The sequence below is a fragment of the Curtobacterium luteum genome, assembly GCF_014646995.1.
In the GTDB taxonomy this organism is placed as follows: Bacteria; Actinomycetota; Actinomycetes; order Actinomycetales; family Microbacteriaceae; genus Curtobacterium; species Curtobacterium luteum.
In genome coordinates, this window is the sequence record NZ_BMOI01000008.1 from 57,672 (window position 1) to 170,610 (window position 112,939).

Annotated in this window: 107 protein-coding genes, 1 tRNA gene and 1 pseudogene (2 of these 109 only partly in view); 44 read left to right on the plus strand and 65 right to left on the minus strand. The window is 71.7% G+C overall.

All coding sequences use genetic code 11. The annotated features are described in order from the left end of the window. Positions 1-200: the final stretch of an MFS transporter gene (locus tag IEY20_RS10280; RefSeq protein WP_022902160.1), read on the plus strand. Its footprint begins 997 nt before the window's first position; the window shows 200 of its 1,197 coding nt (coding positions 998-1,197); its start codon lies off the left edge, out of view; it ends in the stop codon at positions 198-200. Positions 201-354: 154 nt separating this feature from the next. Here the strand turns inward: IEY20_RS10280 and IEY20_RS10285 are convergent, their stop codons facing one another. Next, complete coding sequence (locus IEY20_RS10285; RefSeq protein ID WP_022902159.1) at positions 355-1,512, minus strand: baeRF2 domain-containing protein; 1,158 nt, start codon at positions 1,510-1,512, stop codon at positions 355-357. Positions 1,513-1,741: 229 nt separating this feature from the next. On the opposite strand from IEY20_RS10285, the gene IEY20_RS10290 reads away from it, so the two are divergent. From IEY20_RS10290 to IEY20_RS10305, 4 genes and pseudogenes are all read left to right on the plus strand, one after another. Further along, positions 1,742-3,106, plus strand: coding sequence for an extracellular solute-binding protein (locus tag IEY20_RS10290; protein ID WP_022902158.1), 1,365 nt, complete (start codon positions 1,742-1,744; stop codon positions 3,104-3,106). Continuing rightward, positions 3,103-4,044 (plus strand): annotated as a pseudogene (locus IEY20_RS10295) (carbohydrate ABC transporter permease); the annotation flags it as partial. The gene IEY20_RS10290 and the pseudogene IEY20_RS10295, both read left to right, overlap by 4 nt. A gap of 251 nt (positions 4,045-4,295) precedes the next feature. Beyond that, positions 4,296-5,231, plus strand: a complete 936-nt coding sequence (locus tag IEY20_RS10300) for a carbohydrate ABC transporter permease (RefSeq protein ID WP_022902156.1) — start codon at positions 4,296-4,298, stop codon at positions 5,229-5,231. After that, entirely contained in the window at positions 5,228-8,278 is a 3,051-nt protein-coding gene (locus IEY20_RS10305) for a glycoside hydrolase family 2 TIM barrel-domain containing protein (protein WP_229727991.1), read from the plus strand. The genes IEY20_RS10300 and IEY20_RS10305 overlap by 4 nt, the downstream gene beginning before the upstream one ends. A gap of 197 nt (positions 8,279-8,475) precedes the next feature. Here the strand turns inward: IEY20_RS10305 and IEY20_RS10310 are convergent, their stop codons facing one another. Next, a complete protein-coding gene (locus IEY20_RS10310; protein ID WP_175328819.1) occupies positions 8,476-8,892 on the minus strand; it encodes a DUF3151 domain-containing protein in 417 nt (138 codons plus the stop codon). Positions 8,893-9,199: 307 nt separating this feature from the next. Here IEY20_RS10310 and IEY20_RS10315 point away from each other — a divergent pair, with 307 nt between their 5' ends. Next, on the plus strand, positions 9,200-10,777 hold the full coding sequence (locus tag IEY20_RS10315; protein WP_188889118.1) for an ABC-F family ATP-binding cassette domain-containing protein: 1,578 nt from the start codon (positions 9,200-9,202) through the stop codon (positions 10,775-10,777). A gap of 3 nt (positions 10,778-10,780) precedes the next feature. On the opposite strand, the gene IEY20_RS10320 is transcribed toward IEY20_RS10315, so the two are convergent. The 10 genes from IEY20_RS10320 to IEY20_RS10365 all read right to left on the minus strand — a co-directional run bounded on the left by IEY20_RS10320 (position 10,781) and on the right by IEY20_RS10365 (position 19,912). Beyond that, a complete protein-coding gene (locus IEY20_RS10320; RefSeq protein ID WP_175328821.1) occupies positions 10,781-11,479 on the minus strand; it encodes an SDR family oxidoreductase in 699 nt (232 codons plus the stop codon). Positions 11,480-11,601: 122 nt separating this feature from the next. Continuing rightward, the gene (locus IEY20_RS10325) at positions 11,602-12,633 is read right to left on the minus strand and encodes a YihY/virulence factor BrkB family protein (protein ID WP_175328822.1); all 1,032 of its coding nucleotides are present in this window, start codon (positions 12,631-12,633) and stop codon (positions 11,602-11,604) included. 6 nt (positions 12,634-12,639) lie between these two features. After that, positions 12,640-13,164 (minus strand): hypothetical protein, encoded by a 525-nt coding sequence (locus IEY20_RS10330; RefSeq protein ID WP_175328823.1) that lies wholly within the window; start codon positions 13,162-13,164, stop codon positions 12,640-12,642. A 271-nt stretch (positions 13,165-13,435) separates the two neighbouring features. Beyond that, positions 13,436-14,479 carry a Gfo/Idh/MocA family protein gene (locus IEY20_RS10335; protein ID WP_175328824.1) on the minus strand — a complete coding sequence of 348 codons (1,044 nt, stop codon included), beginning with the start codon at positions 14,477-14,479 and terminating at the stop codon, positions 13,436-13,438. A 137-nt stretch (positions 14,480-14,616) separates the two neighbouring features. Beyond that, complete coding sequence (locus tag IEY20_RS10340) at positions 14,617-15,534, minus strand: prenyltransferase (protein WP_031273034.1); 918 nt, start codon at positions 15,532-15,534, stop codon at positions 14,617-14,619. Continuing rightward, on the minus strand, positions 15,531-15,983 hold the full coding sequence (locus IEY20_RS10345) for a lycopene cyclase domain-containing protein (protein WP_229727993.1): 453 nt from the start codon (positions 15,981-15,983) through the stop codon (positions 15,531-15,533). The genes IEY20_RS10340 and IEY20_RS10345 overlap by 4 nt, the downstream gene beginning before the upstream one ends. Further along, entirely contained in the window at positions 15,980-16,312 is a 333-nt protein-coding gene (locus tag IEY20_RS10350) for a lycopene cyclase domain-containing protein (RefSeq protein WP_022903042.1), read from the minus strand. Before IEY20_RS10350 ends, IEY20_RS10345 begins: the two co-directional genes overlap by 4 nt. After that, positions 16,312-17,940 (minus strand): phytoene desaturase family protein, encoded by a 1,629-nt coding sequence (gene crtI, locus IEY20_RS10355; protein ID WP_372379252.1) that lies wholly within the window; start codon positions 17,938-17,940, stop codon positions 16,312-16,314. The genes IEY20_RS10350 and crtI overlap by 1 nt, the downstream gene beginning before the upstream one ends. Beyond that, positions 17,937-18,857 (minus strand): phytoene/squalene synthase family protein, encoded by a 921-nt coding sequence (locus IEY20_RS10360; protein ID WP_175328825.1) that lies wholly within the window; start codon positions 18,855-18,857, stop codon positions 17,937-17,939. Before IEY20_RS10360 ends, crtI begins: the two co-directional genes overlap by 4 nt. Further along, entirely contained in the window at positions 18,854-19,912 is a 1,059-nt protein-coding gene (locus IEY20_RS10365) for a polyprenyl synthetase family protein (protein ID WP_175328826.1), read from the minus strand. The genes IEY20_RS10360 and IEY20_RS10365 overlap by 4 nt, the downstream gene beginning before the upstream one ends. 21 nt (positions 19,913-19,933) lie before the next feature. On the opposite strand from IEY20_RS10365, the gene idi reads away from it, so the two are divergent. The 3 genes from idi (at position 19,934) to IEY20_RS10380 (ending at position 22,548) form a co-directional block, all read left to right on the plus strand. Then, a complete protein-coding gene (idi, locus tag IEY20_RS10370; protein ID WP_175328827.1) occupies positions 19,934-20,476 on the plus strand; it encodes an isopentenyl-diphosphate Delta-isomerase in 543 nt (180 codons plus the stop codon). Between the two features lie 177 nt (positions 20,477-20,653). Continuing rightward, positions 20,654-21,250, plus strand: coding sequence for a glycerol-3-phosphate responsive antiterminator (locus tag IEY20_RS10375; protein WP_204620623.1), 597 nt, complete (start codon positions 20,654-20,656; stop codon positions 21,248-21,250). A 248-nt stretch (positions 21,251-21,498) separates the two neighbouring features. Then, positions 21,499-22,548 carry a magnesium and cobalt transport protein CorA gene (locus IEY20_RS10380; RefSeq protein WP_175328828.1) on the plus strand — a complete coding sequence of 350 codons (1,050 nt, stop codon included), beginning with the start codon at positions 21,499-21,501 and terminating at the stop codon, positions 22,546-22,548. A 311-nt stretch (positions 22,549-22,859) separates the two neighbouring features. Here the strand turns inward: IEY20_RS10380 and IEY20_RS10385 are convergent, their stop codons facing one another. From IEY20_RS10385 to IEY20_RS10400, 4 genes are all read right to left on the minus strand, one after another. Further along, complete coding sequence (locus IEY20_RS10385; RefSeq protein WP_175328829.1) at positions 22,860-24,281, minus strand: FGGY-family carbohydrate kinase; 1,422 nt, start codon at positions 24,279-24,281, stop codon at positions 22,860-22,862. After that, on the minus strand, positions 24,278-25,795 hold the full coding sequence (locus tag IEY20_RS10390) for an FAD-binding oxidoreductase (RefSeq protein WP_175328830.1): 1,518 nt from the start codon (positions 25,793-25,795) through the stop codon (positions 24,278-24,280). The genes IEY20_RS10385 and IEY20_RS10390 overlap by 4 nt, the downstream gene beginning before the upstream one ends. A 152-nt stretch (positions 25,796-25,947) precedes the next feature. After that, positions 25,948-26,724 (minus strand): SDR family oxidoreductase, encoded by a 777-nt coding sequence (locus IEY20_RS10395; protein ID WP_175328831.1) that lies wholly within the window; start codon positions 26,722-26,724, stop codon positions 25,948-25,950. Between the two features lie 26 nt (positions 26,725-26,750). After that, positions 26,751-28,037 carry an MFS transporter gene (locus tag IEY20_RS10400; protein WP_175328832.1) on the minus strand — a complete coding sequence of 429 codons (1,287 nt, stop codon included), beginning with the start codon at positions 28,035-28,037 and terminating at the stop codon, positions 26,751-26,753. 306 nt (positions 28,038-28,343) lie between these two features. Here IEY20_RS10400 and IEY20_RS10405 point away from each other — a divergent pair, with 306 nt between their 5' ends. From IEY20_RS10405 to IEY20_RS10420, 4 genes are all read left to right on the plus strand, one after another. Continuing rightward, positions 28,344-29,363, plus strand: a complete 1,020-nt coding sequence (locus IEY20_RS10405; RefSeq protein ID WP_175328833.1) for a LacI family DNA-binding transcriptional regulator — start codon at positions 28,344-28,346, stop codon at positions 29,361-29,363. 459 nt (positions 29,364-29,822) lie between these two features. Further along, on the plus strand, positions 29,823-31,346 hold the full coding sequence (gene mmsA / locus IEY20_RS10410) for a multiple monosaccharide ABC transporter ATP-binding protein (RefSeq protein ID WP_175328909.1): 1,524 nt from the start codon (positions 29,823-29,825) through the stop codon (positions 31,344-31,346). Continuing rightward, positions 31,343-32,635 (plus strand): multiple monosaccharide ABC transporter permease, encoded by a 1,293-nt coding sequence (gene mmsB, locus IEY20_RS10415; RefSeq protein WP_175328834.1) that lies wholly within the window; start codon positions 31,343-31,345, stop codon positions 32,633-32,635. Before mmsA ends, mmsB begins: the two co-directional genes overlap by 4 nt. A gap of 88 nt (positions 32,636-32,723) precedes the next feature. Then, positions 32,724-33,827, plus strand: coding sequence for a substrate-binding domain-containing protein (locus IEY20_RS10420; RefSeq protein WP_175328835.1), 1,104 nt, complete (start codon positions 32,724-32,726; stop codon positions 33,825-33,827). Between the two features lie 148 nt (positions 33,828-33,975). On the opposite strand, the gene IEY20_RS10425 is transcribed toward IEY20_RS10420, so the two are convergent. The 3 genes from IEY20_RS10425 to dcd form a co-directional block, all read right to left on the minus strand. After that, positions 33,976-34,320: a HepT-like ribonuclease domain-containing protein gene (locus IEY20_RS10425; protein WP_022903026.1), complete on the minus strand. Its 345-nt coding sequence runs from the start codon at positions 34,318-34,320 to the stop codon at positions 33,976-33,978. Continuing rightward, on the minus strand, positions 34,317-34,832 hold the full coding sequence (locus tag IEY20_RS10430; RefSeq protein WP_175328836.1) for a helix-turn-helix domain-containing protein: 516 nt from the start codon (positions 34,830-34,832) through the stop codon (positions 34,317-34,319). Before IEY20_RS10430 ends, IEY20_RS10425 begins: the two co-directional genes overlap by 4 nt. Positions 34,833-34,961: 129 nt before the next feature. Next, positions 34,962-35,549, minus strand: a complete 588-nt coding sequence (dcd, locus tag IEY20_RS10435) for a dCTP deaminase (protein ID WP_022903028.1) — start codon at positions 35,547-35,549, stop codon at positions 34,962-34,964. Between the two features lie 80 nt (positions 35,550-35,629). Between dcd and IEY20_RS10440 the strand changes: the two genes are divergently transcribed. Further along, positions 35,630-36,736 (plus strand): GNAT family N-acetyltransferase, encoded by a 1,107-nt coding sequence (locus IEY20_RS10440; protein WP_175328837.1) that lies wholly within the window; start codon positions 35,630-35,632, stop codon positions 36,734-36,736. Positions 36,737-36,894: 158 nt separating this feature from the next. Next, the gene (locus IEY20_RS10445; protein ID WP_188889120.1) at positions 36,895-38,940 is read left to right on the plus strand and encodes a bifunctional copper resistance protein CopD/cytochrome c oxidase assembly protein; all 2,046 of its coding nucleotides are present in this window, start codon (positions 36,895-36,897) and stop codon (positions 38,938-38,940) included. A gap of 176 nt (positions 38,941-39,116) precedes the next feature. Here the strand turns inward: IEY20_RS10445 and IEY20_RS10450 are convergent, their stop codons facing one another. Continuing rightward, the gene (locus tag IEY20_RS10450) at positions 39,117-39,464 is read right to left on the minus strand and encodes a hypothetical protein (RefSeq protein WP_022903031.1); all 348 of its coding nucleotides are present in this window, start codon (positions 39,462-39,464) and stop codon (positions 39,117-39,119) included. Then, complete coding sequence (locus tag IEY20_RS10455) at positions 39,454-40,545, minus strand: DUF6177 family protein (protein ID WP_175328839.1); 1,092 nt, start codon at positions 40,543-40,545, stop codon at positions 39,454-39,456. Before IEY20_RS10455 ends, IEY20_RS10450 begins: the two co-directional genes overlap by 11 nt. A 212-nt stretch (positions 40,546-40,757) precedes the next feature. Between IEY20_RS10455 and IEY20_RS10460 the strand changes: the two genes are divergently transcribed. Together IEY20_RS10460 and IEY20_RS10465 are read left to right on the plus strand one after the other, a co-directional pair. After that, positions 40,758-40,831, plus strand: a tRNA-Gly gene (locus IEY20_RS10460). Positions 40,832-40,856: 25 nt separating this feature from the next. Continuing rightward, positions 40,857-41,105 (plus strand): FAD-dependent oxidoreductase, encoded by a 249-nt coding sequence (locus IEY20_RS10465; RefSeq protein ID WP_175328840.1) that lies wholly within the window; start codon positions 40,857-40,859, stop codon positions 41,103-41,105. Positions 41,106-41,228: 123 nt separating this feature from the next. On the opposite strand, the gene IEY20_RS10470 is transcribed toward IEY20_RS10465, so the two are convergent. Next, a complete protein-coding gene (locus IEY20_RS10470; protein WP_175328841.1) occupies positions 41,229-41,435 on the minus strand; it encodes a hypothetical protein in 207 nt (68 codons plus the stop codon). A gap of 10 nt (positions 41,436-41,445) precedes the next feature. Beyond that, positions 41,446-42,000, minus strand: a complete 555-nt coding sequence (locus tag IEY20_RS10475; protein WP_175328842.1) for a hypothetical protein — start codon at positions 41,998-42,000, stop codon at positions 41,446-41,448. Between the two features lie 426 nt (positions 42,001-42,426). Between IEY20_RS10475 and IEY20_RS10480 the strand changes: the two genes are divergently transcribed. From IEY20_RS10480 to IEY20_RS10495, 4 genes are all read left to right on the plus strand, one after another. Then, a complete protein-coding gene (locus tag IEY20_RS10480; protein ID WP_175328843.1) occupies positions 42,427-43,542 on the plus strand; it encodes an FAD-dependent oxidoreductase in 1,116 nt (371 codons plus the stop codon). A 29-nt stretch (positions 43,543-43,571) separates the two neighbouring features. Further along, positions 43,572-44,591 (plus strand): glycerate kinase, encoded by a 1,020-nt coding sequence (locus tag IEY20_RS10485; RefSeq protein ID WP_175328844.1) that lies wholly within the window; start codon positions 43,572-43,574, stop codon positions 44,589-44,591. A 120-nt stretch (positions 44,592-44,711) separates the two neighbouring features. Further along, on the plus strand, positions 44,712-45,758 hold the full coding sequence (locus tag IEY20_RS10490) for an NAD(P)-dependent alcohol dehydrogenase (RefSeq protein WP_175328845.1): 1,047 nt from the start codon (positions 44,712-44,714) through the stop codon (positions 45,756-45,758). Between the two features lie 193 nt (positions 45,759-45,951). Then, entirely contained in the window at positions 45,952-46,914 is a 963-nt protein-coding gene (locus IEY20_RS10495; RefSeq protein WP_175328846.1) for a helix-turn-helix transcriptional regulator, read from the plus strand. On the opposite strand, the gene IEY20_RS10500 is transcribed toward IEY20_RS10495, so the two are convergent. The 4 genes from IEY20_RS10500 to IEY20_RS10515 all read right to left on the minus strand — a co-directional run bounded on the left by IEY20_RS10500 (position 46,911) and on the right by IEY20_RS10515 (position 50,789). Further along, positions 46,911-48,260, minus strand: a complete 1,350-nt coding sequence (locus IEY20_RS10500) for a hypothetical protein (protein WP_175328847.1) — start codon at positions 48,258-48,260, stop codon at positions 46,911-46,913. The two genes, IEY20_RS10495 and IEY20_RS10500, sit on opposite strands and share 4 nt — an antisense overlap. A 49-nt stretch (positions 48,261-48,309) precedes the next feature. Beyond that, positions 48,310-49,107 (minus strand): TIGR03943 family putative permease subunit, encoded by a 798-nt coding sequence (locus tag IEY20_RS10505; RefSeq protein ID WP_175328848.1) that lies wholly within the window; start codon positions 49,105-49,107, stop codon positions 48,310-48,312. Beyond that, complete coding sequence (locus IEY20_RS10510) at positions 49,094-50,110, minus strand: permease (RefSeq protein ID WP_175328849.1); 1,017 nt, start codon at positions 50,108-50,110, stop codon at positions 49,094-49,096. Before IEY20_RS10510 ends, IEY20_RS10505 begins: the two co-directional genes overlap by 14 nt. A 100-nt stretch (positions 50,111-50,210) precedes the next feature. Continuing rightward, a complete protein-coding gene (locus IEY20_RS10515) occupies positions 50,211-50,789 on the minus strand; it encodes a TetR/AcrR family transcriptional regulator (RefSeq protein WP_031273556.1) in 579 nt (192 codons plus the stop codon). A gap of 73 nt (positions 50,790-50,862) precedes the next feature. Between IEY20_RS10515 and IEY20_RS10520 the strand changes: the two genes are divergently transcribed. Continuing rightward, positions 50,863-51,177 (plus strand): DMT family transporter, encoded by a 315-nt coding sequence (locus IEY20_RS10520; RefSeq protein WP_188889122.1) that lies wholly within the window; start codon positions 50,863-50,865, stop codon positions 51,175-51,177. A gap of 10 nt (positions 51,178-51,187) precedes the next feature. Continuing rightward, complete coding sequence (locus IEY20_RS10525) at positions 51,188-51,568, plus strand: DMT family transporter (RefSeq protein ID WP_307839859.1); 381 nt, start codon at positions 51,188-51,190, stop codon at positions 51,566-51,568. 143 nt (positions 51,569-51,711) lie between these two features. Here IEY20_RS10525 and IEY20_RS10530 read toward each other — a convergent pair whose 3' ends face one another. Next, positions 51,712-52,851, minus strand: coding sequence for a CE1758 family FMN-dependent luciferase-like monooxygenase (locus IEY20_RS10530; protein ID WP_175328853.1), 1,140 nt, complete (start codon positions 52,849-52,851; stop codon positions 51,712-51,714). A 191-nt stretch (positions 52,852-53,042) separates the two neighbouring features. After that, positions 53,043-53,837, minus strand: a complete 795-nt coding sequence (locus IEY20_RS10535; RefSeq protein ID WP_175328854.1) for a phosphatase PAP2 family protein — start codon at positions 53,835-53,837, stop codon at positions 53,043-53,045. Between the two features lie 235 nt (positions 53,838-54,072). Here IEY20_RS10535 and IEY20_RS10540 point away from each other — a divergent pair, with 235 nt between their 5' ends. Continuing rightward, on the plus strand, positions 54,073-54,624 hold the full coding sequence (locus tag IEY20_RS10540; RefSeq protein WP_022903741.1) for a DUF4383 domain-containing protein: 552 nt from the start codon (positions 54,073-54,075) through the stop codon (positions 54,622-54,624). Positions 54,625-54,792: 168 nt separating this feature from the next. Here IEY20_RS10540 and IEY20_RS10545 read toward each other — a convergent pair whose 3' ends face one another. The 12 genes from IEY20_RS10545 to IEY20_RS10600 form a co-directional block, all read right to left on the minus strand. Further along, positions 54,793-56,100, minus strand: a complete 1,308-nt coding sequence (locus IEY20_RS10545; RefSeq protein WP_022903742.1) for an ATP-dependent DNA helicase — start codon at positions 56,098-56,100, stop codon at positions 54,793-54,795. After that, positions 56,097-58,283, minus strand: a complete 2,187-nt coding sequence (locus IEY20_RS10550) for a bifunctional copper resistance protein CopD/cytochrome c oxidase assembly protein (RefSeq protein WP_175328855.1) — start codon at positions 58,281-58,283, stop codon at positions 56,097-56,099. Before IEY20_RS10550 ends, IEY20_RS10545 begins: the two co-directional genes overlap by 4 nt. Positions 58,284-58,461: 178 nt before the next feature. Beyond that, a complete protein-coding gene (locus IEY20_RS10555) occupies positions 58,462-58,749 on the minus strand; it encodes an HU family DNA-binding protein (RefSeq protein WP_022903744.1) in 288 nt (95 codons plus the stop codon). Between the two features lie 233 nt (positions 58,750-58,982). Further along, a complete protein-coding gene (gene rpsN, locus IEY20_RS10560) occupies positions 58,983-59,288 on the minus strand; it encodes a 30S ribosomal protein S14 (RefSeq protein ID WP_022903745.1) in 306 nt (101 codons plus the stop codon). Positions 59,289-59,290: 2 nt separating this feature from the next. Continuing rightward, positions 59,291-59,461, minus strand: a complete 171-nt coding sequence (rpmG, locus tag IEY20_RS10565) for a 50S ribosomal protein L33 (protein WP_022903746.1) — start codon at positions 59,459-59,461, stop codon at positions 59,291-59,293. Beyond that, entirely contained in the window at positions 59,461-59,697 is a 237-nt protein-coding gene (rpmB, locus tag IEY20_RS10570) for a 50S ribosomal protein L28 (protein WP_022903747.1), read from the minus strand. The genes rpmG and rpmB overlap by 1 nt, the downstream gene beginning before the upstream one ends. A 514-nt stretch (positions 59,698-60,211) precedes the next feature. Then, positions 60,212-60,907: an alpha/beta fold hydrolase gene (locus tag IEY20_RS10575; protein WP_175328856.1), complete on the minus strand. Its 696-nt coding sequence runs from the start codon at positions 60,905-60,907 to the stop codon at positions 60,212-60,214. A 10-nt stretch (positions 60,908-60,917) separates the two neighbouring features. After that, entirely contained in the window at positions 60,918-61,331 is a 414-nt protein-coding gene (locus IEY20_RS10580; protein WP_175328857.1) for a Fur family transcriptional regulator, read from the minus strand. Continuing rightward, positions 61,328-62,260, minus strand: a complete 933-nt coding sequence (locus IEY20_RS10585) for a metal ABC transporter permease (RefSeq protein ID WP_175328858.1) — start codon at positions 62,258-62,260, stop codon at positions 61,328-61,330. Before IEY20_RS10585 ends, IEY20_RS10580 begins: the two co-directional genes overlap by 4 nt. Then, the gene (locus IEY20_RS10590) at positions 62,260-63,138 is read right to left on the minus strand and encodes a metal ABC transporter ATP-binding protein (RefSeq protein ID WP_175328859.1); all 879 of its coding nucleotides are present in this window, start codon (positions 63,136-63,138) and stop codon (positions 62,260-62,262) included. Before IEY20_RS10590 ends, IEY20_RS10585 begins: the two co-directional genes overlap by 1 nt. Then, entirely contained in the window at positions 63,135-64,046 is a 912-nt protein-coding gene (locus tag IEY20_RS10595) for a metal ABC transporter solute-binding protein, Zn/Mn family (RefSeq protein ID WP_175328860.1), read from the minus strand. Before IEY20_RS10595 ends, IEY20_RS10590 begins: the two co-directional genes overlap by 4 nt. A gap of 125 nt (positions 64,047-64,171) precedes the next feature. Continuing rightward, entirely contained in the window at positions 64,172-65,440 is a 1,269-nt protein-coding gene (locus IEY20_RS10600) for a PTS transporter subunit EIIC (RefSeq protein ID WP_175328861.1), read from the minus strand. A 181-nt stretch (positions 65,441-65,621) separates the two neighbouring features. On the opposite strand from IEY20_RS10600, the gene IEY20_RS10605 reads away from it, so the two are divergent. Continuing rightward, a complete protein-coding gene (locus tag IEY20_RS10605; RefSeq protein ID WP_058741885.1) occupies positions 65,622-65,858 on the plus strand; it encodes a PTS sugar transporter subunit IIB in 237 nt (78 codons plus the stop codon). Further along, entirely contained in the window at positions 65,855-66,307 is a 453-nt protein-coding gene (locus IEY20_RS10610) for a PTS sugar transporter subunit IIA (RefSeq protein ID WP_022903754.1), read from the plus strand. The genes IEY20_RS10605 and IEY20_RS10610 overlap by 4 nt, the downstream gene beginning before the upstream one ends. A 175-nt stretch (positions 66,308-66,482) precedes the next feature. Here the strand turns inward: IEY20_RS10610 and IEY20_RS10615 are convergent, their stop codons facing one another. Then, complete coding sequence (locus IEY20_RS10615; RefSeq protein ID WP_229727995.1) at positions 66,483-67,277, minus strand: GntR family transcriptional regulator; 795 nt, start codon at positions 67,275-67,277, stop codon at positions 66,483-66,485. Between the two features lie 65 nt (positions 67,278-67,342). Between IEY20_RS10615 and IEY20_RS10620 the strand changes: the two genes are divergently transcribed. The 4 genes from IEY20_RS10620 to IEY20_RS10635 all read left to right on the plus strand — a co-directional run bounded on the left by IEY20_RS10620 (position 67,343) and on the right by IEY20_RS10635 (position 72,589). After that, complete coding sequence (locus IEY20_RS10620) at positions 67,343-67,966, plus strand: response regulator (protein WP_229727997.1); 624 nt, start codon at positions 67,343-67,345, stop codon at positions 67,964-67,966. Next, positions 67,959-69,155, plus strand: coding sequence for a histidine kinase (locus tag IEY20_RS10625; RefSeq protein ID WP_175328863.1), 1,197 nt, complete (start codon positions 67,959-67,961; stop codon positions 69,153-69,155). Before IEY20_RS10620 ends, IEY20_RS10625 begins: the two co-directional genes overlap by 8 nt. A gap of 81 nt (positions 69,156-69,236) precedes the next feature. Further along, positions 69,237-71,306, plus strand: a complete 2,070-nt coding sequence (locus IEY20_RS10630) for a bifunctional lysylphosphatidylglycerol flippase/synthetase MprF (protein ID WP_175328864.1) — start codon at positions 69,237-69,239, stop codon at positions 71,304-71,306. After that, complete coding sequence (locus tag IEY20_RS10635; RefSeq protein ID WP_175328865.1) at positions 71,303-72,589, plus strand: alpha/beta hydrolase; 1,287 nt, start codon at positions 71,303-71,305, stop codon at positions 72,587-72,589. The genes IEY20_RS10630 and IEY20_RS10635 overlap by 4 nt, the downstream gene beginning before the upstream one ends. A 377-nt stretch (positions 72,590-72,966) precedes the next feature. On the opposite strand, the gene IEY20_RS10640 is transcribed toward IEY20_RS10635, so the two are convergent. The 5 genes from IEY20_RS10640 to IEY20_RS10660 all read right to left on the minus strand — a co-directional run bounded on the left by IEY20_RS10640 (position 72,967) and on the right by IEY20_RS10660 (position 78,698). Further along, entirely contained in the window at positions 72,967-73,542 is a 576-nt protein-coding gene (locus IEY20_RS10640; protein ID WP_175328866.1) for a GNAT family N-acetyltransferase, read from the minus strand. Between the two features lie 201 nt (positions 73,543-73,743). After that, positions 73,744-75,375, minus strand: coding sequence for a dihydrolipoamide acetyltransferase family protein (locus IEY20_RS10645; RefSeq protein ID WP_175328867.1), 1,632 nt, complete (start codon positions 75,373-75,375; stop codon positions 73,744-73,746). Between the two features lie 37 nt (positions 75,376-75,412). After that, positions 75,413-76,372, minus strand: coding sequence for an alpha-ketoacid dehydrogenase subunit beta (locus IEY20_RS10650; RefSeq protein ID WP_175328911.1), 960 nt, complete (start codon positions 76,370-76,372; stop codon positions 75,413-75,415). Between the two features lie 89 nt (positions 76,373-76,461). Beyond that, complete coding sequence (locus IEY20_RS10655; protein ID WP_022903763.1) at positions 76,462-77,595, minus strand: thiamine pyrophosphate-dependent enzyme; 1,134 nt, start codon at positions 77,593-77,595, stop codon at positions 76,462-76,464. A gap of 23 nt (positions 77,596-77,618) precedes the next feature. Beyond that, positions 77,619-78,698 carry a histidinol-phosphate transaminase gene (locus IEY20_RS10660; RefSeq protein ID WP_175328868.1) on the minus strand — a complete coding sequence of 360 codons (1,080 nt, stop codon included), beginning with the start codon at positions 78,696-78,698 and terminating at the stop codon, positions 77,619-77,621. Positions 78,699-78,762: 64 nt separating this feature from the next. Between IEY20_RS10660 and IEY20_RS10665 the strand changes: the two genes are divergently transcribed. From IEY20_RS10665 to purB, 3 genes are all read left to right on the plus strand, one after another. Then, positions 78,763-79,161, plus strand: a complete 399-nt coding sequence (locus IEY20_RS10665) for a phage holin family protein (protein WP_022903765.1) — start codon at positions 78,763-78,765, stop codon at positions 79,159-79,161. 235 nt (positions 79,162-79,396) lie between these two features. Continuing rightward, a complete protein-coding gene (locus tag IEY20_RS10670) occupies positions 79,397-79,909 on the plus strand; it encodes a low molecular weight protein-tyrosine-phosphatase (RefSeq protein ID WP_022903767.1) in 513 nt (170 codons plus the stop codon). Further along, entirely contained in the window at positions 79,906-81,291 is a 1,386-nt protein-coding gene (purB, locus tag IEY20_RS10675; RefSeq protein WP_188889125.1) for an adenylosuccinate lyase, read from the plus strand. Before IEY20_RS10670 ends, purB begins: the two co-directional genes overlap by 4 nt. A 138-nt stretch (positions 81,292-81,429) precedes the next feature. Here purB and IEY20_RS10680 read toward each other — a convergent pair whose 3' ends face one another. Next, positions 81,430-82,344 carry a LysR family transcriptional regulator gene (locus IEY20_RS10680; RefSeq protein WP_022903769.1) on the minus strand — a complete coding sequence of 305 codons (915 nt, stop codon included), beginning with the start codon at positions 82,342-82,344 and terminating at the stop codon, positions 81,430-81,432. 71 nt (positions 82,345-82,415) lie between these two features. Here IEY20_RS10680 and IEY20_RS10685 point away from each other — a divergent pair, with 71 nt between their 5' ends. Continuing rightward, complete coding sequence (locus IEY20_RS10685) at positions 82,416-83,459, plus strand: EamA family transporter (protein WP_175328869.1); 1,044 nt, start codon at positions 82,416-82,418, stop codon at positions 83,457-83,459. Here IEY20_RS10685 and IEY20_RS10690 read toward each other — a convergent pair. After that, positions 83,428-84,438 carry an epimerase gene (locus IEY20_RS10690; RefSeq protein WP_175328870.1) on the minus strand — a complete coding sequence of 337 codons (1,011 nt, stop codon included), beginning with the start codon at positions 84,436-84,438 and terminating at the stop codon, positions 83,428-83,430. The two genes, IEY20_RS10685 and IEY20_RS10690, sit on opposite strands and share 32 nt — an antisense overlap. Beyond that, a complete protein-coding gene (locus IEY20_RS10695) occupies positions 84,438-85,094 on the minus strand; it encodes a DUF4166 domain-containing protein (RefSeq protein WP_175328871.1) in 657 nt (218 codons plus the stop codon). The genes IEY20_RS10690 and IEY20_RS10695 overlap by 1 nt, the downstream gene beginning before the upstream one ends. 46 nt (positions 85,095-85,140) lie before the next feature. On the opposite strand from IEY20_RS10695, the gene IEY20_RS10700 reads away from it, so the two are divergent. Beyond that, the gene (locus IEY20_RS10700; RefSeq protein ID WP_022902621.1) at positions 85,141-86,055 is read left to right on the plus strand and encodes a cation diffusion facilitator family transporter; all 915 of its coding nucleotides are present in this window, start codon (positions 85,141-85,143) and stop codon (positions 86,053-86,055) included. 533 nt (positions 86,056-86,588) lie between these two features. Here IEY20_RS10700 and IEY20_RS10705 read toward each other — a convergent pair. Continuing rightward, the gene (locus IEY20_RS10705; protein ID WP_175328872.1) at positions 86,589-87,182 is read right to left on the minus strand and encodes a hypothetical protein; all 594 of its coding nucleotides are present in this window, start codon (positions 87,180-87,182) and stop codon (positions 86,589-86,591) included. A gap of 130 nt (positions 87,183-87,312) precedes the next feature. Continuing rightward, complete coding sequence (locus IEY20_RS10710) at positions 87,313-88,575, minus strand: MFS transporter (protein ID WP_175328873.1); 1,263 nt, start codon at positions 88,573-88,575, stop codon at positions 87,313-87,315. A gap of 81 nt (positions 88,576-88,656) precedes the next feature. On the opposite strand from IEY20_RS10710, the gene IEY20_RS10715 reads away from it, so the two are divergent. Continuing rightward, positions 88,657-89,535 carry a LysR family transcriptional regulator gene (locus IEY20_RS10715; RefSeq protein ID WP_175328874.1) on the plus strand — a complete coding sequence of 293 codons (879 nt, stop codon included), beginning with the start codon at positions 88,657-88,659 and terminating at the stop codon, positions 89,533-89,535. A gap of 56 nt (positions 89,536-89,591) precedes the next feature. On the opposite strand, the gene IEY20_RS10720 is transcribed toward IEY20_RS10715, so the two are convergent. The 7 genes from IEY20_RS10720 to IEY20_RS10750 all read right to left on the minus strand — a co-directional run bounded on the left by IEY20_RS10720 (position 89,592) and on the right by IEY20_RS10750 (position 97,351). Continuing rightward, positions 89,592-90,368 carry a hypothetical protein gene (locus IEY20_RS10720; RefSeq protein ID WP_175328875.1) on the minus strand — a complete coding sequence of 259 codons (777 nt, stop codon included), beginning with the start codon at positions 90,366-90,368 and terminating at the stop codon, positions 89,592-89,594. Continuing rightward, the gene (locus IEY20_RS10725) at positions 90,358-90,897 is read right to left on the minus strand and encodes an RNA polymerase sigma factor (RefSeq protein WP_175328876.1); all 540 of its coding nucleotides are present in this window, start codon (positions 90,895-90,897) and stop codon (positions 90,358-90,360) included. The genes IEY20_RS10720 and IEY20_RS10725 overlap by 11 nt, the downstream gene beginning before the upstream one ends. Positions 90,898-91,048: 151 nt before the next feature. Continuing rightward, entirely contained in the window at positions 91,049-92,413 is a 1,365-nt protein-coding gene (locus tag IEY20_RS10730; protein ID WP_175328877.1) for a DHA2 family efflux MFS transporter permease subunit, read from the minus strand. Positions 92,414-92,513: 100 nt separating this feature from the next. Next, positions 92,514-92,777: a hypothetical protein gene (locus IEY20_RS10735; protein ID WP_022902628.1), complete on the minus strand. Its 264-nt coding sequence runs from the start codon at positions 92,775-92,777 to the stop codon at positions 92,514-92,516. Continuing rightward, positions 92,774-93,430 carry a DUF308 domain-containing protein gene (locus tag IEY20_RS10740; RefSeq protein ID WP_175328878.1) on the minus strand — a complete coding sequence of 219 codons (657 nt, stop codon included), beginning with the start codon at positions 93,428-93,430 and terminating at the stop codon, positions 92,774-92,776. Before IEY20_RS10740 ends, IEY20_RS10735 begins: the two co-directional genes overlap by 4 nt. Before the next feature lie 416 nt (positions 93,431-93,846). Continuing rightward, the gene (locus IEY20_RS10745) at positions 93,847-95,595 is read right to left on the minus strand and encodes a lectin-like domain-containing protein (protein WP_175328879.1); all 1,749 of its coding nucleotides are present in this window, start codon (positions 95,593-95,595) and stop codon (positions 93,847-93,849) included. Positions 95,596-95,698: 103 nt separating this feature from the next. After that, the gene (locus IEY20_RS10750) at positions 95,699-97,351 is read right to left on the minus strand and encodes a glycoside hydrolase family 13 protein (RefSeq protein WP_229727999.1); all 1,653 of its coding nucleotides are present in this window, start codon (positions 97,349-97,351) and stop codon (positions 95,699-95,701) included. A gap of 100 nt (positions 97,352-97,451) precedes the next feature. Between IEY20_RS10750 and IEY20_RS10755 the strand changes: the two genes are divergently transcribed. The 5 genes from IEY20_RS10755 to IEY20_RS10775 all read left to right on the plus strand — a co-directional run bounded on the left by IEY20_RS10755 (position 97,452) and on the right by IEY20_RS10775 (position 101,418). Continuing rightward, positions 97,452-98,009, plus strand: a complete 558-nt coding sequence (locus IEY20_RS10755; RefSeq protein WP_022902632.1) for an NADPH-dependent FMN reductase — start codon at positions 97,452-97,454, stop codon at positions 98,007-98,009. Positions 98,010-98,183: 174 nt separating this feature from the next. Then, complete coding sequence (locus IEY20_RS10760; RefSeq protein WP_022902633.1) at positions 98,184-98,696, plus strand: MarR family winged helix-turn-helix transcriptional regulator; 513 nt, start codon at positions 98,184-98,186, stop codon at positions 98,694-98,696. A 200-nt stretch (positions 98,697-98,896) separates the two neighbouring features. Continuing rightward, complete coding sequence (locus tag IEY20_RS10765) at positions 98,897-99,403, plus strand: Dps family protein (protein WP_022902634.1); 507 nt, start codon at positions 98,897-98,899, stop codon at positions 99,401-99,403. A 7-nt stretch (positions 99,404-99,410) separates the two neighbouring features. Beyond that, positions 99,411-100,211 carry an SDR family NAD(P)-dependent oxidoreductase gene (locus tag IEY20_RS10770; protein WP_022902635.1) on the plus strand — a complete coding sequence of 267 codons (801 nt, stop codon included), beginning with the start codon at positions 99,411-99,413 and terminating at the stop codon, positions 100,209-100,211. Between the two features lie 13 nt (positions 100,212-100,224). Further along, complete coding sequence (locus tag IEY20_RS10775; RefSeq protein ID WP_175328881.1) at positions 100,225-101,418, plus strand: NAD(P)/FAD-dependent oxidoreductase; 1,194 nt, start codon at positions 100,225-100,227, stop codon at positions 101,416-101,418. A 63-nt stretch (positions 101,419-101,481) separates the two neighbouring features. Here IEY20_RS10775 and IEY20_RS10780 read toward each other — a convergent pair whose 3' ends face one another. Both IEY20_RS10780 and IEY20_RS10785 read right to left on the minus strand, forming a co-directional pair. Next, the gene (locus IEY20_RS10780; protein ID WP_175328882.1) at positions 101,482-102,633 is read right to left on the minus strand and encodes an alpha/beta fold hydrolase; all 1,152 of its coding nucleotides are present in this window, start codon (positions 102,631-102,633) and stop codon (positions 101,482-101,484) included. Positions 102,634-102,703: 70 nt separating this feature from the next. Then, on the minus strand, positions 102,704-103,576 hold the full coding sequence (locus IEY20_RS10785) for an SMP-30/gluconolactonase/LRE family protein (protein ID WP_175328883.1): 873 nt from the start codon (positions 103,574-103,576) through the stop codon (positions 102,704-102,706). 41 nt (positions 103,577-103,617) lie between these two features. On the opposite strand from IEY20_RS10785, the gene IEY20_RS10790 reads away from it, so the two are divergent. Next, positions 103,618-104,133 carry a hypothetical protein gene (locus IEY20_RS10790; protein WP_175328884.1) on the plus strand — a complete coding sequence of 172 codons (516 nt, stop codon included), beginning with the start codon at positions 103,618-103,620 and terminating at the stop codon, positions 104,131-104,133. A 299-nt stretch (positions 104,134-104,432) separates the two neighbouring features. Here the strand turns inward: IEY20_RS10790 and IEY20_RS10795 are convergent, their stop codons facing one another. The 4 genes from IEY20_RS10795 to IEY20_RS10810 form a co-directional block, all read right to left on the minus strand. Then, on the minus strand, positions 104,433-108,821 hold the full coding sequence (locus tag IEY20_RS10795) for an RHS repeat-associated core domain-containing protein (RefSeq protein WP_175328886.1): 4,389 nt from the start codon (positions 108,819-108,821) through the stop codon (positions 104,433-104,435). A 315-nt stretch (positions 108,822-109,136) separates the two neighbouring features. After that, a complete protein-coding gene (locus IEY20_RS10800; protein WP_175328887.1) occupies positions 109,137-109,970 on the minus strand; it encodes a DUF1206 domain-containing protein in 834 nt (277 codons plus the stop codon). 238 nt (positions 109,971-110,208) lie between these two features. Beyond that, positions 110,209-111,375, minus strand: coding sequence for an RtcB family protein (locus tag IEY20_RS10805; RefSeq protein WP_022902641.1), 1,167 nt, complete (start codon positions 111,373-111,375; stop codon positions 110,209-110,211). 460 nt (positions 111,376-111,835) lie between these two features. After that, positions 111,836-112,306, minus strand: a complete 471-nt coding sequence (locus IEY20_RS10810) for a MarR family winged helix-turn-helix transcriptional regulator (protein ID WP_022902643.1) — start codon at positions 112,304-112,306, stop codon at positions 111,836-111,838. Positions 112,307-112,370: 64 nt separating this feature from the next. Here IEY20_RS10810 and IEY20_RS10815 point away from each other — a divergent pair, with 64 nt between their 5' ends. Next, positions 112,371-112,898 carry a phenolic acid decarboxylase gene (locus IEY20_RS10815; RefSeq protein WP_022902644.1) on the plus strand — a complete coding sequence of 176 codons (528 nt, stop codon included), beginning with the start codon at positions 112,371-112,373 and terminating at the stop codon, positions 112,896-112,898. Continuing rightward, on the plus strand, positions 112,898-112,939 hold the 5' end (the start) of the coding sequence (locus tag IEY20_RS10820; protein ID WP_022902645.1) for an alpha/beta hydrolase. 720 nt of this gene lie beyond the right edge of the window; the window shows 42 of its 762 coding nt (coding positions 1-42); its start codon is at positions 112,898-112,900; its stop codon lies off the right edge, out of view. The genes IEY20_RS10815 and IEY20_RS10820 overlap by 1 nt, the downstream gene beginning before the upstream one ends.

Below are 112,939 nucleotides of genomic sequence, written 5' to 3' on the forward strand. Positions count from 1 at the left end.
CGGAGGCCGCTGGACCGTTCTGGTCGGGCCGGGCGCTGGGGGCGCAGAACACGGGGCAGTTCATCGCGGCGAGCGCCGTGGGCCCCGGGGTCGGAGCACTCGTCGCGGGACTCGGCTTCGCCGCGTCGTTCTCGATCGTGGCGGTGCTGCCGCTGCTCGCGCTGCCGCTGGTGCCGCGGAGCGACCGCTCGCACGACTGAGGGCCGTCCGGAACGACCAGGGACGCCCGGACCCACCGGGGGTGCCCGGACCGACCGGGCAGCCATGGAAGCGCGGGACGCGAGGGACCGGGCGACGGACGGGAGGCCCGTGGCGGGGCCGCCACGGGCCTCCCGTCCGTCGGCGGGTCGCGCCTCAGGCGGGGACGGCCGGCCCGACCGGCCAGCGCAGGAGCGCCGCAGCCGCGGCACCGCCTGGCAGCGACGCGGCGTTGACCAGCACGAGCTCCGCGTCCGTCAGCACGGCAGCCCGCACGAGGGCGCAGACCGCGGGCACCGGGCCGATCACCGGGACGCCCGCGGCCTGCTCCGGAGCCGTCGCGACCCAGGGCGCCGCCCCGAGCGCGAGGAGCGTCCGGTCACCGATCGCCACGGCGTCGAGCGCCACCACGGACCCCTGCGCCTGCTGCAGCGCCTCCACGACGGGCCCGAGGCCGGCCACCGCCTGGTTGTCGCCGCGGCCGACGTGGGTGCGCAGGAGGTCCTCGAGGTCGTGCCGGCGGGTCGCGACGACGCGGGCGAGCGCCACCTCGACGTGCTCGACGAACGCCTGCTTCGATGCGGTGTCCGCCCGCGGGTCACCGGGGAACACGGACACGAGCGCCTTCGTCTCGTTCGACAGCGACTTCACGAGGAGTTCCCTGGCCGTGACGTCGCCGGCCACCACGACGAGGCCCGGTCGGAGCTCGCGCACCGTGGCGTCGAGGGCGCCCGCGAGTTCGGACTGGTTCTGCTTCCAGATCTCGGCGGTGTGGGCCTGCCAGTGCGGCTGCTTCCACCCGGTGCCGGCCTTGGCGTAGTGCAGCGTGTCGTTGCGGCCCTCGACCTGGCGTTCGGCCGACGCGACCGGTGCGTGGCCGAGACGGTAGGTGCGGAACGCACCGCCCTCCTTGCCTGCGTGCACGACGAGGAACGGCAGGTCGACCGGCCGGTGGGCGACGAGCGGCACGAGGTCCGGCACGGCCCCGACACCGACCGACTCGGCTCCGTGCACGTGCCCGGGGAGGACCTCGCTCAGCACGACGGCGCCGTCGTGGACGAGCACGTACCGGGTGACCGGCGACGGGGCACCGGCCTCCTGCTCGAACTCGGCCGCGATCGCGTCGACGACGGCGTCGGACGCCCCCTGCGCGCGCAGGGACTCCTCGACTGCCCGGAGCCGGAGTGCCGCCTGCCGCCGCGGGTCCTCGACGTTGCCCGAGACGTCGGCGTAGGCCCACGCCCAGGTGCCCCCGCCCTCCAGCCGCTGTCCCAGGATCTCGTGCAGTTCGCTCGTCGCGTTGGTCGACGTCATGGCAACTCCTTCCGCTCAGCGTGCCGGAGCAGGACAGCCCCGACGGCGGACGGGTTCATCGGACCCTCTCACGGTCCCCGGCGTCCGCGTGCGCCCACCATCCACCCCTCGGGCGGGGCGCGTCCACATCCGCCAGGGAACGTCCAGCGACCTGCGTGAAAGTACAGCAACGCTCGGTTTTGTGCTTTGCTGGGCGGGACCCCGATCGACGACGAACCGGAGCCGTGCAATGACGCCATCAACCAGGCGGAGCCCGATCACCAGACGACAACTCCTGGGCTTCGGCCTGGGGACGGCGGCGGCGGGACTCCTCGCCGGCTGCGCGGTGCCGGGCTCCACGAACGTCAACAAGGCGGCGCTCATCCCCGCCGCGTCCGGCGGGGAGACCGTCCAGCTCACGTACTGGGCGTGGCTCAAGGACCTGCAGAAGGTCTGCGACGTGTGGAACGCGGAGCACCCCCGCATCCAGGTCACCGCGAACTGGATCCCCGGCGGCAACAGCGGCGGGTACCAGAAGATGTACTCCGCGCTCGCGGCCGGCGGCGGCCCGGACATCGGGCAGGTCGAGCTCCGCCAGATCCCCGAGTTCATGCTCGCGAACGGCCTGACGGACCTCGCCCGGTACGGCGCGAAGGACTTCGAGTCGAAGTACGACGAAGCTGCTTGGGCGCAGGTGTCGTTCGTGGACGGCATCTACGGCATCCCGCAGGACACCGGGCCGATGGGCTTCTACTACCAGACGGCGATCCTCGAGCAGGCCGGCAGCGAGCCACCCACGACCTGGGACGAGTGGAAGGTCCTCGCCGAGAAGGTCCGGAAGACCGGCAAGCAGAACTACCTCGAGGTGTTCCCCGTCGCCGATGCCTCGCCGTTCGCCGCGTACGCCCAGCAGGCCGGGGCGCGGTGGTTCCGGATCGACGGCGACGAGTGGGTCGTCGACATGACCGACGACAAGACGATGATGGTCGCCGAGTTCTTCGACGGCTGCATCGACGAGGGGCTCGTGGACACGTCCGCCGGTGCCTACACCCCCGGCTGGTACGCCGCGTGCGCGAGCGGACGGATCGCAGCCGTCACGAGCGCCAGCTGGGGCGATGCGCTCATTGAGTCCGTGCAGGGCGGCGAGGGCAAGTGGAAGGTCGCGCCCATGCAGACCTGGGGCGACACGGGCTTCGGTTCGAGCGCGATCGGCGGCTCCACCGCGGCGGTCCTGGCGAACGCGAAGCACCCGGCGGAGGCGCTCGAGTTCATCACCTGGATGACCACGTCGAAGGAGGGCATCGACGCGATGATCAAGTACTGCGGCATCGGGTGGTCGCCCGCGGTCGACTACATCGGCGAGCAGCGCGAGCAACCGTCGAAGTGGTTCTCCGGCCAGAACTACAACGAGGAGGTCTTCGTTCCGGCCTCGAAGGAGCAGAACGTCGACTGGTCGTGGTCCCCGGTCACCCAGTCCGCGTTCACGAGCCTGCAGAACCAGTTCCGCCGCAAGCTGACCGGCGGCCTGAAGCTCACCGACGCGGTCGAGCTCGCCCAACGGGAGATCGTCCAGTCCTTCAAGGACAAGGGCCTGAGCGTGAGGACCGCACGATGACCGCCACCCAGGACCGCGCGACGGCCGCCTCGCAGCCGCGCACCGGCTTCCGCACGAGCACGAAGGCCACGGCTGCCCAGAAGCGGGCGCCGTGGATCCTGCTCGGACCCTTCCTCGCACTGTTCGTGCTGACCTTCATCATCCCGATCATCAGTGCGCTGTTCCAGAGCTTCACCACCGTCGACCGCAAGGGCCTCTTCGGCGAGGACGGCGTCGTCGGCCGGTTCGCCGGGTTCGACAACTACGCGATCGCGCTGCAGGACTCCGGGTTCGTCGCCTCGATCGGCCGCATGCTCCTGTTCGGCATCGTGCAGGTCCCGGTGATGATCGTCCTCTGCACGATCCTCGCGCTCCTCCTCGAGTCGGCGAGCGCCCGCTGGCCCGCGTTCTTCCGGGCCGTGTACTTCATGCCGTACGGGGTGCCCGGTGTCATCGCGACGATCCTGTGGTCGTTCCTCTACGTGCCGGGGCTCTCCCCGATCGTGGCGCTGCTGCAGTCGATCGGGCTGCAGCCGGACTTCCTCGGCGCGAACAGCGTCCTGTGGTCGATCGCGAACATCGTCACGTGGACCTACACGGGCTACAACATGCTCATCATCGTGGCGCAGCTGAAGTCGATCCCCGGCGAGGTCTACGAGGCCGCGAAGATGGACGGCGCGAACGCGTTCCAGGTCGCGTGGCGCATCCAGATCCCGCTCATCGCGCCGGCCCTCGTGCTCACGACGGTGTTCTCGATCATCGGCACGCTGCAGCTCTTCGCGGAGCCGCAGATCCTGTCCACGGTGGCGCCCGCGATCGACACCGAGTACACGCCGAACTACGCCGCGTACACCAACGCGTTCGCCTTCAACGAGTACGGCGTCGCGTCGGCCCAGGCCGTGATCATCGCGCTGGCCGCGTTCGTCCTGTCGTTCGCGTTCCTCGCGTTGACGAACCGCCCGCCGAAGAGCGAGCGGGACCAGAAGAAGCGTGCGAAGCGCGACGGCCTGGAGGCGCGGCGTGCGCTCCAGACGCGTGACACGTCCGCCACCGGGTCGCGACCCGCCACCGGCGTCGCGAACCGCAGCACGACCACCGGAGCCGCGCCGCGCCTCTCCCCATCGCCACGGCCGGAACACCGCTCCGCAAGCTCCGCGGTGCCCCGGAACCGGGCGACGGGGGCCCAGACCGACCAGAAGGGTGCGGAAGCATGAGCGGCGAGACGATCCAGGCGCCGGTCACCCGGCAGGCGGCGGAGCCCGTCGACACCACAGCCATCACCGCGCACGAGCGGCGCAAGCTCGACCGCTCCGGGAAGTCGCAGATCGTGGTGACGGGCATCCTCGTCCTCGTCGCGATCTACTTCCTGGTGCCGCTGTACTGGGTGGTCATCGCGGCGACGAAGACCACCGGCGCGCTGTTCTCGACGAACGGGTTCTGGTTCGGCGGCGAGTTCGCGCTGTTCAGCAACATCCAGCAGGTGTTCTCGTACGACGGCGGCATCTTCGTCCGCTGGATCGCGAACAGCATCCTGTACTCCGGCGTCGGGGCCGTGCTCGCGACCTACTTCGCCGCCGCCGGCGGGTACGCGCTCGCGAAGTACGAGTTCCGCGGCCGGCAGCTCGTGTTCGGCACGATCCTCGGCGGCGTGCTCGTCCCGGGGACCGCCACGGCACTGCCGCTGTTCCTGCTGTTCTCGACGCTCGGCCTGACCGACACCTACTGGAGCGTGCTCATCCCGAGCCTCGTCTCCCCGTTCGGACTGTTCCTCTGCCGGGTGTACGCGGCGGCGTCGGTCGACACGGCGTTGCTCGAGCAGGCGCGCATCGACGGGGCCGGGGAACTCCGGATCTTCCACACGATCGTGCTGCGCCAGATGACCCCGGCGCTGGTGACGGTCTTCCTGTTCCAGGTGGTCGGGATCTGGAACAACTTCTTCCTGCCGCTGATCATGCTGGCAGACCAGAAGCTGTACCCGATCACACTGGGACTCAACAACTGGCGGGCACAGGTCGATCGTCTGCCAGAGTTCTACCAGCTCACCACCGGCGGAGTGCTCGTCTCGGTCATCCCGCTCGTGATCGCGATCATCGTCCTGCAGCGCTTCTGGCGCGGGGGCCTCACGGAAGGATCGGTCAAGGGTTGACCGTCACTGCACGACCATCCGCCGACTCGGCACTCGCCGACCTGGCGTCCACCACCCCCGGTTCCGACTCGCGTCTCGCGCCCCGCGCGTGGTTGCACACGGACGCCCCCTCGCTGTCGCTGGACGGCGAGTGGGACTTCCGCTGGGCACCGGTCGCGGACGTCCCGCTCCCCGGCGCCGACGACGAGTGGGGGTCACTCCCCGTGCCGTCGCACTGGGTGCTCCACGGGCACGGGGCACCGAGCTACACGAACCTCCAGTACCCGTTCCCCATCGACCCGCCGAACCCGCCGGAGGAGAACCCCACCGGCGACCACCGGCGCACGTTCTCGCTCCCGGGGTCCTTCGATGCCGCAGCACGCGTGGTGCTCCGGTTCGACGGGGTCGAGTCGCACTTCCGGGTGTGGCTGAACGGCACGCTCGTCGGCTGGAGCACCGGTTCGCGGCTCGTGACCGAGTTCGACGTCACCGCCCTGCTGCGGCCCGGGTCGAACGAGCTGCTCGTGCGCGTGCACCAGTGGTCGGGCGCGTCCTACCTGGAGGACCAGGACCAGTGGTGGCTGCCGGGCATCTTCCGCGACGTCACCCTGCTCGCGCGTCCGTCGGCACCGATCGACGACGTGTTCGTGCGCGCTGGTTGGGAGCCCGTGCTCGGGTCGGCCGCGACCGCGGGGACCGCTGCATCGGGCCGGCCGTCGACCGGCACGGGGACGATCTCCGTGCCGACGATCGACGCGACGTTCCCGGTGCGGTTCTCCGTCCCGTCGCTCGGCATCGACGTCACGTGGGCGTCCGCGTCCGACGTCGCGCCGATCACCGTCGAGGGCGTCGAGCCGTGGAGCGCCGAGCTGCCGCGGCTGTACGACGCGACCCTGTCGACCGGCACCGCTGCGGGCGGCCGAGCCGGCGGCGAGACGGTCTCGCTGCGGCTGGGCTTCCGCTCCGTGCGGATCGACGGCGACCGGTTCCTCGTGAACGGCGAGCGCGTGGTTTTCCACGGCGTCAACCGCCACGAGACCCACCCCGTGCGGGGTCGGGTCTTCGACGAGGAGCACGCCCGCGCGGACATGGCGCTCATGAAGCGCAACAACGTGAACGCGATCCGGACCTCGCACTACCCGCCGCACCCGCGCGTGCTCGACCTCGCGGACGAGCTCGGCTTCTGGGTGATCCTGGAGTGCGACCTCGAGACCCACGGCTTCCTGTTCACGAACTGGGTCGGCAACCCGTCCGACGACCCGGCATGGCGCGACGCCTACCTGGACCGGATCGCGCGGACCGTCGAACGGGACAAGAACCACCCCTCGATCGTCATGTGGTCGCTCGGCAACGAGTCCGGCACCGGGCGGAACCTCGCGGCGATGTCGCAGTGGGTGCACGACCGCGACGACGAGCGTCCCGTGCACTACGAGGGCGACTACACGGGCGAGTACACCGACGTGTACTCGCGGATGTACCCGACGCTGCAGGAGACCGAGTCGATCGGCGGCGGGACGCCCACGCCCCTGCTCGAGTGCGGTCCGGCCGAGGCCGCTCGGCAGCGGTCGAAGCCGTTCATCCACTGCGAGTACGTGCACGCGATGGGCAACGGTCCGGGGCAGATCGCCGAGTACGAGGCCCTCGTGGACACGTACCCGCGGCTGCACGGCGGGTTCGTGTGGGAGTGGCGCGACCACGGACTGCTCACCCACACGGCCGACGGCACCCCCTACCACGGCTACGGCGGCGACTTCGGCGAGGTGGTCCACGACGGCAACTTCGTGATGGACGGCCTCGTGCTGCCGGACGACACCCCGACCCCGGGGCTCGCGGAGTTCGCGACCGTCGTGGCACCGATCCGGATGTCGTCGTCCGACACGACCCTGCTCATCGAGAACCGGTACCACTCCGCCTCGACCGCGGGACTGCGCTTCTGCTGGACGCTGTCCCGCGACGGCGTGGTCGAGGCGTCGGGACGGTTCGCTCCGGGGGTCGTCGCCGCGCGGGCCTCGGCCACGGTGCCGGTGCCGGACGAGGTGCTCCGGGCCGGGGCGGAGCGGGACACCCTCGCACCGGGCGAGGAGCTGTGGTTCGACGTGACCGCGGAGCTCGCCGGACCGACGGCGTGGGCGGACACCGGCCACGTCGTCGCACGCATCCAGCGGCTCGTGGCGAGCCGACCGGCGGACGCACCGCGGGCCTCCCGGCAGACCTGGGACGGCGACCGCCTCGGGGACGCGACGTTCACGGCGCGCGGCGACCTGTCGTCCTTCAAGGGCCACGAGGTGGCCGGGCCGCGGCTCGAGCTCTGGCGCGCGCCGACGGACAACGACAGCCTGGCGTCACAGGGCGGGTACGAGACGGCGGACCCGGTGCTCACGCACGGCGTCGGGGACCCGGACGCCCCCGCGTCGGCGGTCCGCTGGCGGGAACGCGGGCTCGACCGGCTGACCCACCGGCTCGTGTCGGTGTCGCGCACGCCGTCGGGCCTGGAGCAGCGGGTCCGGGTCGCGGCGGCGAACAGCGGGTGGGGCGTCGACGTCACGCACCGCTGGACGCTGACGGACGCCGGGTTGCAGCTGCAGACCGACGCCGTGCCGTTCGGTGCGTGGGACGTCACCTGGCCGCGGATCGGGGTGCGGTTCGACCTGCCGGTGTCGCTCCTCGAGGAGGACGTCACGTGGTTCGGGACGGGGCCGGCGGAGTCGTACGCGGACTCGTCCCACGCGGCTCGGGTCGGCCGGTTCACGGCGCCGGCGAGGTCGCTGACGGTGGACTACTCGATGCCGCAGGAGACCGGGCACCGGCCGGGGCTGCGGTCGCTCTCGGTGGGCGACCTCACCGTGTCGACGGTCGGGGCGCACCGGGCAGGGTTCACGCTCACCCCGTGGACGGCGCAGCAGGTCGGGCGGGCCGGGCACCCGTACGAGCTGCCGACGCCGGACCACACGTACCTGTACCTCGACGCGGCGCAGCACGGGCTGGGGTCGCGGGCGTGCGGGCTCGACGTGCTGCCGGAGCACCAGCTGTGGCCGCAGGCGTTCTCGTGGAGCGTGGTGCTGGCGTAGGGCGCGTCCGCGGGCGGGCCGCGCGGGGGGCGTTCGCACAACCAAAGTCACCCCGAACCAGGCGGAAGCGTGGTTCGGGGTGACTTTGGTTGTGCGCTGGCGACTCGCACCGCGGGCGCCGCGAGGCGCGCGGCGGCGCGGGCCGCGAGGCGCCGCGGGCCGCGCGGCGGCGCGGGCCGCGCGGCGCCCGCCGCGCGCTACGCCTCGAGCGCGCGCAACGCCTCCGGGTCGCTCTGCTCGAGGAACGCCGTCAGCCGCTCGGGCTCGCCCTCCTCACCGATCGCCGCTGCCGCGCGCCGCAGGGCGAACAGGGCACGGAGCACGCCCCGGTTCGGCTCGTGCGACCACGGGACCGGCCCGGCACCGCGCCAGCCGGCCCTCCGCAGCGCGTCGAGACCGCGGTGGTAGCCGACCCGGGCGTAGGCGTACGACTCGAGCGTCGCGCCACGCTCCCAGGCCTCGTCGGCGAGCAGCGCCCACGCCAGGCTCGACGCCGGGTGCGACACGACGACGCTCGCGACCGGGGTGTCGGCGGCGAGCGCCGAGGTCACCTCCGGCTCCTCGGGCAGCAGGGTCTCGGGGGTGGTGGGGTTCGGCAGCAGGTTCTCCGGCATGCCCCCAAGCCTGTCACGCCCGGATCGGCAAGCCTTGCGTGCCGCGCACAGCCGGGCGTACCGTGGGGCTCCACCCCGTCGTCACCTCGGGGTCGCGGTGCGGGACGACCGGCCGCCGACACGGGTGACGGCCACGGGGGTCCCCCGACGGAAGCAGACGAGTTGCTGTCGATCACCGGTTCCGCTCAGCCCACGCGCTGACACCGTGATCGCGCGCCCCCGTCGGGCGCTCCACCGCCGGTGCCCGACGGCACGGCGGTGGCTCCGGTGTCGTGCGCCCAGCACCGACAACCGGGGAGGCACCCGCATGCCCATCAGTCCGTCCGTCGTCCTGAACGACCTCGGCTTCACCTGGCCCGACGGCACCGTCGCGCTCGACCACTGCACCGCCGCCTTCGGCCGCGGTCGAACCGCCCTGGTCGGGAGGAACGGGGCGGGCAAGTCCACGCTCGTCCGGCTCGTCACGGGGCAGCTCCACCCCACCTCGGGCACGATCACGACGTCGGGTCCCGTCGACCTGCTGCCGCAGCGCCTCGCGGCGCGGCCCGGCGACACCGTCACCGACCTGCTCGGCATCCGTCCGACGGTCACCGCACTCCGGGCGGTCCTCGGCGGCGATGCGTCGCCGGCGCACTTCGACGCCATCGGTGACGACTGGGACGTGGAGGAGCAGGCGGCCGCGGCACTGTCCGGCATCGGTCTCGGGCTCGACGGCGCCGACCTGGACCGCCCCGTGTCGACGCTGTCCGGTGGGCAGGCCGTGCTCGTCGCAGTCGCCGGGATCCGGATGCGCCGAGCGCCGATCGCGTTCCTCGACGAACCGACGAACAACCTCGACCGACGGGCGCGCGGGGTGCTGCTCGACATGGTCGACGGCTGGTCGGGAACGCTCGTGCTGGTCAGCCACGACCGGGAGCTCCTCGAGCACGTCGACGAGACGTGCGAACTCCGGACCGGGGCGCTGACGGTGTTCGGGGGCACGTTCAGCGCGTACGAGGAGCACCTCGCCGTGCAGCAGGCAGCGGCCCTCCGTGAGGTCCGGGTGGCCGAGCAGCGGCACCGGACCGAGCAGCGGCAGCGCATCGAGGCCGAGACGAAGATCGCCCGGCGGGCACGCGCCGGGCGGAAGTCGGCCGAGAACATGCCGAAGGGGTGGTCTGACGAACGACGGAAGCACGCCGAGCAGACCGCCGGTCGACTGCGCACCGGGTACGCCGGGGACGAGGCCGCGGCGCTGACGGCGAAGCACGAGGCCGCAGCCCGGGTCCGGGTGGACGAGGCGATCACGGTCGTGCTCCCGGACCCGGACGTCCCGGCGTCGCGGTCGATCGCCACCGTGACCGTCCGCGGGCGGGACACCGTCGTGCAGGGGCCGGAACGGGTCGCGGTCACGGGCGACAACGGGGTCGGCAAGACGACCCTGCTCGAACAGCTCGTCGGTCTGCCGGCGGCGCGCGAGCACCCGTTGCCCGACACGCGGGCGGCCGCGCACGTCGACCGGATCGGCTACCTGCCGCAGCGGAAGGACTCGCTCGACGACGCGGCCACGGTGTTCGACAACGTCCGGCGGGGTGCGCCGGCGGCGACGGACGCGGAGGTGAAGAACCGGCTGGCCCGGTTCCTCGTCCGCGGCGACGCCGTCGAGCGGCTGGCGGGCGACCTGTCCGGCGGCGAGCGGTTCCGGGTCGCGTTGGCGGCGCTCGTCCTCGCGGACCCGCCGCCGCAGCTCCTGGTGCTCGACGAGCCGACGAACGACCTCGACCTGACGAGCGTCGACCAGCTCGTGGACGCACTCCGGGCGTACCGGGGCTCGCTCGTGGTGGTGAGCCACGACGAGACGTTCCTCGACCGGCTCGACCTCACGACCAGGGTCGAGCTGTCCTGACGGTCAGTGCCGCTTCGTCGGACGGATCGCGAGCGACTCCACCGTGCCACGCTCCGGCAGGTCGACGACGGTGCGGACCGCGGCGGCGACGTCCTCCGGGGCGAGGTAGTAGGCGGTGTCGTACTCCTCGCCGAGCTTCTCGGTGAGGGCGCGCTGCATGTCCGAGTCGGTCCGGCCCGGGTGCACGCTCGACACCCGGACGCCGTTCGCCCGCTCCTCCTCGCGGAGGGCGTCGGCGAACGCGCGGAGGGCGAACTTCGACGCCGCGTACACCCCGCCGCCGGGGCCCGAGTGGAAGCCGGAGCCGCTGTTGATCGGCACGACGATGCCCCGGGCTGCGCGGAGGGCCGGGAGGGCTCGGCGGGTGAGCTCGGCGACGGCGAACACGTTCGTCGCGAAGACCCGCTCCCACACGGCGCGCTCGGTGTCGGCGACGGTGGTGCCCTCCTCGACGCCGGCGTTGTGCACGAGCACGTCGAGACGCTCCGGCAGGGCGGGGGCGTCCCCCGCGCCGAGGTCGCCCACGAACGGCGACGCGTGCGGCAGCTCGGCCACGAGCGCGTCGACGGCCTCGGCGCTGCGGCCGCCGACGAACACGTGGTGCGTCCGCCCGAGGTCGAGGGCGATCGCCCGGCCGATCCCGCGGGTCGCGCCCGTCACGAGGGCGGTGGGCAGGCTGACGGGAGGCGCGGTGTCGGTCATGCGCACCAGCCTACGGATGCGACGTGGCGGGGCCGCACCGTGCCTCCCGGCCGGTCGTGCGACGTCAGTCGCCGCCGGACACGAGGCGGAGGCGACCCCGTTCGGGTGCGCCGCGGACCCGCTCAGTCGCGCTCGGCGCCCTGCCGGATCCTGATGCCCTCGAGGACGTCCTTCGCGCGCTGCTCGTCCTGCTTCTCGATCTGCCGGGTGTCGCGCTCGGGGAGCTGGATGTCCTCCTCGGCGCGGATGCCGGCCTGCAGCTCACGGCCGCGCTCGAGCTCCGCGTCGAACTCCGCTCCGAACAGCAGGGCGTTGTTCGTGATCCAGATCCAGAGCAGGAAGACGATCACACCACCGAGCGAGCCGTACGTCGCGTTGTAGTTCGAGAAGTTCCCGACGTAGAACCCGAAGCCGACGCTCGCGATCACCCAGATGAGGATCGCGACGATCGAACCACCGCTCACCCAGCGGAACTTCGGCTGCTCGACGTTCGGCGCCCAGTAGTAGAGGACGGCGACCACGATCACGGCGATGACGAGCAGGATCGGCCACTGCACGATGAGCAGCACCGTCGCGGCGACGTCGCCGAGGCCGATGACGTCGCCGATCGTCTTCGCGAGCGGGCCGCTGACGAGGACGACCAGACCGAGCACGAGCAGCACGACCGTGAACAGCGTCACGCCGAGCATCGTCGGGCGGAGCTTCCAGATCGGCCGGCCCTCGCGGACGTTGTAGATGCGGTTCATCGCCCGGCCGAACGCGCCGACGTAGCCGGACGCCGACCAGAGCGCACCGAGGAGACCGACGATGAAGGTGATGGGCGCCGCGGGCGAGCGCACGAGCCCTTCGACCGGGCCCTGCAGCAGCTTCGCGACGTCACCACCACCGATGTTCGTGACGACCGTCAGCACGTCGTTGATGGTCTTCCCGGGGTCGGACACCAGCCCGAGGATCGAGACCACGGCCAGGATGCCGGGGAAGAGCGCGAGGACGGTGTAGTACGTCAGGCTCGCGGCCAGGTCGGTGCACTGGTCGCTCGAGAACTCGCGGAGGGTCTTCTTCAGCGTGTAGAAGACCGTCGGCTTCGCGAGGTCCGTCGGGCCGTCGGGCTTCCGCGGGTCGTCAGCGGACGGCTTGTCGCGTTCGCGTGCCATCGTCGGTCAGCCCTTCGCCACGGCCTTGGCAGCCTGCTTCGACCGCTTCGCTGCCTGCTTCCGGTTCTTGGTCGCGCGGCGCTGCACCGCGGCGATCCCCGCGCGCTGCTTCACCCGGTTGCGGTGCATCGGGTCGCGTTCGAGCGCTTCCTCCGCCGCCTTCTTCCGCGCCTTCCGGCCCTTCCGCCCGGGCTGCGACTGTTCGGCGGCACCCGGGCCGTCGCCACCGCGCGCGCCGAACGGCAGCAGGGCCGTGAACGCCGTCGACGCCGGCGGCTGGGCGAGGTGCCCGGCGTCGGTGCGGCCGATCCGCGCTCCGAGGACGATCGCGGCGATGCCGGCGGCAGCGGTGATCCCCATCGCGACGAGCGGCGTGGGGTCGCGGTGCCACCGCTGCCGCGTCTTCGCGACCGCGAGTCGGGTGCGGGCGGGCAGGTCGGCACGGCGGCGGATCTCCGCGACGGTGTCGGTGATGCCCTCGCGAGCACGGGTGTTCGCGAGTTCGAGCTCGGGAAGGCTGTCGTTGGGCATACGTCGTGCCTACCAGGGCTGATCGGCGACGGCCCACAGTTCAGGGCGTCTCCGGTGCCGACGGCGCGCGGCGCGGAGGTACTGCGCCCCGAGACTCGGGCTGACCGACATGTCTCGCGCCCTCGGGCGCGAGACATGTCCGCTGGCACGAGACTCGCCTCCCAGCGACGGGGCCGTCGCGCGGGTGGTCGTGACCGCACGACGGCCTGGAGGCACGTGGCACGGCCGCCACGCGCCTCCAGGCCGGCTCTTGGTCGCAACAGCGGCGCGGCTACTCCGGGACGACGACGTCCTCGGGGACGCCGGACTCGGCCGAACGCTGCGCGGCCTCCATCACCGCGAGGCTCCGGAGGTTGTCGCGTCCGCTCGTCTCCGGCTCCGCACCGCCCGTGACCGAGCGCGCGAAGGCCTGCAGCCCGCCCTGCCGGTCGGTGTGCTCCATCGTCGGCAGCTCCACCGGCTCGGCCTCGTCGTCCTGCGTGCGACGGATCGTGACGCGGTCTCCCTCCACGGCGTTCGGCTCACCCGAGCGGCTCGTGAACCAGAGCTCGCCGTCCGAACCCTGGATGCTCCACTCCCCCGCCCAGGCCGTGCGCGGCGCACGCGACAGCCAGCTGCCGCGGTAGCTCACGACGAGCCCGCCCTCGAGTTCGATGAGCATCGACGCGATCGCCTCGTCCTGGTACTTGCTGAACGACGGCGAGGAGGCGCGGGCGTAGACGCGTACGGGCTCCCGGCCGGTGATCATCCGCATCAGGTCGAAGTGGTGGATCGCCATGTCGTTGATCATCGCGTGCGGGAAGCGGTAGTGCGGGTGCTCCTCGAACGGGAGGTCGTTGTCCCACTGCCGGAAGTCGACGTCGATCGTGGCGACCTCGCCCACGGCGTCCGCCTCGAGCAGCTCGGTGACGACCCGCGGAGCGGGGTACCAGCGGTAGTTCTGGCTGACCTGGAGCACGAGCCCGAGCTCCTCGGCGCGACGGACGGCGGTCGCCGCCTCCTCCGCGGTGTTGGCGAACGGCTTCTCGACGAGGACGTGCTTGCCTGCGTCGAGGGCCTCGAGCGCGAGCGGCACGTGCGTGACGGCGGGGGCGGTGATGACGACGGCGTCGGCCTCGACCCCGGCGAGCGCCTCGGTGAGGGACGCGAACGCGGCGGACGCCGGCAGACCCAGGTCGGTGCGCACGGCGTCGAGCGTCGCGGCCACCGGGTCGACGATGCCGACCACCTCGACCTCCGACACCTCGGGGATGGCGGTGCGGGCCCAGTTGCCGCCCCACCCTCCGAGACCGACGTGGATGATGCGGACCGGCATGCGTGCACTCCTTCGTGTTCGACGCGTGCACCGTCGACGGCGCACGTCCGTCCAGTCTGTCAGGCGTCACCGACAGCGAGCGACGCGCGCCGCGGGCAGGACGCCCACGCCCGCGTCAGCGCACGAACACGGCCGCGTCAGCGCACGAACACGTACGCGATGAGCGCCATCGTCACGAGGAACCCCGCGAGGTAGTTGATCCAGAGGAACCGCTTCCAGCCCGCGTTGGCCGCCTCGGCCCCGTCGTCCGTCACGTTCCACCACGGCAGCACGTTGAGCGCGTACGGCACCACCACGACCGCCGCGATCGGCCCCGGGAACGCCGAGAAGAGCAGGACCACACCGGCGACGACGTACGCCACGAACGCCAGCCGCACGGTCGCCCGAGCGCCGATCACGGTCGCGACCGAACCGATCCCGCCCGCCCGGTCCGCGAGGACGTCCTGCACGGCGCCGAACGCGTGCGACGCCACACCCCACAGGAAGAACGCGACGCACACCGCGACGAGCTGCCCGGTCCAGTGCGGCCCGGCGAGCGCGAGGCCGTACACCGCGGGCGACACGAAGTGCGTCGACGACGTCAGGGAGTCCAGGAACGGCTTCTCCTTGAACCGCAGCCCAGGTGCCGAGTACGCGATCACCGCGAACACGCTGATCGCGAGGACGAGCCACGACCACGGGCCGTTGCCGCTCAGCCCGCCGAGGACGACGAGCGCGACGAGGAACGGCACGTTCGTGACGACGACGGCCCACAGCGTCGTGCGGTGCACGCTCTTGTCGAGGAGCGCCCCCTCGACCCCGCCCTTGCGCGGGTTGCGGAGGTCGGACTCGTAGTCGAAGACGTCGTTGATGCCGTACATCGCGAGGTTGTACGGGACGAGGAAGTACACGACGCCGACGACGAAGGTCACGATGCTGATCGTCGCCCCGAAGACGTCGGTGCCGAGCAGGTACGCGGCTCCGAACGGGTAGGCGGTGTTCACCCAGCTGATCGGACGCGAGGACGTGAACAGTGCGCGCAGGGTCGACGGCCTGGAGGCACGGATCGCGGTCATGGGGTCGGCTCGCCTTCTGCGGACGGTCGCGCCTCGGGCGCGCTGCGGGTCGGTCGCGCGTCGGGCGCGCTGCGGGACGGTCGCGCGGTCGGCGCGGAGGACGTGGAGCGGTCGAGGAGCACCCACAGCGCGGGCAGCAGCAGGACGGCGCCGATCGAGTACGCGAGGTCCTCGACGGGGATCGCCCCGATCTTCGCACCGCTGATGAGCGACGGGTCGTACGCCACCACGCGCAGCGTCACGATGACGTTGTCGAACACGATGGTCATCACGAGGAGCACCACCCCGGCGACGACCGCGCTGACGACGGCTGCCCGGCGCCCGGGACCCGACGCGCGCCCGGCGACCCGGTCGCGGCGCGCGGACACGACGCCGGCGAGGACGGCCACGACCACCGCGACCGCGAGGAACGGGACGGCGAGCAGCGCGTAGGCGGCGTGCGAGGTCACGTCCGCCGCCGATCGAGCGCCCGCGTCACGAGCGGCCGCACCGCGCCGAACGCGTTCATCGTCGTGTAGCAGAGGAGCAGGAGGAAGAAGAGCTCCTCGACGGGGACCTCCGGCGCGACGACGAGCCCGGTCAACACCCGCTGCGGCCCGATGAAGAAGATGCCGGCGGCGACCCCGGCGACGTCCCACACGACGAAGAACACCATCCCGATCGCCGTCACCGCTGCCGCCCGCCACGGCGCCCGCCAGAAGAACAGCCGGAAGCGGGCGTCGAGCACGGTCATGCCGACGAGCGACACGACCAGCCCGGCGAGGTACAGCCCCGGCATCAGACCGCCGCGTCCCGCACCAGCGGCGTCGGCAGCGGCTCCGTGCTGGTGTCGCCGTGGATGCGCTTGAGCAGGACCTCGGCGCTGATCAGGCACATCGGCAGACCGATCCCCGGCGTCGTCGAGGCGCCGACGTAGTACAGCCCGTCGACCTTCCTCGACCGGTTCGGCTCGCGGAAGAACGCGCTCTGCCGGAGCGTGTGCGCCGGCCCGAGCATCGACCCGCTCCACGCGTTGAGGTCGTCCGCGAAGTCCTGCGGGCCGATGGTCCGGCGCACCCGGATGCGGTCACGGAGGTCGGGCACGCCGGCGCGTTCCGCGATGACGTCGATGGCCCGGTCGGCGATGCGCTCGACCTCGAAGTCGCCGGCGCCGTCGATCCCGCCCTTGCCGATCGACACGTCCGCGGGCAGCGGCACGAGGACGAAGAGGTTGCTCGACCCGGGCGGGGCGACCGTCGAGTCGGTCTCGCTCGGCGCGCACACGTAGATCGACGCAGGGTCGGGGACGTGACGGTCCTTGCCGAAGATCGCGCCGAAGTTCGCGTGCCAGTCGGCGGTGAACACGAGGGTGTGGTGCAGGAGCCCCGGCACGGGCCCGTCGACCCCGAGGTAGACGAGCACGGCGGACGGCCCGGGGTCGCGCTTCTGCCAGTGCTTCGCGGGGTAGGTGCGGTGCTCGGGGCCGAGCAGCTGCAGCTCGGTGTGCCGGAGGTCCGCGGCGCTCACGACGAGGTCGGCGGGCGCGACGTGCTGGCCGCCGTCCCGGTCGCGGTGCACGACACCGGTGACGTGGCCGTCCTCGACGAGGATCCGCTCCACCTTCGCGCCGGCGATGACCTGCGCGCCCTCGGCACGGGCGAGCCGACCGATCGCGGTGATGATCTCGTGTATGCCGCCCTTCGGGTACTGCACGCCGTCGGCCAGGTCGAGGTGGCTCATCAGGTGGTACATGCTCGGCGCCTGGTACGGGCTCGTGCCGAGGAACACGGCAGGGTAGCCGAGCACCTGCCACAGCCGACGGTCGCGCACGGCGGTCTCGGCGTACTTGGCGAGGGGCTCGGTGAGCAGGCGCAGGAGCTTCGGCAGGCGCCGGAGGACGTCGGGAGCGGCGAGCTTCCGGAGGTCCTGGAAGCTCGTGTAGAGGAACCGCCGCACCGCCATGGCGTAGGTCTCCTCGGCGGAGTCGAGGTACTTCCGGATGCGCTCGCCCGCGCCGGGTTCGACCGACTCGAAGAGCGCGATGTTCTGTTCCTTGTCCGCGCGGAGGTCGAGCGGCTCGTCGTGCCCCTCCGAGTACACCCGGTACCCGGGGTCGAGCGTGACGAGGTCGAGCTGCTCCGCGGCGGTGGTGCCCAGCAGCTGGAAGAAGTGGTCGAACACCTCGGGCATGAGGTACCACGAGGGGCCGGTGTCGAACCGGAAGCCGTCCCGCTCCCACGACCCCGCTCGGCCGCCGAGCTGCGTGCGCTGCTCGAGCAGCGTGACGGCGTAGCCGTCACGGGCGAGCAGCGCGGCGGACGCGAGTCCGCTGATGCCGCCGCCGATGACGACGGCGCGACGGACGGGCACCTTGCGCCGGGTGGTGGACGCGGAGCCGGTCGGACGGGAGGCACGGGGCGGGGTCACGACGAGCCTCCTGGCCGACGGGTGGCCGGCCCACGGCCGGACAGGACCTGCGCGACCAGCCGCGCCTTGACGGGGTTCGGGACGCGCACGCGCGTCGCCACGAGCTTCGCCGCGGGGGTGCCGTCGATGCGCTCGTTGAGTTCGTGGAACAACGCGTGCGCCAGGCCGACCGCGTGTCGGGCGTCGCGCGGCAGCAGCGGGATCGTCATCGCGGCGCGGTCGAGGTCGGCGCGCACGTCGGCGACGAGCCGGGCCTTCGTGGCCTCGTCGAAGGTGCGGATGTCGACGCCGGGGAAGTACGAGCGGCCGAGCACCTCGAAGTCGGCGTGCAGGTCCCGGAGGAAGTTCACCTTCTGGAACGCGGCACCGAGTGCCCGGGCACCGTCGACGAGCACGGCGTCGTCGAACGTCGGGCGTCCCGCGCGGTACACGAACGCCCGGAGGCACATGAGGCCGACGACCTCGGCCGAGCCGTACACGTACTCCCGGAAGGAGGCGTCGTCGTGCACCGTGCGGTCGAGGTCCATCCGCATCGACGCGAAGAACGGACGGGTGAGCTCCGGGCCGAAGCCGGTCACTCGCGCCGACCGGGCGAAGGCGTGCACGACGGGGTTGGTCGAGAACCCCAGCTCGATCGCGCGCTCGGTGTCGCGCTCGAGCTCGTCCAGGACGGTCCGGGCCAGATCGCGGTCGAGCCCGGCCTCGGTCGCCGGGCCGTCCACGACCTCGTCGGCCACCCGGACCAGCGCGTAGACGTTGCGGATGTGCTCCCGGGCGTCCTTCCGGAGCAGGCGCGAGGCCAACCCGAACGAGGTCGAGTACCGGTCGATGACGACGCCGGACGCAGCCTCGGCGGTCGCGTCGTAGAGCGGGAGTCGGGCGGAGCGGTCGCGGTGCAGGTGGTGCTCGGTGATCACCGGGCGCGCTCCACGAGTTCGGTCACGATGCACTCCAGTCGGTCGGCGAGGTCGTACGGCAGGCCCGCGAGCTCGGCGCGGGCCAGGGCGGTGTGCTCGGCGACGCGCTGTTCCGCCGCGGACTTCGCACCGCACGACACCAGGGTGGCACGCAACTCGGCCGCCCGCTCCTCGGTGAGGCCCGGGTCGCCCAGGTGCTGCGAGAGCTCCGGCCAGCAGTCGGTCGATGCGGCGTGCGCGATGAGCACCGTCCGCTTGCCTTCGCGCAGGTCGCCGAGCACGGTCTTGCCGGTCTCGGCCTCGGCGCCGAACACCCCGAGGAGGTCGTCGACGACCTGGTACGCGATGCCGATCTCCCGGCCGAAGGCCCCGAGCGCCGCGATCACCGGCTCCGGGGCACCGGCGAGCACGGCGCCGGACTGCAGGGGCGCCTCGAACGAGTAGACGCTCGTCTTCGCGCGCTCCATGGCGAGGACCTCGTCCACGGTCGGCATCGGGCCGAGCGCGAGGTCGACGTCGGCCATCTCGCCCGCGGCGCTCGCGAACACGGCCTCGTCGAAGATGTCGAGCAGGCGGGCCCGGCGTTCCCCGGTGACCCCGGAGGCCTCGATGAAGCGCGGGGCTGCCGCGAGCGCGAGGTCCCCGGCGATCACGGCCGCGCTCGTGCCCCGGTGCTCGGCCGTGGGCAGCGGGAGGCCGCCGGTCGTGCCGGTGTCGCGGAAGGACCCGGCGACGTTCGGCTGACCACGGCGTGACCAGTCGCGGTCGATGACGTCGTCGTGCACCACGAGGGCGGTGTGCAGGAGTTCGTAGGCGGCGCCGACCTGCACCGCGGCCGCCGTGTCCGTGCCGCCGAGGGCGGTGTAGGCCGTGAGGACCATGCGGGGACGGAACCGCTTGCCGCCCATGCTCGCCCTGCGCAGCACGCGCCACAGCTCCGGGTTCGGCCCGCCGTAGCGCTCCGCTCGGGCACTCGACACGGAGAAGAAGCGCTCGAGGCAGTGGTCGACGAGCTCGAGGTCGTTCTGCGCCACGGTGGTCGCTTCCTCGCTCATTGGCCTAACCTATCGGTGCAGATGACGACTTTTCCTGAATCCGTGGTGCTGCTGGCCGACGACCGTACCCCGGTCGGGACGGCGGACAAGTTCACGGTGCACACCGACCACACGCCCCTCCACCTGGCCTTCTCGTGCCACGTGCGGAACACCGCGGGGCAGGTCCTCGTGACCCGTCGCGCGCTCTCGAAGAAGACCTGGCCGGGGGTGTGGACGAACACCTTCTGCGGTCATCCCGGGCCGGACGAGTCGTTTGAGGACGCCATCGCCCGGCGGGCGTCCCGCGAACTCGGCATCACCGTCCGTGACGTCGAGTCCGTCCTGCCCGACTTCCGGTACCGCGCGGTCGATGCCTCGGGCATCGTCGAGAACGAGGTCTGCCCGGTGTTCCGTGCCGTGACCGACGACGTGCCCGCGCCCGCGGACGACGAGGTCGCGGAGTACGCCTGGGTCTCGGAGGACGAGCTCCGGGCGTCGGTGACCGGTGCGCCCTTCGCGTGGAGCCCCTGGCTCGGCTGGCAGCTCGCGGAGACCGAGCGTGCCGGGCTGCGCATCACCCCGTAGCGCGCCGGCGCCGCCCGCGCCGCGCCGCCGGCGCGGAGGCCGAGTCTCGCGCTCGGCGACACTGTTCGGGCGTCGGCGCACGAGAACGGTCGCTCACGCCGAGACCCGGGCAAGGGCCCGCGAGACTCGGGCCGCCGACCAGCCGCCGCCCAGCGCCGGAGCGGGAGGATGGTGACCGTGACCACGACGGACCGCGACACCGCCCGCGCCGCTCAGGCCGTGCTCGACGCCCTGCACGACGACCCCGTCATCGCGAGCGTGAAGGACGCCGCTGCGCTCGACGACGTCCTCGCGTCGGACCGGGCCGTGGTGTTCGTGCTCTTCGGCAGCGTGCTCGACATCGCCGACGTCGTGGCACGGGCGAAGGACGCCGGGAAGACCGTCCTCGTCGACGTGGACCTGCTCGACGGGTTCTCCACACGCGACGTCGTGGTGACCTGGCTCGCCACGCACACCCGGGCCGACGGTGTCCTGTCGACCAAGTCGAACCTCGTCCGCGCCGCCGGGCGAGCCGGGCTGGTCGCGGTGCAGCGGTTCTTCCTCGTCGACTCGTTCTCGTACCACCAGCTCCCGCGCGTCGTCGAACAGGCCCGGCCGGACGCGATCGAGATCCTCCCCGGCTGCATGCCCCGCGTGATCACCTGGCTCCGCGCCGACACCGACGTCCCGATCATCGCCGGCGGACTCGTGTGCGACAAGGCCGACGTCATGGCCGCGCTCGGCGCCGGAGCGGTCGCCGTCGCCTCGTCGGACCGTGACGTCTGGGACATGTGAAGGCACTCACACTCCGCTCCACGGTCGCCGCACGGGTCGACGCGCGGCGAGGGCGGGCGTAGGCTCGGACGTCGGCTGCACGAGGCAGCCCACGGACCACCAGAAGGGCAGGTGAGGCGCGATGTCGGGTGACCATCCTCGATCGGGCCGACGGATCCTGCCCCGGCGGATCTGCACGCCCGTCCGCTGATCCCCGACCGCCCACGGGCGGTTCGCGCCGGCCTGCTCCCGATCACGAGGAGCGTGCCATGGCACTGATCGACAACGCCGTCTACGTCGGAGGACGCCGCGTCGACTCACCGTCGACCCCGTCACGCCCGACCCGGGGCGACCTCGCGTGGATCGGCCTGCTCCGTCCCGACCCGTCCGAGCTCGCCGCGGTCGCGACCGAGTTCGACCTGCACGAGAACGCGGTGGAGGACGCCCGCAAGGGTCACCAGCGCGCGAAGCTCGAGCGGTACGGCGACACCCTCTTCCTCGTCCTCCGGCCCGCGTGGTACGACCGCTCGGCCGCGGAGGTCCGCTTCGGCGAGGTCCACCTCTTCGTCGGCGCCCGGTTCGTGGTCAGCGTCCGGCACGCCGAGCGCCCCGACCTCGCCGCGCTCCGGGCACGGTGCGAGGCCGACCCGGACTTCCTCGCGCGCGGCTCGGAGGCCGTCACCGCCGCGGTGCTCGACGAGGTCGTGGACGGCTACGCCCCGATCGTCGAGATCCTGCAGGAGGAGATCGACGCCATCGAGGACCAGCTCTTCGCCGGACAGGTCGACCCGGGCGTGTCGAAGCGCATCTACCAGCTGCTCAGCGAGGTGCTCGGCTTCCAACGGGCGACGAGCCCAGTGCCGTCGATGGTCAAGGGTCTCCTCCGCGGTGCGGACAAGTACGGCGTCGACGAAGAGGTCCAGCACCGCCTGCGGAACGTGTTCGACCACGCGCTCCGGGTCACCGAGCGCGTGGACTCCTTCCGAGCGCTGCTCGAGAACGCCCTGACGCTCCACTCGACGCTCGTCACCCAGGAGCAGAACGAGGCCATGCGCCGCATGACGAGCGCGAGCCTGGCCCAGGGCGAGGAGAGCCGGCAGCTCGCCCGCGCGGCCCACCGGCAGGGCGAGGAAGTCAAGAAGATCTCCTCGTGGGCGGCGATCCTCTTCGCTCCCGGACTCATCGCCGGCATCTACGGCATGAACTTCGACGACATGCCGGAGCTCCACTGGCGGTTCGGCTACCCGATCGCGATCGTCGCGATGCTCGTCCTCATGGCACTCCTCTGGGCGGTCTTCCGCAAGCGCGACTGGTTGTAGGCGAAACCGGCGCGGGTGCGCCTGTGCCCTGTTCGCTGGCCCACGACGCACGTGTGCTGGTCGCAGGACGCGCCGCGTGCGTGCTGTCGTGGTCGCACGAACGGTCGAGATCGGGCGCGCGAGGCGACCGGTTCCGCGACCAGGACCGCGGACGTGCGTCGCGGACCAGGACCAGGACCGCGACTGCGACCGCGGGTCACGGACCTGCGTCGCGGACCAAGACCAGGACCGCGGGTCGCGGGCGCGACCGCTGACGGCCTGGAGGCGCGGTGCCGGCCGACACCGCGCCTCCAGGCCCGTGAACTGTCACGTCAGCCGACGATGGCCGCCGTCCGGCGGTAGACCGCGTCGGTGTGCGCGGTGACGTCCGCGTGCACCGCACGCAGCGCGTCGTACACCGCGGCGTGCTCCGGGTCCGGCGCGAACCGGTCGCGCTCGACGACCATCGCGGCCGCCGCCGCGTCGAACGACGGGTGCACGCCGGTCGCGACGGCGGCGCAGATGGCTGCACCGCGGCCCGCGGCGCTGTCCCCGACCACCCGGATCGTGGGCCGCTGGAACACGTCGGCCATGACCTGCATCATGAGGTCCGAGGACGAGCCGCCGCCCGAGACCACGACGCGCTCGTAGCACGTGCCGAGCTCGGTGCCCATCGCGTCGGCCCGGTTGCGCATCGTCATGGCGATGCCCTCGAGGATCGACCGGTACACGTGGGCGCGCCCCTGCCGACCGTCGAACCCGAGCATCGAGCCCTTGCGGAACGGGGCGTCCGTCGGCGCGAGCCAGTCGAGCACCGTCAGCAGGCCGTCCGACCCGGGCGGCACCTGCGCGGCCTCGCGGTTCAGGACGTCCTCGACGCGCTCGTCTCCGGCCGCGGCGACAGCACCGGGCCCGAGCAGGTCCCGGAACCAGCTGACCGTCCACATCCCCCGACGGATGCCGCCGGACTCGTAGAGCCAGCGGCCGGGCTCGGAGCCGAAGTTCGTCCAGAAGTCGGTGGCCGACGTGATGTTCCGCTCCCCCACCGACATACCGGCGATGTACGTGCCGAGCGAGACGAGCAGCGTCGACGGGTCGAGGAGTCCGCACCCGAGGGCCTCGACCGCCTTGTCGTTCGCCGTCGCGACCACGGGCAGCCCTTCCGGGAGCCCGGTCGCCGCCGCCGCGTCCGCCGTCACGGTGCCGAGGACCGCGCCGGGGTCGACGAGCTCGAAGAGCTGCGACCGGTCCAGGCCCGTCGCCGCGTACCGGGCCGGGTCGTCCGCCCACCGCCAGGTGTCCGTGTCGATCGGCCACGAGCCCTGGTAGTTCGCCGCGGTGTCCCGGAAGGCACCGGTCAGCCGGTGGGTGACGTACCCGGACGACGTCGTGACGTACGCCACGTCGTCGTGCTCCGCCACGAACGGGCCGCCGACCCGGGCGTCCATCCAACTCATCACGGGCTGCGCGAGGGACCCGTCGGCGCGCAGCACGGCCCGGCAGAACCGGATCGTGCAGAGGCCGACGCCGACGATGTCGGACGGGTCGCCCGGGAAGGCCGCCATCGCGAGTCGGCACGCCGCCGCGATCGAGTCCCAGAGGTCGTCGTCGGGGTGCTCGACCACACCCGGCTCCGGCGTGTGGTTCGGCCGCAGCGGGACCCGCCCCTCGGCGACGACCCCGCCCCGCTCGTCGAAGACCGTGACCTTCGACGACTGCGAGCCGTTGTCGATGCCGACGAGGTACCGGGTCATGCGCGGACGTTCCCGAACCGCGTGTCCGGGTCTGCCGCGGCCGGCTGGATCGCACCGGGGGCCGGGAAGATCGTGCCCTTGTTCATGATGCCCTTCGGGTCGAACTGCTCCTTGAGCCCCCGCATGATCGCGAAGGCCGAACCGTGCTCCTCCTCGACCCAGGGCGTGCGGTACTTGCCGACGCCGTGGTGGTGGACCATCGATCCGCCGTGGCGCAGGGCTTCCTCCACGATGATCGCGTTGAGCGGGATGTGGTACTTCTCGATCTCCTCCTCCGGGGAGCAGTCGATCCGGTAGTCGTACACGAAGTACATGTTCGTGCCGGTCTGGTAGCTGTGCGAGGAGTGGCCGCCGAGCATCGTGAGGTCGTCGGCGTGCGGGTACTCGGTCCGGATGCGGTGCATCACGGCGTCGTACACGTCGCACACGGCCGACCAGTCCGCCGAGATCTCGGTGGTGTAGCCGAGGTGGCGGTCCTGGAGCATCGTGCGCTTCTCGGCGTCGATCTTGTCCTGCCCCCAGTTGAGCTGGTCGAACCACGCCTCGATGAGTGCCGGGTCGACCGGCTCGTGCGGGTGCTGGCCGAGGACGCGCTGGATCTCCGCGGAGGTCGCACGGACGATCCCGGCCGGGCCCTCGGCGACGAACACGACCACGCACTTGCCGTTCGAGAAGTGCGAGAAGTGCTGGTTCGCGTCCTCCGGCGAGTAGAGGCGGACGACCGACGGGTGGAAGCCGTTCACGATGACCTCGCGGAGGATCGCGATGCCGGTCCGCATGTCGTCGACGAGTGCGCCGTGGAACTCGTTGTTCTCCGGCTGGTACCGGAACACCTTGATCGTGACCTCGGTGATGACGCAGAGGGCGCCCTCGTTGCCGATGACGACGTGGCGGATGTCCGGCCCGGCGGACCGGCGCGGCACGGCCTTGATCCGGCGCACCCGGCCACCGGGGAACACGGCCTCGAGTCCGACGACCATGTCCTCGATCGCGCCGTACAGCGTCGAGAACTGCCCGATCGACCGGGTCGCGACGAGCCCGCCGTACTGCGCGAGCGGCTTGGACTGGGGCGAGTGGCCCGTGGTCAGGCCCTGCTGTCGGAGCTCGTCCTCGAGGCGCTGGAGCGGCACCCCCGCCTGCAGGGTGGCCTGCATGTTCTCGGGGTCGATGCGCAGCACCGCGTCCATGCGGGAGCAGTCCAGCACGATCGTGTCCACGACACTCGTCTCGAGGCCGCCCTCGGTGCCGGTGCGACCGGTCCGCGGGACGACGTTGACGAGGTGCTCGTCGGCGAAGGCGAGGACGGCGGCGACGTCCTCGGTGGACTCCGCGTTGACGATGGCGACGGGGGTCGGGGCGTCGTGGATGCCGTGCACCGCCTGGTACTTCTTGAAGCGGTCGACACTGGCGTCGAGCAGGTGCTGCTCGTCGGTGTCGATCTGCTCGGGGCGGACGACGGTGGCCAGGTGGGCGAGGATCTCGGCCCGGTCGAGGGTGGCGATCGATTCGATCATGGTGGTGGTCCTTCCGGTGGTGCGGTTCGTTGCGCTGGATGCGGTTCGTTGCGCTGGGTGCGGTTCGTTGCGCTGGGTGCGTGGCTGGGGTGCCGTCGGACGGGAGGCGCGTGGCGGGTCGTCGCGCGCCGTGCGTCCGCCGGGTGGTCGCGCTAGCGGACCAGGTATCCCCCGTCGACGGTCAGCGTGTGGCCGTTGACGTAGTCGGAGGCGCGGGAGGCCAGGAAGACCGTCGCGCCCATGAGGTCGGCGACGTCGCCCCAGCGCCCGGCCGGGATGTGGTCGAGGACGCGCCGGTTCGTCTCGGGGTTCGACCGGGTCTGCTCGGTGATCTTCGTGGCGAAGTACCCGGGCGCGATCGCGTTCACCTGGACGCCGTGCTGCGCCAGCTCGTCGCAGTACGCCTTCGTGAAGCCGACGATCCCGTGCTTCGTCGCCGCGTAGGCCGGGGACCACTGGCCGCCGAGGAACGCGAACAGCGACGCGATGTTGATGATCTTCCCGGAGCCCTGCGCGACGAAGCGCTTCGCGACCGCGTGGCCGAGGGCGAACGGCGCGGTGAGGTTGACCGCGACCATCGGGTCCCACTTGGCGCGGTCGAACGCCTCGACGTCGTCGAGCAGGCAGATGCCCGCCGAGTTCACCAGCACGTCGATGCCGCCGAGGGCACGCTCGCACTCGGCGACGATGCGCTCCGGGGCGTCGGGCGCGGTGAGGTCGACCTCGAGGAACGCGTACCGACGTCCCTCGGCCTCGACGAGCTCGCGGGTCGTGCCGTCGTCGTCGACGACGCTCGGCACGAAGACGTCCGCGCCGGCCTTGGCGAGGGCGAGCGTGAACGCCTGGCCGAGGCCCGAGTTCCCGCCGGTGACGACGGCGCGCTTGCCCGCGAGGGAGAAGAGGTCCAGCGAGAAGTCGCGGATGTCCATGGGGAGGGGTCCTTTCGTGGTGGAGGTCAGGCCGCGGCGACGACGGCGTCGTCCTGCGGGCGGCGTGCACGGTCACGGGCGCGGAGGCGCATCGTGACCGTGGTGGTGACGACGCCGAGGAGTGCCGCGCCGAGCAGGACGGCGAACATCGTCGTGTAGCCGCCGCCCTGCTGCGGGACGTCGTTCGCGGGGTCGCCGACCCACCAGGCCGCCAGGGCGGGCAGGAACGCGTCCGGCAGGTAGGCGATGCCGGACGCCAGCCCGATCACGCCGCCGCGCTGGGCGAGCGGGACCTCGACCTCGCCGACCTGGGCCCAGTAGACGCCGCGCGCGGTGAACACCGCGAGGCACATCACGACCATGAGCACGACCGCGACCCAGACGAGCGCGGGCCGCTGGGGCACGAGGAGGAACCCGAGCGCGCTCGCGGCGGCGACGACGAACGCCCAGCGCAGGAACGCCGGCGACGACTTCGTCCAGCGGGCGACGAGCGCGCCGCCGGCCGGTCCGCCGAGGATCTGGAAGACGTAGGTGCGGACGACGCCGATCGCGCCGAGGAGCACGACGGGCACCGCGTAGCCGTACTGCAGCAGCGGCGTCAGGTACCCGAGCAGCGTGTAGAAGCAGTACATCAGCATGATCGAGGCGCCGATCAGCCAGGTGTACCTGTTCCGCGCGGCCGCGACGAGCTGGCGGAGCGAGACGGCCTGCTTCCCGACGCCGTCGAGCGCGGCCCGGTCGACCCGCACGACGAGCAGGACCAGCACCGCGAACACGAGGCAGAGCACGCCGTAGATCCGCATCACCGCGAGGACGCCGGCGGACTCGGCGATCGCCGCGGCCACGACGGCGGCGCCGACGAACCCGACCACCGTCGACGTGATGCCGCGGATGCCCTCGAGCCAGCCGAACAGCCACCCCTGCTCATCCGCCGAGCCGAGCATCGACACGAGCTTGACCAGCGACGACCAGTAGAGGCCCATGCCGAGCACCGCCATGAGCACGTGCGCCACGACGACGCCGGTCTCGTCCGGCACGGTCGACAGCCAGAGGTCGACGACCCCCATGCCGGCCAGTGCGACCACGATGAGGACCTTCGGCGAGAACCGGTCGGCGAACCACCCGCCGCAGAAGTACATGACCACGGCGACGGCGCCGAAGATGCTCGTCACCTCGCCGTAGCGCTGGATCGAGAGACCGAGGGCGTGCGCCGTGTCGGCGAGGAAGACGAACCGGATGTAGGCGACCTGGAAGATCGCGCCACCGGTCATCGACAGGACGATGAAGCTCGTCAGTCTGCGGGACTTGGTCAAGACCACTCCTTCGTGGTGATCGGGGGGACAAAAAAAGAACAGCGACACCCCAGCGCTGGTGCGCTGCGGGTGCCGCTGTTCTCTGAGGTCTGGAGCGACTGCCGTCCTCGGGCGGACGGCCGATCTGCAGTTGTGGTGATCCGCGATATGCCGGATACGGGGTGAACGCTACCCCAGGTCGGTCGGACGGCACAACCTGCTCCCGGCTCCCGGGTGGCGCTCGGCACGTGGACGTGCATAATGATCAGGCCCGGAATGTGAACGTGCACATCGACGTGCCACGACACCGGGCGGGAATGAGCAGCAATGGCGTCGACGCGAGCACAGCAGTCGCGTGCGCCCAGCATCCGCGACGTCGCACGGGTCGCCGGGGTCTCGCACCAGACGGTCTCGCGGGTCCTGAACAACTCCGACGCCATCCGCGCCGAGACGCGCGACCGGGTCCTCGCGGCGATGGAGCAACTGCAGTACCGGCCGAACCGGGCCGCGCGGGCGCTGGTGACGAGCCGGACGCACACCATCGGGGTCCTGACCGCACGCCGCGCCCACTACGGACCCGCGGTCGCGTTGCAGGCGATCGAGGACGCGGCGGTCGCCCGCGGGTACAACGTCACGACCTCGACCCTGACCGAGACGACCGACGAGGCGGTGCGCGAGAGCATCCAGCGTCTGCTCGACCTCGACGTCGAGGGCATCGTCGTGATCGCCCCGCAGCAGAAGGTGTTCGACCTCATCGAGGAGCTTGGCATCCGGACGCCCTACGTCACGATGCGCGCGAGCGTCGGCGAGGACCCCACCGCGCTCTGGGTGGACCAGATGGAGGGCGCCCGGCTCGCCACCGCGCACCTGCTCGACCTCGGGCACGAGTACGTCCGGCACATCGCCGGGCCGCAGGACTGGATCGAGGCGGACGCGAGGATGCAGGGCTTCCTCCGGGAGATGTCCGATCGCGACATGCCCGTCGTGGCGCCGATCCTCGGGGACTGGACCGCCGACTTCGGCTACCACGCCGGCCGGGAGCTCCTCCGCTGGCGGGACTGCACCGCGGTGTTCTGCTCGAACGACCAGATGGCGCTCGGGCTCATGCACGCCGCGCGCTCCTACGGGTTGGACGTCCCCGGCGACCTCTCGGTGGTGGGCTACGACGACATCCCCGAGGCGAAGCACTTCTGGCCGCCGCTGACGACCGTGCAGGTCGACTTCGCCGAGCTCGGGCGGCGCTGCGTGGACCTCCTGCTCCCCCGGGACGACGAGCAGCTCCGGCCGATCGACATCGTGCCGCAGCTCGTCGTCCGCGGCTCGACGAGCGCGCCGCGCTCCCGCTGACGCGCCCTGGCAGCAGTCGCCGACGCGCCCACGCGACGGCCTGGAGGCGCATGCCGGGGCCGCCCCGCGCCTCCCGGCCGGACCGTGCGGAAGTCCGCATCCGCGCGCCGCACCACCCCACACCGGGGGACGTGACGCGGCGCGTTCCGCCGCTCGACGCGGGCCGTTACACAAACGCGACAAAGACGAATTGACAGCATCGGGACCCCTGTGCGTAGGATTGCCCCCGTTCCAGCCGATGTGACCGTTCACATGGACCGTCACACGGCAGGGGCACCGGACGCGACAACGGGGTCCACGCAGGTGACTGCGCCCCCGCTGCCGCAGTGTCAACCCGAATGACTGCCGCGCTGGAGCGGCAGAAGGAGATGCACCGTGGCGTCAACCCCACAGGGCCCCGACCAGGTCGAGGACCCCCTCGCGACGAGGTCGGTGACCGCAGCCGAGACCATCCTCGAGATGCGGTCGATCACCAAGGAGTTCCCGGGCGTGAAGGCCCTCTCCGAGGTGTCGCTCACCGTCCGTGCCGGCGAGATCCACGCGATCTGCGGCGAGAACGGTGCCGGCAAGTCGACCCTGATGAAGGTGCTGTCGGGCGTGTACCCGTACGGCACCTACGACGGCGAGATCGTCTACGAGGGCGAAGAGGTCCGGTTCAAGGACATCAAGCAGTCCGAGCAGGCCGGCATCGTCATCATCCACCAGGAGCTCGCGCTCATCCCGGAGCTCTCGATCACCGAGAACCTCTTCCTCGGGAACGAGCCGTCGAAGTTCGGTGTGATCGACTGGACGAGCGCCCAACTCCGCGCCCAGGACCTGCTCGCCCGTGTCGGCCTGGACGAGGACCCGGACACGCAGATCAAGAACATCGGCGTCGGCAAGCAGCAGCTCGTCGAGATCGCCAAGGCCCTGCACAAGGACGTCAAGCTCCTCATCCTCGACGAGCCGACCGCGGCGCTGAACGAGAACGACTCGCAGCACCTGCTCGACCTCATCGTCGGGTTGAAGTCCAAGGGCATCGCGAGCATCATCATCAGCCACAAGCTCAACGAGATCGAGCAGATCGCGGACGAGATCACGATCATCCGTGACGGCAAGACGATCGAGACCCTCAACGTGAAGGGCGACGGCGTCAACGAGGACCGCATCATCCGCGGCATGGTCGGCCGCTCGCTCGAGAGCCGTTTCCCGGACCGCACCCCGAAGATCGGCGAGACCTTCTTCGAGGTCCGCAACTGGACCGTGCAGCACCCGCTCGACCCGTCGCGCCTGGTATGCAAGGGCTCGAACTTCCACGTCAAGCGCGGCGAGATCGTCGGCTTCGCCGGCCTCATGGGCGCCGGCCGGACCGAGCTCGCGATGAGCATCTTCGGTCGGTCGTACGGCACCTGGCTCGGCGGCGAGATCGTCAAGGACGGCCGCGAGATCAAGGTCGCGAACGTCCAGCAGGCGATCGAGAACGGCATCGGCTACGTCTCCGAGGACCGCAAGGCGCTCGGTCTCAACCTGCTCGACACGGTGAAGCGGTCGACGGTCTCGGCGGACCTGCCGAAGATCTCGAAGGCCGGCGTCGTCGACTCCCTCGAGGAGTACAGCGTCGCCGAGCGCTACCGGAAGCTGCTCCGCACGAAGGTGCCGACGGTCGAGGAGAACGTCGGCAAGCTCTCCGGCGGGAACCAGCAGAAGGTCGTCCTGTCGAAGTGGATGTTCACCGACCCCGACCTGCTCATCCTCGACGAGCCGACCCGCGGCATCGACGTGGGCGCGAAGTTCGAGATCTACGGCATCATCCAGCAGCTCGCGGCGGAGGGGAAGGGCATCATCCTCATCTCCTCCGAGCTCCCCGAACTCCTCGGCCTCTCGGACCGGATCTACACGATCTTCGAGGGCCAGATCACGGCCGACGTCCCCGCGGACCAGGCAGACCCCGAAACCCTCATGCGCAGCATGACCTCCGCGCGGAAGGGCGCACTCGTCTCATGAAGAACCTCAGACTGCTCTTCGGCAAGGGCAACAGCATCGGCCAGTACGGCATGATCATCGCGTTGATCGTGATCGTCGCCTTCTTCGCATGGCGCACGAACGGGCTCATCCTCGAGCCCACCAACGTGATCAACCTGTTCCTGCAGTACTCCTACATCCTCATCCTCGCGCTCGGCATGGTGATGGTGATCATCGCGGGCCACATCGACCTCTCGGTCGGTTCGGTCGCGGCGTTCGTCGGCATCATCGTCGCGCAGTCGATGTCCGTCTGGCAGTGGCCCGCTTGGGCGGCGATCCTGCTCGGCCTCGGCGTCGGCGCGCTCGTCGGCGCGTGGCAGGGCTTCTGGGTGGCGTTCGTCCGGGTCCCCGCGTTCATCGTGACGCTGGCCGGTCAGCTCATCTTCCGCGGCGCGAACCAGATCATCGGCCAGTCGACCTCGGTGCCGACGCCGGACTCCTACAACGGCATCGGCGCGGGCTTCCTCGGTGACTTCGGCCCCGACTTCGGCTACTCGAACGGCACACTGCTGCTCGGCCTCGTGACGATCATCGCGCTCATCATCATCGAGATCCGCGGCCGCGCCCGCCGTCGCAAGATGCAGGCCGAGGTCCCGCCGCTGTGGGTCTCCGTGGTCCGCACCGGTGTGCTCGTCGTCGTCACGCTCATCGCGACCTACCTGTTCGGCGCCGGCCCGGTCGGCACCTCGGTCCCGATCGTCGCGATCATCCTCGGCGTCCTCACGATCCTCTACGGCTTCATCACGAAGAACACGATCTTCGGTCGCCAGGTCTACGCGGTCGGCGGCAACTCGAACGCGGCCGTCCTCTCCGGCGTCAGCGCCCGCAAGGTCAACTTCTTCGTCATGGCGAACATGTCGGTCCTCGCCGCCATCGCCGGCATGGTCTTCGTCGGGTACTCGAACGCCTCGGGCCCCGCGGACGGCACCGGCTGGGAGCTCGACGCGATCGCCGCCGTGTTCGTCGGTGGCGCCGCGGTCGCCGGTGGCATCGGCACCATCTCGGGCTCCATCATCGGTGGTCTCGTCATGGCGCTCCTGTCGAACGGCCTCCAGCTCATGGGCATCGAGTCGAACAAGGTCCAGATCATCCGTGGTCTCGTCCTGCTCGTCGCCGTCGCATTCGACGTCTACTCCAAGTCCCAGGGTCGTCCCTCGCTGATCGGCGGCATGATGCGCCAGTTCCAGCGCAAGGACACCGAGCAGAACACGGTCGCTGCCCAGCAGCCGCGGTCCATCGAGGACCAGCCGGAGAAGGTCAACGTCCAGTAGCACGTGGCGCCGGGCGGGCACCCGTCCGCCCGGCGCACGAATCCCCATCACCACAGCACCAACCCCTCAACGAAGAGAAAGCAATCTCATGCGCAAGAAGCTCATCGCCGGCATCGGTCTGGCCCTCGTCGCGGGCCTCGCCCTCAGCGGCTGCTCCGCACGCGGAACCTCGGACTCGGGCAGCAGCTCGGGTGCGACCATCAAGAAGGGCGACCTCATCGGCGTCGCGCTGCCGGCGAAGACCTCGCAGAACTGGGTGCTCGCGGGCGCCGCGTTCAAGAAGTCGATCGAGGACGCCGGCTTCAAGGCCGACATCCAGTACGCCAACGCCGGCAACCCGGTCCCCGACCAGCAGTCGCAGATCTCGAGCATGGTCACCAAGGGCGCCAAGGCCGTCATCATCGGTGCGGCCGACGGCTCGCAGCTCGGCTCGCAGGTCAAGGCGGCCAAGGCGCAGGGCGCCACGGTCACCGCCTGGGACCGCAACATCCTGAACACGAAGAACGTCGACTACTACGTGGCGTTCAACAACTTCAAGGTCGGCCAGCTCCAGGCGCAGGCGCTCCTCGACGGCCTCAAGGCCAAGAAGGGCGACGGCCCCTACAACATCGAGCTCTTCGCGGGTTCGGCTGACGACGCCAACGCGACCGTCTTCTTCAACGGTGCGATGGACGTGCTCGAGCCGAAGATCAAGGACGGCACGGTCAAGGTCGTGTCCGGCCAGGAGACCTTCCAGAAGGTCCAGACCAAGGGCTGGCTCGCGCAGAACGCCCAGTCGCGCATGACGGACCTCCTCTCGCAGTACTACTCGGGCAGCACCAAGCTCGACGGCGTCCTCTCGCCGAACGACACCCTCGCCCGGGCGATCCTGACCGCGACGAAGGCCGCGGGCAAGGACACCCCCGTCATCACCGGTCAGGACTCCGAGACCGCGTCGATCCCGCTCATCATGAAGGGCACGCAGTACTCGACGATCTACAAGAACACCACGGAGGAGGCCCAGGCCGCCATCGACCTGGTGTCGGACCTCGCTGACGGCAAGACCCCGAAGACGGTCTCCGACAAGAACAACGACAACGGCGTGAAGGTCGTCCCGACGGTCGAGCTCACCCCGATCCTCGTCACGAAGGACAACGCGGTCGAGGCCTACAAGGGCAACGACACGCTCGAGCAGCTCGCCAAGCAGGGCTGATCGCAGCACTGCCGCACACACAGCACACGGACGGCCCCGTCTCGCACCGCGAGACGGGGCCGTCCCGCGTCCACACCACGACTGCTCCCGGCGCGACCACGCACCGGCCGGGAGGCACGGTGCCGGCCCGCCCCGCGCCTCCCGGCCGTCAGACGGCCACGTCGTCGGCGTGGGCCGCCCGCAGGCGCCGAGCCGCCGCGCAGAGGTGCGGGACGTCGGTCCGCGCGGTGCCGAGGACCACCGCGGGCGTGGTGTCGAACGAACGCCGGGTGAGCCGCTCGGCGAGGAGCGAGACCTTCCGCCACGGGATGCTCGGCTCGGCGGCGGTCAGTTCGTCCGGCAGCATGCGCACCGCCTCGCCGATCTCGACGAGTCGCATCCGCACGGCGTCGTACACGAGCAGTTCCGGGAGCGCGTCGTCACCGACGTAGCCGCGGATCAGCTCGCACGCCCGGACGACGTCGTCCAGGCGCTCCCCCGTCCCCCGGGTCACAGTGGGACCGCCTCCCGCACGACCCGCGGGTCCATCCCGGCGGCGTCGACCACGTCGACCCGGGCGCACAGCAGCTGTTCGGCCTCGTCCTGCATCCGCATCAGCGCGAAGATCCCGAGACCCGTCCCGAGGTCCACCATGAGGTCGACGTCGCTCTCCGGCCCGTCCTGACCCCGCGCGACGCTCCCGAAGAGGCGCGGGTTCCGGCCACCGAACCGGTGCACGATGTCGCGGAGCTCGGACCGGGCGGCGGCGACCCGTTCCCGCAGCGGCGGCGGCTCCTCGATCGGCTCGAGTTCGATGGTCGCCGTGAAGCCGGCTGCGCGCAGCAGCCGCTGCAGCGCCGCCAGAGACGGGTCACGACGACCGTTCTCGTAGGTGCTGATGACGCTCTGCGTGACGCCGGCCCGGACGGCGAGCTGCACCTGGGTCAGTTCCGCGCGGACGCGGGCGCCACGGATGAGCTCGGCCGCCGACACTGGCGGCGCGGGCTTGGGGAGGACTGCGGACATGCGGCCACGATACACAGAATGCGAAATGTTGCGACCCATGCACTGCGGTTCGCCACAATGCACTGCTGGGATTGCTCCTGCTATATCGCGGAGCGTCGATGCTTCTGCGGTCAGTCGATGCTTCTGCGGTCAGTCGCGCGTGGAGACGTCCGTCCGGTGGAAGTTCTGCGCCGACCGGGACGCCGTCGGGCCCCGCTGCCCCTGGTAGCGGGACTGGTACTCGGCCGAGCCGTACGGCTTCTCGGCGGGGCTGGAGAGCTGGAAGAAGCAGAGCTGCCCGATCTTCATGCCCGGCCAGAGCTTGATCGGCAGGGTCGCGACGTTCGAGAGCTCGAGCGTCACGTGGCCCGAGAAGCCCGGGTCGATGAAGCCGGCCGTCGAGTGCGTCAGCAGACCGAGGCGTCCGAGCGAGCTCTTGCCCTCGAGGCGCGCCGCGATGTCGTCCGGCAGGCTGACGACCTCGAACGTCGACCCGAGCACGAACTCCCCCGGGTGCAGGACGAACGCCTCGTCCGGGTCGGTCTCCACCAGGCGGGTGAGCTCGGGCTGGTCCTCGGCCGGGTCGATGTGGGGGTACTTGTGGTTGTCGAACAGCCGGAAGTACTTGTCGAGCCGGACGTCGATGCTCGAGGGCTGCACGAGCGACGCGTCGTACGGGTCGAGCCCGATGCGTCCGTCGGCGAGCTGGGCGGTGATGTCACGGTCGGAGAGCAGCACGCTGGAAGCCTAGCGGCCGGGGGACCGCATCGATATCCTGTCAGGCTGCCCAGGGTCGGGGAGCGAACAGGAGCAGGACGATGACGACCGCCGGCCGACCGCCGTACACCGTCGAGGAGCTCGACGTCCCCACCACGATGCACGACGACCCCGCCCGGGTGGCGGCCTTCCGGGCATGGCTCGCGGTGTCCGACCGTGCGGAGGCCGCCGTGCACGGGCTCCCCGAGCTGGCCTGGACCGCCGACGAGTACCTGCCGATGTGCCACACACCCGGCGCCCCGAGCCGGCTCTTCGTCGCGCGGGACGCCTCGGGCACGGTCGTCGGCGCGGCCTCGTACGACTCGAAGGAGGAACCGGGGACGACGAACTGCTGGCTCGCCGTCGGCGTCGACCCGGCGCACCAGGGCCGCGGCGTGGGCAGCCTGCTGGCCGACCACGTCGAGCGGATCGCACGGGAGCAGGGTCGGACGCAGTGGAAGACGTACGCGGTGTCGCGGCAGGTCGGCCCCGCGTCGGGCGACGGGTTCCTGCAGGCGCCGACGGGCCACGGCGCGGTCCCCGCCGACGAGGCAGGGGTCCGCTTCCTCACCCGCCGCGGGTGGCGGTTCGGGCAGGTGAACCGGATCAGTCGGCTCGCGCTGCCGGCAGACGTCGCGGTGGTCGGCGCGGCGCGGGCGCGAGCGGTGTCGGCCGCCGGGGACGCGTACCGGACGCACCGGTGGACGGGGCGCACTCCCGAGCGCTGGCTCGACGGCGTCGCCCTGCTGCGCACGCGGATGTCGACCGACGCACCCGAGGGGGACATGGAGGAGCCGGAGGACGTCTGGGACGCCGACCGCCTCCGTGAGCAGGAGGCCGAGTTCGACCTGGCCCCGCGGACGATGGTGACGGTCGCCGTGGAGGACGTCGCCTCCGGGTCGCTCGTCGGGTTCTCGCAGCTCGCCGTCCCGGACGACCCCGGTCGGGCGGTCATGCAGTGGGACACGCTCGTGCTCCGGGAGCACCGGGGACACCGGCTCGGGTGGTTGCTCAAGGTCGAGGGGATCGCGTCCGTCGAACAGGCGTTCCCCGGGCGCCCGTCGATCATCACCTTCAACGCCGAGGAGAACCGGCCGATGCTCGACGTGAACGAGGCCGTCGGGTTCGTCGGCGTCGGCAGCGAGGGCATCTGGGAGCACCGGGACTGAGGCGGCCGAGCCCGTCCGCCCCGGACTGTGCCGGACCGCAGCCGGCGCGGCGGACGCACACCGCGCCCCTCCCCACCGGCACGGCCCGGACGCCGCTGGCGCGTCGCCCGGGAACCGGCGGCGTGGGCCCAGGCTGGGGCGCTTACCATGGGACGGTCATGACCGTCACGTCCTCCGCACCCCCGTCCGGAGGCGCGGCGCCGGAATCGGCGCCCGTCACCGCGCGCACGTCCACCGTCGCGACGGTCCTGGTGATCGCCGTCCCCCTCGCCGCAGCCCTCGCCGTCCTCGGCATGGTGCTGACCGGCGCGTTCGGCTCCGACCAGCAGCTCGTCTCCGCCGGCGACCTCGTCACCTACGGCCTGCCCGTCGCGCGCGCGGTGCACGACACGATGGCGGCGGTGACGATCGGCCTGCTCATCGTCGCGGCGTTCGCGCTGCCGGCACGCAAGCAGGACCACGGGGCCGTCGCGAGCGTGCAGCACCGGGCCACCCGGTGGGCGGCAGCGACCGGGAGCGTGTGGTTCCTGGCCGCGGTCGTCGGCATCGTGCTCACCGGGGCGAACACGCTCGGCGTGCCGCTGACCTCCCCGGTGTTCGCGCGCAACTTCCTGCTCTTCGCCTTCCAGGTCGAGATCGGGCAGGCGCTCGTGGTCTCCGCGGCGGCGGTCCTGCTCGCGACCGTCGTCGCCACGTTCGCGACCCGGGTGACGACCCTGGCCGTCGCGACCGTCCTCGCGCTCTTCGCGCTGCTCCCCCTCGCACTGTCCGGCCACGCCGCCGGGTCGCTCGAGCACGCGAACGCTGTGAACTCGCTCGCGGTGCACCTCGTCGGCGTGTGCGTCTGGGCGGGTGGCCTCGTCGCAGTGCTGCTCCTGCGCACCCGCACGAAGGGTGCGACCGGTCGTGTCGTGTCGCGGTACTCGACCCTGGCCGGCTGGTCCTTCGGGGCCGTCGCGTTCTCCGGGATCGTGAACGCGTCGCTGCGTCTCACCGGCCCGCTCGACCTGGTCACCACGCCGTACGGCTGGCTCATCACGACGAAGGCCGTCATCCTCGTGCTGCTCGGGCTCGCGGGGGTCGTGCAGCGCCGACGGCTCGTGCCGGCGTTGCTCCGGTCACCGCTCGACCGCCGGGCGTTCACCCGGTTCGCGCTCGCCGAGATCGTGTTCATGGCCGTGGCGATCGGCGTCTCGGTGGCGGTGTCCCGCTCGCAGCCGCCGATCCCCCAGACCCCCGAGACCGGCGACGACACCCGCTCCGGGCTCATCGGCTACCCGTACCCGCCGACGCAGACCCTGCACACGTACTTCACCGAGTGGCACTGGGACTGGGTGTGGGCCGCGCTCGCCGTGACCGGGGCCGTCTGGTACCTGCTCGCGGTGCGGAAGCTCCGGAAGCGCGGCGACTCCTGGCCCGTCGGCCGGACGATCGCGTGGCTCGTCGGCTGCGCGCTCTTCATCTGGACGACCTCGGGCGGACCGGCCGTGTACGGCATGATCCACTTCTCGTCGCACATGGTGCAGCACATGCTGCTCATGATGTTCGTGCCGCTGCCCCTCGTGCTCGGCGGGCCGGTGCTGCTCGCCCTGCGGACCCTGCCGGTCCGCAACGACGGCTCGCGCGGCGCCCGCGAGTGGCTCATGCTGTTCGTGCACTCGCGGTACATGCAGTTCATGGCGAAGCCCGCGGTCGCCGGGGTGGTCTTCGCCGGCTCCCTCGTGGTGTTCTACTTCACGCCGGCCTTCGAGTACGCGATGCAGTCGCACGAGTGGCACGTCGTGATGGTCGTGCACTTCGTCCTGAGCGGCTACCTGTTCTTCTGGGTGTTCGTCGGCGTCGACCCCGGTCCCGCCCGGCCGCAGTACCCCATCCTCATCATCGCGCTGCTCGCGACGCTGGCGTTCCACGCGTTCTTCGGCGTGGCCGTCATGACGTCCGAGTCCGTGTTCGCGGTCGACTGGTTCCACGCGCTCGGGCAGACGAACGACGCCGCGCTCCTGGCCGACCAGCACACCGGCGGCGGGATCGCCTGGGGTGCCGGCGAGCTCCCGATGGTCTTCGTCGCACTGCTCGTGGTGCGGAACTGGGTGCGGTCGGACACGCGTGACGCCAAGCGGCTCGACCGGAAGGCCGACCGCGACGGCGACGCCGACCTCAGGGCGTACAACGAGCGGCTCGCCGCGATGCACGACCGGGACTGAGCGGCGGGCGGCGCGGTTCGCGTTCGCGTTCGCTTTCGCGTTCGCACAACCAAAGTCAGTTCGCGCCGATGATCGCGCTGGTTCGGTTCGCTTTCGGTTGTGCGAAGACGATCGACGCCGCACCGCACCGCACCGCGACTCCGGCCGCGGGCCACGCGAGCCCCGACGGCCCGGGCTCAGTCGCCGTGCACGAGGCAGACGGCGTCGAGGTCCATCGCGGCCTCGAGTGCCGCGGAGATCCCCGACTCGCCGTCCGGCCCGGCCGGGGTCACCACGTCGACCCACCACAGCGGCACCTCGAGCGTCGGCGCCTCCGGCAGGATCCGTTCGACCTCGTCGAAGGCGTCCACCCGCCGCACCCCGAGCACGGTGAGCACCGGGTGGGTCGCGTCGCGGCAGACCTGCAGCACGGGGCCGTCGTCGAGGGCTCGGACGCCCCAGGTCTCGTCGTGCATGAGCAGCGCCTCGGCGACGTCGCGGATCTCCACCGGCTGCCGGCAGAGGAGCGTCACGTCACGCGGCACCGGGACCTCCGCTGACCGGAGCGCCCACGTGGCCGTCCTCGTGCGCGGGGTCGAGCGGTGCGCCGCCGACCAGCTGCAGGAAGCGGTCCTCGTCGATGCGGTCCAGGAAGGCCTCGAGCGCCTCCCACCCGTCCTCGAAGCGGACGATGAGCCCCGCGTCGGTTCCGTCGGCGGCGTCGTCGTCCGCGTGACGTCCACGCGTCCCGAAGGTCGTGGTCGAGGTCCGCGGTGGCGGCCACACCCCGTCACGGTCGAGGAACTCGGCGGCCTCGGGACCGACGACGACGGCGAGCGGCGACGGCTCCCCGTGCGACACGGCGCGGACGAGGTGGTCGGCGTCGCCGCGGCGCTGCATCACCACGCCGAAGACGGGCTCGACCTGGTCGGCGACCCGCTGCACGGCATCGAACATGCGCGGCGCGAGCGAGGGGTCGGCGTGCTCCTCCGGCACCGTGAGCACGGCGGACATCGTCTCGATGACGACCCCGTCCAGCAGGTGCGCGGTCATGGTCGCCGAGAAGCCGTCGCCGATCGCGTAGGACGTGGAGACCGCGGGCGCCTCGTGCTTCGCGTACTGCGTCACCACCCACCGGTCCCACGGGACGGTCAACGGCTCGGCGGTCCCCCACCGCGTCGGGCACGCGCCGACGGTGTCGCAGAGGGCCTCGATCGCCGAGCCCATGTCGACCGCTCGGCCCTCGTGGTGCCGGAGGGTGAGGTCGATGCTGACCTGCCGCACGGAGTCCGACGACACCGGGTGCTCGGGCGACGGGGTCCCGACCAGTTCGGGACCCCGGTGCACGAAGTCCTCGATGCCGGAGGCCGCGGCGCCGGTCCGGCCGTCGCGGAGGGTGCCGTCGTGGTCGGCGACGGCCCAGGCGGCACCGTGCGCACCGAGGGCGTGCCGGAGTGCCGGTGTCAGCGCGGCGCCGGGGCCCGTCCGCAGCACCACGGTCCGGCCCGCGGCCGAGGCGCGGCGGAGCAGCGAGGCGAACGCGTCGGTCAGCCACACCACCGACGATGCCGAGTCCACCACGAGCGCCGGGCCGACCACGTCGTCGATGAGGGGATGCCTGACCATCCGGTTCCTCCTCGGGTCGTCACTCGGTCGGATCCCCCTGGACGGTACACACGAGCACGACACCTGTCCGTCACGGAGGGCGGCTCACAGCGCCTACACGGACACCGGCCTGGAGGCACGGATCGCGGCCGCCCCGCAGCCCCCGGAGCGCGTCCGGCTGGCTTCCAGCGGAGAATCCGGTAGGGTTGTCGACGTCCCGCCGAGCGGGATGCGCGAGTGTAGTTCAATGGTAGAACTCCAGCTTCCCAAGCTGGTAGCGCGGGTTCGATTCCCGTCACTCGCTCCACGATCGCCGAGCACTACGCTCGCTCATGACTCCGCTCCCCACGACCCACGTCGTCATCGGCGGCGGGATCGTCGGCGCCGCGACGGCGTTCGCGCTGACCGCCCGCGGCGGTCGGGCACGACACTTCCGACTGGTGAAGGCGGCGCGCAGCAGCCGACAAGCCTGCTGCACGTGGGCGAACTCACCGCAGCACCCGGCGCACCGTCGCTCCGGTGATCGGGTGCTGCTCGAGAACACTCTTCTCGCGTCCATCGCGCCGAGCCGGAGGCCATGACCTCGCATGCTCCGCGGTTGAGTCGCGCATCCGACAGTGCAAATCGACCCTCAGAACTCCGACATGACGCCCGGCGAAGGGTGGCGATGAACGTCGGCGGACGCACGGGGCGCTCGTGGTGCGTCAGTGGTGCTGCTGTCGACTCCGGCGGCGATGCCGAATGGTCGTGCCGACGTAGCATCCGCCAGCTCCGGCAGCGAGGGCGACCGCGAACGATCCGGCGATCTGATCGGGTGTCCCGACCGTCGCCGCCGCCACGGCGGCACCGACGATCAGCAGGCCGATGGTGACGGCGATGGCAAACACTGGGTTACTGAGAAGCTTGGTCATGCTGTCCTCCTCAGGCGCAGCGGGGGTTCTTGTTCGACACGGGGTAGACGCGCAGCGACTTGGTGCCGCACCGTACGCCGCCACTGGTCGAGACGGCAACGGTCGCGATGGTGATGGCAATGGTCGCGACCGCGCACACGGCTGGGCCGAGGACGCAGATGCCAGCGGTCAGACCGGCAGCGGCTCCACTGATGATCAGGTTCTGATCGAACGAATTGAATCCGACGTAGACACCGCCGTAGCTGTCTGAGCCAGCCGAAAGGCGCTGCTGCGGGTTTGTCTCGTTGAGGTCCAGCGTGAAGCCGTTACCAGCGTCGATCGTGACGGTGCGAGTGCCATCCGACTGCACTTTCTCGCCAGTGACCGCACCCGCTGCCCGAGCATCCGCAATTGCTTGGTTGATCAGCTCGAGGGTGATTTCCGGGTGCGTCGCGGAAACATTGACCACGATCGGAGCGGATCGGGGGGTTTCGGCGGCGTTGGCACTCGGAGCCATGAGCAGGCTTCCCGCGATGAGTGCGGAGCTGAGAGTGATACCGGCCAGCGTCGTACGGAACTTCGGCATTGTTGTTACCCCTTGCGGAAGATTTTCCGAAGCATCGTTGCTCCGGTGCTGAGGACACTAGCCCTGTATCCGGTAGCCGTCAAAACGTGAAATTTGACTGTTCCAGAAAGGCGGACAGACTGAGTTTCCTTTCAGTCGCTGTGAACTGGGCGGTTGGGCACCGCAGGCGTTCACGCACCACGTGGACGTGCCCCGCGGTGGCGGGCTGACAGGGAACCGGTGCACGGGTCGGTGCTGGACCGGTGCGCGATGGTCTGGGCGGCGGGTTCAGCGAGGCTGAGGGGCAGCAGCCGGGCGTGGGCGATGGAGCGGCGACGCCCCGCCGGTGCTCATGATCGGAGAGGGGCCGAGCCAGCTTCCCAAGCTGGTAGCGCGGGTTCGATTCCCGTCACTCGCTCCACGATCGCCGAGCACTACGCTCGCTCCATGGCTTCCCTCTCCACGACCCACGTCGTCATCGGCGGCGGGATCGTCGGCGCCGCGACGGCGTTCGCGCTGACCGCCCGCGGCGAGCGCGTCCTCCTCCTCGAGCAGCACGGCCGCGGCCACGACCGCGGTTCGTCGCACGGTGCGAGCCGCATCTTCCGGCAGGGGTACGCCGACGCCGAGTACGTGGACCTCACCACGCAGGCACTGGACCTGTGGGAAACGCTCGAGCGGCGGTCGGGCACGACGCTCATCGACCGGACCGGCGCCGTGGACCACGGTCGCCCCGATGCCGTCGACGCGATCGCCGCCGCGCTGACCGACGCGGGTGTCCCGCACGAGACGCTCTCGCCCGACGACGCCGCTGCCCGGTGGCCCGGCATCGCCTTCGAAGGGCACGTCCTGGCGCATGCGACGGCGGGACGCATCCGGTCCGCCGCGGCGCTCGAGGTCTTCCTGACGCTCGCGGAGCGGACCGGGCTCGCCGACCTCCGGTTCGGCACACGCGTCACGGGCATCGAGGACCACGGCGACGACGCCACGGTGTCGTTCATCAGCGATGACGTCGACGTCGAGACGGTCCGGACCGCGTCCGTGGTGGCCGCCGTCGGGTCCTGGGCCCCCACGCTGGTCGGTGCCCTGCTCGCCGGACGCGGGGCGGGCCTCCCGGCCGTCCGCGTCACCCAGGAGCAGCCGGCCCACTTCCCCAGCCACCTGCCGGACGCGGCGTGGCCGAGCTTCGTGCACTGGGGCGAGGGCGACGGGGTCTACGGCCTGCTGACGCCCGGTGAGGGCGTGAAGGTCGGCTTCCACGGCACCGGTCCCGTCGTCGACCCGGACCACCGCGACTTCGCGCCGGTGCCCGCGGAGGCGGAGCGGCTGCAGGCCTACGTGACGCGGTACGTGCCCGGCGTGGACGCGACGAAGCCGACGTTCATCAGCTGCCTGTACGACACCACGCCGGACGAGGACTTCGTCATCGACCGCCGCGGTCCGCTCACCGTCGCGACCGGGTTCTCGGGCCACGGCTTCAAGTTCGCGCCCCTCCTCGGCGAGCTCGTCGCGGACCTCGCCCTCGGCGGCACCCCACTGCCACGGTTCGCGCTCGCTCGCTGAGGCCGGACCCGTCCCGCTACGGTGGTCGGGTGCGCATCGTGGTGGCTCCGGACTCGTTCAAGGGCACCGCGACCGCGGCGTCCGTGGCTGCGGCGATCGCCGACGGCTGGCGCGCCGAGCGTCCCGACGACGACCTCGTCGTCGTGCCGATGGCCGACGGCGGCGAGGGCACGCTGGACGCCTTCGCCGCGGCGTTCCCCGACGCGGTGCTGCAGCCGCTGACGGTGACCGGTCCCGCGGGCGACCCGGTCGACGCCGCGTGGTTGCGCCTGCCGGACGGACGCGGCGTGGTCGAGCTCGCCGCGACGAGCGGCCTCCCCCTGCTCGGCGGGCACCTGCTGCCGGACACCGCGACCTCCCGCGGGTTCGGGGAGGCGATCGCCGCGGCGCTCGACGCGGGCGCGACCGGGCTCGTGCTCGGCATCGGCGGCAGCGCGTCCACGGACGGCGGCGCCTCCGTGCTCGACGTCATCGGTGGCCGGCCGCTCCCCCGCGACGGCGTGACCGTCCTGACCGACGTCACCTCGCCGCTCGTCGGCCCGTCCGGCGCCGCAGCCGTGTTCGGGGCGCAGAAGGGCATCACACCCGACCGGGTGGCCGAGTTCGACGCCCGGCTGTCCGCGTTCGCCGCCCGCTTCCCGCACGTCGACCCCTCGACGCCGGGCGCGGGGGCCGCGGGCGGGGTCGGGTTCGGCCTGCTCACGTGGGGTGCGACCCTCGTGCGCGGTGCCGACGGGATCGCGGAGGTCCTCGGGCTGCCGACGCTCCTGGTCGGTGCGGACGTGGTCGTCACGGGCGAGGGACGGTTCGACGGACAGAGTGCCGCGGGCAAGGTCGTGTCGGTCGTGCGCGAACTGGCCGGACGACACGCCCCGGACGCCCGGACGGTGCTCGTGGCCGGCGCGATCGGTGCCCCGCTCGACGCGTTCGCCGCCGCGGCCTCGCTGACCGTGATCGCCACGCAGACCACGGGCGAACCGGACGACGCGCTCCGCGATCCGCTGCGCTTCGCCGCGATCGCGGGGACACGACTCGCCCGGATGTCCTGAAGAACCGCACAGGAGGGGGACCCCGTCGGTACCACGCTGTCCGCAGCGCGCAGGAGCACACTGGTCCGTCGGAGCCGGAACCGGTTCCGTCAGCTGACGACCCATCCCACGAGGAGACCTTTGCGCACCGTCAACGCCTACGCTGCCCCGTCCGCCACGGAGCCGCTCGTCAAGACCACCATCACCCGCCGCGACCTCGGTCCGAACGACGTCGAGATCGACATCGCCTACGCCGGCATCTGCCACTCGGACATCCACACCGTCCGGGGCGAGTGGGGCGAGATCCAGTACCCGCAGGTCGTCGGTCACGAGATCGTCGGCCACGTCTCGGCCGTCGGCTCCGACGTCAGCAAGCACCAGGTCGGCGACCGCGTCGGCGTCGGCTGCATGGTGAACTCCTGCGGCGAGTGCGAGAACTGCGTCAAGGGCGAGGAGCAGTACTGCCTCAAGGGCAACATCCAGACCTACGCCGGCGTCGACCCGGCCGACGGCAGCATCACCCAGGGCGGCTACTCGCAGGCGATCGTGGTGAACGAGGACTTCGTGCTCCGCGTGCCCGAGTCGCTCGACATCGAGAAGGTCGCGCCGCTGCTCTGCGCCGGCATCACGACCTACTCGCCGCTGCACCACTGGGGCGTCGGCCCCGGCTCCAAGGTCGCCGTGATCGGCATGGGCGGCCTCGGGCACATGGCGGTGAAGATCGCGGTCGCGCTCGGCGCCGAGGTCACCGTCCTGTCGCAGACCACCTCGAAGCAGGAGGACTCGCTCCGCTACGGCGCGAAGGCCCACTACGCGACCAAGGACCCGGCGACGTTCGAGGAGCTCGCGGGCTCGTTCGAGCTCATCATCAACACCGTGTCGGCGAAGATCCCGATGGGCGCCTACCTCGGCCTCCTCAAGGTCGACGGCACGCTCGTCAACGTCGGTGCGCCGTCGGAGCCGCTCGAGGTGCCCGCGTTCGCGCTCATCCCGCGCCGGCTCAGCTGGGCGGGTTCGGCGATCGGCGGCATCCGCGAGACGCAGGAGATGCTCGACTTCTGCGCCGAGAAGGGGATCCTGCCGGAGACCGAGCTCATCAGCGCCGACCAGATCAACGAGGCCTACGAGCGGGTGCTGTCCTCGGACGTCCGCTACCGCTTCGTGATCGACGCGGCCACGCTCGCCTGACGCGAGCAGCAAGGGACGGGAGGCACGTGGCGGGTCCGCCACGTGCCTCCCGTCCGTTCCGCGACCGTCCGCAGGACGCTCCGCGGGCCGCCCCGCGGGCCGCTCCGGGGGCGATCATCCGCAGACCGCGACGCGCTCGTCCAGCGCGCGCAGGACGGTCGACGGGCCCCCGAACGGGGAGGACAGTGGGGGGATGTCCACCACCTGCACCCCCACCACCACGGCACTCGTGTCCGTGGCCGGCAGCGACACGGACTCGGCCATCCACGACCTCGCCGGGATGTACGCCGGGAAGGCCTGGTACTCCGCCCACGTCGACGACGACTACTGGTACCGCTACGCCGGCATCGGCGACAGCGACATGAGCATCCGACGGTCCCAGATGCACGGCTACCTCCGCGGTGACGTCGCCGTCGAGGGCGAGGTCGTCGTCCAGTGGATCGACTCCGGCACGGCCACCGTCGACACCCACCGCGACGCGACTCCCATGCGGCACGGCGTCCCGGTGCTCTTCCCGATCGAGCAGCGCTTCGAGATGGAGTACCGCGACTGGGACCAGCGGCTCGTGCACCTGAGCCGTGCCCTCGTGCTCGACGTCGCAGCGGAGCAGTACCTCGTCGACGGCACCCTCGCGTTCCACCGCGGGGTGGAGCCGGGCCAGGCGGCGATCCAGCAGTGGCAGCGGAGCGTCGCGGGAGCCGTCCAGACGTACCGCGAGGGCGGCACGGGCTCCCTGGCGTGGCACGAGTCCCAGCGCTCCGTGGCCCGTGCGCTCCTCGGTCTCTACCGCTTCCAGGCGCCAGCGCTCCCCGACCGCTTCGGTGCGCGGAGCAACCGCCGTGTCCGAGCGGCGGTGGAGCACATCCACGCGAACGCCGCGATGCCGCTGACGGTGTCCGACATCGCGCGCGCAGCCGACCTCAGCGTGCGGGGGCTGCAGGAGTCGTTCCAGCGCGCGCTCGACCGCACGCCGATGCAGTACCTGCGCGAGGTCCGCCTCCGTCGGGCACACGAGGACCTGCTGCGCTCGGAACCCGGCGAGGTCAGCGTCGCCGACGTCGCACGGCGGTGGGGGTTCAGCCACATGGGGCGCTTCTCGAGCGAGTTCCTGCAGCGCTTCGGCGAGTACCCGAAGAACACGCTCCGGCGGCGCTAGGCCACCTCGTCGCCGGTCGGGAGCGCCTCGCACCAGTCGACGGTGGACGCGGCGACGCTGGCTTCGAGGGCGCCCGACGCCGCGTCCACGATCGTCACGAGTCCGCTCGTCGCCGACCGGGTGACGACCGCGGCGAACTGCCCGTTCGGCGACGGACAGACCGCGGTGATCCCGGCGTCCGACGGGATGGTCACGGCAAGCCGGGAGGCGCGGGCCGGCCGCACGAGGAGGATCCGTTGGTCGAGCGTGCCGTCCGCGCGGACAGTGCCCACCAGCCGGAGGTACGTCCCGCTGGGCAAGGGCGCGATCCGGCCCAGGTAGGGCGCGTCCGTGCTCCCCTCCGGCGTCGCGATGGGCGTCCGTCGGCCGTCGGTCAGGTCGAGGTACTCGATCCCGGTGCCGGTCTCGACCACGGCCGTGGTGCCGGAGGCGACGAAGCCGTGCAGGGTCGTGGCGCTCCCCAGCCGCACCGCGGCGACCGAGCCGCTCATGTCGACGAGGACCAGGTCGTCGCCACTGGTCCGGACGAGCGCGCTCTCGGTCCGCGGGACGTACGCCCACTGTGCGACGGTCATCGGGACGGCGCCGGTCGTCGGTCTGCCGTCCGCCGCGATCGCCACGGGCATGTGGGTGCCGGTCATGTCGACGACGTAGAGGCCGACGTCGGTCGAGCGCCCCGACGACGTGTCGGCGTACTGGAAGCCGAAGGAGGCTCCGTCGTCCGCAGCGTGGAGCGCGGTCACCCGTCCGGCCGCGGTCGGCAGCGTGATCCGCTCGACGGGCAGGTCGTCGTCCTGCACGCCGCCGGCGAGCCCGACGACGTCGATCGCCGAGCCACCTCGGCCGACGTCGCGGACGACGACAAGCGACCGTCCGAGGCGCGCGTACGCCGTGATGCCGTCGTCCGCGTACACCGTCGTGGCGCCGCCGGCGTCGAGCGAGCGTCGGACGATCCGGTCCTTCCCGCCGCCCGGTCCAGCGGGGACGAGTGCGAGGACGTCGGTGCTCCCGGTGCGGACGGTGGCGCGGAGCGTCGCGCTCGACGACTGCCCGGGCGCACGGACACCGGTGACCGCGATCTCGTACGACCGGTCGTAGTCGAGCGGTCCGGCGAACTCGACGGCGATCGTGTTCCCGCTCGACGTGACCGTGTGCGCCGCTGCCGGTCGGACCACCACGTCCGCGGGGCGCACCGCTTGGACGGCCTGGTTCGCGGTGAGGATCACGCGCTGGGCCGGCTTCGCCACCAACCCGGCGGCGTCGTACGAGACGGCACGGAGCCGAGGACCCTGCTGCGCGCCGACGACCGCGGCGAGCGCACCGACGACGATGAGGACGACGGTCACCGCGAGGTACCGCGTCCGGAAGCGGTCGCGACGGGGGCGTCGAGCATGGTCAGTACTCGTAGGGGTCACTCGGCTGCGCGATCTGTCGAACGGAGGACGCCTTCACGACGATCCTGGCGGCGGCGGACTGGTCGGGGTTGGCGACGAGGGAGCCGCGCACCGTGACCCAGCGGTCCGCGTCGGGGACGGCCCCGGTCGTGGTCACGCCGAGGCCGACCGGTTGCGCGTCGACGGCGCAGCAGCTGATCACGAACCGGGTCAGCGTGAACGATCCGTCGCCGGCAGGGACGACGAAACCCGTGAGCTCCACCCGCTTCCCGACGAGGGCGCTCGTGTCGGTGGACTGGCGGATGAGGGCGGCCCAGTCCTTCACGCCGTAGTCGGACGTGTCGACCGCGTCGCTGCCGAGGAGCGAGACCCCCTGCGCTCCGGTCGCGTTCGACAGCGTCGCGGCATCGACGCTCCGCTGCTGGGCGGTCCGGGCGGACAGCGTCGCGGGCGGCAGCACGAGCATGGCGACCGTCACCCCGATCGTCACGAGCGCCGCGGCCCAACCGAGGACGACGCGGACGGGACGACCCGCGCCTCCCGGCCGTCCGCCGTGGACGCCGTGCGCGTCGGCCTCGGTGTCACCGTGTGCGTGGGCATGCCCGCGCGCGACGACGACGAGTCCGGCGACCGCGGCCGGCACCGCGACGGCCGCGAGCACGACGGTGAAGACGGCGTACCGCGGGTTGATGTAGAGGTCGAGGTGACCGACGACCGCCAGCCAGAGCGTGCACAGCGCCACCGCGAGGACGGACCCGAGGCCCAGCGCCGCCGACGCGGTCGACTCAGACGAGGACATTCATCACCAACCCGACGGTCGCGGCGAACAGGACGCAGACGACGGCGAGCAGCACGAGGAAGCGCACTCGGAACGTCGTGCGGAGCAGGACGAGCATCTTCACGTCGATGATCGGTCCGATGATGAGGAAGGCGGTGATCGACCCGGGCAGGAAGGTGGAGGCGAACGACAGCGCGAAGAACGCGTCGACGTTCGAGCAGAGCGACACCGTCATGGCCAGGAGCATCATCGCGCCGACCGAGAGCACGGGGTTCGCGCCGATCGCCACGAGCGTCGAACGGGGTACGGCGACCTGGACGGCCGCGGCCAGCCCGGCGCCGACGAACAGGGCGGGCATCATGGTCGCGGTCTCGCCGCCGAACTGCGCCGCACTGTCCCGCCAGCGGTCTCGGGACGGCGGGGCACCGACGGCTGTGCGGCAGCGCGCCTCGAACGTGGGCAGCAGCAGCTCGGCCGGACGTCGGTGCGCGGCCACGATCCAGCCGACGAGGTTCGCGACGACGAAGCCGCCGACGATGCGCACGGGCAGGATCCACCCGGACCAGCCGAACGCCTGCGCCGTGCTGATGATCACGAGGGGGTTGAGGATCGGGGCGGCGACGAGGAAGGTCACCGCCTCGGCCGGGGTGAACCCGCGCAGCATGAGACCGCGGGCGAGCGGGACGTTGCCGCACTCGCAGACCGGGAACAGCATCCCGATGAGCGAGATCACGGCTCGACGGGGGACCGCGCGCTGCGGGAGCACCCGTTCGAGTACGCCCACGGGGACCCACACCTCGACGACGATCGAGAGCAGGATGCCGAGCACGACGAAGGGCAGGGACTCCACGACGACGCTGATCGCCAGCGTCAGGAAGTCCTGCACGACGTCCGGCAGTCCGGCGGACCCGACGGTCGGCGAGACGACTCGGACGCCGAGGAGCGCGACGACTGCGACCAGCACGAGACCCGGGCCGGTGCGGCTCCGGGACGGGGTCGTGGCGGTGGCGGTCGCGCGCGTCACCTTGGCCACGATAGGCGACCGGGGCTGCCGCTCGGTGTCAACGAGTCGGCGTGCCCGTCGCGCGGGACCGCGACGCGGGCGCCGGCACCGCCCCGGGGCCTCAGCGCGGGGCGAGGCCGTCCAGGTGCCGGTCGAGCACACGGATCGCCCAGTCGCCGGACTCCCCCGGCGCGAGGCGCGAGACGTGCATCGCGAGACCGTCGATGAGGGCGTGCAGCCGCTGCGCCTCGAACACACGCTCGGCCTCGGGCACGCCGACCAGGCGGACGATCTGCTCGGTCCACTGCTGCATGTCGGAGACCACACGGTCGAGCGCCGGCCGGAGCGCCGGGTCGGTCAGCGCCGCGTTGCCGAGCGCGAGGTAGACGTCGAGCTCGATGAGCCGCTCCTCGTCGAGGGGCAGCAGCTCGAGCAGGATGCGGCGGGCACGTTCCCGGTCGGGCAGCGTCTCGGGCACGGCGTCGACGCGGCGGGTGGTGGCGTCGAAGACGGTCTCGAGCGCGTGCGTCCGGACGCTCGCCTGCGTGGGGAAGACGTACCGGACGGTCGAGGGCGGGAGTCCGGCCTCGGCCGCGACGCCGCGCACGCTGAGCGCGCCGAGGCCGTTCCGAGCGAGCACCCGCGCCGCTGCGTCGGACACGATCCGGCGACGTTCTCCGACGTCGATGCTCCTGGCCACGGGTGCCATGTTCGCACGAGCGTGCTACTTTCTTTCTCGTACAGTTGTGCGACTATGCAGGAGGAGCAGAGCGATGACGTGGGTCGTGCTGGTGCTGTCCGGCGTGCTCGAGGCCGTGTGGGCCTCCGCCCTGAGCGCGTCTGACGGGTTCAAGAAGGTCGTGCCGACGATCGTGTTCGTCGCGGGCATGGCCCTGAGCATGGCCGGGCTGGCGTACGCGATGACCGCCATCCCGGCCGGGACGGCGTACGCGGTGTGGGTCGGCATCGGCGCCTCGCTGACCGTGGTCGTCGCGGTGCTCCGCCGGCAGGAGGCTGCGTCCTTCGCCCGCCTGGCCCTGGTGTTCGGGCTCGTGGTCTGCGTCGTCGGCCTCAAGGTGGTGAGCTGAGGTGGCGTGGGTGGTCCTGTTCGTCAGCGCCGCACTCGAGACGGTCTGGGCGACGGCGCTCGGCGAGAGCCACGGCTTCACCCGCCCAGGGCCGACCCTGGTCTTCGTCGCGACGATCGCCGTGAGCCTCGGCGCGTTCGGGTACGTCCTCCGGCACATCCCGATCAGCACGGCGTACGCGGTGTGGACCGGGACGGGCGCGGCACTGACCGTGCTCTGGGGCATGGCGACGGGCGCGGAGCCCGTGACGGCCCTGCGTCTGCTGTTCATCGCGGGGATCGTCGGGTGCGTGGTCGGCCTGAAGCTCGTGCCCGCGCGGCCGGCCGGCGGTGCCCGAGACTCGGCCGGTGCTGTCCGAGTCTCGGCCGGCGGTGCCCGAGACTCGGCGTAGGCGACACTTCTCGGGGTCGGGGGCGCGAGCAGTGTCGCCCAACACGAGACTCGGCAGCGCCGGTCCGCGACGCAACCCATGAACGGCCTGGAGGCGCGGTGCCAGCTGGCACCGCGCCTCCAGGCCGTCGTGCGGTCACGCGATCAGACGGACGCGCCCGTCCACTCGTCCTCGGCGGCGACGTGGTCACTGCCGACCGTGCCGGCTGCCATGGCCGCGGCCACGCGGTCCGCGTGCGACGGCGGGTCGGACGGCACGTCGGCCGGACGGCCGTCGTCGTTGATCTTGCGGAGCTCGGGGACGATGTCCTCGGCGAGGATGTCGATCTGCTCGAGCACCGTCTTCAGCGGCAGGCCGGCGTGGTCCACCAGGAACAGCTGGCGCTGGTAGTGCCCGACGTGGTCCTTCATGGTCGCGTACCGGTCGATGACCTGCTGCGGGGAACCCACGGTGAGCGGGGTCTGTGCGGTGAAGTCCTCCATCGAGGGGCCGTGCCCGTAGACCGGTGCGTTGTCGAAGTACGGGCGGAACTCGTCCCACGCGTCCTGCGAGTTCTTGCGCGCGAAGAACTGGCCGCCGAGCCCGACGATCGCCTGGTCGGCGCGACCGTGGCCGTAGTGCTCGAAGCGCTGGCGGTAGAGCCCGACCATCTGCTCGGTGTGCTGGATCGGCCAGAAGATGTTGTTGTGGAGGAACCCGTCGCCGTAGTAGGCGGCCTGCTCGGCGATCTCCGGGGTGCGGATCGAGCCGTGCCAGACGAACGGAGGCACGCCGTCGAGGGGACGCGGGGTCGAGGTGAAGCCCTGCAGCGGGGTGCGGAACTTCCCCTGCCAGTTCACGACGTCGTTCTCCCACAGCTGGCGGACCAGCGCGTAGTTCTCGATCGCGAGGTTGACACCCTGCCGGATGTCCTGCCCGAACCACGGGTACACCGGGCCGGTGTTGCCGCGGCCCATCATGAGGTCCATGCGGCCGTCGGAGATGACCTGGAGCATCGCGTACTCCTCGGCGATGCGCACCGGGTCGTTCGTGGTGATGAGCGTCGTCGACGTCGACAGCGTGATGTGCTTCGTGCGTCCGGCGAGGTAGCCGAGCATCGTCGTCGGGCTCGACGCGACGAACGGCGGGTTGTGGTGCTCACCCGTGGCGAAGACGTCCAGGCCCGCCTGGTCGGCGTGCTCGGCGATCGTGAGGATGTCCTTCACGCGCTGGGTGTCGTCCGGGGTCGTCCCGGTGGTGGGGTCGGTCGTGACGTCGCTGACCGTGAAGATCCCGAACTGCATGGTGTGCTGCCCTTCGCTTTTCAATGCGTTTGCATCGACTTGCCGGGTACAACGTAGCGCACGCGGAGACATTCCCGCCAGTGCAGCGGAGGACCGCGCCCGCTGTGTGGGTCGGCGGCGCGACAGCACTGCCCGCTCCGGGCGGGCCGCAGCCTCTGCTGCGCGCGTCGGCTGCGCGACCGCGCTGACCGTCACGGGCGAGCCGCTGCGTCCGCCCTGGGCGCCGGGTGCATCCCGTCCGCGAACCAGACCGTGGCGACCACCGCGAGGATGCTCGCACTCGACGCGAGCCGGCCCGCCAGCAGGAGCGCCGCATGGTCGTGCGCCGTGCCCGAGAACCCGACGGCCAGCGCAGCGACCCCGACCGCCAGCGCGAGGCCGAGCGCGACGAGCAGCACGATGCCGACCAGGCGCCGGGGGCCTCGCCGTCCGTCACGGTCCCCGCGCTCACCCCGGTCGACCCGGGGGCCCGCTGCCCGCACCAGTCCGGTCCAGAACAGCGCGATCGCCGAGGCGCCCACGATGTCGCTCACCCGGTGCCAGCCGTAGACGACGGTCTGGTTCGCCACGAAGACCGCGTAGGCCGCCCCCACGATGGTGATGAGTGGTCGCCACCGCCGGGGCGTGACCATGAGGACACCGAACAGCGCGGCGAGGGCGATCGTCGCGTGTCCGGACGGGAACGAGTTCGGCGTCGTCGACTGGGCGATCTCCGGGCGCACGGCGATATGTTTGACGAGCGTCGAGGTCGCTGCCGACGCGAGCACGACGACTCCGGCTCCGAGCCCCACCGCCAGACGTCGTCGGGCGAACGCCACGGCGACCATCACGACGACGAGCAACAGGATCACCGGCACCGAGATGACGTTGAGTGCCGTGTCCGACCCGAACAGGTCGGACTCACTGACACCGCCGAGCGCGGCGTCCTCCGCCCGCTGACCGAGCGGCGTCAACACGGCGACCGCGTACACGAGAGGCACGATCACGAACCCGAGAGCCGACAGCAGCGCCCACCGTCCCCGCCGCGAGACGACGGGGCCTGGAACTGGTGTCCGCGTCACCGGTCTGGTCCTCCTCGGGGTCGTGCTGACAGGGGTCGTCGTCCGGCTCGTCGGCCGCCTCCGTGGCCGTCCGTCGGACGGGTCCGGGCAGGCCGCAGGATTCGGTCGGTCGGGGTCGGACACGATACCGTTGGCGAGCAGGTCGGACGCTGGGAAACGCGTGGCGTCACGGCCCGCGAGCAACGTCCCGGCGTACTGGTCGCCGGGCGTGGACGAGGAGGAGACCGACGTGGCCATCAAGGAACCGGGCATCACCGCTTCACCGAACCGGGGCCTGGCCCTGACCGTCGGTGCGATCCTGGCGATCTGGGGCATCCTGGGCTTCTTCTTCGCCGGTGACGGCGGCCACGCCTTCTTCGGCAACGACGGCGGCTTCCTGTGGGGCGTGTTCCTCGTGAACCCCGCGCTGTGCCTCGTCTGGACGCTCCTCGCTGCCGCGATGCTCATCGGCGGACTCGGGACGACCATCGGGTCGCGCAACCTGAACCTCCTCGCCGGCATCGTGCTGATCGTGCTCGCCCTGTACGGCTTCTTCTTCTCGAACACCTCGGCGAACGTCTTCGCGCTGAACGGCGTCGACAACGGGTTCCACGCCGTCGTCGGGTTCATCCTGCTGGTCACCGCGCTCGGTGCCGACCGCGAGAACCTGCGAGCCCTGCGAGCCGACCGCGACAACCGCGACCTGCTGCACGCGGAGGCTGCGCACAGCTGACCACCCTGACCGAACGGTGCCCCGTCGACCTCCGTGGTCGGCGGGGCACCGTGCCGTCGGGCGGGTCCGCGCTGCCACCAACCGCCAGCCGCCAGCCGCCAGCCGTCAGCCGATCGGCCGTCGGCCGTCACACCGTCGGCCGATCGGGCGTCACACCGTCGGCGCCGCTCAGGCCCCGTCCGCTCGTGGCGCCGCCTCGAGCTCCGTCGCGACCACGCGCGGTGCCTCGGACATGAAGCGCCGGACGTCGAGGTCGACGATGATGTCCTGCGGCCGCAACGGACGCGTCAGGTAGAGGCCGTCGAGGGAGGTCAGCCGCGACAGCGCGACGTACGTCTGCCCGGCGCTGAACACGCGGTTGCCGAGGTCGACCACGGCCCGGTCGTAGGTGCTCCCCTGCGACTTGTGGATCGTCACCGCCCACGCGAGGCGGAGCGGGAACTGCTGGAACTCCCCCACGGTGTCCTTCTTCAGTTCCTTCTTGTCCGGATCGTAGGAGTACTTGAACTTCTCCCACACGGAGGGCTGGACCTCGAAGGACTCCCCGTCGACGTCCACCCAGACGGTGTCGCGGATGGTCGTGACGACGCCGAGCGTCCCGTTCACCCAGCGCTGGTCGGGGTCGTTGCGGAGGAACATGACGTGCGCGCCCGGCTTCAGCTCGAGGGCCTCGTCCGCCGGGAAGTTCCGCCCGCCGAAGTCGCCGTTGACGTCGGCACGTGCGGTCTTGACCTTGCCGGGCAGCCGATCGAGGGCGGCCTTGTTGATCCGGGCCACCGTGTCGTTCCGGGTGGCGAGGGTGATCGCGTCGTCGGGAGCCGACCGCGCGCCGGCGGCGTTGAGCCGGCCGGCGATGTCCGCGGTCACCCGTCCGTGCCGCACGGCGGTGAGCATCGCCGCGAAGGCGTCATCCCGCTGCCGGTGCACGGTCGCGAGCTCGACGATGTGCAGCTCGGCCTCGAGCCAGACCTTCGCGTCGAAGAACCACATCGACCGGTAGTGGTCGGTGAAGTAGGCGCGCTCGTCCCCGTCGCCCGGCACCGGTGGCAGCTGGTACGGGTCACCGAACATGACGACCTGCACGCCGCCGAAGGCCTCGAACTGCCGGCCGCGGGCCTTACGGAGCGATCGGTCCATCGCGTCGAGGAGGTCGGCGTTCACCATCGAGACCTCGTCGATCACGAGGGTGTCGATCGTGTTGAGGAGCTTGCGGGTGTCCGGGCCCTGCCGGAGCTCGGCGTCGGCGATGAGGCCGATCGGCAGCCGGAACAGCGAGTGGATCGTCTGTCCGCCGACGTTCAGGGCCGCGACCCCGGTCGGGGCGCAGATCACCACCTGCTTCTCGGTGTGCCACGACAGGTGGTTCAGCAGGGTCGACTTGCCGGTACCCGCGCGCCCGGTGATGAAGACGTGGTCACGGGTGTGCTCGATGTACTCGAAGACCGCCCGCTGCTCGGCACTGAGCTCGACCGTCACGGTGCGCCCGCCCCGTGATCGGGACCCGGTCGGGAGGCGCGGATAGCCTCCGCCTCGGTGCCCGGCGCGTCGACGTGGTCGGCCGACTCCGTCCGGGCGACGTCGCTGTCGGGGCTCTCGTCGTCGAAGTCGTCGTCCGGGTCCGCGATGTGGCTCGACGTCGAACCATGATCCCGACCTCGAACCATGCGCCCGCCGTGTTCGACGTCGGTTCCGTGGTCCGGTGCGGCAGCCTCGTCGCGCACGGAACGCGGGACCGCCGACCGCGACGCCCCGGCCCCTGCCCCGGCGGCCGTCGCGGCTCCGTCCCGACGGAGCCGCACGAGCACCACGACGACGACCAGGACCAGCAGTGCCACCCCCGCGACCACGAGCACCGCGCCGCCGCGAGCCTGGTCCACGAGCGGGTCCGGCCCCCACGTCCGGCCCATCGCACCGAACCACGACGCCTGCAGCAGCCCCAGCGGCCCGCGCATCGCGACACCGAGGGACACGAGCCCGGCGGCGACGACGACCCCGCCGACGATCCGCACGACCGCCGCCGACCGGCTGGCACGACCCGCTCCGGCAGCGACGGGTGTGAGCAGCCCCGGCAGTGCGATGATCCCGACGAGCAGGAACACGACGTCGACCACCGTGCGCCCGGTGGGGTCGCTCACCGACCAACGGAGCACCTGGGTGTCGAAGTACACCCACCACACCGCGGCGAGCAGGACGAAGGCCGGGAACGGCTGCACGAGGTAGCGCACGACGGCGTTGTCCACGAGCACGCCGGTCCACTCGCGCACCCCCGTACTGCCGTCGTCGCGCGGGTGGACCGCAGCCCGGACGAGCCGGACGGGCGCAGCCGCCCACGCCAGCGCCGGGACGACGAGCCCGAGCAGCACGTGCGCACCGACGTTCGCCGACACGAGGAACCGGTCGTACGTGTGGAGCGAGCCCGAGGTCGCGAGGACCAGACACACGACGGCGATGCCCGCTGCGACCTGGCGTCGGACGGGCCACGTCGCACCGCGGCGGCGCAGTCGAACGACCCCGGCCGTGTAGGTGGCGGCGAGCAGGACGGCCGCCATGAGCCAGAAGAGGTCGACGTTCCACGCGGTCAGCCACCCCCAGGCGCCGGGCGCGTGGGGCAGCGGGTCGTCGGTGAGGAGCTCGGCCGGCGTCGGGTCGGTCGTCTTGCTCAGCGCGATCTGGTCGGTCGGCGTCTCGGTCCGGCCGAGCGCTGCCGCGAACCCGGACGCCACGCCCATCACCGCGAGCTCGGTCACGACGAGCACCCAGAACGTCCGTCGGCCCTCCGGCCGGGTGGAGAGCGCTCGGATCGCCCGACGACGCTGCACGGCGCCGAGGACCCCCATCGCGACGATCGCCCCGATCTTGACGAGGACGAGGATGCCGTACGGCGTGAGGAGGTTCGGGAACGTCCCGACCCGGATCTGCGCGGAGGCCGTCCCGGAGACCGCGACGAGCACGAAGCACCCCAGCGCGATGCTCGAGTAACGCCCGACGACGAACGGGAGCCGGTCCGCGTCGAGCACCGGGCGGACGAGCGCGAGCATCACGAGGCCGCCGACCCAGAGCGCGGCGCCGACCAGGTGGAGGCCGAGTGCGGTGACCGCGGCGTCGTGGCTCGCGGTGCCGGCGGCGTGCCCCTGCTGCGCGAGCGGGATCAGGCCGACCATCGAGACCCCGGCGGTCAGGGCGACCATGCCCCGGGACCGGACGGCGAAGCAGAGCACCGTGACCGCAGCGGCGACGAGCACGGTGACGAGCCAGGCGAGCCCGAGGTCGGTGCCGGTGAGGAAGACCCCCATCGACTGCCCGAACTGCTCGTCGAGCGACACCTGCGACCCGGCGACGCTGAGGAAGGTGAAGAACGTCGCGACGACGCTCGCCACGGTCCAGACGCCGGCCGCCCCGGCGGCGACGTCGATCGCGCGGTCCCACTCCCGGGCCGTCCGCGAGAACCCGATCGTGGCCAGCGCGAGGCCGCCGATGGTGGCGGCTGCGGCCAGGTCGACGATCATGCGCGCGATGGGCAGCCCGAAGCGGACCGCGGCACCGGGGTCGGCGATGAGCGCGGGGTTCGCTCCCCCACCGACCACGAGGGCGATGAGCAGCGAGAAGAACGCGGCGAGCAGCAGCACGGCGGGGCCGATGGTGCGCGCGATCCGGTTCACCCGACAAGCCTAGGCGGTGCCCACCCGGCCACAGAACCCGGCGGGCCGACCTGTGGACGGCGATCCGGGCCTCCCGGCGGTGTGGACGGACCGGCCGCGGGACGGACGGACCGGCGGGACCGTCCCCGGACATGCGAAAGGGACGGCCGCAGCCGTCCCCCTCACCAGCAGGTCCGTGTTACTTGACAGCAGCCTTGAGCTTCGAGCCGGCGCTGACCTTGACCGAGTCGCTCGCGGCGATCTCGATGGCCTCGCCCGTCTGCGGGTTGCGGCCGGTGCGCGCGGCACGGTGGGTCTTCTCGAAGGCGATCCAGCCGGGGATCGTGACCTTGGTGCCGTCGGCGACCGAGCTCGAGACGACGCTGAACAGAGCGTCGACGACGCCGTTCACGGTGGCCTGGCTCTGGCCGGACTCCTGCGCGACGGCAGCGACGAGCTCGGTACGGTTCAGGGACTTGTCAGCCATTGGATGTCCTCCTCGGACTTCTTCGGTATGTGTCGGGCCATCAGGCGCGATGCCCGTGGAACCGGGGTCGAACCTACCAGCCGTCCGGGGCGTTTCCGTCCGACTCGCCCGGATTTCCGGGCCTGTCGCGGGTTCAACGGGTCAGATGTGGCCGATGTGACGAGCGATGTACCCCGGACACGGCGAACGCCCCGCCACCAGCAGGTGACGGGGCGTCCGACGGGGGTGTGTGCTTACCAGGAGCTCTTCGTGATGCCCGGCAGCTCGCCACGGTGGGCCATGTCGCGGAAACGGACACGGCTGATGCCGTACTCACCGAGGTGGCCACGGGGGCGACCGTCGATGGCGTCGCGGTTGCGGTAGCGGACCGGCGACGCGTCGCGCGGGAGCTTCTGCAGGCCGACGCGGGCGGCCTCACGCGACTCGTCGGTGCCGTTCGGGTCCACGAGGGCCTTCTTCAGCTCGAGACGACGCTCGGCGTAGCGCGCGATGACCTCGGCGCGCTGGTTGTTCTTCGCGATCTTGCTCTTCTTCGCCATGCTTAGCGCTCCTCACGGAAGTCGACGTGCTTGCGGACCACCGGGTCGTACTTCTTGAGCACGAGACGGTCCGGGTTGTTGCGACGGTTCTTCTTGGTCACGTAGGTGAACCCGGTGCCCGCCGTGGAGCGGAGCTTGATGATCGGACGGATGTCCTGACCCTTTTTCGCCATCAGATCTTCTCCCCACGGGCGAGGAGATCCTTGACGACGGACTCGATGCCGCGTGCGTCGATCACCTTGATGCCCTTCGCGCTGAGCGTGAGCGTGACGTTACGACGAAGCGAGGGCACGTAGTACGTCTTCTTCTGCACGTTCGGGTCGAAGCGACGCTTCGTCCGGCGGTGCGAGTGCGAGATGTTGTGACCGAAGCCGGGGGTGGCGCCGGTCACCTGGCACACTGCTGCCATGGTTTCCTCCTGAGTACCGTGCGGTCGGACGACCGCACCCAAGGTCACTTGCCTGGTGCACACGCGCTGTCACTGCCCACGAGGGGCCGGTCGAGCGAGGGGGTTGTGCGCACCGCCCAGTCCCGCAGCCCCTGTCGAAGGGACCGTGGGCACCGCGCGACCGCGGCGTTCGCGACGGTCGGAGGGCTTGGTAACGAGCTGTTCTCCGCGCAGGCGCGGAGGACCAAGGGAAGACTCTACGCGAGCCTCGGGCGTGTCGCAAGCCGGGCGGGTGAGCGCGTGCGTGCCTGCGTCGGCCGGGAGGCACGGTGCGGGTCCGGCGGGCCGGTTCCACTCGCGTGGCAGCGCGGCGCTCGTGCGGGCGCGGCGCTCGTGAGGTCACGACACCCCGCTCGTGGATGCTGGCAGGTCAACAACGGTCGCTTCGCCGACGACAGTGCGACGGTTCGTGACCGGTCGGCGTCCGTACAGCGGGGCGTCGCGACCGCCCGAGCGGGCCGCACCCACCGGGCCGCTACGGCCCGTCGATCGGCTTCGGCGCGAGCGCCTGCACCATGAGCTCGCCGAGCTCCCGCGGCGCGGTGAACATCGGCCAGTGTCCGGTGTCGAGCCCCACGATCGTGAGGTCCTCGGTCGCCACGAGCTCGGCCGCCCATGCCTGGTGGTCCGCCACCATCGCGGCGAGGTCCGACGCCGGCATCTCGCACGAGATCACCGTCGCCGGGATCGCGTGCCGCGCCGGGTCCGCGTAGTGGAACGGGTCCGAGGGCAGCGCCGCGGGCTCGGGGACCGCACGACGCTCGAACGCCTCGCGGAGCGCCGGCGTCATGCCCCGGACGGTCGGCTCCTCCCACACGTCCCACGACGGCAGCGGGACGACGCCGTCCACCACGGGCAGCTCGTCGTTGACGCACCCGCCCTCGGGTCCGGGGAACGTGTCGACGTAGAGCAGGTGCGCCACGAGCGACGGCCGCTGGTCGGCTGCCATGAAGGCGATGGGGCCAGCGCCGGAGTGTCCCGCGAGCACGACCGGTTCCTCGGCCGTCGCGACCTCGTCGAGCAGTGCCACGAGCGCGGCGACCTGCGCGTCGAGCGAGTCGCCCGTCCGGGTCACCGCCTGCACCGAGTGGCCGGCTGCGACCAGCACCGGAGCGACGTCGTCCCACGCACTCGCGTCGAGCCAGAACCCTGGCACCAGGATCACGTGCATGTCCCGCAGGCTACGCGCCCGCCCGCGCCGCGGTGCACGCGGCGCACTCGCCGAAGATGTCGACGACGTGGCTCGCGTTCGTGAAGCCGTGCTGCGCCGCGACCTCCTGCGCCCACCGCTCGACGGGGTCCGCCTCGATCTCGACCGTGCGACCGCAGTTCCGGCAGATGAGGTGGTGGTGGTGCGCGTCGGTCGTGCACGCGCGGTACAGGGACTCGCCGTCCTGCTGCAGCGAGTCGGCGTCCCCCTCCGCGGCGAGGTCGGCCAACGCCCGGTAGACGGTCGCGAGTCCGATGGTCGAGCCGCCCTCGCGGAGGTGCTGGTGGAGCGCCTGCGCGCTCACGAATCCCTCGGTCGAGCCGAGGGCGCCGCGGACGGCCTCCCGCTGCCAGGTGTTCCGCTTGGGCTTCTGCACGGCGTTCACGCGCTGGCTCCGATCTTCGTGTCCACTCCGGCACCGGTCTGGAGGCCCGGATCGCCTCCGCCGTCCCGCTCGCGCCCGGCGACCCGGTCGCGTCCGCGGCGGTCCTTCCGCGCTCCGACGATGCGGCACACGACCCAGATGGCGAAGGAGATCGTGGTGACGTAGGGGCTGATCGGCAGGCCGCCGCCGAGGGCGAGCAGGATGCCGCCGACCACCGAGGTGACGGCGAACACGGTCGACAGCACCGGCACCACGACCGGGTGCGAGGTCAGGCGGAGCGCCGCGGCGGCCGGTGTGACGAGCAGCGAGAGCACGAGGAGCGCGCCGACGATCTGCACCGAGACCGCGGTGGCGAGGCCGAGCACGAGCATGAACACGATCGCGAGCGTCCGCACCGGGATGCCCGCCGCGGCGGCGACGTCGGGATCGACGGACGAGAACATCAGCGGGCGCCAGACGACGAGCAGGGTCGCGACGACGATCGCGGCGATGACGACGAGGAAGGTCAGCTGCGGGTTGTCGACCGACACGATCTGCCCGGTCAACAGGCCGAACTTGTTCGCCGCCCGCCCCTTGTAGAGCGCGAGGCAGAGGATGCCGAGCCCGAGCCCGAACGGCATGAGCACGGCGATGATCGAGTTGCGCTCCCGCGCCCGTGACCCGAGCAGCCCGATGAGCAGCGCCGCGATGACCGAGCCGACGAGCGACCCGGTCACGACGTTGACGCCCAGCAGCAGCGACGCGGAGGCCCCCGCGAACGAGAGCTCCGAGATGCCGTGCACGGCGAACGGCATGTTGCGGGCGATGACGAACGGGCCGATGAGCCCGCCGACGATGCCGAGCACCGCGCCCGCCCAGATCGAGTTCTGCACGAGCACCAGGAGCTCGCCGTAGTCCTGGAAGGAGAACACCTGCGACCACACGTCCATCAGATCCGCCCTTCGTCCGGCACGACCGCGTGCGGGTCCGGGTCGCAGTGGTGGTCGTGGGCGGCCTCGTTCGCCCCGACGATGACGATCCGCCCCATGGTCCGCACGACGTCCACGGGCGTGCCGTAGAGGTCGCTGAGCACGTCGGAGCGGAGGACCTCGTCGGGCGCACCGATCCGGAAGCGCCCGCCGGCGATGTAGAGCACCCGGTCGACCACGTCGAGGATCGGGTTGACGTCGTGCGTCACGAAGAGCACCGCCGCGTCCCGCTGTCGACGCTGCCGGTCGATGAGCTCGGTCACGCCGCGCTGGTGCCGCAGGTCGAGCGAGATGAGGGGTTCGTCGCAGAGGAGCAGCGCGGGATCGGCGGCGATGGCCTGCCCGACGCGGGTGCGCTGCTGCTCGCCGCCGGAGAGCTCGGCGACCGGGGCGTCCGCGAACGCCGTCGCACCGACCTCGTCGAGGATGCGGTCGATCCGGGCCCGGGCCGCACGGGACACCGGCCGGACACCCCATCGGTGTCCGGTAACGCCCTGGGCGACCATGTCCCGTGCGCGGAGGGGCGTCCCGGCCTCCATCAGGCGTTGCTGCGGGATGTACCCGATCCGTCGGTGTCCGCGACGCACCGGCTGCCCGAGGAACGACATCGAGCCGCTCGTCAGCCGCTGCTGGCCGAGCACGGTCCGCAGGAGCGAGGTCTTGCCGGCGCCGTTCGGTCCGAGCACCGCGAGGAACTCCCCCGGCGCGACGTCGAGGTCCAGGTGGGACCACAGCGGTCGCACACCGTAGGAGAGCGCCGCGTCACGCAGGGCGAGCACGGCGGAACCGCCACGGCCCGAGGCCGCGGCGGTCCGCGAGGAGGTCTGGACGGTCGTCACTTCGCCAGCGCCGCCGTCACCGCGTCGATGTTCGCCTGCTGCCACGAGACGTAATCCTCCCCCTTCGGGAGCGTCTCCGTGACACCGACGACCGGGACACCGGCCTGGTCGGCTGCCTTCTTGACCTGCTCGGTCTCCGGGCTGGACGTCTGCTCGTTGTACGCGAGCAGCTTCACGGACTTCTGGCTGAAGAGCTCGAGCGTGTCGTTGAGGGCGGCCGGCGGGACGTCGTCGCCCTCCTCGATCGCCTCGGAGAACTTCTCGGGCGTGACGTTGTCGAGCCCGATCGCGTCGAAGAGGTACCCCGGCACGGGCTCGGTGTACGCCACCTCCTCGCCGTCGTACTTCGTCTTGAGCGAGGCCGTCTGCGACTCGAGCTGCTCGAGCTTCCCGGTGAGGGTCTTCGCGTTCGCCTCGAAGGTGTTCTTGTCCGCACCGTCGAGGTCGCCGAGCCGCGTCGCGACGTCGTCCACGAGCTTCACCATCGTCGGGTAGTCGTAGAAGACGTGCTCGTTGAACTCGGTGTCGCCACCCTTGTCGAGGCCGGAGAGCTGCACGACGTTGATGGTGTCGGCCTTCGTGTTCGAGGCGTCCGCGAGGGTCGTCATGAAGTCGTCGTAGCCGCCGCCGTTCTCGATGAGGAGGTCGGCTTTCGACACCGCGAGCTGGGTCTTCGCGCTCGCCTCGAACGAGTGCGGGTCCTGCGACGGGTCGTCGAGCAAGCTCGTCACCGAGACGTGCTCGCCACCGATCGACTCGACGAGCGAGCCGTACACGTTGGTGGAGGCGACGACCTGGATCGTGCCGTCCGAGCTGGCGTCACCGGAGCCGGAGCCGGCCGCGCAGCCGGTCAGGGCGAGCGCGGCTGCGCCGGCGACGAGCGGGAGGACGAGGAGACGCTGCTGCATGTCGACGACGCTAGCGCTTGTTGATAACGGTTGTCAAAATCAGTCGCGTGAGGAAGGCGCCAGTGGACGGACTGGAGGCGCGGTACCGGCTGGCACCGCGCCTCCAGTCCGTCAGGTGGTGACGTCTACGGCTTCGTGGCCGCGTCGATCGTGTTCTCGGCGATCGCGTCCTCCTCGCGGCCGGGCGTGCGGAGGTTCCACTTCTTGATCACGAACGAGAACAGGAAGTAGTAGACGACCGCGTAGCCGAGGCCGATCGGGATGAGCCAGATCGCGCCGTCCGCCTTCCCGAAGTTGAGCAGGTAGTCGATCGCTCCGGCCGAGAACGAGAAACCGTCGCGGATGCCCAGGGCGTTGACGAGGGCGAGGGACGTGCCCGTGAGGAACGCGTGGATGACGTAGAGCGGGAACGCCACGAACATGAACGAGTACTCGAGCGGCTCGGTGATGCCCGTGACGAACGAGGTGAGCGCCGCGGAGAGCATGATGCCACCCACCAGCTTGCGGTTCTGCGGCTTGGCGTTCCGCCAGATGGCGAGGGCGCCGGCCGGCAGCGCGAACATCATGATCGGGAAGAAGCCGGTCTGGAAGATGCCGGCGGTCGGGTCGCCCGCGAGGAAGCGCGGGATGTCGCCGTGGACGATCGTGCCGGCCGCGTCGGTGAAGCTGCCGAGCTGGAACCACGGGAAGAAGTTCAGCAGCTGGTGCAGGCCGACCGGGATGAGCAGACGGTTGGCGAACCCGAAGATGCCACCACCGATCACGGCGTTGTCCGCCACGGCCTGGCCGGCCGCGGTGAGGGCGATGTCGAAGTAGCGGTAGACGAGCGACATCAGGACGGCGATGACGAGACCGGCGGCCGCGGTGAGGATCGGCACGAGGCGGCGACCCGAGAAGAAGCCGAGGAAGTCGGGCATCTTCGTCCGGTGGAACCGCTGCCACAGACCCGCTGCGACGAGGCCCATCACGATGCCGCCGAGGACGCCGAAGTTGATGGTGGCCTGGTCGCCGTTCGCGTCCTTGACGCCCTTGAGGACGAGCGGGGACATGACCGCGAAGACCTGGTACATGACCATGTAGCCGACGACCGCGGCGAGCGCCGTGGTGCCGTCCGACTTCTTCGCCCAGCCGATCGCGATGCCGACGGCGAAGAGGAGTGGCAGCCAGGTGAAGATCGCGCTGCCCGCCGCGCCGATGACGTTCGCTCCGTCACCGAACCCCGGGATGGCGCCGAGCATGTCGCTCTGCCCGAGGCGCTTCAGGATGCCCGCGGCGGGCATGACCGCGATCGGTAGGAGCAGGCTCCGTCCGAGGCGCTGCGCGTTGGCGAAGAAGCGTGACTGCTTCTTCGGGGCCTTCTTCTCCGGCACGTCCGTGGCGGTGGTGACGCTCATCGGAGTTCCTCTCGTCGTCGGGTGGAGCTGCGGGGTATCGGGGAGTTGAGTCGCGCGGGTGTCGCCGGTAGCCTCGGCGTAGTGCCGAGCCGGTCCTGTCCGGTCATGACCAGTTCCGTAGTCTGAACCGCAACCGAACGCATGTCAACCTGGTACGAACACCCTTAACGAGGAGGAAACGATGGCCGACATCAAGGCAGCCGACATCATCGCCGCGCTCGGCGGTGCCGACAACATCGACGAGGTCGAGGGCTGCATCACGCGCCTCCGCGTCGAGGTCGAGGACGGGGACCTCGTGGACAAGGCCGCGCTCCAGGCCGCCGGCGCCCAGGCCGTCGTCGGCGGGGGCACCGGGTGGCAGGTCATCGTCGGTCCGATCGCGGACAACCTCGCGCAGGACATCCAGGACGAGCTGTGACGGCGGTCCGCACGCCGTTCGGCGGTCCGGTCGTCGCGCTCGCCGACGTGCCCGACCCGGTGTTCGCCGGGCAGCTCGTCGGCGCGGGGGTCGCGGTCGACCCGACGGGCGTCGAGGGTGCGGTGACCGCCGTGGCCCCGGTCGACGGGACCATCGTCAAGCTGCACCCGCACGCGTTCGCGCTGCAGGGTGCTGCGGGCGCCGACGTCCTCGTGCACGTCGGCATCGACACCGTGAAGCTCGGGGGTGAGGGCTTCGAGCTCCTCGCTGCCGAGGGCGACACGGTCTCGGCGGGTGACCCGGTCGTCCGGTTCACCCCGTCGGTCATCTCGGCCGCCGGCTACTCGCCGATCTGCCCCGTCGTCGTGCTCGGCTCCGCGCCGGACTCGGTGCCGCAGGGCACGGTCGGCACCACGGTCCGCGAGGGCGACGCGCTCTTCGAGGCGTAGGCGCGGGGCCGCGCGCGCCGAGTCTCGGGCCGCGCGCGCCGAGTCTCGGGCCGCGCGCGCCGAGTCTCGGGCCGCGCGCGCCGAGTCTCGGCGTGGGCGACCGTTCTCGCGGCCCGGAGCCCGAGAACTGTCGCTCAGCCCGAGTCTCGGGCCGCGCGTCGCGCGCCGCGCGCGCCTACGCGACCGCCTGCGGCGCCGCCGTGACCTCCATCTGCACGCGGTAGCGGTCCGACCGGTACCACGAGCGCGAGTGCTCGACGGGCCGGTCCCCCGAGTACGACACCCGGTCGAACTCGAGCACCGGCGCCCCGGTCTTCGTGCCGAGCAGCGTCGCCACCTCGTCGGCCGCGGGCTTCGCCGCCACGGTCTGCTGCGCCCGGTCGATCGGCGTCCGGTACTCCGTCGCCGCGAGCGAGTACACCGACCCCGACAGGTCCTGGTCGAGCAGGCCGGGGAACGCCGACGCCGAGAGCCAGGCGTCGTCGATCGACACCGGCGCCCCGTCCGCCATCCGGAGACGCTTGAGGTGGTACGCCGTCTCGCCCTCGCCGAGGCGGAGCGCCGCGACGGTGTCCGACGGCGGGACGCGTTCCTCGCGGACGAGCACGACGGTGGTCGGGACGTGCCCGAGCGCCCGCATCTCCTCCGTGAAGGACGCCAGGTGCAGCGTCGACTGCACGGGGCGGTGTGCGACGAAGGTGCCCTTGCCGCGGACCCGTTCGAGGTAGCCCTCGTTGACGAGCTGGCCGAGGGCCTCGCGCACCGTGATCCGGGACACCCCGTACTCCTGGATGAGCTGCCGCTCGGACGGGATCGCGGCGCCGGGCGCCAGGCGCGTGGTGGCGAGGTCGAGCAGGATCCGCCGCAGCTGCTGGTGCTTGGGTTCAGCACCCTCGGTGATGCGGGTCGTCATCGCTCGGTCTGCTCCGTTGCTGTCCTGGTGGTACGAGAGGTGGTCATGCGCGGACATGACCAGTTCCCATCACAGTAGCGAGTCCGTCTCCGAACACCAACGCCCGTGACAAGATGACGCCCGTGACCTCGGTGGTGATCGTCGACGACGAGACGCTCGTCCGGTACGGCTTCGAACTCATCCTCGGTGCGGGCCCGGACATCGACGTGGTGGCGACGTCGAACGACGTGGACGCCGTGCGGGTGATCGCCCTGCACCGCCCGGACGTGGTGCTGCTCGACGTCCGCATGCCCCACGTCAACGGGCTGGACGTCCTCCGCGAGCTGCAGTCCCTCACGGACCCGCCGTCGGTCGCGATGCTCACGACCTTCGACGCGGAGGAGTACATCGGCCGGGCGATGGAACTCGGCGCCGCCGGCTTCCTGCTCAAGGACACCGACCCCGAGGCCCTCGCCGAGTACGTCCGCGTCCTCGCCCGCGGTGGCGTCGTGATCGCACCGGGGGTCGACCGTCGACGGCTGTTCGCCGCACGGGCCCCGATCGAGCCGCCGCGCCTCAGTGACCGGGAGCGCGCCGTCCTCGCGTGCATCGCCGACGGGGCCAGCAACCCCGAGATCGGACGCCGTCTCGGGGTCAGCACGGGCACCGTCAAGGAGGACGTCCGCGCCCTGCTCGTGACCTTCGGCGTCGCGACGCGGGTCCAGCTGGCGCTGCGCGCCGCCGAGGCAGGACTCCTGGATGGCTGAGCACCGGGACCGGACCCGGCTCGCGCAGGCGCTGCACGACGCCGACGGGAGGCTCGACCGCCTCGTCGACACCGGCCTGCGCTGGGCGCGTGCGCACCGGGCACCGTGGTGGCTGGTCGACGCGCTCTTCGTCGCCGCCGCCGTCGCCGACGCCGTGCTCGACATCTCGGGAGCGACCGCCCTCGAGACCTGGCTGTCGCTCGCCGCCGCCGCGGCGCTGCTGCTCCGACGCCGCGCCCCGGTGCTCGCCTTCGCGCTGACGATGCCCGGCCTGTTCGTCGGGTCGGCGGTCGTCGCGGCGAGCATCGCGCTGTTCACGCTCGGGGAGCGGACCGACCGCCGTTGGCTGATGCTCGTCGCCGCCGCCGTGCAGTTCGTCGGCTTCGCCGGGTTCGTCGGACCGCCGCAGACCATGGGCGAGCTCGTCGTGTCGGTGCTGTACGCCGCCATCTTCGCCATCGGGCCGCTCGCCATCGGGTTGCTCGTCCGGACGCGCGCCCGCCTGACCGAGCAGCTGACCGAGGTCCGTCTGGCCCGCGAGGACGAACGACGGCAGGCCGCCGAGGTCGCGCTCTCCCGCGAACGGGCACTCCTCGCCCGCGAGATGCACGACGTCGTCTCGCACCAGGTCACCCTCATCGCCGTCCAGGCCGGAGCCGTGCAGGTCGCCGGGCGCGACGAGGCCGAGCGCGGCTTCGCCCGCACGATCCGGCAGCTCTGCGTCGTCACGCTGCAGGAGCTCCGCGAGATGGTGCAGGTGCTCCGCGCCTCGGGCGGCACCGCGCGGGAGATCGCCCCGCAGCCGGTGCTCGCCGACCTCCCGCGGCTCATCGCCGACAGCGGCCTCGAGACCACCGCGACCGTGGACCTGCCGGAGACGCTCGGCCAACCCGTGCAGCGTGCCGTGTACCGCTTCGTGCAAGAAGGCCTCACGAACGTGCGCAAGCACGCCCCGGACGCCGCGGTGCGGGTGAGCGCACGCCTCCACGACGGGACCGTGCTCGTCGACCTCGTGAACGGTCCGGCGCGTGCGGACCGCCTCGAGCTCCCCGGGTCCGGGCTCGGGCTCATCGGGCTCGGCGAGCGGGCCTCACTGCTCGGCGGGTCGCTCGAGGCCGGCCCGCAGCCCGGTGACGGCTTCGCCCTGCACCTCCGGATCCCGGCCGAGCACACCCCGCCGGTCGGATGACCGCCCGGTGGCCGATCGGCCATCCGAGGATCACGCCGCGGAGCGATGTGCCCGGGGTGCGGCGACCGCTTCGATGAGACCGTGGCAGTTCCTCCCGTCCTCACCCGTCTCCGCGCGCTCCCAGTCTCCGTCGTCGTGGCGGTCGCCGCGGTGCTCGCGGTCGTCTCCGCGCGGTTGCTGCACTCGGAGCCGGACTTCCCGCACCACCCGCCGGTCGCCTGCCTGGCACTCGCCGCGGTGGTCGCGACGACCGTGGTGGCCGAACGCGCGCTCGGGTCGGTCCGGACCGTCGTCATCGGCGTCGTCGCTCCCGCACTCGCCGTGCTGGCAACGCTCGTCGCGGTGACCGTCGGCTCCGCGCTCGGCGAGGCCCACGCCGAGACGGCGACCGGCCAACCGCTCCTCGCACCCTCGACCGTCGCCGTGGCACTCCTCGGGGCCGCCTCGGCCACGATGACGCTCCAGTGGCGGTGGCGCGTCCGGACGGTCCTGTGGACGGTCGTCCTCACGCTCGTGCTGTTCGCCGGGCACGGATCGGACCTGGCACGTGCCCTGGCGACCCTCCTCGGGACCGCAGCGGGCGCGCTCGTCGCGCACCGTGCCTCCAGGCCGGTCCACCACGAGGCGGACCGGACCGTCCGCGCCCTGCCGCCCGCGCGCACCGTCGTGGTGGCGACGCTGAGCGCGCTCGGAGCGGGCACCCTGGTGACGCTCGTCGTGCCCGACGCCGACGGGGTCCTGTCGCCCTTCGCGGACGCGATGCGCGACGACTCGACCGCCGCGGTCGGGATGCTCCTGCTGTTTGCCGCCTGGCTCGTGCAGCACGGTCGGCGACTCGGCGTCACGATCGCCGTGGGGGTGCTCGTCGTCCTGACCGTCGTGCTCGCGGACGCGTTCCTCATCGAACCCCTGCACGACGGCGGGGTGCAGTGGCAGGGGCTCGGGCTCGACGCACTCGAGTGGCAGGCGACCCTCCTCGGCGCCTGGGTCGTGCCGGCGGTCGTCCTCGCGGTGGGGCTCGGGCTGCACGGGCGTCTCGTCCGGGCACGCTTCCGCGCCGTGGACGGCTCGCAGGCCGCGCTCGTGGCGATGCTCCGCGACGGGGACGCCGGCAGCCTCGGGCACATGGGCACCTGGCACGGGAACGCCACCTGGGTGCACCCGGCGGGGCTGGGTGCGGTGGCGTACCGCGTGCACGGGGACGTCGCGCTGACGGTCTCGGATCCCGTCTGCGCCGCCGCCGACCGCGCAGTCGTCCTCCGGGACTTCGCGGACTCCTGCGAGCGCAAGGGCTGGGTGCCCGCGTTCACGAGCGTGCACGAGCCGGTGCGGGAGATCCTCGCTGCCGACGGCTGGACAGCGCTGCCGGTCGGCGTCGAGGCGGTGCTCGACGTCACGGCGTTCAGCCTGAGCGGCAAGAAGCGGCAGGACCTCCGGACGGCGTCGAACCGCGCCGACCGCGAGGGCGTCCGGGACGCGTGGACGACCTTCGGCGCGCTCTCGGACACGCACCGCCACGAGGTCGAGGCGATCTGCACCCGGTGGGCGGCGGACCGTCGGCTGCCGGAGATGGGCTTCACGCTCGGCGGGCTCCGGGAGCTCGACGACCCCGACGTGCGGCTCATGCTCGCGCTCGACGCCGAGGACCACGTCGTCGGCGTGACGAGCTGGCTACCCGTGTACGAGCACGGGACCCTCACCGGCTGGACGCTCGACGTGATGCGCCGGGGCGAGGGCGGCATGCCCGGGGTGATGGAGTTCCTCATCGCCCGCACCGCACTGCGCGCCCGCGAGGCCGGGCTCACGACGATCAGCCTGTCCGGCACACCGCTGGCCGTGCACCCCGACGCGGGTGCGCTCGTCGCCCGAGGGTCGGCGCTGCTGGCCCGTGTGCTCGAACCCGTGTACGGCTTCCGGTCCCTGCAGCGGTTCAAGGAGAAGTTCGGCGCGCGCCACGAGCCGCTCTGGCTCGTGGTGCCGACCCCGCTGCACGTGCCCCGGGTGGCGCGGGCACTCGCGACCGCGTACGTCCCGGGGCTCCGGCCGAAGCACCTCTGGGCGCTCCGCCAGGCGCACCGGCGGACCGACGTCACGGCGGCGGGCGCCGAAGCTGGCGGCGCACGTCCCACCTCGCAGGCCGGCCGGAGATGACCGCGACCGAGTGGCTGCTCGCGACGCAGCTGCAGAACCCGTCGAAGCTCGTACCGATCGACGTGGCGTTCGCGGTGGTCGCGCTGCTCGTGCTCCTGCCCGCGGTCCGGCATCGAGGTGTTGCTTGGCGCTCTCCCGTTGCGTGGCGCGGTGTCGGGGTGCGAGCGGGGATCGCGGCAGCCGCAGCCGCGGTCGTGCTCCTCGCCTGCTGGCTGACGAGCGACGTGCTGGACCTGTTCGGGGTGTCCCTCAGCCCGGTGACACGGATGTGGTGCGCGCTCGCTGCCGCGGCCCTCGCCCTCGCGGGCACCGCCCTGGTGCAGGGAGGACGCTGGCGCCGCGCGATGGCGATCGTCCTCGTGCCGGCGGCGATGCTCGTCCCGGCGCTCGGGGTCAACGTGGAGTTCGCGAAGTACCCGACCCTCGGCACCGTCGTCGACAGCGACCCGTTCCCGGCGTTCGACGCGCACGCGACGCCGGCGACCACGATGCCGGCGGTGGGCGAGGTGCGCACCGTGGAGATCCCCGGCCGACGGTCGCACTTCGACGCCCGGCCCGCGGTCGTCTACCTGCCGCCGGCCGCCCTCGTGCGGGACCCGCGGCCGCTGCCCGTCGTCCTCGCGTTCGCCGGGCAACCCGGAGCCCCGAGCGACATGTTCACGGCGGGCCGGATGAGCACCGTGCTCGACGCGTACGCCGCCGCCCACCACGGTCGCGCGCCGATCGTGCTGTCCGTCGACCAACTCTCCGCACCAGGACGCAACACGATGTGCGTCGACTCGCAGCTCGGCGACGTCGACACCTACGTCACGGAGGACGTCCCAGCATGGACGACGTCACACCTGCCGGTGACCCGGGACCGCGCGCACTGGGGCATGGTCGGGTTCTCGCAGGGGGCGACCTGCGCCGTGCAGTTCCTGACCGGGCACCCGGACGACTTCGGGGCCGCGCTCGCGATCTCGAGTGAGCTGCAGCCGATCGACCAATCGCCGCAGCACAGCGCGGACCAGGCGTTCGGCGGCTCGGTCGCCCGCTGGGAGGCAGCGGCACCGCGGGCGCTCATGGCCGCGCACGAGCCGTACCGCGGGCACGAGCTCTGGCTGACGGCGGGGTCGAGCGACCGCGAGTTCAGCGAGAACGCTCGGGAACTCGGCGCCGCCGCCACCCGGGCCGGCATCCGGACCACGATCGCGTCGGCGCCACGGAGCGGTCACGACTGGAACACCGTGCAGTGGTCGTTGCGGGCGGAGCTGCCGCGGCTGTGCGGCGCGCTGTTCCGCTGACCCGGGGGCGACGCGGCGGTGCGGTGCCACGGTGCGAGGTTGTGCACATGGTGCGAGACCTTGTCCCTCGCACCATGCGCGAAACCTCGCACCGTGCGGCGAGGCGGTGGCATGGTGCGAGGTTGTGCACACCGTGCGAGGCCTTGCCCCTCGCACCACGCGCGAAACCTCGCACCGTGCGCCGCGCGGCGTGCACCTCGCACCGTGCGACGTGGCGGTGGCATGGTGCGAGGTTGTGCACATGGTGCGAGACCTTGTCCCTCGCACCATGCGCGAAACCTCGCACCATGCGCGAAACCTCGCACCGTGCGGCGAGGGCACCGAGCAGCGAGGGCACCGAGCAACGAGGGCACCGCCCCGCGAGAGCGCGCCAGCGATCAGGCGTGCTCGACGAGCCAGGCGTGCTGCTCGTCGGTGAGGCCGCGGTCGGCCCACACCTGCCGCTCCACCCCGACCGGCGTCGGCGCAGCGGTCGTGCCCTGCCAGACGAGCGAGAGGCCGGCGCGACGGAGCACCACCGCCGACCCCGGGTTGTTCGTGAGCACACGCCCGGTGACCGGCACGTCGGGGGCGGCGTCGTGCGCGGCCCGCACTGCGGCCACGGCGGCCTCGGTCGCGTAGCCGTTGCCCCACGACTCCGGCACGAACCGGTAGCCCAGGTTCCAGACGTGCCCGGCCGTCATGTCCACACCGGCGACACCGAGGAACCCGCCGTCATGCACGGAGCGGACCAGCCAGGACCCGAGCCCGTGGCGGATGCGGCCGCCGATCTTCGCCTGGACCAGCGCGACGGTCTGCGCACGGTCGCGGTGCCGACCCTCGGGCAGGTGCTGCCACGTGCGGGCGTCCGAGAAGAGCGCGTGCACGTCGACGACGTCACCGGGCGTCAGCGGTGACAGGAGCAGCCGATCCGTTCGGATCTCCTGCGGGGGGACCAGGAGCTGGTGGACCATGCTCCGATCCTCACCCCGGCCACCGACATCCGGGTGAACTCCGCGGAACTTCCGCGCAACCCGGCCCCGGTCGTGCGGAATCCCGCACGACCGCCACCGACCGCCACCGCGACCGGGCACCGCCGCCGACCGCCGCCGCACCACCGCCGCCGCCGCAGCACCGCCGCCGCCGCCGCCGCCGCCGACCGCAGCCTCCGACCGTCAGTCGAGCAGCAGCGCTGGCTCCTCGAGCACCGAGGCCACGTCGTGCACGAAGCGCGATGCCACGTCGCCGTCGACGACCCGGTGGTCGAAGGACGCCCCGATGGTCGTCACCATGCGCGAGCGGACCTCGCCGTCGACGACCCACGGCTTCGGCTTGATCGTCCCCATGGCCACGATCGCGACCTCGCCCGGGTTGAGGATCGGCGTCCCGGTGTCCATGCCGAACACCCCGATGTTCGTGATCGACACCGTGCCGTTCGCCATCTGCGCGGGGGTCGTCTTGCCGTCGCGGGCGGTGATCGTGAGCTGCTCGAGCGCCTGCGCCAGTTCGAGGAGCGACATGTCCTGCGCGTCCTTGATGTTCGGGACGATGAGCCCGCGCGGGGTCGCAGCGGCGATGCCGAGGTTGACGAAGTGGTGGACGATGATCTCGCTGCCGGTCCAGGTCGAGTTCACCGAGCGGTTGCGACGGACGGCCCAGATGACGGCCTTCGCCACGATGAGCAGCGGCGACACCTTGACCCCGGCGAACGTCGGCGAGGCCTTGAGCCGCTTGACGAACTCCATCGTGTGCGTCGCGTCGACGTCCACGAACAGCGACACGTGCGGAGCGGTGAACGCCGAGGTGGTCATGGCGGTCGCGATGGCCTTGCGGACGCCCTTGACCGGGATTGTCTCGCTGCGCACCTCGCCCCACTCGGGCGTCTCGATGTTGCGGAACACGCTGGCCTGCTTCGCGTGCCGGATCACGTCGTCGCGCGTGATCTCACCCGAGAGGCCCGTCGCGACGATCTCGCTCAGCTCGACGCCGAGGTCACGGGCGAGCTTCCGGATCGGCGGCTTGGCGAGGACGTTCGTCGCCACGCTCTGCTTGCGCGGGCGCGTGCCCTGGCTGGCGACGGCGTCGGCGGTCGAGTCCTCACCCGGGTCGGATGCCGCTTCGGCGGCTGCCGCCGCGTCCGCACTGGAGGCGCGGCTCGCCTCGGCCGCGAGGGCCGCGGCCCGGCGGGCTCCCGGCTTCCGACGCGACGGCGCGGAGGTCGCGGAGCCGTACCCCACGAGGACCGCGCCGGACGTCTCGTCGGTGCCGACGACGGCTGCGCCGTCGGCGACGGACGTCGGTGCCGCGGACGGCGCCGCGGCCGCGGGAGCGTCCGGTGCGACGGGAGCCTGCGCGGCGGGAGCGGCCACGGCCGGAGCCGCTGCCGCGACCGGAGCCGTTGCCGCGGCGGGCGCCGCGGGAGCGGCTGCCGGCGTGGACGCAGCGGGAGCCGGCGCGGCGGGAGCGGGCTCTGCGGGCGCGACCGACGGGGTGGGGGCGACCACGGGCGACACGGGAGCCGCCTCGGCGACGGGGGTGGAGCCTCCCGGCTGGCCACCGGCGACCACGTCCGAGTCGACCCGGATGATCGGCTTGCCGACCTCGACGGTGTCGCCCTCCGCGACGAGCAGGCCCGTCACGGTGCCGGAGAACGGCGACGGGAGCTCCACGAGCGACTTCGCCGTCTCGATCTCCACGAGCACCTGGTCGACGGCGATCTCGTCCCCGATGGCGACACGCCACTGGACGATCTCGGCCTCGGTGAGGCCTTCGCCCACGTCGGGCAGGGGGAATTCGGCGGCGGCCACTACGGCTCCTTCGACGTCGTTCGGGGTCGGACGGGGGTCAGTACGCGAGAGCGCGGTCGACGGCCTCGAGGACGCGGTCGGCGTCCGGGAGGTGGAGGTGCTCGAGCTTCGACACCGGGAACGGGACGTCGAAGCCGGACACCCGCAGCGGGGGCGCCTGCAGCGTGTAGAAGGCACGCTCCGCGACCGTGGCGGCGATCTCGCTGCCGACGCTCACGAAGCCCGACGCCTCTTGTGCGATGACGAGCCGACCGGTCTTCGCGACCGAGGCGAGCAGCGGCTCCCAGTCGATCGGGGAGATCGAGCGGAGGTCCACGACCTCGCAGCTCGTGCCCTCGGACTCGGCGATCTCGGCCGCCTGCATGAGCGTGGCGACCATCGCGCCGTGGCCGACGAGGGTGACCTCGGTGCCGGTGCGGGCGACCCGCGTGGTGTGCATCGGCACGTGGCCGTCGACGAGGTCGACCTGCCCCTTCGGCCAGTAACGGGACTTCGGCTCGAGGAAGACCACCGGGTCCTTCGACGCCACTGCTTCCTGGATCATCCAGTAGGCGTCGTTCGGGGTGCTCGGGCTCACGACCCGGAGGCCGGCGGTGTGCGCGAAGTACGCCTCCGGGGACTCCTGGTGGTGCTCCACGGCACCGATGTGGCCGCCGTAGGGGATGCGGATGACGACCGGCAGCGACATGTGCGCCGGGAGCCGGTTCTGCATCTTCGCGAGCTGCGAGGTGATCTGGTCGAAGCCGGGCCACACGAAGCCGTCGAACTGGATCTCGACGACCGGTCGGTAGCCGCGCAGGGCCAGGCCGATCGCGGTGCCGATGATGCCGGACTCGGCGAGCGGGGTGTCCCGCACGCGCTCGGGGCCGAAGCGGTCCTGCAGGCCCTCGGTGATGCGGAAGACCCCGCCGAGCTGGCCGATGTCCTCGCCCAAGAGCAGGACCTTGTCGTCGGCCTCCATCGCGGCGGCGAGCCCGGCGTTGAGCGCCTTGGCCATGGTCAGCGTGGGGGTGGGGTCGCTCGGGACCTCGCCGGCGCCGGGGTGGGCCCGGAGCGTGTAGTCGAAGAGCTGCTCGGTCGTGCTCATCAGTGGGCGCTCCCCTCGAAGCCGGCTTCGTAGTGCTCGAGCCAGGCCTTCTGCTCGGCGACGAGCGGGTGCGGCTCGCGGTAGACGTTGTCGAACATGACGTCGACGGGCGGCGGGGTCAGCTCCACCGTGCGGCGACGGACGTCGGCGGCGAGGTCCTCGCCCTCGGCGTCGAACGCGGCGAACTGCTCGTCGGTCGCGCCCTTCGAGCGGAGGTAGGCCTCGGAGCGCGCGATCGGGTCGCGGCGGACCCAGTCCTCGAGCTCGCCGTCGGCGCGGTACCGACTCGGGTCGTCCGAGCTGGTGTGGGCGCCGATGCGGTAGGTGTCGGCCTCGATGAACGCCGGACCCTGGCCGCTGCGAGCGTGCTCGGTCGCGACGACGGATGCCGTGTAGGACGCGAGGATGTCGTTGCCGTCGATGAGGACGCTCGGGATGCCGAAGCCACGCGGGCGGTCGACGAGCGGGGTCGGCGACTGCACGGTCACCGGGACGGAGATCGCCCAGTGGTTGTTCTGCAGGAAGAACACGACGGGCGCCTGCGTCGAGGTGGCGAAGACGAACGCCTCGTTCACGTCACCCTGGCTGGTCGCGCCGTCGCCGAAGTACACGATGGAGCATGCGTCGACGTCCGGATCGCCCGTTCCGACGACGCCGTCGAGCTTCTGCCCGAGCGCGTACCCGGTCGCGTGGAGCGTCTGCGAGCCGATCACGAGCGTCGAGATGTGCGTGTTCCCACGCTCGTCCGGGTCCCAGCCGCCGTGCGTCTGGCCGCGGTACATCGCGATGATCTCCATCGGCTCGACGCCACGCTCGGTGGTGACGGCGTGCTCGCGGTACGACGGGAAGACGTGGTCCTGGGCGCGGAGCGCGAAGACGGAGCCGGTCTGCGCCGCCTCTTGCCCGTGGCTCGGCACCCAGAGCCCGAGCTGCCCGGTGCGCTGGAGGTTGTGTCCGGCGTGGTCGAACCGGCGGGTGAGCACCATGCGGCGGTGCATCGCCAGCAGGGTCTCGTCCGGGATCGCCCGCGCTGCGGCGGCGAACTCGGCGTTCTCGTCGGTCTCCACGAACCGACCCTCGGGGTCGAGGAGCCGGATGGTGCTCGTCGCGGGAGCCGCGGCGCGGAATGACATGCGGGCCAGCGTAGCGGCAGCGGTCAACGGGCCGATGTGAGGTCCCCCACAAGCGACCGGGCCGTTTCGAGGAGCGTTTCCACAGCCTCGTGCTCGCCGATCGAGATGCGGATGCCCTCCGGCGGGAAGGCGCGGACGATGATCCCCGCGGCCTCGAACGCCTCGGCTGCGGCAGCCGTCCCGGTGCCGGTCGGCAGCCAGACGAAGTTGCCCTGGGCGTCGGGGACGGGCCAGCCCTGGTCGCGCAGCGCGGCGACGATGCGGTCGCGGCTGTCGGCGAGCTCGGCGACGCGTTCGAGCAGTTCGTCCTCGCGCTCGAGGCTCGCGAGCGCCGCGGCCTGCCCCTGCGCGGTGACCGACAGCGGGATCGCGCACGCACGGACGGCGTCGAGCACGTACTGCGGCCCGATCGCGTAGCCGACACGGAGGCCGGCGAGTCCGTACGCCTTCGAGAACGTCCGCAGGACGACCAGGTTCGGGAAGCGTCCGATGAGCGCTCCGCCGCGGACCGCCGCAGGGTCGGTGACGAACTCGGCGTAGGCCTCGTCGAGGACCACGAGCACGGTCGACGGCACGGACGCCATGAACCGGTCGAACTCGTCGGCGGTGACGATCGGGCCCGTGGGGTTGTTCGGCGTGCAGACGATCACCATGCGGGTGCGCTCGGTGACGGCGGCGGCCACCGCGTCGAGGTCGTGCCCGCCGTCCGGCCGGTTCGGCACCTGCACGCTCGTCGCCCCCGCGACGGTGACGACCCCGGGGTAGGCCTCGAAGGACCGCCAGGCGTAGACGACCTCGTCGCCGGGGCCGCTCGTGGCCTTCGCCAGCTCGTGCAGGATCGCGACGCTGCCGGGGGCGACGTGGACCTCGTCCGCGGTGACGTCGAACCGGCGCGCCAGCTCGGCACGGACGGCGAGGGCGGTGGCGTCCGGGTAGCGGTTGAACGCCGTCTGCGCCTGCACGGCCTGCACGACACCGGGCAGCGGCGGGAAGGGGTTCTCGTTGCTCGAGAGCTTGAACGCGTCCGCCGCTGCCTGACGACCCTGCTTGTACGCGGGCAGCACGGCGATGTCGGGACGGATGTGGACGCGCTCGTCGCTCATCCCGTCAGGGTACCGGCAGCGGTCTCGCGGCACGCGCCCTGGTGGGCCCGGGCATCATGGGCGCATGCGATTCCTCGTCCGCCTCGTCGTCAACGCCCTCGCGCTCTGGCTCACCACCCTCCTGGTGAGCGGCGTCTCCGTGACCGCGTTCGGGGACGGCGGCACGACCGCGACCGTCCTCACCTTCCTGCTCGTCGCGTTCGTCTTCGGCCTCGTCAACGCGGTCATCGGGACGATCATCCGGGTGGTCGCGTTCCCGCTGTACATCCTGACCCTCGGGCTCATCTCGTTCGTCGTGAACGCCGTGCTGCTGCTCATCGTCGCCGGGATCTCGACCGCGATCGGCTTCGGGCTGCACGTCGACTCCTTCGGGTGGGGCATCGTGGGCGCCTTCGTCCTGGCCGTCTTCGCCTGGCTGATCGGCCTGTTCGTGCGGCCGGTGCTCGACCGCGGCCGCGCGTGACCGCACCGGGCACCGCCGGACCGGGCGCCTCGGCGCCGCGCACCGCCGGACCGGGTGCCTCGGCGCCGCGCACCGCCGCACCGGGCGCCGCCGGACCGCACCTCCGGCGCGCGTGAGCGCGCACGCACCCGACGCCACCACCCACACAGGGGAGCCGTCGTCCGTGACCCGCACCGCGCCTCCCGGCCGGATCGGGGGTGTCGCCGACCACCGCGTGCTGCGCCATGATGTCCCCATGACCCAGGACGCCGACGCCCCGTTCCGCGTCTCGTTCGTCTGCAGCGGCAACATCTGCCGCTCCCCCATGGCCGGCATCGTGTTCGCGCAGCTCGCCGCCGACGCCGGGATGAGCGACCGGTTCGTCGTCGAGTCCGCGGGCACCGGCGACTGGCACGTCGGCGAGCCGGCGGACGAGCGGACGATCGCGGCCCTCGCCGCGCGCGGATACGATGGGAGCAGGCATCGCGCCCGCCAGTTCGACCCGGACCGGTTCCCGGACCTCGACCTGGTGGTCGCACTCGACCGCTCCCACGAACGCGTCCTGCGGTCGTGGGCACCGACCATGGACGACGCCGCGAAGGTGACGCTCCTGCTGCGGTACGACGACGCCTGGCCCCAGCAGACCGACGTACCGGACCCGTACTACGCGGACCGGCACGAGTTCGACCGAGTGCTCTCGACCGTCGAACGGGCCTGCCGGGCGCTCTTCCGCCAACTCGAGCCGGCAGTCCGTCAGGGAGCCCCATGACCCCCCTTCCCCCGCAGCCGATCAGCCCGCTCGACGGGCGGTACTACCCGATCGTGCACACGGTGGGCGAGCACCTCTCCGAGGCCGGCCTCAACCGCGCCCGCATCGTGGTCGAGGTCGAGTGGCTGGTCTTCCTGACCGACCACGCGATGTTCACCACGTCGCTGCTGAGCGTCGACGACAAGGCCGCACTGCGCCGCGTCGCGGAGACCTTCGGACAGGAGCAGATCGCCGAGCTCGGCGAGATCGAGGCGACGACCCGGCACGACGTCAAGGCGGTCGAGTACTTCGTCCGCCGGCGGCTGTCGGAGCTCGGCCTCGACGCGATCGCGGAGCTCACCCACTTCGCCGCGACGAGCGAGGACGTCAACAACCTCTCGTACGCCATCACCGTGCGCGACACCGTCGACCAGGTCTGGCTGCCGGCGTTCAAGGCGGTGATCGCCGCGCTCCGCCAGATGGCCGAGGAGCTCAAGGCCGTACCGATGCTCTCGCACACGCACGGGCAGCCCGCGACGCCGACGACGCTCGGCAAGGAGCTCGCGGTGGTCGTGTACCGCCTGGAGCGAGTGCTCGCGCAGGTCGAGGCGACCGAGTACCTCGGCAAGTTCAGCGGCGCGACGGGCACGTTCTCAGCCCACCTCGCCGCCGACCCCGAGGCCGACTGGCCCGCGCTGTCGAAGGAGTTCGTCGAGGGCCTCGGGCTGACCTGGAACCCGCTGACGACGCAGATCGAGTCGCACGACTGGCAGGCCGAGCTGTACGACCGCGTCCGCCATGCGAACCGCATCCTGCACAACCTCGCCACCGATGTGTGGACCTACATCTCGATGGGGTACTTCACGCAGATCCCGGTCGCGGGTGCCACGGGGTCGTCGACGATGCCGCACAAGATCAACCCGATCCGCTTCGAGAACGCCGAGGCGAACCTCGAGATCTCGTCGACGCTCTTCTCGACGCTGTCCGAGACCCTCGTCACGAGCCGCCTGCAGCGCGACCTGACCGACTCCACGACGCAGCGGAACATCGGCGTCGCGTTCGGCCACTCCCTGCTCGCACTCGACAACCTCCGTCGCGGCCTGTCCGAGATCGCCGTCAACGAGGCACGGCTCGCCGAGGACCTCGACGGCAACTGGGAGGTGCTCGGCGAGGCGATCCAGACGGTCATCCGCGCCGAGGTCACCGCCGGGCAGTCGAACATCGAGGACCCCTACGCGATGCTCAAGGAGCTCACGCGCGGCAAGCGGATCGGCCAGGCGGACCTGGTCGCGTTCGTGAACGGCCTCGACATCTCGGACGGCGCGAAGGCGCGGCTGACGAACCTCACGCCGGCGACGTACACGGGGCTCGCGGACGAGCTGGTCGACCACCTGGACGTCTGACGCTCCACGCCCGACGCTCCAAGTCCGTCGCTCCACGTCCGACGGCCGTCCCCGCGAAGCGCGGAGGCGGCCGTCTGCGGTCGTGCGTCACGCATCGGCCTGGAGGCCCGGGTCGGTCCCGCCGCGACCGTCACCGGCTCAGGCGGTGACGTCGTGCGCCTCGGCGACCAGCGCCTCCAGGACGGTCCGCACCCCGGGACGGACCGCACGGTCCGGGCGGACGAGCGCGTCGATGCGACGTCCGGCCCGGACGTCCGCGAGCTCGGCGAGGTGGAACCGGCCCGGCGCCCGTGTGCCCGAGGTCCAGCGCGGCACCAGGGCGATGCCGTGCCCGGCGGCGACGAGGTTCTCGATGAGCGGGAGGTGGATCGTCCGGAAGGCGACGCTCGGCGGAGTGTCCGTCGCGGCCGCGAGCGCGGTGAGCACCCGGTCGATGGGGTAGCTCTCCGGGACCCCGATCCACGTCTCCCCCACGACGTCGTCGATGGCGACCCGACGGCGTCCGGCGAGGGGGTGGTCGGTCGGGAACGCGACGTCGAGCGGCTCGCGCAGCAGCGGGAACGTCCGGAGGCCTGCCCGTCCCGCGGGCGGCGCGCCGTCCGGACGGTGCCCGACGACGACGTCGTGGTCGGCGGCGAGCGGCCCGAACTCGTCCTCGCTGACGTCCACGTCGACGAGCACGAGCTCGATGCCCGGGTGTTCCCGCATCCGGCTGAGGAGGCCGGGGAGCAGGAGCTCGGCGGCCGACGGGAAGATCGCGAGGTCGACCTGGCCGATGGTGCCGCCCAAGTGCTCGCGCCAGGCGGCGTCCACCGCGGCGACGGCGGTGGCCACCCCGGTGGCGAGCCCCGCGAGCACCCGGCCGTCCTCGGTGAGGCAGACGCCGCGGCCCCGACGTTCGACGAGCGGGACCCCGGCCTGCCGCTGGAGGGTGCGGAGCTGCTGCGACACCGCACTCGGGGTGCGGTGGGTGGCCTCGGCGACGGCGGTGACGCTGCCGCGGTCGGCGAGTTCGCGGAGGACCGCGAGGAGCTGCACGTCGAAGTCGACCATGCAGGGACACTACATCGCCGCTGTCGGATCATTCGCTGGTGCTACAGCGTCGTGCTCGCCAGGCTGGAGGCGTGCTCGCTCGTGACCGTCTCCTCGCCGTCGTCGTGGCCGTGGCCTGGGGGCTGAACTTCCCCGCCACCGCCCTGGCGCTCGACCACTTCCCGCCGTTCCTGCTCGCCGCGCTCCGGTTCACCCTGCTCGCGGTGCCGACGGTGCTCTTCGTGCCGCGGCCGCGCATCCCGTTCGGCCGGCTGCTGCTGGTGGGGTTCGGGCTCGGGGTCCTGCAGTTCGCGTTCCTCTACCTCAGCATGGCGTCCGGCATGCCGTCGGGGTTGGCGTCGCTCGTGCTGCAGGCGTCGGCGCCGTTCACGGTCGTCCTCGCCGGGGTGTTCCTGCGGGAGCGCCTCAGCGGGCGGCAGGTCGTCGGGGTGACGGTCGCGGTGTGCGCGCTCGCGGCGATCGCGGTGCACCGTGCGCAGGCGGCGGCGCTCCTGCCCGTCGTGCTGGCGCTCTGCGGGGCGCTCGGGTGGGCGATCGGCAACGTCGCGACGCGGCGGGCCGGGGCCCCGAACCCGCTGCACCTCACGCTCTGGTGGTCGATCGTGCCGCCGGTGCCGATGGCGGTGCTGTCGGTGGTCGTCGAGGGTCCGTCGCGCATCGGTCAGGCGCTCGGCACGGTCTTCACGCGCGCAGCACTGCCGGCCGACCTCGGCCTGCTCTACATCGTCCTCGTGGCGACCCTCGTCGGGTACGGCATCTGGTCGCGGCTGATGGGGACCTACCCGTCGAGCACGGTCGCGCCGTTCTCGATGCTCGTGCCCGTGGTTGGGGTGCTCGCCTCGTGGGTGGCGTTCGGGGAGGCGCCGGACGCGGTCGAGGTCGTGGCGGGGGCGGTCGTCGTGGGCGCCGTGCTGTGGTCGTCGCGGCCGGCTCGGCGGGCCCGGTCGGCGCCGTCGGCGCTGCCGCCCGCGGTGTCGCCCTCGGCTGGTGGCGTGCCGGCGGCGGCGGGCGGCGTGCCGGCCCCGTCCTCCGGGGCCGGCGGCACCCCGGGGGCGGGCGGCGTGTCGTCCCCGGCGCCGACCCTCAGCCCCGGTGCTGTCGACGCTCCGCGATGATCCCGGCGAGCGCGCCCCGGAGCTCCGGGTACCGGAACTCGTAGCCGGCCTCGAGCAGCCGCGTCGGCACCACCCACCGGCTCTTCAGCACCAGCTCGGTCTCCGTGCGGATCACGAACGAGCCGAGCTCGAGCATCCACCGGGTCGTCGGGAGTCCGAACCGCCGCCCGACCGCGTCGCGGATCGTCGCCATCACCGTCCGGTTGTCCGACGGGTTCGGGCTCGACACGTTCACCGGGCCGTCGATCGCCTCGTGGTCGCGCACGAAGCGGATCGCACCGACGACGTCGTCCAGGTGCACCCAGCTGAACCGCTGCCGTCCACGGGTGTGCCGGTGGTGGTGGTACGTGCCGGCGCGGAGCCGGGAGCGGGTCGGGAACCAGGCGCCGTCGTACTGCGGACCACCGAGGCCGGCCTGCGCCAGACGGAGCAGCGGGACGAGGGCGCTGCCGTCCCCGAACACGATCGCCATGCGCAGGGCCACCCGGCGCGTGCCCGGGAGGTCGGCACCGAAGAACGCCTGCTCCCACGCCTTCGCGATCCCGACCGAGAACCCCTCGCCGAGCTCACCCGTGGCCTCGTCCTGCGGGCGGTCGTCGGCGTGCCGGTAGATGGTCGCGGTGGACGCGTTCACCCACAGCGGGGTCGGGTGCTCGCTCGTCCGGATCGCCTCGGCCAGTTCGAGCGTCGTGTCCACCCGGGAGCGCAGGATCTCCCTGCGGTTCCGTCGTCCGTAGCGGCAGTTGACGCTCTTGCCCGCCATGTTGACGACCAGCGCGGCACCGTCCACGAGCTCGCGGATGCGGAGGGTGTTGCCCCACACGGCGTCGCCCGTGCGGCCGACGGTGACGACCTCGTAGCGCTCGTCCGCGAAGGCGCGGCGCAGGGCCTGCCCGACGAACCCGCTCGCGCCCGCGACGACCACGCGGGGCTTCGGCTCCGGCGTCCCCGGTGTTCCCGGTGTCCCAGGTGTTCCCATCAGCGTTCTCCTTCCGGCACGACGGAGTAGCTGAACGCCCCCTCGTACCGGTACAGCGTGCCGAGGACCGGCATCGCGAGCACCAGGGACACGCGCTGCAGGTCGGCATCGTCATCGAATCGTTCGACGAGCGTCACACGCGGTGCGGTGACGGCCGGGAGGCCCCACTCCCGTCCCAGCGCACGGAACGCCACGTGCGTGGAGACGAGACGAAGCGCACCCGCGTCCGGCCCGTCCGTCGGGACCTCCGCGCGGAGCCGGGCGGACACGCGCCCGCGGCGGCCGAGGTGGTCGACCAGACCGTCCGGCCCCGCCGTGATCGCGTCGACCATGGTGCGGTCGCCGAATCGGAACCGGAACGTGCGGTGCGCCCGGACCGCGAAGTCTCCGGGGCCCGGACCGCGCCCGACGCGCACGGGGCGGTTCTCGACCGTGAAGGGCACGTTGCGCTCACAGACCGGGAACATCACCGCGTCACGGGCGAACCAGGCCAGGAGCGGCCAGAGCCAGCGGCGCGGTGTCCCCACGACGTCGAACACTCCGGACCCCCGACCGACGTGCCCGACCGGGACCGGGCCGAAGTAGGTGCGCAGGCGGGGGTGGAGCCGGGCGAGGGCGTCCGCGGGGGTGCTCAGCTCGTACGGTGACCGACTCACAGCCTGATCCTGGCACGGCGTCGGCGGCGGTCCCTACGATGTCGGCATGGGACACGACCACGGGCACGCGCACGGCCACGCCTCGGAGCGTGCCCTGCTCGTCGCGTTCTGCGTCTCCGCGGGCATCCTGCTCGCCGAGGTGGTCGGCGCGGTCGTCACCGGGTCCCTGGCGCTGCTGGTGGACGCCGGGCACATGGTGGTCGACACCGGCGGGATCGGCATCGGCCTCGTCGCGACCCGGCTCGCCCGGCGCAGCCCGACCGCGCAGCGCACGTGGGGGTACCAGCGGGCCGAGGTGCTCGGTGCCACCGCGCAGGCGGCCATCCTGCTCGCGGTCGGCGTCTTCGTGATCATCTCCGCGATCCAGCGCCTGGTCGTCCCGGCGGAGATCCACTCCGGGCCCCTGCTCGTGTTCGGCGTGATCGGCCTCGTCGGCAACCTCGTCGCGTACGCGGTGCTCCTCCGGGCCTCGGGCGAGGGGTTCACCTCACGTGCCGCCCGGCTCGAGGTCCTGAACGACACCCTCGGCTCGGTCGCCGTGATCGTCGCGGCCGTGGTGCTCATGGTCACCGGGTGGGAGCGCGCCGACTCGGTCGCCGCGATCCTCATCGGCTTGCTCATCCTCCCGCGGGCGCTCCGGCTGCTCCGTGAGACCGCGAACGTGCTGCTCGAGTCGACGCCGCCCGGGCTCGACCTCGACGCCGTGCGCGGGCACATCCTCGAGCTCGACCACGTGATCGCCGTGCACGACCTGCACGCCACGCTCGTCGCGACGGGGGTGCCGAACCTCACGGCGCACGTGGTGGTGGACGATCACTGCTTCTCGACGGCGCACGCTCCGCGCATCCTCGACGAGTTGCAGCAGTGCGTGGCGGAGCACTTCGACGTGCCCGTGGAGCACTCGACGTTCCAGCTCGAGCCCGCGTCGCACCGGCGGCACGAGCACGAGGTGCACGCCTAGCCGGACGTGCCGCGGCGGCTCGTCCGCGTCGTCCTGGGGTGGTGGTCGGTCTGCTCCGGCGACGGCGACGGCGACAGTCCGCGTCCGCAACCGACGACGTCTCCGCTGTCGCACGACGACGGCCGCGTCGCACCGCAGCGGCGGCGACTGCCCGCGTGCGCGGCGACTGCCCGCGTCCGCAACGAACGACGTGTCCGCCGTCGCGCGACGACGACGGCGTCGCACCGCAGCGACGGCGACTGCCCGCGCCCGCAACGAACGACGTGTCCGCTGTCGCACGACGACGGCGGCGTCGCACCACAGCGACGGTGGCGGGGACGGCGTACTGCAGCCGCGGCGATTGCCCGCGCGCGCAACGAACGACGCGGCCGCTGTCGCACGACCACGGCGGCGTCGCACCGCAGCGACGGCGACTGCCCGCGCCCGCAACGAACGACGTGTCCGCTGTCGCACGACGACGGCTGCGTCGCACCACAGCGGCGACGGCGACGGCGGCGACGACAGCGGGGACAGCGGGGCCGCGCCGGCGACGGTCAGCAGCCGTCGGTGCGCGTCGGGTACGCCGTGATCACCCGGTCGGTGGTGGCGGAGACGATGACCTTGACGAACGGCTCGCGATCCGGCCGCGATCCGTCGTCGAACGACACCGGGGCGACGAAGCAGACCTTGCCGTCGCCGGCGTCCTCCGGGTACCCGGAGCGCGGCGCCGTCAGGGCCGTCCGGACCGCGGTCAGCATGGCGTCGTCCCAGTCCCGGGAGCCGCGCCCGCCGAGGACCTCGGTCCAGTCCTGCTCGTGCCGGACCCGGATGTGCTCGTAGCCCTGGCTCGGGTTGCCGCACTGGAGCACGACCCGCCCCAGGGCGTCGGTGTCGTACTGCGCCACGAGCTGCCGGTCGTCGGACGCGCACCCGTCGAGGACGTCCGCGCCGGGCAGGTCGGGGCCGTCGCGGGTGATGACCACGACGCCCTCGTTCCCCGAGGTGGTCCCCGCGGCCGACGGCCCCTCGGCGATGACCGGCTCGTCGACGCTGCGATCGGCGGTGAGGGCGAGCCCGCCCGCGAGCAGACCCGCTGCGAGGACGGCCGCGACCCCGGTGATGACGGACCGGCGGCGCTTCTGGGGCATGCGGCCAGTATGCCGGACCGGCTCCGCGCCTCCAGGCCGGGACCGGACGCCTGCGGGCCGCAGGGACCCGCGATTACCCGCGGTGCCGCAGGCGACCGCAGTGCCCGCAGGACCTGCGGGCACCCGGGACTCAGGCGCGCGCGGCCAGCCGCTGCCCGGCGACGACGGCGAGCACCGCCACGAGCACGACGTACCCGACCAGCACCGAGAGCGTCGGGAGCACGAGCAGCGCCGCACCGACCGCGACCACCGGGACCGTCAGACCCGCGTAGGCGATGAGGAACGTCGCAGCCAGCACCCCGCCTCGACGCTCGGGTCCGACGAGCGCACCGGCGCTGGCGATCGAGGCGCGGAAGAGCAGCCCTACCCCGGCGCCCGCGACCACCCCGCCCCCGATGAACCCGGCGACCTGCAGGAGGACCGCAGCGACGGCCAGGACCGCGAGCCCGCCGACGAGGAGCACGACCCCGAGCCGGATCTGCGCCCGCTGGGACAGTCGGGCGAAGACGAGCTGGCTGACCGCACTCGCGGCGAACACCCCGAAGGTCGTGGCCCCGGCGGCGAGTCGGTCGGTCACGTGGAACGTCGTCCCGAGGAAGGTCGGCGCCACCGAGGTGAACAGGCCCTGGACGGCCAGCGCGGCGAACGCCCCGGTGCCGGCGGCCCAGAACGCAGCACCCTTGCCGGCCGGGGCCTGGATGCGCTGCGGACGGTACGGCACGGGCGACTCGGGGCGGTCGACGGTCTCGGGCGCGGCGAGCACGACGACGAACGCGATCGCCAAGGCGATGACGAACACGACGTACGGCACCATCAGGGGCTGGCCGACGAACTCGGCCAGCGCGCCACCGACGAGGGCGCCCAGCGAGAGACCGCCGAGGTTGACCGCGCCCGCCGCGACGCTCGCGCCCTTGGCCGAGGCCTCGGAGCCGGTCGCCCGGACCCGGAGCTCGCCGAGGTGGGCGGTGGCCGTCGCGGTCAGGGTGCCGACGCCGAGTCCGGTGACGAGCCGGGCGACGATGAGCCCGGGGACGTCGTTCCAGACCAGGAAGAGCACCGCTGCGACGATCTCGAGTGCAACCGACACGAGGATGAGCGGCTTCCGTCCGTGCACGTCGCTGAGGTGCCCGGCGAGCCACAGGGACCCGACCACACCGACGCCGTACGCCGCGAAGACGACCGTGGTGGTGATCGTCGGGAAGCCGTCGCGCGCCTGGTAGATGACGTACAGCGGGGCCGGGACGGTCGCGAACGCCATCACGGACAGGAACGCGAACGCAACGGCCCAGAAGCCGGCGCCGTGACGGCGGCGGCTGTGCGACCGGCGGCCGCGCGGGGCGGGGACGGGTCCGGCCGACGGACGAGTGTCGGGGTTCTGCGCGATGACTGGCATGCTCCGATCATCGACCCCGGGCGCAATCGAGTCCAACGGATGTTCTTGATGTGTGGCATCGACGCGGTCGATGATGGGGTGATGGAGACCCGCCTGCTGGAGCAGTTCGTCGCCGTCGCCACCGAGGGCGGTGTCACCCGTGCGGCCGAGCGCCTGTGGGCAGCGCAGTCGACGGTGTCCGCCGGGATCGCCTCACTCGAGCGGTCGCTCGGCGTCCGGCTGTTCGAGCGGACCGGACGCACCCTCGTGCTGACCACCGCCGGCGAGGACCTCCTCCCCCACGCCCGCGCGGTGCTCGAGTCGCTCGACCGGATGCGGGACCTCGCGACCGTCGAGGACGCCGACCTCCGCGGGCGGGTCCGGCTCGGCATCTTCACGAGCATGGACATCGTCGACCTGACCGGCGTGCTGCGGCGCTTCCGGCAGCGGCACCCGCTCGTCGCGGTCGAGCTGATGACCTCGCCGACGGGGACGACCGGGCTCGTGCAGGACCTCGTGGCCGGACGGCTCGACCTCGCCTACTCCGGGTTGCCGAACCCGCCGAGCGGCATCGTCGTCGAGCCGCTGCGCGAGTTGCCGTTCCGCGTCTTCACCGCTCCGGACCACCCCCTGGCCGGTCGCGCATCCGTGTCGCTGGCGGAGCTGGCGGACGAGCCCTTCGTCGACACCGCGCACGGGTTCGGCAACCGCGTCCTCCTCGACCAGGCGCTCGAGCGGCTCGGGATCCGGCGCCGGATCATCGCGGAGATGAACGACATGCCCGCGGTGATCCGGTTCGCGGCCGCAGGCCTCGGCGTCGGGGTGGTCCCGGACCCGGGCGTGGAGCACGAGGGCGCAGTGCTCGAGCTCGACGACGAGGTCCCGCCGCTGCGGATCGGGCTCGCGATGCGCACCAGCCCGGAGCCGAACCGCGCGACGCAGACGCTGGCGCGCGACATCGTGGCGGCGCGCGTCGGGTAGGTCCCCGACCGACGGACTGGAGGCGCGGTGCGGACTCGCCACGCGCCTCCAGGCCGTCAGTCCCCCCAGATCTCCCCGACGATCGCGGGCAAGAGCCCGTTCGTCGGGAAGTCGGTCTGCATGATGTCGATGGTCAGGTTGCCGCGGGTGAAGTACGTGCCCCGGACAGCGTCGCCACTGTCGGTACCAGGCGTCCAGCTGCAGGCCCGGCCACCCAAGCGGTCCTCGCACGTCGGGTTGGATTCCGCCACGAGTTCCGGGATCTCGGCAGCGTCATCCTCAAAAGCCGGGCGGACCACCACGGAGATGTTGGCGACGACTCCTTCGTTCTGCCACGTGCACGACAAGGCTTCATCTGGGTCGCGCAGCCCTTGGATCCGGTCGTTCCCGTCCGGTTGCCGACCACCGCCTTCAGGAGTCCAGATCGTCGACGTGTGCTGAGCCGCTCCGAAGAAACGGGCGTAGTCGCTGTCGGGGACGAGGAGGTAGCAGTCGCCCGGGATCCGGACGTCCGGCTCGCTCGTCGGCGTCGGTGTCGGCACCGGGCGGGGCGTCGGGGTCGCGGTGATCGGTGCGGACGTCGGTGTGGTGGCCGACGGTGCCGGTTCGGGCTCCTGCGTCTCGGTGGGTGCTGCGACGGGTCGGTCCTGCTGGGACAGGCTCAGGGCGACCGCGCCGGAGGCGGTGCCCAGGGCGAGCAGCCCGACGACACCGATCACGAGACCGGGGCGCGCACGGCGTCGGCGTCGCGGTGTGGCGCGCTCGAGGACGTTCTGCTTCATCGCCACGAGCATCCGCTGGAGGTCGTCTCCCTCGGGGGGTTCAGTGTTCATCGTGCATCACCGCCTTCCGCAGTCGTGCGCGGGACCGCGAGACCCGCTGGGTGACCGCACCGACGCTCAGGCCGAGCAGCTGCGCGGCCTCGGCGTAGGAGTGCCCCTCCAGCAGGCAGAGTTCGCAGATCCGTCGATCGGTCTCGGGCAGGGCCGCGATCTCGTCGCGGACCCATCGGAGCCGTTCGACGGCCTCCGCGTGGTCGTCGGGTGCGCGGAGCTCCTCGGGGAGCTCGACGCCGCGGCGACGGGCCTGCTTGCGCCCGGCGTTCAGCGCGTGGTTCCGGCAGACGACGAGCAGCCAGGGCAGCATCGTGTCGGCCGGGAGCTCGAGGGTCGCGGCGCGCTGCCAGAGCGTCAGGAACGTGTCCTGCACCGATTCCTCGACGTCCATGCGGCTCTCCACGACGGCCCAGGCGTACCGGGTGAGCGTGGCCGCGTACCGGTCGAACGCTCGTGCGAGCGCCTGCTGGTCGCCGTGCCCGATCGCCCGGACGAGTTGCTCGTCCGTCTCGGTGCCCGTTCCCACGTCCACATCCCACCCCCTTCGTCCAGGAGTGTCGGCAGGACCCGCGATCCCGACAGGACGGTTGCGGAAACGTGATCTCGGGCGTGTCGCCGGGACCGCTGTCGGCCCCGGGGTCAGTCGCCGAGCGGCGGTGCGATCCCGGCTCCTCGGGTCAGTCGCCGAGCAGCGGTGCGATCCCGGCGACGGAACGGTCCGCAGCGGCGGACGCCGAGAGGAAGGCGACCATCACGATCGCCACCCCGATCCCCACGACGATCCACCACATCGCGTGGGTCGCCACCGCGAACGACGGCCCCACGCTCGCCACGGCGCTCGCCCCGGTGACGGTCCCCGCAAGGGCGACCCCGAGCGACACCCCGGTCTGCCGGCTCGTCGACGCCACGGCAGCGGCCGAGCCGGACTGGGCGCGGGGCATGCCCGACACCGCGGTGTTGGTGATCGGCGCGTTCACCATCCCGAACCCGAAGCCGAACAGCACGAACGCCACGACGAGCACGGGCATCGGCGTGGCCGCTCCGATCGTGGTGAGGACGGCGCCGGCGCCCGCGATGCCGAGACCCGCGAGCAGGAGCGGCACCCGGACCCCCATCGAGCCGACCAGCCGCCCGGACAGGGGCGAGACAAGCATCGTCGCGACGGCGGCCGGGAGGGTCCACAGGCCCGCCTCGAACGGACTCATGCCACGGACTTCCTGCAGGTAGAGCGCGCTGAGGAAGAGGAACGCACCGTTCGCGCCGAACGCGACGATCGCCGTCACGACCGCGGACGAGAACGGGATGCTCCGGAAGAACCGGACGTCGACGAGCGGTTCGGCGCGGCGCCGCTCGACCCGGACCAGGACGACGAGGGCCACCGCCGCCAGGGCGAAGAGGCCGAGCGACGCCGGCGACGTCCAGCCGAGGCGCGGCCCCTCGATGAGTCCGCCGACGAGGGACGCCAGCAGCACGATGACGAGCACCTGCCCCAGGGGGTCGAGCCTCCGCGGCTTCGGCGAGCGCGACTCGGGGACGAACAGGAGGGTGAGCACGATCGCCGCGATGCCGACCGGCACGTTGATCCAGAAGATCGCACGCCACCCCACCGAGTCCGTGAGCGCTCCACCCACGAGGGGCCCGAGCCCCATCGAGACCCCGACGACCGCTCCCCAGACCCCGACCGCACGGGCGCGCTGCCGTGGGTCGTCGAAGGTCGCGGTGATGATCGACATCGCCACCGGGTTCATCATCGAGCCGCCGACGGCCTGCACCATGCGGAAGACGACGAGCCAGCCGACGCCCGGCGCGAGCGAGCACAGGAGCGACCCGACGGTGAAGAGGGCGAGGCCGACCTGGAACGTCGTCCGCCGCCCGATCCGGTCTGCGGTGGACCCGGAGAGCAGCAGCAGGCTCGCGAGGACGAGCGTGTACGCGTCGATCGTCCACTGCAGGCCGGAGATGGTGCTGCCGAGCTCACGGCCGATGGACGGCAGCGCGACGTTCACGACGGTCGCGTCGAGCGACACGATGAAGAGGCTCATGCAGCAGATCGCGAGGATCAGCCGCGGGTGGCGGTACCGCGACGGCAGGTCGGGCGCCCCCTGGAGCGGGCGGAGCCGGCTGCTCGTGCGGGTCGTCCGCTCAGTGGAAGTCGTTGCCGTCTCCCTCGCCCGGGGTCTTGTGACCGCCGAGCATGTCGTTGTCGTCCTGGTCGCTCGTCGACGCCAGCTGGAGCATGGCCAGCACGACCACGACCACGATGAACGCGACGCCGAGGAAGATCACGGCGAGCTGCGCTTCGCGGGTCGAGATGAGCACGACCAGGCCCACGAAGACGGCGACGATCGCCGAGATCCCGAGGAGCTCGGCCGGGCGCAGGCGGTCGCGACGGCTGGGGGTGCTCATGCGTGTGGTGCTCCGTCCGGGGCGGCGACCGGGGCGGCCGTTCCCCACTTGTGCGAGAGTCCGGCGATCACGTGGAAGACCGCCGCGACGGCGAGGTAGGCGCCGAACAGCCCGACCAGGATGATCGGCGCGTCGAGGGTGCCCTGTGCGTTGTCGATGCCACCGAGCTCCTTCGAGTAGTCCGGCGGCGTGAGGAGGAACGCGATCGCGAGCAGCAGGGTCAGCCCGCCGACCGTCGTCCAGTCCCGGGAGAAGGGCGACCGGCCGCGCACCCGGAGCCCCTGGGTGAGCTCGAGCGCGCCGGTCAGCACCGCGAACGCCACCACGATCGTGATGAACGCGGGCAGTCCGGCCCCGTTCAGCACCAGTGCGGCAACGCCGGCGACGAGCGCGACGGCGGCTTGGGCGAGGGTCGAGCGGGCGGATCGCGCGTCGCCGTCGAGCCGCCGGGAGCCGACCGCGAGGACGATGCCCTCGACCACCGCGAACGCGCCGAACAGCAGCAGGCCGTAGCCCGCGGCGTGGTTCGAGGAGAACGTGATCACGAGCGCGACGACCGCCGCGGGGACCGCCCGGAGGACGGGGATCGGCCAGTAGCGTGCGCGCCGGGTGGCGTCGTCCACGGTGGTGGCGTCGTCCACGGAGTCGGACACGGGACCTCTTTCGGGCATGCGGATCGTCGCGTCGATCCTACCGCCGGCGCGGTGGGCGCCCGACCGGGGCCGGTTCCTCGCTGAGGAGACTCGAACCCCGGCCGGGACGCACCGACCGTCGCCGGCGACGGCCGGTCGCTCTCGCTGCTCAGTCGCCGACGCTCGCCCGCGCCCGTCGGCGCCGACGGAGGAGGAGCCACCCCGTCCCGCCCACAGCGGACGCGAGGACGGCGAGCACCGCGAGCGGTACCAGCCCGCCGGCGCCGGTGTACGCCAGGCGGTCGGGTCCAGCGTGGCCGGCGCCGTTCCCGGACCCGGCATCGGCGTCCGGCCGCCCGGCATCCGACGCGGGGCCATCGTTGCCGTTGCCGCCGTTGCCGTTGCCGTTGCCGTCGCCGTTGCCGCCGTCGCCGCCGTCACCCGCCCCGGGTCCCGGAGAGGGCGACCCCCGACGGTGTCGGCGCCGGCGTCACCGTGGGCGTGGGTATGGGCGTCGGCGTCGGCGTCGGCCGCGTCCCGTCGCCCGGGTCGACGACGCCGATCGTGACCTCCGGCGACTCGTCACCGCCGTCGGGGTCGCTCGGCGATGTGGCGGTCGCGACGTTCACCACGTCCGACCCGTCGCCCTCGTAGTCCGGGTCGAGCACGGCGCGGATCCGGAAGTCGACCGAGTCGCCGACCGCGAGCGTCCCCGTGGAGGAGCACGTCACCCGCTGCCCCTCGGCCGTGCAGCCGTCGGGCGACCCGGCGAAGTGCATCGCCGCGGGCAGGTCGTCGACCGCCCCGACGTCGAGCGCGACCGCCGGGCCGCGGTTCCGCGCGGTCAGGACGTACTCGACCTCGTCGCCCGGCGCGACGCCGTCCGACGGGCTGACCCGCTTGTCCGTCTCGACGTGCGCGGTGGTGTCCGCAGCGACCGTCGTGGTCGCGGTCGAGCGGTTGTCCGACTCGTCGACGTCGGACACGGACGGAGCGGCCTCGACGGTCGCGACGCTCTCGAGCTCACCGGACGCGGCGTCGTCCACGGTGGCGCTGATGACGACGGAGGCGGACCCACCACGGGGCAGGTCGAGGTCCGTGGCGACGTCGCCCGTGCCGGACGGGACGCTGCACACGGCAGCGTCGGCATCCGCGCAGCGCCAGCGCACGTCACGGAACCCGTCGGGGACGTCGACCGCGAAGGGGCTCGGCGCGCTGTCGTTGATGCCCGTGTTCCGGGCCGTCGCCGTGTACTCGACCGGGGCGCCCGGGGTCAGGGTCGGCGGGAGGTCCTGCTCCACGGCGAGGTCCGCGGGCTTCCAGACGCGGAGCCGCTCGATCTCGTGCACGTTGACGTGACTGCCGGTCGCCGCAGCGAACCCGAGGCGCAGCGTGTCCGGCAGCGGAGCCTGCCCGTCACCCTGCAGCGGCACGTCGGCGAGCACGGTCCGCATGGCGCTGCCCTGCTGCAGACGGACCGTCATCGACAGCTGCCCGGCGGCACCCGGCAACAGCGTGATCCGGACCCGCCGCGGGGAGTCACCCGCAGCGAGGACGCCGCCGGGCGCGGGGGCCCCGGCGATCCAGCGGTAGCCCTTGAGCCCGTCGCCGGAACCGCGGATCACCACGTGCTGCGGGCTGGCGCCGGGCCCGGAACCGTTGATCCGTGCCGAGAAGTTGCCGTAGTGGTCGAGGGCCACCGCTGCGAACCCACCGGGGACGCCGGGCAGGTCGCACACCCGGCCGCCGCCCTCGGTCGCCTCCTTGCGGCAGGTGTAGCCGAGCCCCGCGCCGAAGGACCCCACGCCCTGCCGCGCGGCACCGTCCGCGAGGAACAGGAGGAGCCCGTCGGCACCGGGGTCGTCCTTCGCGGTGTGCATCGTGTACGTGAACTCGATCTCGAGTCCGCTGTCGGACGGGAACGTGTCGTTGGTCGACCACGCCCCCGCCTGCTTCTTGGTGTCCTCGGTCAGACGGAGGCGTCCGCCGGCGATCTTCGCGTCGCCGTGCAGCTCACCCCCGGCCGCCGAGGTGAACTCGTGGACGTACGGGAACGTGAGCTCCGCCGCGGACGAGTGCGGCGCGGTCAGGGCCGGCGCGGCGAGCACGGCGAGCGCGGTGCACGCGCTCGCCGCGACCGCCAAGCGCCGGACGATCCGGGATCTGGTGGTGCTGGGATGTGTCATGCTCCCGATCGTCGCGAGCAGCACCACGCCTCCGAGGGGCTCGCGTCAGACCGGTGGAGAGACGACGCGACCGACGCGGCTGTGCAGGAACGGGGAGCTGCCGTCAGCGTCCGGGCACGATCCAGACCGTCGTCTCCCCCGGGAGTTCCGCGTCACCGAGCGGCCCCGATGCCAGCACAACGGCACCCTCGGGCAGCGGGACCGGCTCCGTGCCGAAGTTCGTCACCGAGCGCCACCCGTCGTGCCGGTCGAACGCGACGACCTCCGGCGACGCGGGCTCCGCCACCCAGGTCAGCTCCTCCCCGCGCTGCAGCCGTGCCCGTTCGGCGAGCGCGGCGCGGTACAGGCTCAGCGTCGAGGCGGGGTCGCCCGACTCGGCCTCGACCGAGCTCGCCCCGGACTCGGCGGGCTGCGGCAGGTGCGGAGCGGCGGTGCCGAAGCCGAACGACGGCCCGGAGGTCGTCCACGGGATCGGCACCCGGCAGCCGTCCCGCCCCTTGACCGTGTGGCCGGTCCGGATCCACTTGGGGTCCTGCAACTCGTCCCGCGGGATGGCGGCGGCCTCGTGCAGCCCGAGTTCCTCGCCCTGGTAGACGTAGGTCGACCCGGGCAGTGCGAGCAGCAGCATCGTCGCGGCCCGCGCCCGGCGGAGCCCCCGCGCACGGTCGAGCTCCGGGGACGTTCCGTCGGTCATGAGCCAGGCGTCGGTGTCGGTCCCGTCCGGCAGCCCGTACCGGGTCGCGTGCCGGACGACGTCGTGGTTGGACAGCACCCACGTGGAGGAGGCGCCGGACTGCTCGGACGCCGCGAGGTTCCGGTCGATGACCTCGCGGAAGACCGCCGCGTCGAACGGCGACTCGAGCAGGTCGAAGTTGAACGCCTGCCCGAGCTCGGTCGGCCGGGCGTAGAGCACCCGACGGGGTGCCGGTGCCCACGCCTCCGCCACGGCGGCTCGGGGCGGGTCGTACTCGTCGAGCACGCGGCGCCACCCCGCGAAGATCTCGTGCACCTCGTCGCGGTCGTACAGCGGGTCCGAACCGTCGAGCGGCAGGGCGTGCTCGTTCGAGGGCCGGTAGGGCGTGGAGAGGTCCTTCGCCAAGCCGTGCGCCACGTCGACCCGGAACCCGTCGACCCCTCGGTCGGCCCAGAACCGGAGCGTCTCCTCGAAGTCCGTCCGCACCTCGGGATTCGACCAGTCGAGGTCGGGCTGCTCGGGCGCGAAGAGGTGCAGGTACCACTGCCCGTCCGGCACCCGGGTCCACGCGCTGCCGCCGAAGTTCGACACCCAGTCGCTCGGCGGGAGCTCGCCGGACTCCCCCGCTCCCTCGCGGAAGACGTACCGGGCGCGCTCCGGCGAGCCGGGTCCTGCCGCGAGCGCGGCACGGAACCACTCGTGCTGGTCGGAGGTGTGGTTCGGCACGATGTCGACGATGACGCGGAGGTCGTGCTCGTGGGCGGCGCGGAGGAACGCATCGAAGTCGTCCAGCGTGCCGAGCCGGGGGTCGACCGCCCGGTAGTCGGCCACGTCGTACCCGCCGTCGGCGAGCGGGGACGGGAAGAACGGCGAGAGCCACACCGCGTCGACGCCGAGCGAGGAGAGGTAGGGCACCCGCGACGTGATCCCGACCACGTCGCCGAGTCCGTCGCCGTCCGCGTCGGCGAAGCTCCGCGGGTAGACCTGGTAGACGACGGCGTTCCGCCACCAGTCGGGGTCGGCGGTGCGGGGCGTGCTGGCGGGCGTCCGTGGCGTGCTCACGCGGCCGACGATACCGACGACCCGGTGTGCGGGAATAGTGCATTCCCGGCCGTGATTGCTTGTACCTGACACCTTTCCGTCACCGAACAAGGGAACGCGCATGACGAACGTCCTGGTCCTGGTCGGCAGCCTCCGCGCCGGCTCGATCAACCGCAAGCTCGCCGAGGCCGCGGAGCAGCACGCTCCGGAGGGCATCGCGCTCAGCACGTACGACGCCATCACCGACCTGCCCTTCTACAACGAGGACATCGACGGCGAGACCCCGCCGGCCGCCGCCGTCGCGTTCCGCGAGGCACTCGCCGCCGCGGACGCCGTGCTCCTCGTCACCCCCGAGTACAACGGCACCATCCCGGCCGTGCTGAAGAACGCCCTCGACTGGGCCTCGCGTCCGTTCGGCGCCTCGCCGATCTCGGGCAAGCCCCTCGCCGTGATCGGTTCGGCGTTCGGCCAGTACGGCGGCGTCTGGGCGCACGACGACGCCCGCAAGGTCGCCGGGATCGCCGGCGCGAAGGTCCTCGAGGACGTCAAGGTCGCGATCCCGCAGTCGGTCGTCCGGTTCGCGGAGACCCACCCGCGCGAGGACGACGAGGTCGTCTCGCTGGTCCAGGACGCGCTGCGCGCGCTCGCGGACGCCGCGTCGGAGCCGGTCGCCGCGTAGCCGGTCCGCAGCGGCCGTCGCCGCACGCGACGACAGGACGAACGGGAGGCGCGGTGCCAGCTGGCACCGCGCCTCCCGTTCGTCTCTCCTGCACAACATGCAGGCGCATGCGCCTGTCCCCCATCCGCGGACTCGCTAGACGCTCTAGTAAGGAGACGGGTTACGCTGTCCCGCATGTCCACGCAGGAGATCACCGAGGCGTCCGGGTACTGGTTCCCCGACGACGACGCGACGCAGCGGGGCGTCGCCGTCCTCAACGCCCTGCGTCGCTACCGTTCCGCCGAGACGGCCATGCGCCGACGCACCCGTGACTCGATGGGCATGGGCGAGACCGACCTGCTCGCCGTCCGGTTCCTGCTGCAGGCGCAGCGGGCCGGCCGCCAGGTCAGCCCGAAGGACCTCGCCGCCTACCTCAAGATCTCCTCCGCCTCGACGACGATCCTCATCGACCGGCTGGTGCGGTCGAACCACGTGCGTCGCGAGCCGCACCCGACGGACCGCCGAGCCCTCGTCATCGTGCCGACGACCGAGACCGACGACGAGGTCCGGGCCACACTCGGCGTGATGCACCGCCGCATGATGGCGATCGCCGAGGGCCTCCCCGCCGCCGACGCCCGGGTCGTCGCCCGCTTCCTCGAGGACATGCGCGAGGCCGTCGACCACGTCGACCCCGTCGCCGCGCACTGAGCCCCGTCGCCTCGCACTGAGCTCCGTCGCCGCGCGCTGACCCCCGTCGCCGCGCACTGAGCCCCGCTGGCCGCGGGTGCTCAGAATGCCCACATCCGGCTCGTGTCGTCCGTTCGACGTGCCCGGGGGACGGACGGCCAGCGTGCACGGAGGGAGTCCCGCGTAGACCGGAATGGTCACCGACGTGGAAGGAGCCGATCATGCACGCATCGGACAAGCTCGCGAAGAACCTCCAGGCGGTCCTCGTGGACCTCATCGACCTGCACCTCCAGGGCAAGCAGGCGCACTGGAACATCCTGGGCACGAACTTCCGTGACCTCCACCTGCAGCTCGACGAGATCGTCGACGCAGCGCGTGAGTTCGCGGACGACACCGCGGAGCGCATGCGCGCCCTGTACGCCGTGCCGGACGGCCGTTCGGCCACCGTCGCCGCGTCGAGCCACCTCGACGCCTTCCCGGACGGCGAGATCACGACGCACGACGCGATCGACGAGATCACGCTGCGCCTCTACCAGGCGACCGGCACGATGCGCGACGTGCACGACGAGGTCGACGAGGAAGACCCGACCACCGCCGACCTGCTGCACGGCTTCATCGAGCGCCTCGAGCAGCTGGCCTGGATGGTCTCCGCGGAGAACCGCTCGCCCAGCACGCCGCTGGCCTCGGCCACCACCCCGGCGGTCGCGAGCGCCTCCGACCACGAGTAAGCAGCGCATGGACCTCGGCATCCAGGGCAAGACCGCGCTCGTCTTCGGCGGGGATTCGGGGATCGGCTGGAACACGGCCCGCATCCTCCTCGCCGAAGGCGCGACCGTGGTAGTGACCGACCTCGACCAGGCCCGCCTGGACAACAGCGCGGACCAGCTCGAGGCCCCTCCTGGTCGGCTGCACGCCTTCGCGGCGGACGTCACGAAGGCGGACAGCCTCGCGGCCCTGCACGAGCGGGTCCGCGGCGCCGTCGGCGAGATCGACATCCTCGTGCAGTCGTCCGGGGTCACCGGTGCGCAGGGCCTGTTCCACGAGATCGACGAACAGGGCTGGCTCGACACGATCGACATCGACCTCATGGGGCCGGTCCGCATCACCCGTGAGTTCATCTCGGACCTGCGGAACGGCGGCTGGGGTCGCATCGTCTACCTGGTGTCGGAGGACGCCTCGCAGCCGTACGACGACGAGCTGCCCTACTGCGCCGCGAAGGCCGGCGTATTGTCCTTCGCCAAGGGGCTCTCGCGCAGCTACGCGTCCGAGGGCCTGCTGGTCAACTGCGTCAGCCCGGCGTTCATCCACACGCCGATGACCGACGCGATGATGGACAAGCGCGCGAAGCAGCTGGGCTCGTCCTTCGACGAGGCCGTCTCGTCCTTCCTCGACGAGGAACGGCCGTACATGGAACTCGGCCGACGCGGTGAGCCGGAGGAGGTCGCGAACGTCGTCGCGTTCCTGTGCTCCGACCTCGCCAGTTTCGTCAACGGCGCCAACTACCGGGTCGACTCCGGCTCGGTCGCCACGATCTAGGGAGCAGCACGACATGACCGACTTCCGGTACCTCATCGTCGGCGGCGGGATGGTCGCGGACTCCGCAGCACGCGGGATCCGCGAACTCGACGCCGACGGGACGATCGGCATCGTCAGCGAGGACGTCGACCCGCCGTACGCGCGGCCGGCGCTCTCGAAGAAGCTCTGGACCGACCCGGAGTTCAGCTGGGACGAGAAGGTCGACCTCCACACGGAGGAGACCGGCGCGACGTTCCTCCTGGGCAGCCGGGTCACGGCGATCGACCGGGACGCGAAGACCGTCACGACCGACTCGGGCGAGACGCACGGGTACGAGCGGCTGCTCATCGCGACCGGTGGGAAGCCGCGCGGTCTGCCCGGACTCGAGCCGTCCGACCGCGTCCTCGACTACCGCAGCGCCGCCGACTACCGGAAGCTCCGGGAGTTCGCCGACGCCGGCGCCCACGTGGTCGTCGTCGGCGGCGGGTACATCGGCACCGAGATCACGGCCGGCATCTCGCAGAACGGCGCGGAGGTGACGTTCGTCGACCCCGACGACGTCGTGGGCGGCCGGATGTTCCCGGACGACCTGGCGCGGGCGTTCCAGCAGCGCTTCGTCGACGCCGGCGTGGACCTGCGGCTCGGCCGGCGGGTCTCCTCCGGTGAGGAGACCGGCGACGGCGTGGTCCTCACGCTCGACGACGGCTCCACGGTCGAGGCGGACGCCGTGGTCGTCGGCCTCGGCATCGAGCCGGTCACGCAGCTCGCCGCCGACGCCGGGCTCACCGTCCGCGACGGCATCGTGGTGTCCTCGACGCTCCGCACCGACGACGAGTCGGTCTTCGCGGCCGGGGACGTCGCCGAGTACCCGGACCGCATCCTCGGGACGCGTCGCGTGGAGCACGTCGACAACGCGCAGCAGCAGGGTCGGCAGGCCGGACGCAACCTCGCGGACGCGGACGAGACCTACGACCACACGCCGATGTTCTACTCGGACGTGTTCGACATGGGGTACGAGGCCGTCGGCCAGGTGTCCTCGTCGCTGCACACCGTCGAGGACTGGACCGAACCGACCGTGACCGGTGTCGTGTACTACCTCGACGACGACCAGGTCGTGAAGGGCGTGCTGCTCTGGAACGTGTGGGACAAGACCGACGAGGCCCGGAAGGTCCTCGCGGACGCCCACTCGCTGACGCCGGACATGCTCATCGGGCGCATCCAGCCCTGACGGGCTGCACCACAGACGGACGGGAGGCGCGGTGCCAGCTGGCACCGCGCCTCCCGTCCGTCGTCAGCGCGCGTCGCGCGCTTCGGGTGCGACCTCGTCGACGACCGCTCGGCGGTCCGCCGGATCGACGGGGAGGCCGTCGCCGTCCGCCATCGCGACCGCGTGTGCGGACTTCGCGGCCTCCAGGGCCTCGTCGTCGTTCCGGGCCATGTCGAACAGCTCGATGAACCGCGACTTCACGAGCAGCCAGGCATCACCGGGGCCCAACCGATCGAGGTCCGATGACGTCGAGTCGTCACGCACACGCTGCAGCGACGACACCCCTCGGTCCGGGATCCGACCGGCCACGTGGTCGACCGCGAGCCGCGCCACAGCGTCCGCCTGCGCGTGCATCACCGAGTGGGCGCCGTCCACCACCTCGCGGAGCACCGCGTAGGGGAACACCCGGGCCAGCCGTCGGACCCAGTCCCGCGGCACCATCGCGTCGTGCTCACCACGCACGATGAGGGTGCGGGCCTGCACCTCGGCCGCACGCTCCTCGATCGGGAAGGCGATCATCCGCGGCAGGACCTTCGAGAACCAGTGCCACCCGCAGAGCGCGTGGGCCGTGATGCCGTGCCAGCGCACCGCCGCCGGTTCGTGCACGGTCGAGCGGAGGAACCGGAACGCCGACTGCCGCACGGTCCGTGCCCGCGAGTCGACGACCGGGCTGATGAGGACGAGGTCCGAGATGTCCGGGCGCCGTGCCGCGACCTCGGTCACGACCTGCGTGCCCATGGAGTGCCCGACGAGCACCGGGTCCTCGAGACCGAGCTCGTCGATGACCCGCTCGACCGCGTCCGCGAACCGCTCGATCGTCACCCGGCCGCGGAAGTGCGGGACGCCCGCGAACCCGGGGAGGTCGAGGGCGTGGACCGGGCCGTTCTCGTTGAGGTGCGGGGCGAGCCGCTCGTAGTACGTCGCCGCGATGCCGAGGCCCGCGACGAGCAGGAAGGCGCGTTCACCCGGCTCACCGATCGAGCTGACCCGGACGTAGGTTCCGTCGACGGCGATGCGGTCCACCTCGACCGTGACGTCGGCGTCCTCCGCCTCGGCCAGGCGGCCCGCCGGGTCCGGTGCGGCGTCACCGCGTGCGGTGCGGCCGTCGGGGTGCGGGGTGCGGTCGTCGGGGTGCGGGGTGCGGTCGTCGGGGTGCGGGGTGCGGTCGTCGTCCACGGCGTCTCCTCGGGTCGAACGGTCGCCCAGGATACCCGCGCCGGACTCCTGCCCGACGGACCCCACCCCGTCAGCCGCTGAACGTGTTCGCCGGGAGCCCGTGGACCCGCGTCGGGACGACGAACACCGCTCCCGAGTGCGGATGCGCCGCCAGCTGGTCCTCCTCGAGGTTCTCCCGTGCCGTCGCGATGAAGAGCGTCGACAGGTCGTCGCCGCCGAACGCCACCGACGTCACGTTCGGCGCCGGGACCTCGACGACCTCGAGCAGTGCGGCGTCCGGGCTCCGCCGCTCGACCCGGCCGGAGCCGTACACCGCGGTCCAGAGGCAGTCCTCGTCGTCGCGGACGAGCCCGTCGTGCGCCGCACCGCTGATGAACGGCACGAGTTCACCGAGCACGCCGTCCGGTCCGTACGGCGCACGGTAGATGGTCGAGGTACTGGTGTCCGTCACGAACATCGTCGTCCCGTCGGCGGACCACTCGAAGCCGTTCGCCACCCCGAACCCGCCACGCAGCGTCCGGACGGAGCCGTCGGCCTCGAACGAGTACAGCGCGCCAGCGGGGTCGTCACCGCCGAGGTCCATGCTGCCGACGACGAACCGGCCGAAGGGGTCGCACTTGCCCTCGTTGAACCGCATGCCCGCGGTCGCGTGGTCCACCCGGGCGAGTTCCCGTTCGACCACGCCGTCCTGGTCGGTGAGCACCACGGTGTCGCCGAGCGCGGCCACGAACCCTCCGGAGGCCCGGGGTTGGAAGCTCGCGAGGGGCGGCGGTAGCGGGACCACGCTCTGGACCGTGCCGTCGGCCGACGCCGTGGTGAGCGTGCCGAGGGTGATGTCCGTCCAGCGGAGCACGTGCTCCTCCCGGCTCCAGACGATGCTCTCGGCGAGGACGGCCCGGTCGTCGCAGAAGACGGTCACGGGTCCGGTGGTCGCGGGGTCCATGGTCCCTGCGTACCTGGGCCGGCCTCGGTGCGCGTTCACCCGTGGTCGACGAGCGCGGTGGGCGGATGCCACGCACGCTCCCCGGCTTCGACGACACGTCCCCCGAGCACACGGCTCCCCTGCTCGCCGTCGCGCACTCCGGCAACCTGTCGATCACGACGCCGTGCGTACCTGCGGTCGACGTCGGTTCCTTCCCCAGTCAGGGCAGGTCTCGCTACGGCTTGCGGCGCAGCCCGCGCAGTCCGGAGATCACGCACCCGATCCCAGCCACTGCAGCGAGGACCTCGATCACGACCGCGGGCAATCCCGCTCGCCCGACCGGATCGAACGGCTCCGAGGAGAACGAGAAACCGATGGCCACCGCGAACGAGAGCGCGCCGAGCACCAACATCGTGATCGTTCCTGAACGACTCACTTCATTCCTCACCTGGGCCCAGCCGCAACTCGACGGACGCGGTTTCCGTGCCAGCAAGGGCGGCGGACAAATCTCCACCGCGCACGAGCGGGAGCGGGACCGGGTGACCGGCGACGACATCCGCTCGTTCGCCAGCCAATGACTTTCATGGAACGCGCCTCGCCGGAGGCTGCGTGTTCTCCGCTCGCTGCCACGCCCCTGATCGCGTCCGCGGAGCAGGATCTCGATTCCGAACCTATCCGCGTTTTCGTCTTGCCACGTTCAGCACGACGCCGATCAGGAGCACAAGTCCAGCTAGTCCCATCACGAGCGCAAGCAGCCAAACCGGGAATCCGTGTCTCGACTCTTGCTCCCGTAGAGGTGAGAGCAAGAGCACCACTGCCCCGATCACGAACGCCGAGCCGGCGATACCGGCCAACAGTTCTTTTCCTTGCTTCACGATCATGAAAAACCTCCGGTGACGGCCGTGGAGACCAATTCTCCTGCGACTGCACAGCCCGCTGCGGCGGCTACAGCCCCGAGAGGGGTAGTCGTGGTCCCCACAATTCCTTCGCAGATGGCCGTGGTGGCGAATCCGACCACGGTCGATACCGCTTCGGTGGCGCAGCTCTCCGTCGTATAACCGGCCTGGCAAGCTGAATCGAGTTTCTCGCCCGTGACTACGAGATCCAAGGCGGTGCCGTATCCCGCCCTGCCGGACGAATCAGACCGATTGATCGGGTCACCTCCGGCGTATGCGTAACGGTTGGCGTTGGTGGGGCTGAGTGGTGCGTCGAGGGTGTCGCGTTCGATCCACCCACCCGTGACGCTGCTCTGCCACCGGTAACCGAACTTCGTCAACCCGTTCTCGGTGCTGCTCGAGCGGAGGCCAGTCCTGAATCCGTACGGGTTCTGCTGCCACTGCGTGCTGGTCTTGTTTTGGTCGGTGATGCGTTCTGCGCCGTACGGGTCGTAGTGCACCTCGTAGGCCTTTGCGCCGGCGTCAGTGATAGCTGCGGTCGGGTTCCCGATCCCGTCTACAACCCACATGCTCGTGGTCCCGTCTGTGGTCTGCAGATCCATTGGCTGCCCGGTAACGGGGTCGCTGATCACGGACGCGGTCCCCGTGCCGGCGACGGTGCGGCTGGTGATCACGGGAACACCGTTCTGATCCGTCGTGCCATACGTGTAGTCGTACTCCGCACCCCCGTCGGTGGACTGTGACAGGAGCTTGTTCATGTCCGCGCCCGCGTACTCGTAGGCGGTGGTGACGCCGTCCTTCGAGGACGAGGTCAGCTGCTGCGCACCGTTGTAGGTGAACGTCTCTCCGGGTGCTTTGGTCAGGTTCCCGACCTTGTCGTACTCGTACCCGTCCGAGGTGATCTGGCCGACCGCGTTGTACGTCAACGTCTGCGAGCTCGTCCGGTCACCGGACTGCGTCTCGGTGAGCCGGTTGCCGGCCTTGTCGTACGTGTACGCCCAGGTCACGTTCGTCCCACCTGCAGCCTGCTCGGCCTTGGTGAGGCGGCTGTTGGAGTCGTACGTGTAGACGGTGGTCTGCCCGGACAGGTTGTTCTCGGACCACTGGATCTTGTCCGTATCGTCCGCGCTCTTGGGGGCCGAGCAGTCTGCGCCGGTTGCCACGCTCGAGATGTAGCAGTACGTCAGGTCGACGACCTGCTTCGGGTTCGCGCTGTTCGCCGATGCCTGGACGCGGGTGACTTTGTTGCCGGCACCGTAGGTGATCTTCTGGTGCGCCGCCCACGTCGAAGGCGCCGTGTCCGGCGTCGCGTTCGCGGGGGCGCCGAGCCAGGTGTCGGTGCGGCGTCCGTGGTCGTCGATCTTGTAGACCTGCTTCGCCGTTCCGCCGTCCGCAGCCGGGTAGGTGGTCGCGGTGAGCACGTTCGCGGAGTCGTAGTCGTGCGTGACGGTGCCGTGCTGGTCGGTGACGGTGCGGGTGTTCCCACCGAGGTCGTACGCGTAGGACACGGTCCCGCCGCCAGCGGTGTTCACCGTGGACGTCAGGCGGTTGCGCTGGTCGTAGGTGTTGGTGATGGTGCCGGTCGCGGACTGCTCGGTGAGGAGGTTGCCGTTGCCGTCGTAGGTGTTCGTGACCGTCGGGGTGCCGTCATCGAACGCGGTCGTCAAGAGCCGGTCGTCGTTGTCGTACGCGTACGTTGTGACGCCGCCGTTGCCGTCGGTGTGGTTGCGCACCCGGCCGAATGCGTCGTACGAGTACTTCTGCTGCCCGACCGTGTCATCGGGAGCGGTGATCGCGAGCAACTGGCTGTTCGTGTCGTAGCTGTAGCTGGTCTTGGCCGTGTTGCCGGGCGCTTGCGCGGTCTTGACCGCACCCCATGCGTACGGGTCGGTGCCCTTCTTGTTGTACTCGAGCGTCGCGGTCGACGCTTCCGGGCTCCCGCTCTGCCCGTTGGTGCTGGTGGAGGAGAGGTTCCCGGGCCCGTCGTACGTGAAGTCGGTGTCGTTCTTCGACCCGTCGGTGGTCTTCGACGGCAGGTACGCCGCCGCTGCCGAGGAGGAGCCGTAGGTAGCGCTGCTGGTGCTACCGGAGCCGGACTCGGACTGCGTCAACGACTGCCCGTTGTTCGCGTCGTACTTGTTCGTGGTCTTCGACTGCGCCACATCACCGCCCGCCGCTCCGACCGTCGACGTCGCAACGCCGTTGTTCGCCGAGTTGTACGTCCGGGACCGTTCGTTCCCTTCTGGGTCGACGGCCTTGGTCACGAGGTCGTTGCCGTCGAGCGTGTAGCTGGTGTGTGCCGTGTCAGCGATCGCCTTGGACTGGTCGGACCGGGGGTCCGCGACGAGCGTGGAGGTGTCCGATGCGTAGGAGAGTCGGGTCACCGCGGTCCCCGGGGAACCGGCGGTGGTGTTGCGCTGCTCGACCTTCGTGACCCGGTCGGAGGAGTCGTAGGTGAACGCCGTCACGCCGCCCTCGGGCGCCGTGATCGTGGTGAGGTCCCCGCTGGTGTAGCCGAACGTGGTCCGCTTGCCGAGCGCGTCCGTGTACGTGGTGATGTCACCGGCGCTGTTCTTCGTCCATGACACGCTCCGCGAGCTCGAGCCGCTGGACTGGGAGAACGTCTGTACGCCGTTCGCGTACGACGAGTTCGCCGTTCGCGCACCCGTCACGCCAGCCGTGGAAACGAGGCTGGTCAGCTTGTACCGGTCGGACGTGGCGAAGGTGAAGTCGGTGATGTTGCCGTTGCGGTCGGTCACCTTGGTGGGCTGCCCGGCGAGGTTGAACACCGTCATCGAGTTCGACGTCCACCCCTTGAGTTGGTACTGCGTGTCCTCCCCGCTCGGAGTGACGCGGGTCAGGGTCTGCTGCAGACCGGCCGGGGTCTTGAACTGACCCTGTGTACCGGTCGGGGTGAACTGCCACGCCGTCCCGACGGCGTCGGTGTAGATGACACCCTGCGCGTTCGCGGTCAGGTCGCCCGCACCAGCGAGCGCGTACTGCCACCGGTTCGCGTCCATCGTGTTCGTGTTCGCCACGTTCGTCGCCCGCGAGTTGTACGCAGCCCCGATCGTGGTGTTCTGCGTGACCCCGGGCAGGTTCAGCGCGGTCGTGGTGACCAGCAGGTTCCCCGTCCCGACATCGACGCTGGCGTTGGTCTGGTCCGTGATCGGGAACGGCAGCGTCGTCGCGGAGGTCCGCTGACCGGTCCGGTTCGTGTTCCCGGGGCCGCCAGGCAGCGAGTTGTAGGCGCCCTGCAGGTCGACGAGGTAGTTCATCGCCGTCGAGCCCATGTTCTTGATGCGGATCTTGCCGTTCGCACCCACCGCCGTCACGACCGTGTTCGTCACCTTCGACGTCGCGTCGCTGTTGATCGCCGAGGAGGCCGGTTCCGCCGCACCGTCAGCCCACATCTTCGCGTACGAGTCCGCTCCGCTGTCGTTGATGGCCGTGAACGTCACCGCGACCGCCGACAGGCCGCCCTCGACCGTCGGTGCGCCCGCCTGACCGCCGACCTGCACGGTGAACGAACCGCCGGCAGCGATGCTCGAGCTGTTCCGCGTGTCGATCAGTCGACCCTGCAACGGCGTGAACCCGCCGCCCGGGTTCGAGGGCAGGAAGTACCCCTGGATGTCGACGACGAGGTCGATGTTGCCGCCGCCGCTGGCGGTGTCGAGGTAGAACTTCCCGTCGGCGCCGAGTGCGACCTGCGCCTGCATCGCGGTCGTCAGACCCTTGGTCGAGTTGTAGTTCAACACCCCTGTGCTGCCGTCAGCGCCGTTCGGTGTGGGACGCACCCACCCGGCCTTCGCCTCTCGGTTGATCACGATGACGTTCACCGCGACCGCTGCCGCACCAGCAGGGATGCCGTTCTTGCCCGTCACCTGCAGCGTGCGCCGCGACCCCGGCGGCAGCACTCCGGCAGAGGACGCGCCGGTTCCGTCACGGGTGTCCAACGCCCGGACCGGCGACATCGCCGTGAACCCGCCCGCGGACGCACCGTTCTGCGTGGACGTGTAGTACCCGGTGACGTCGATGATGACCGTCGACTGGGCCGTGTCGGTCTTCACCTGGATGCTGCCGTCGTCCGCGACTGCCAGGAGCCCGGTGTTCGACGTGTTCCCGCCCACACCCGAGTTGTAGATCGTCAGCAACGTCGCTGCGTCCCCCGAGTCCGCGCGCGCCTGCAGCTGCCCCGACCCGTTCGGGTCCGCGATCGTCACCATGAACGTGATGGCACCGATCCCGGACGACGGCAGCCCTGCGACCCCGGCGACCTGAACCGTCCGCCACGTCCCGGCGCTGGTCCCACCGCCGAGCACGCGAGCGTTCGACGGCATCGGGACGAACTGGCCACCCGTTCCCGTCACCGCCGCCTGCGCAGGCGCCGGCTGACTCACGGACACCAACAACGACCCCAGCAGCGCGAGCAACGCCACCACGGCGAACACTGACCAACGGACACGGCGCGACAAGGACGCAGCGAACACGCGAAGAACCCCTCAACAGCTGCGTGCAGCGCACAGCCCCCATGGCCGACCTGAGCAACCACCCAGGACGCTACGGAGCCATCCTCACCACCGCACCCCCAGAAGCGAAGGTAGAAGTTCGATCACGAAACGACTTTCATGCCGCATCGCTCCCGGAGGCTCGTCCGGTCCGCACAGCCAGGGCACCCCGCGCCCTCAGAGCCGCGCGTACCGCGCCCGGAAGAAGCTGTACACGCCGAACGCCACGAACCCGATGCCGATCGCCACGAGCACCACGGTGCCCCCGGGCATCTCGTGCAGCGCGTCGAAGGCGCCGTCGAGGCCCGTGGCCTGGTCCGGGTCGCTCCGGAACGCCGCGACGGCGATGAGGACACCGACCGCGACGACCGCGACGCCCTTGAGCACGTAGCCGACGACGCCGAGCACGGTCACCGCGTGCTCGATGGGCTGCCGCGGGCGGACGAGCTGCTTCCAGAACGACCGACGCGCCCCCTCGACGACGAGCGCGATGCCGATCGCGATCGCGACGAGCGCCACGAGCAGCAGGAGGAACACCCCGCCCGGCGTCGCGATGGCCTTGGCTGCGGCGGTCCGCGAAGATCCGCTCGAGCTCGTCCCGGCCCCGGTCGCGTACTGCATCGCCGACCACGAGATGGCGCCGTAGACCACGGCCTTGCCGGCGTTCTTGAGTCGGGCGCCCCAGGCGCGAGCGCTGTCGCTCCGCCCACCGACGACGGCCTCGATGACGAGGCGGATGGTGAGGGCAGCGGTCCCGATGGCGACCACCCAGAGCAGGAACACCCCACCGGGCACCCGCTCGATCTGCTGCAGGGCGCCGGACTGATCCGTCTCGCTCCCGCCGGCTGCACTGCCGATGCCGAGCAGGATCACGAGGTACCCGATGAGGAGGTGCACCACACCGCTGCCGATGAACCCGCCGCGTGCCACCAGTTCGAACCAGCGGCTGTCGGCCACCCGCCGTGCCTGCCGTCCGGCGTCCTTGACCGCCCGTTCCGCCGTTCCGCTCATCGGTCCAGCGTGCCCGTCGGGGACGGTCCTGTCCGGACCGCGTGCGGTCCCCGGACCGCCCCGGTGACGGGCCGGGAGGACGGGCCTGGAGGCGCGTGGCCAGGCCGCCACGCGCCTCCAGGCCGACGACGGGACGGACTGGGGGCGCGGTGCGGGCCCGCCTCGCGCCTCTCCCCACCGGCACGGCCGGACCGTCGCTGGCGCGACGGGCCGGAACCGGCGGCGTGGCCCCAGGCAGTCAGTCACCCTTGACGTTGACGACCTGCCGCAGCGTGTGCCGGACGCGGACCAGGTCGGCGGCGTCCGCCATCACCTGGTCGATGTCCTTGTACGCCGCCGGGATCTCGTCGAGGAACGCGTCCGTGTCGCGGTACTCGATCCCGACCATCGCGGCGCGGAGCTCGTCGTGCGTGAAGGTCTTCCGCGCCGCGGACCGGGAGAACCGACGGCCGGCACCGTGCGGGGACGACTCGAGCGACGGCTTGTTGCCCAGGCCCTCCACGACGTAGGACGCGGTCCCCATCGAGCCCGGGATGAGTCCAGGCTGCCCGGCCCGCGCCTGGATCGCGCCCTTCCGGGAGACCCACACGCTCTTCCCCCAGTGCGTCTCGCGCTGGGTGAAGTTGTGGTGGCAGTTGATCCGCTCCTGCTCGTCGACCGCGGTGCCGAGCACCTCGGCGAGCTGCCGGACGACGCGGTCCATCATCTCCTCGCGGTTGAGCAGGGCGAAGTGCTGCGCCCACCGGAGCTCGGCGATGTACCGGTCGAACTCCGGGGTCCCCTCGACGAGGTAGGCCAGGTCGGGGTCCGCCAGCTCGATCCACCAGCGCCGCATCAGCTGCTTCGCGACCCGGATGTGCCGCTGGGCGATCTTGTTGCCGACGCCCCGCGACCCGGAGTGCAGGAACAGCCAGACCCGGTCGGCCTCGTCGAGCGAGACCTCGATGAAGTGGTTGCCCGACCCGAGCGTGCCGAGCTGGTTCCGCCACCCGCCGTGCGCGCCCGCGGGGTCGAACCCGGCCGCCTCGGCCATCGTCTCGAGCTCGGCGATGCGCGGCTCGGCGGTCGCGACGATCTTCCGGTTCGACGCGCCGGCGGACAGCGGGATCGCACGCTCGATCTGCTCGCGGAGGCCGCGCAGGTCGGACGGCAGGTCGGCCGCGGAGAACTGCGTCCGGACGGCGATCATGCCGCACCCGATGTCGACGCCGACGGCGGCGGGCATGACCGCGCCGAGGGTCGGGATGACGGAGCCCACGGTGGCGCCGAGGCCGAGGTGGGCGTCGGGCATGAGGGCGAGGTGCGGGAACACGAACGGCATCCGCGCCGTCGTGCGGGCCTGCTGCTCGGTGGTCTCCTCGAGCAGGGAGGCCCAGCTGAGCAATCGGTCGGTGATGTGCTGCATGGTGGTTCGTCTCGCTTTCCGTGACGGTCGGCGGCCGTCGGGTGACGGCCGGGGGTGACGGTCCGGGACGGTGCCTGACTGCCGACCGGTCCACCCGAGCCGAGGTCGGGTGGGAGACGGGAGGGCAGGAGACGGGACGCCCCGGGCCGGGTGGGCTCGCGGGGCGTCGGGTGACGGTCGCGTGCCTACGCGGGGTTGCGGAGGGACTGGCTCGCGTACTGCCGTTCGGACAGCACGACGAGTGCGTCGAGCTGGAGCTCGACCCACTGTTCGGGGTGCTGTACGGCGCGCATGCGCAGTCCTTCCGTGGTGCCCGGGGCGGACGTCCTGCCGGTGGGCAGGAGGACGACAGTAGTGCGACACGCCCGGGGCGCACAAGAGCGACACGCCCGGGCGTGGTCGTCGGTGGCGCGGGCGGCGCGGGCGGCGCGGTCGGCGCGCCGGACGTGCTCGTCGGGCATCAGTCCGCGCGGCCCTCGAGACGCTGGCGGAGTCGCTCCAGCACGGCGCCGGCCTCGGCGAGCACGCGACGGTCGGCTGCGGACGACGCCGCCATGGCCTCGACGAGCACCCGTTCGGCGGCCTCGTCGTAGACCGCGAGCCGGCGCTCGGCGAGCTCGGTCAGCCCGACCTCGGTGCTCCGACCGTCACCGCGGGCGAGCCGGCGCTCGACGAGCCCGTCCCGCTCCATCGCGGCGACGAGGTTGCTGACCGTCGAGCGCGCGAGCCCCAGCGCCCGTCCGAGGGCGGTCGGGCTCGACCACCCGTCGGCGTCGAGTCGCCGGAGGACCTCGATCTGGGCGTCCGGGATGTCGGGCAGGTCACCGGAGCGGCGCGCCGTGGTGAGGAGCGCACGGCGGAAGGGCCCGATCTCCGCGCTCAGGCGGCGGGCCGCGTCGGACAGGCCGTGGTCGTTCGGGCGGGTGGACACCCTCTCAGCGTACTCACCGGAACTACGTCTGCAACAAACGCATTCCGGGTGCAAACTCGAATGCATGGACATCACCACGAGCGTCGAACACCCCGTCCCCGAGCAGGACCTCTCCGGCATCGTCGGACACCGGTTCATCTACACCTACGCCAACGGCTGGCAGTACGAGATGTACGTCAAGAACGCCACCACCATCGACTACCGGATCCACTCGGGCATGGTCGGCGGTCGCTGGGTCAAGGACCAGCAGGTCGACCTCGTCGCCCTGACCGCCGGCGTGTACAAGGTGTCGTGGAACGAGCCGACCGGCACGAGCGTCGTCGTCACCGTCGTCCCGGGCGAGCGCGTGCTGCACGGCACGATCTTCTTCCCGCACTGGGTGGAGGAGGACGGCAGCAAGACCGTGCTCTTCCAGAACGACCACCTCGACCGCATGCGCGAGTACCGCGACCAGGGCCCGACCTACCCGATCTACGTCGTGCCCGAGTTCGCGCACATCACGCTGTTCGAGCACGTGGGCGAGGACGACGAGACCGTGGTCGACACAGCGCCCGCCGACCTGCCCGCCGGCTTCGCGGACCGGACGAACTGATGCGCCCGATCACCCTCGACCACCGGGGCCGGACGGTCCGC

Excerpts from the sequence above, each read along its gene's own strand:
- IEY20_RS10285 (WP_022902159.1), bottom strand. The coding sequence starts at position 1,512 with ATGACGTCGACCAACGCGACGAGCGAACTGCACGAGATCCTGGGACAG.
- IEY20_RS10290 (WP_022902158.1), top strand. The coding sequence starts at position 1,742 with ATGACGCCATCAACCAGGCGGAGCCCGATCACCAGACGACAACTCCTG.
- IEY20_RS10300 (WP_022902156.1), top strand. The coding sequence starts at position 4,296 with ATGAGCGGCGAGACGATCCAGGCGCCGGTCACCCGGCAGGCGGCGGAG.
- IEY20_RS10310 (WP_175328819.1), bottom strand. The coding sequence starts at position 8,892 with ATGCCGGAGAACCTGCTGCCGAACCCCACCACCCCCGAGACCCTGCTG.
- IEY20_RS10315 (WP_188889118.1), top strand. The coding sequence starts at position 9,200 with ATGCCCATCAGTCCGTCCGTCGTCCTGAACGACCTCGGCTTCACCTGG.
- IEY20_RS10320 (WP_175328821.1), bottom strand. The coding sequence starts at position 11,479 with ATGACCGACACCGCGCCTCCCGTCAGCCTGCCCACCGCCCTCGTGACG.
- IEY20_RS10325 (WP_175328822.1), bottom strand. The coding sequence starts at position 12,633 with ATGGCACGCGAACGCGACAAGCCGTCCGCTGACGACCCGCGGAAGCCC.
- IEY20_RS10330 (WP_175328823.1), bottom strand. The coding sequence starts at position 13,164 with ATGCCCAACGACAGCCTTCCCGAGCTCGAACTCGCGAACACCCGTGCT.
- IEY20_RS10335 (WP_175328824.1), bottom strand. The coding sequence starts at position 14,479 with ATGCCGGTCCGCATCATCCACGTCGGTCTCGGAGGGTGGGGCGGCAAC.
- IEY20_RS10340 (WP_031273034.1), bottom strand. The coding sequence starts at position 15,534 with ATGACCGCGATCCGTGCCTCCAGGCCGTCGACCCTGCGCGCACTGTTC.
- IEY20_RS10350 (WP_022903042.1), bottom strand. The coding sequence starts at position 16,312 with ATGCCGGGGCTGTACCTCGCCGGGCTGGTCGTGTCGCTCGTCGGCATG.
- IEY20_RS10365 (WP_175328826.1), bottom strand. The coding sequence starts at position 19,912 with ATGAGCGAGGAAGCGACCACCGTGGCGCAGAACGACCTCGAGCTCGTC.
- idi (WP_175328827.1), top strand. The coding sequence starts at position 19,934 with ATGACGACTTTTCCTGAATCCGTGGTGCTGCTGGCCGACGACCGTACC.
- IEY20_RS10380 (WP_175328828.1), top strand. The coding sequence starts at position 21,499 with ATGGCACTGATCGACAACGCCGTCTACGTCGGAGGACGCCGCGTCGAC.
- IEY20_RS10385 (WP_175328829.1), bottom strand. The coding sequence starts at position 24,281 with ATGACCCGGTACCTCGTCGGCATCGACAACGGCTCGCAGTCGTCGAAG.
- IEY20_RS10390 (WP_175328830.1), bottom strand. The coding sequence starts at position 25,795 with ATGATCGAATCGATCGCCACCCTCGACCGGGCCGAGATCCTCGCCCAC.
- IEY20_RS10395 (WP_175328831.1), bottom strand. The coding sequence starts at position 26,724 with ATGGACATCCGCGACTTCTCGCTGGACCTCTTCTCCCTCGCGGGCAAG.
- IEY20_RS10405 (WP_175328833.1), top strand. The coding sequence starts at position 28,344 with ATGGCGTCGACGCGAGCACAGCAGTCGCGTGCGCCCAGCATCCGCGAC.
- mmsA (WP_175328909.1), top strand. The coding sequence starts at position 29,823 with ATGCGGTCGATCACCAAGGAGTTCCCGGGCGTGAAGGCCCTCTCCGAG.
- mmsB (WP_175328834.1), top strand. The coding sequence starts at position 31,343 with ATGAAGAACCTCAGACTGCTCTTCGGCAAGGGCAACAGCATCGGCCAG.
- IEY20_RS10420 (WP_175328835.1), top strand. The coding sequence starts at position 32,724 with ATGCGCAAGAAGCTCATCGCCGGCATCGGTCTGGCCCTCGTCGCGGGC.
- IEY20_RS10430 (WP_175328836.1), bottom strand. The coding sequence starts at position 34,832 with ATGTCCGCAGTCCTCCCCAAGCCCGCGCCGCCAGTGTCGGCGGCCGAG.
- IEY20_RS10440 (WP_175328837.1), top strand. The coding sequence starts at position 35,630 with ATGACGACCGCCGGCCGACCGCCGTACACCGTCGAGGAGCTCGACGTC.
- IEY20_RS10445 (WP_188889120.1), top strand. The coding sequence starts at position 36,895 with ATGACCGTCACGTCCTCCGCACCCCCGTCCGGAGGCGCGGCGCCGGAA.
- IEY20_RS10455 (WP_175328839.1), bottom strand. The coding sequence starts at position 40,545 with ATGGTCAGGCATCCCCTCATCGACGACGTGGTCGGCCCGGCGCTCGTG.
- IEY20_RS10465 (WP_175328840.1), top strand. The coding sequence starts at position 40,857 with ATGACTCCGCTCCCCACGACCCACGTCGTCATCGGCGGCGGGATCGTC.
- IEY20_RS10470 (WP_175328841.1), bottom strand. The coding sequence starts at position 41,435 with ATGACCAAGCTTCTCAGTAACCCAGTGTTTGCCATCGCCGTCACCATC.
- IEY20_RS10475 (WP_175328842.1), bottom strand. The coding sequence starts at position 42,000 with ATGCCGAAGTTCCGTACGACGCTGGCCGGTATCACTCTCAGCTCCGCA.
- IEY20_RS10480 (WP_175328843.1), top strand. The coding sequence starts at position 42,427 with ATGGCTTCCCTCTCCACGACCCACGTCGTCATCGGCGGCGGGATCGTC.
- IEY20_RS10495 (WP_175328846.1), top strand. The coding sequence starts at position 45,952 with ATGTCCACCACCTGCACCCCCACCACCACGGCACTCGTGTCCGTGGCC.
- IEY20_RS10505 (WP_175328848.1), bottom strand. The coding sequence starts at position 49,107 with ATGTCCTCGTCTGAGTCGACCGCGTCGGCGGCGCTGGGCCTCGGGTCC.
- IEY20_RS10520 (WP_188889122.1), top strand. The coding sequence starts at position 50,863 with ATGACGTGGGTCGTGCTGGTGCTGTCCGGCGTGCTCGAGGCCGTGTGG.
- IEY20_RS10530 (WP_175328853.1), bottom strand. The coding sequence starts at position 52,851 with ATGCAGTTCGGGATCTTCACGGTCAGCGACGTCACGACCGACCCCACC.
- IEY20_RS10555 (WP_022903744.1), bottom strand. The coding sequence starts at position 58,749 with ATGGCTGACAAGTCCCTGAACCGTACCGAGCTCGTCGCTGCCGTCGCG.
- rpsN (WP_022903745.1), bottom strand. The coding sequence starts at position 59,288 with ATGGCGAAGAAGAGCAAGATCGCGAAGAACAACCAGCGCGCCGAGGTC.
- rpmG (WP_022903746.1), bottom strand. The coding sequence starts at position 59,461 with ATGGCGAAAAAGGGTCAGGACATCCGTCCGATCATCAAGCTCCGCTCC.
- rpmB (WP_022903747.1), bottom strand. The coding sequence starts at position 59,697 with ATGGCAGCAGTGTGCCAGGTGACCGGCGCCACCCCCGGCTTCGGTCAC.
- IEY20_RS10575 (WP_175328856.1), bottom strand. The coding sequence starts at position 60,907 with ATGCACGTGATCCTGGTGCCAGGGTTCTGGCTCGACGCGAGTGCGTGG.
- IEY20_RS10585 (WP_175328858.1), bottom strand. The coding sequence starts at position 62,260 with ATGGACGTGTGGTCGCAGGTGTTCTCCTTCCAGGACTACGGCGAGCTC.
- IEY20_RS10595 (WP_175328860.1), bottom strand. The coding sequence starts at position 64,046 with ATGCAGCAGCGTCTCCTCGTCCTCCCGCTCGTCGCCGGCGCAGCCGCG.
- IEY20_RS10600 (WP_175328861.1), bottom strand. The coding sequence starts at position 65,440 with ATGAGCGTCACCACCGCCACGGACGTGCCGGAGAAGAAGGCCCCGAAG.
- IEY20_RS10605 (WP_058741885.1), top strand. The coding sequence starts at position 65,622 with ATGGCCGACATCAAGGCAGCCGACATCATCGCCGCGCTCGGCGGTGCC.
- IEY20_RS10615 (WP_229727995.1), bottom strand. The coding sequence starts at position 67,277 with ATGTCCGCGCATGACCACCTCTCGTACCACCAGGACAGCAACGGAGCA.
- IEY20_RS10625 (WP_175328863.1), top strand. The coding sequence starts at position 67,959 with ATGGCTGAGCACCGGGACCGGACCCGGCTCGCGCAGGCGCTGCACGAC.
- IEY20_RS10635 (WP_175328865.1), top strand. The coding sequence starts at position 71,303 with ATGACCGCGACCGAGTGGCTGCTCGCGACGCAGCTGCAGAACCCGTCG.
- IEY20_RS10640 (WP_175328866.1), bottom strand. The coding sequence starts at position 73,542 with ATGGTCCACCAGCTCCTGGTCCCCCCGCAGGAGATCCGAACGGATCGG.
- IEY20_RS10650 (WP_175328911.1), bottom strand. The coding sequence starts at position 76,372 with ATGGCCAAGGCGCTCAACGCCGGGCTCGCCGCCGCGATGGAGGCCGAC.
- IEY20_RS10655 (WP_022903763.1), bottom strand. The coding sequence starts at position 77,595 with ATGTCATTCCGCGCCGCGGCTCCCGCGACGAGCACCATCCGGCTCCTC.
- IEY20_RS10660 (WP_175328868.1), bottom strand. The coding sequence starts at position 78,698 with ATGAGCGACGAGCGCGTCCACATCCGTCCCGACATCGCCGTGCTGCCC.
- IEY20_RS10665 (WP_022903765.1), top strand. The coding sequence starts at position 78,763 with ATGCGATTCCTCGTCCGCCTCGTCGTCAACGCCCTCGCGCTCTGGCTC.
- IEY20_RS10670 (WP_022903767.1), top strand. The coding sequence starts at position 79,397 with ATGACCCAGGACGCCGACGCCCCGTTCCGCGTCTCGTTCGTCTGCAGC.
- purB (WP_188889125.1), top strand. The coding sequence starts at position 79,906 with ATGACCCCCCTTCCCCCGCAGCCGATCAGCCCGCTCGACGGGCGGTAC.
- IEY20_RS10680 (WP_022903769.1), bottom strand. The coding sequence starts at position 82,344 with ATGGTCGACTTCGACGTGCAGCTCCTCGCGGTCCTCCGCGAACTCGCC.
- IEY20_RS10690 (WP_175328870.1), bottom strand. The coding sequence starts at position 84,438 with ATGGGAACACCTGGGACACCGGGAACACCGGGGACGCCGGAGCCGAAG.
- IEY20_RS10700 (WP_022902621.1), top strand. The coding sequence starts at position 85,141 with ATGGGACACGACCACGGGCACGCGCACGGCCACGCCTCGGAGCGTGCC.
- IEY20_RS10705 (WP_175328872.1), bottom strand. The coding sequence starts at position 87,182 with ATGCCCCAGAAGCGCCGCCGGTCCGTCATCACCGGGGTCGCGGCCGTC.
- IEY20_RS10710 (WP_175328873.1), bottom strand. The coding sequence starts at position 88,575 with ATGCCAGTCATCGCGCAGAACCCCGACACTCGTCCGTCGGCCGGACCC.
- IEY20_RS10715 (WP_175328874.1), top strand. The coding sequence starts at position 88,657 with ATGGAGACCCGCCTGCTGGAGCAGTTCGTCGCCGTCGCCACCGAGGGC.
- IEY20_RS10720 (WP_175328875.1), bottom strand. The coding sequence starts at position 90,368 with ATGAACACTGAACCCCCCGAGGGAGACGACCTCCAGCGGATGCTCGTG.
- IEY20_RS10730 (WP_175328877.1), bottom strand. The coding sequence starts at position 92,413 with ATGAGCCTCTTCATCGTGTCGCTCGACGCGACCGTCGTGAACGTCGCG.
- IEY20_RS10735 (WP_022902628.1), bottom strand. The coding sequence starts at position 92,777 with ATGAGCACCCCCAGCCGTCGCGACCGCCTGCGCCCGGCCGAGCTCCTC.
- IEY20_RS10745 (WP_175328879.1), bottom strand. The coding sequence starts at position 95,595 with ATGACACATCCCAGCACCACCAGATCCCGGATCGTCCGGCGCTTGGCG.
- IEY20_RS10755 (WP_022902632.1), top strand. The coding sequence starts at position 97,452 with ATGACGAACGTCCTGGTCCTGGTCGGCAGCCTCCGCGCCGGCTCGATC.
- IEY20_RS10760 (WP_022902633.1), top strand. The coding sequence starts at position 98,184 with ATGTCCACGCAGGAGATCACCGAGGCGTCCGGGTACTGGTTCCCCGAC.
- IEY20_RS10765 (WP_022902634.1), top strand. The coding sequence starts at position 98,897 with ATGCACGCATCGGACAAGCTCGCGAAGAACCTCCAGGCGGTCCTCGTG.
- IEY20_RS10770 (WP_022902635.1), top strand. The coding sequence starts at position 99,411 with ATGGACCTCGGCATCCAGGGCAAGACCGCGCTCGTCTTCGGCGGGGAT.
- IEY20_RS10775 (WP_175328881.1), top strand. The coding sequence starts at position 100,225 with ATGACCGACTTCCGGTACCTCATCGTCGGCGGCGGGATGGTCGCGGAC.
- IEY20_RS10785 (WP_175328883.1), bottom strand. The coding sequence starts at position 103,576 with ATGGACCCCGCGACCACCGGACCCGTGACCGTCTTCTGCGACGACCGG.
- IEY20_RS10800 (WP_175328887.1), bottom strand. The coding sequence starts at position 109,970 with ATGAGCGGAACGGCGGAACGGGCGGTCAAGGACGCCGGACGGCAGGCA.
- IEY20_RS10805 (WP_022902641.1), bottom strand. The coding sequence starts at position 111,375 with ATGCAGCACATCACCGACCGATTGCTCAGCTGGGCCTCCCTGCTCGAG.
- IEY20_RS10815 (WP_022902644.1), top strand. The coding sequence starts at position 112,371 with ATGGACATCACCACGAGCGTCGAACACCCCGTCCCCGAGCAGGACCTC.